Consider the following 115,343-nt stretch of genomic DNA (forward strand, 5'->3'; position numbering starts at 1 on the left):
GAACAAACCGACGATACAGAGAAATCAGGGGAATAATTAAAATTTAAAATAGAGGGGGCCAGGTGTCTGAACACCTTAATTTGCCCCCTTTTTGCTATACGGAGAAATGAAATGTCAATTAGTGCAAGTTTAGTCATGCAGTTACGTGAGCGTACCGGAGCTGGCATGATGGAATGTAAAAAGTTTCTAATAGCAACCAATGGTGATATAGAGGCTGCAATCATTGAAATGCGTAAAGCAGGTCAAGCAAAAGCAGATAAGAAAGCAGATCGTGTTGCTGCTGAGGGCGTAATCGTCATTGCACGTTCTATCGATGGGCGTAGTGCAGTGATGCTTGAAATTAACAGTGAAACAGATTTTGTTGCTCGTGATGAGAACTTTACTAACTTTGCTAATAAAGTTGCAGAAACCGCACTAAACAGTTCGGCTACTACAATTGAAGCGTTGTCTGCCACTACTCTTTCTTCTGGAAGTACTGTAGAACAAGCACGTCAAGAATTAGTAGCGAAAATTGGTGAAAACATTAAACTAAGACGTTTAGAGCGCATGCATTGTGATACTGGAGTAATTGGTTGTTACTTACATGGTTCACGAATTGGCGTTATGGTTGCCCTTAAAACGGGTGACGAAGAGCTTGCTAAAGACATCGCAATGCATATTGCAGCAAGTAAACCAATTGTAGTAAGCAAAGATCAAGTATCTGCAGAAGCAATTGAAAATGAGCGTGAAATTTTTACTGCTCAGGCAAAAGAAAGTGGCAAGCCGCAAGAAATTATCGATAAAATGATTGAGGGTCGGATCAATAAATTTATTGATGAAGTGAGCTTGTTGGGTCAGCCATTTGTCAAAAACCCAGATGTCAAAGTAGGGCAGCTTTTAAAAGAAAAGAATACTGAAGTTCTGTCTTTTATTCGTTATGAAGTTGGTGAAGGAATAGAGAAAAAAGAAGATAACTTTGTTGAAGAAGTGATGGCTCAGGTTCGTACATGATGAATGAAAGTCACCCATTAAAATATAAACGTATTTTATTAAAATATAGTGGCGAAGCCCTTATGGGCAAGTCGCAATTTGGCATTGATCCTTCGGTTTTAGATACATTAGCCAAGGATATAGCCGAATTAATCAAGATGGGCGTTGAGGTTGGGCTCGTTTTAGGTGGTGGTAATTTATTTCGTGGTAAGGCACTGTCTCAAGCAGGAGTAGGTCGTGTAACTGGTGACCATATGGGTATGCTGGCTACAGTAATGAATGCTTTGGCGGTACGAGATGCTTTGGAACGTATTGATATGCCTGCACGTATTATGTCAGCCATTCCTATGCTTGGCGTAGTTGATCCTTATCATCGACGTAAAGCAATCACACATTTGCGAACTGGGCAGGTTGTAATTTTTGCAGCAGGAACGGGAAATCCGTTTTTTACTACCGATACGGCCGCTTGTTTAAGAGCCATTGAAATAGGAGCTGATGTAGTTTTAAAAGCAACTAAAGTAGATGGTGTTTACTCGGAAGATCCCTTTAAAAATCCTAATGCCAAGCGTTATGATTATTTGACCTATATTGAAGTATTAACTCAAGGCTTGGAAGTGATGGACTCAACTGCAATATGTCTTTGTCAAGATCAGGGTATGCCTTTGCAGGTTTTTGATATGACAGCACCTAATGCATTGAGGAGAATTGTATCTGGAGAACGCGTAGGAACTATAGTCGGAGCTAGTCATGATTAATGAGATTAAGCAAGATTCAGAAAAGCGAATGAAAAAAACCATTGAAGCATTACAGACAGATCTAACAAAAATTCGCACCGGAAGAGCGAATGTTGGTTTACTGGATCATGTGCAAGTGGATTATTATGGAACTATGACTCCATTAAATCAAGTTGCTAATGTTTCTGCCAGTGATTCACGAACAATCCTAGTGACTCCTTGGGAGAAATCTCTAGTATCCGCTATAGAGAAGGCGATTTTGAATTCTGATTTGGGTTTAAATCCTGCTACAGCAGGCACTGCTATTCGTGTTCCAATGCCTCCATTAACTGAGGAACGGAGAAAAGAGTTAATCAAAGTCGTTCGAAATGAGGGTGAGCAGGGAAAAGTTTCCGTTCGTAATATCAGAAGGGATGCAAATAATCAATTAAAAGATCTGGTTAAAGATAAAGCTATTTCTGAAGATGATGAGCGTAGAGCAACGGAAGTCATTCAAAAATTGACTGATAAATACATCCTAGAAATAGATGCATTATTAGCCGAAAAAGAAAAAGATTTAATGGAAATTTAAGTCAAATTAATGCCTGAGGTACGTAGCTTCAGGCAACACTCACCTTTTTTGTATTTTTTTATCCTTCAAAGTAATAAATAGTTCATTGAGTTTTTCAGCTTATTTATAAAGCTAAATAGGGAGAATTTGTTGAAGATTCTCATCGGATTTAAGCGCCCCACACATAATTTTGAGGTTTCCCATGCAATACAAGGTTGTTTTATTTGGCAAACATAGAAGTGGTAAAACTCAGCTTAATTATCGAATTGCTCTAAAAGCGAGTTTTAAGTTTAAAGAAAATTCACGTTCCACTATAGGTGCTGATTTTTTAACTCGAGAAATTGATTCCGACAATACTGCAGTCTTATGGGATACAGCAGGGGCTTTACGATACCAAGCGTTGAATCAAGTATTTTATAAAGGAGCTGCGGTAGGTGTATTCTGTATTGATCTGACTGAAGAAATTAATGAGCAAGAAATTATTAAAAATATTCAAGAGTTTCGTCTGCATGCCCCAAATGCTCCTATTATTTGCGTTGGAACAAAATCAGATTTGCCTAATGCAGACGCATGTAAACTGAATATACTTAAATCAAAAGAATTATTTGTTCACTTCATTACTACTTCAGCAAAAGAAGGAGATAATGTCGATGAACTTTTTTTAATAATTACTAAACTGTGCAAAGACCAACAAAATTCTCTTTGGAGTGAAGCGAAAGCTAAGCTCATTGAGAGCTTAAGAGAACTACCAAAAGGAAAAAAGCAATTAATTGAGCAGGAGTTGACTAAGCTATCAGATGTCTTATTGGCGAAAGCTGTTGATCCCAGCGTTACTCCACTGTACAAAGCTAAGGCAATTGAGAACTTTACAGCTAATTGTAAAGTTATTTTAGATGAGCAACATCCTAATGTTCTTAATGGCGTCCTTTCGGTTGCCGCAGCAGCGATTGTACTCATTGTAACAGCCTTAATAGGTTTTACAATTGGAGTTGCATGCAGTTGGTGGACAGGTCCAGGTGCTTTTTTTGCCGGACTTCTGAGTGCTCATACTGCTGCAGTTGCTGTTGCTTCATCAAGCACAGTATTAGGTGCTGTGGCAGGTAGTCTCACAGCGTATAGCTTGTTTAAACCTTCCAAAGAAATCAATGCGCTTAATGAGTTTGCTGCAGACGTATCGTCTTTGAATCCAGGAATTATTTTGTAGTCTAAAAATTACAATTCATTGTGTTCTCCCATAGGCATATTTATGGGAGACGGATATTTTTCTTAAAATAAGTGACCAACTTCTGCCAAATGGTTTGTTTGTAATCCCCTACATATCCCCAGGAATCAACCCAAATAAGTCGCTTAAATACTCCTGTTTCATTTATTTTATCCATAAAAAGTTCTTTATTTTTGCTTTTCGATGCAATAATAACCATGTTCGCGCTGTTTCTTATTGGAATAACCAAGGTATGGTTAAATTGATTTTTTACTAATTGAAAAATTGGATATTGTTCTTTTATATTGGCTAAATTGATAGCCAAAAATCCATCTTCAGTTATTATCCTATTGCATAGGACAAAAAACTGAGCATTTGCACATTCTGGTGGAAAATGATTCGCGTTATAGAGATCAACAATTAGATGAGTGAAATTTGTCTCACATTTTTGTACATAATCCATCGCGTTTTCATGGATAATGGTTAAATTTTTTAAGCGGTCTATTATAAAAAAACGCTTGGCTATTTCAATAACCTCTTCACTATTGTCTACAGCAACTAAAGGTGAGTCATTTAGCATTAATGCAATTCCTGCACCACCTAATCCTAACATACAGATAGTTCCCGGATATTTACGGGCCATTAATGTGAGTGCAGGAAGATAGTACAAAACAGGTTTATGAGGATTATGACGGTTAATGACTGTCTGTAGTGGCTTGCTACCCAAAGTTAACCAGCGATAACATACATTTTGATATACTTTGTAACCAGAAGGAGAAGTATAGATGCATGTTCCTAATTTTGTTTTCCACATTTTAGTGTGTCATCTCTAATTGGAAGGGATAAATTGATCCAAGTTTTAAAATTTGAGTTAACTCATCCAAAGCAGAAAGACTTTCTTCAATCAACTGGGGATCGGCCAAGTCTGTTGCAACTAACTCCGTACGATAGTGCTTTAATACCCACTTTTCTAATGTGCTTAATAGGGCATCATCTATTAATACGCCTTGATGCATCGCTCGTAGTTCTTCGTCGTTTAAGGGAACACGCAATCTCAGGCAAGCAGGACCACCACCATTGCGCATGCTTTGTTTCAGATCAAGAAAGTAGACTGAGTTAATTGGATTGGATTCATCAGAAATTATTCGTTCAATACACATATGAACACGGGGGTTATTTTGACACTCAAAAGGAGCAATGAGGATCATAGAGTTTTGATTGGTTAAACTGATAATTTGTGAATTAAAAAGATAAGTTTCAACTGCATCGACTATACTAAGTTCTTTTTGTGAAATCTGAATAATATTTAAAGGAAAGGGAGCTTTTTCGCTTAACTCGTTAAGCACCGAGCTTTGTTGATAAAAGGCTTGCTCGTGAACTAAAAAAACTGATTCATTGGCCACAGATATAACATCATTATGGAAAACTCCCTGATCAATAGCGAGAGGATTTTGGCAAGCAAATACAACTTGATTTTCCGATAGTTGATGTTGACGAGCAATTGCTTCAGATGCTTCGCGAGTCTGTCGTGCCGGATATTTAGTTGGTCCAATCTGAGTTTGACTTTTCCTTAAGGCATTTTTTCCATAGACAAAAAGATGGATTCCAGATTGACTGTGTTTTTGACAAAGACGACTGTGATTTGCAGCACCTTCATCCCCTGTAATAATTGATCGAGGCAAAATAGGATGATGATGAAAATAAGTTGGATTAGCGAATATAAATTCCAGTATTTTTTTGGAAAAATCAGCTTCCTGGTGTCGGTGCAAATTACTTACAAGATTTGCGGCGGTAAAGTGAACTTTATGATCTAGGGTATCAATGCTTGGGGAAACAGTAGCGGCATTGGCTGACCACATACTGGCTGCTGAATAACAAGCAGCAAGAAGCTCTGGGGCTGTTTTAAACGCTTTATTAATTTGCTCTTTAGGTGTGCCACAAAAACCGAGTTGATGAAGTAATTTAAGATTAGGACGTTGATGAGGTGGAAGCAAACCCTGCTTTAGCCCCATTTTATGAAGCAAGTGCATTTTTTCTAATCCTTGCAGGGCAGCAGCTTGGGGATTGGAAATTGCTAATGCATTATAAGAAGATGCAATATTACCAGGCGCAAGCCCTGCATAATTATGAGTAGGGCCAACTAGGCCATCCATGTTTAATTCATAAACGTTCATTTTAAACTTCCGTCTTATACATTTTACCCTAACACGTGTGATCTTTATTAGTCACATCCAGGGCGACCTCTTTTTTATTCAGTCATAATCCCAATAGTTACTTCAATACAATACCTGGCAATATTTGTTCAGGCATCGTTAAAGAAGGCTGCTCCATACTGGCTACTGGATAAGCGCAATAATCCGCAGCAAAATAAGCACTTGGTCTATGATTTCCACTTAATCCGACTCCCCCAAAAGGAAGACTGCCGGCTGCACCTGTCGTGGGCCTATTCCAGTTAATTAAGCCTGCACGAACCCGTTGATAAAATTGGTGATAATGCTGCTCATTATTACTTAATAAGCCTGCAACCAAGCCATAACGGGTTTGGTTGGCCAGATTAATTGCTTGTTCAAAGTGAGTGTAACGATGTACTTGTATTAAGGGTGCAAAAATTTCCTCATCTGGAGGGTTTTCAACGTGTGTCATATCAATAATGCCTGGTGAGAGCAGGCCTGTACGATCAGCAAGTAAATTCATGGTTAATAAGGAAACGCCACCCAACGCAACAAGCTTTTTTTGACTATGAATATGTTTAAGAGCTTGTTCATGACTAATAACTGGTCCTATGAATGGTTCCGGCTTGTGATCAAAAGGAGCGATCTTGATTGATGAGCATGTTTGGATGAAACGATTTAAGAATTCATCACCTTGCTGTGAGTCGGGAATAATGATACGTCGTGCGCACGTACAGCGTTGACCCGCAGTAATCAAAGTAGAAAGTAAGGTATTATAAACCGCCGCGTTAAGATCAGTAACTTCATCAATGACTAAAGGATTATTTCCTCCCATTTCAAGAGCTAAAATTACCTCTGGTTTACTACTAAAATGTTGGTGAATGCGCAAACCAGTCGCATAGCTTCCTGTGAAATATACACCTTGAATGTCTTGTGTGAGTAGGGCTGTTCCGCATGTGGCATCGCCTTGCAAACAATTAATTACTCCAGAAGGTATGTTAGTCTCATGCCAGCACTGCATGATCAGTTCTGCTACGGCAGGTGCGTACTCACTGGGTTTATAAAGAACTGTGTTTCCTGCCAGCAGGGCGGGGACTATATGTCCATTGCTTAAATGAGCCGGAAAATTAAATGCACCAAGAACAACTACAACTCCTTGAGGTTTAAAGCGAAGGCAGGTATGTGCTTCAGTCGTTTGGGTTGTTTTTGTCCAAGTTCTTTCATGATAGGCTTGAATTGATAAATTAATTTTCCCTATAACTGACTTTACTTCCGTATGTGCTTCCCATAAGGGTTTTCCTGTTTCTAAAGCAATTAAGTACGCCAGTTGGTCACGATTCGTCTCAATTTGCTGAGCAAATCTTTGAGTATAATTTGCACGTTGCTCGAAATCAAGAGAAGACCACGAGAAAAGTGCTTGTCGTGCTGCGTGGCATGCAGCAGAAATTTCCTGTTCTGTAGCATTCGTGCCTCGCCAAAGTAACGTACCATACCCCGGATTTATGGATTCTAGAGTAGCCCCATTTCCTTTTGTCCATTGGCCATTAATATATTGTCCTTTACCATCAATTACAGGCATTTTAGTCATTCAACTCTTCCTCATCCCGTTGTAAAGGAGCAACACGCAGTCGATCTCCGCATGTGACTTGCAAAAGATTGGCTGTATTTTTACTGATGATACAGGTATTTTTTTCTTTATTAACTAAAGCGCTATTAATAGTAGCTCGGAAATCCAATTGAGTATTTGCCAATAAGTAATTTGTACTGCTTACTTCATCGCTAATATTTTTAATTGTTACAACGTGACTTAGTTCTATGGTTTTGATTTTTACTCGGGGTACTTCAAGTGTAGGGCCAGCATCAAAAATATCAATATACTTATTATAACGAAATCCTTCTTTTAATAAAATGTTCATGGCTGTTTGCGTGGACGGATGAGGTTGACCAATTACTGCTTGGGCTTGGAGGGACAGCAATTTAATATAAATAGGGTTACGAGGCATTAAGTCAGCTATAAACTGTTTGTCAGTTGTCAGGGTCAGTCGATCTGCTTCTGCAAAAGACATATGAAAAAAATGATTTCCTACATTTTCCCAAAAAGGTGACAGACCATTTTCATCTGAGACCCCGCGCATTTCAGCAATTATTGTTGAAGTAAAGCGCATAGGGTGCTGGGCGATGAAGAGGAAACGGGCTTTAGAAAGTAATAAACCATTTTTGTGTTTTCTATACTTAGGATCTAAAAAAAGAGTACAGATTTCACTTCGCCCCTGATTATCATTTACAAGACTTAAAACCTCATAATCACTACGGATGTTTAATGAACGACAAATTCGGGTACGTTTGGAGATTTTGTAAGAATAAAAAGGGGCCTCGTGTCCGGTACATGATTCAATTCCTGAAACACCGATTATTTTTTTATTCTTGGGATCTTCTAAGACAAATAAATAATATTCATCATTGGCTTTTTCCACATTTTTATGAAATGACTCAGTGGACCAATGAAGTCGTTTTGCCAATATTTTTTTATCTTTAGAAAGCGTTGTTAGTCCTACGCCACTTTCTTCAGCCAAATGATGAATAGCATCTAAATCTGTATTGAGAGCACTACGAAATAACATCATTTTTTAGATCCTCTAGGCCACCTTGAGCTAGGTCAAGCAAAAGTAGGGTACTGAGTGATGCACGTTCAGGCAAACTATCAAGCAATATATATTCCTCTGTACTATGAATATTACCGCCCCTGACCCCAAGTGTATCTATAACGGGTAAACCGTGCTGGGCCAAATTATTTCCATCGCAACAGCCACCACTATCTTTCCAATCTATGGATAAACCAAGCTCCAGTCCCAAATGTTGAATACGATGAAATAGGCGTTCTGTGCCCAAGCATACACGCTTTACCGGCCTGCCAAAAACACCATGGACATTCAAAGAATAACCCTGACGTTTTAATTGGCTAATGATTTTATCCAGTTCCGTTCGCACCCAAAACTCATCTTCAGGTAAACTAATTCGGATATCAAGCTGTGCTACCGCTCTGTCTGGAACCACATTGAGCGCCTCACCACCTGCAATTTTTCCTACATTAATTGTAACTCCATCACGTTTCCCATTAAGGGCATGTACAGCACATACAGCCTCTGCTAAGTAGGAAATTGCATTTCGTCCTTCTGAAAAATCCCGTCCCGCATGGGCTGCTTTTCCTGTTGCAATAAGCGTCAACTTGCCACTGCCTTTGCGGTTTTTAGCCAAAGTGCCACTTGGTGTCATAGCTGGCTCATAAACCAAAGCTGCTTGATAATTAGCTGCCAATTCATCGAAAAGTATGCTGGATGCAGGTGAGCCAATTTCTTCATCGGGATTGATTAAAACATCCCAGCCCAGTTCCGCTGCAAATTCACTTTCCTCAAAAACGGATAAGGCGTGTAACATCACAATAAGCCCGCCTTTCATATCAGTAACGCCAGGTCCATTAATACAATTATCATTAACGTACTTTAATTTTTGAAATGGACTATTTTCAGCATAAACAGTATCCATATGCCCGCAAAGTAAAACTCGTCGTTTCAAGTGGGGTCGTTTTCTAATGAATAGAGCATCGCCACAGTGTTGCACTATTGTATTACCAGACATATCAATAACAGATAAAGGATTTAGCTTTTTTCTCTGTATTGTGTCAGCTATAGGCTTATAAACGGTCTGCAATAGATTAGTAATTTGCGCTAAACCCGCCAAATTGTTTGTGCCAGAATTAATCTCACACAACTGGTGAAGTTGCATCATCATTGTTGCCTGATTTTTTTTTATTATATTTATCAGTTTATTGTATGGTTTAATCACGGCTGACATATGAGCTTATAACTAAAAATACAGAATAGCTGAAATTAAGGTACTTCACAATGTATGATCCAAGTTGTACTAAGATGATTACTCTCAGAGTGAATTTTTCCTCCGGCTTTTTAAACTCGGAGGAAAATGAAATTCAAAATTTATTATTTAAGGTTTTGAGGTTGGTGGCGCACTTTGTTTGGGTGTGGAGTTATTTATTGGCCATATTTGCGGGATGGCCATGATACCGAACTTACTAAGTAATCCCTCGTGTTTTACCGGATCTTCGCTTTTAGGTTGTGATTCTGGATGGGCACTGAGCTCAACACGTCGATCAAGGCCTTGTAACCGTTGAATTAGTTTTTCCTGAAGTTCTAAGAGCTTATTAAATCGTTCTGTACTGGCCTTTAATTCATTTTTAACCTCCGAAAGCTCGGTCTCTGTTTTACTCATACGTTCTGCTACTTGGTCAAAACTAGTTGTTTTATCCATTAAAAAAGCATCCAATTTTTCATGGAACGTTTGTCGTTGACTGGAGTCGCTTATCGCTGTGCTGGTGAGAATTTTTACAGTACTTTCCAGCGTGCTGGCAATACTTTTTGCTTTCTCCACTTCAACGCCCATGGATTTTCTAACTTCGCCTAACTCAGCGGTTTTTTGGGATAATAGCAATAAGCTTCTTGAATGCAATTCTCTAACTTTTTCAAGCTCTTTTTGATTGGCGTCAAATTGTACGCTTTGTTTTTCCAGATCGAGCTTAAGCGATGAAGCAATTTTTTCAAGATCGTCCTTATTCTTTCGAAGTAATTTTTCAGTTTCAATATAAACTTCTACCTGAGCACTTAACGTTTCAACTTCCTCATTAAGTCGTGTTATATTTTTGGCGAGCTTTTCATTTTCCTCTTTAAACTTATCTATTTCAGCGGCTAATTTTTTACGAATTGAATCTAATGCGCCAATAGTCAACTCAAGGATTTCTGCAACGCCAAAAATTCCTTCTTTTAATTTTTGAGCAATGTTTTTGGTATGGTAATGATGGTCGTCAAGAACAATACCACTTGTAGTGTATGCTAAAACGCTTACGCCACTAATTGTTACTAGAAACCCAATATGAGCTGCAGCACCTATAATTAGAGTCGGTCCTGATATGGCAACACCACCTACGATTCTTTGCCAAAGAGGCAATTCACCCCAAAACGCGGCAGCACGCGAAATGAGACTGGGATTCTCTTGTAAACTATCAACTATGGCACCTAAACTTTTTTTGACTTGTGATAAATGCTCTTGAGTTAAAGCAATGCTTTGCAAACTATCAAGATCGGTTTCAGATGAATTTGGATTTAATAATAATTCTTTTGCTGCCTCGGAAAAATTCATCTGTGATAATGCTTTTTCCACAATCACTCTATTTGTAGTAGGAGGATTTTTTTCCTTAATAATTACATCAAGTTCTTGTTCAGTAGTAGACATGACACCGCTCCCTGTGTTTAAGAATCTCCCTGTAAATTCTATTTTTAACCACAAAACCATCAATAAGCAAGTAAAAAATTTGTTCCAATGGAGTTATTTAAAACAATTTGTTGTATATAGCTTATCTACTCTGGTTTGCAAGTATTAGGTCATAAAAAGTACTTTATTTGACTTCAAGGGGGGATGAAACTGAAGCAAAATGAAGCATTTCAATATTTAGTTTTGTTCTATCATCAGAAAAGAAGCCTGTCTTGGTTGTGGCAGTTCCATGTTCAATTAGTTTTTCTGAGTATCCCAAAGAGGGAAGATAAAGTATAAGGCCTAATAGCACTTCCATGATGCCGCCAATTACATATAATGAAGGATGATTGACTTTTAATTCATTGGCCAGCCTATTATATTTTTCAATCGACTCTTCGGAGGAAGTATGTAGGAGTTCGGATGTTCGTGAAACAACTTCCAATAGAAGTCTTTTACCGCCTACCTTTTGAGCATGAAGCCCTTTGACTGTATCGAACAAGAGCAGTCCTGTTGTTTTGATATCGTTTTTATCTTTGGGTAATGCGTGAAGTTGTTGTATGGTTTGTTTGATCCTGATTTTAAGAAGCTCTTCTGTACGTATTTGAGGACAATTCATATCGCGCCAATAAATTAACCATGATTTTTTCTCATGAGTAATTAATTGAGAATAATTTGCGTTGACATAAATGTTTAATGCATTCCAAATGATTTTTCGATGAAAATTCATACCCCTCCCTTTGACATTGGCAGCAGGTGCATCAAGAGAGCGTTCAAATTCTTCTTTTGTTATCGGGTGTTCCAGGTTAAAGGACCGTATCAAGTTATAATAAGTAGAAGAGAGCGCGCCGCGATCTATTGCATCTTTGCATGAAAAATTAAAACTTTTTGGTTTTATTGTTTTAAGGATATAATCGGTCAATTCATATTTTATGAAATGCACCCAAACCGCTTGTTTTTCTGCAGAAGAAATAAAGCGCTTGTGAGCAAGTCCTTGTGCATGAAAACTATTTCCAAGTAATTTCTTTAAGACTTCCTCTTCATTTTCAGAGTTTCCAAATAATAATTTTCTTGCTTTGGGGCTAATTCTGAAATCAGAAATGATTTCTTTACCCGATTTCTCTCTTGCTATATCAAGAAATTCATTAAATACAGACCGAGATGATAGCCGATTATGTGTTATTTCATAATCAGATGATTCCATTAATCCTTCATTAGCGGGAAGAGTAATAACAAGTGTTTTAAGACTCGGATCGTCTTCAAGTTTATGAAGTTCTAGAGTTAAATCTCTTTCTTTGGAGCCTACAAAATCGTAATCACCTCGATCTAATGCTAGATTATTAAAATAAATATGACATATGGGTTGATTCGGATCGGATTGTTCAGCATTTATTTGTAACCAACGTCTGAATAGGGGACTTACACGAATTTTTCCATTATGGCGTTGAGCTTGTGTGCTAAAACGATACTCTGATGGATCTGAACTTTTTTTATAAGAAAAATTTTTTACTGTGGGTAGATTCGTTTCATATTGAGGTTTAAAGTTATTTGTAAATAAAGAATAAAGGCGACGGTAAATTCCTCCTGAATCATGTGGGGAATATCGATTAACATTCTTTTTTGTATCTTTTATTTTATTTTGAATTTTTTTTGTGGTATTTGATTGTCGAGGACGTATTTCTGAGTCAATACCATTTATCCATGCTGAAGACTCTTCCAGAATCTTGTTGTCATTGTGGTAAATAGCCAGGACTAAATCATCTAAAACCTTAATTCTTTCTGTTGAATTCTTATCAATAAACTCTTCCAAAGCAGCGATACACGATGAATATAAATTCCCATAAGGGTAATTTTCATCATATTCTTGTTCTATTACAGTGTGTAATTTGGCAAATTCCGGCAGGAGCTTAGTAAGAAATTGGCTTTGAGTATGAATTACAGGTTTTAATTGAAGAAAATAAGCATAGCAGTTACGATTATGTAGTTCATCACTGGTCATGTTATCTTTATTATTTACATTAGTGCTCATCAATTTCCATGTAATTTGTGCAAATTAAGTGCATTATAAGAAAAAAGGGGACGAAGTGGAAGTGTCATTAGAATTTTCTTTACCGAGCATAAAAATGGAGCATCATTCCTTTCTAAATAATTGTCATTCTGATTGGAAAGAAATTCTAATCAAAGCACTAAAAGTTATGGATCAAGACTATTTACATCAGTTAATGAATGATAGATATTGGTTGCCAGGAGAGGAGCGGTTATTTGCAGCGTTTAGTTTACCGTTATCAAAAACCCAATATATTCTATTAGGTGAATCACCTTATCCGCGTAAGGACTCAGCAAATGGATATGCTTTTTGGGATAACTCGGTGGGTAATTTATGGAGTTCAAATGGATTAAGCAAGGAAGTTAATAGAGCGACTTCCTTACGTAATTGGATTAAAATGTTACTCGTTGCACGCGGTGATTTGGGCTCCGATACGTCACAAGCCAATATTGCGTTATTAAATAAAAGCACTTTAGTACAAACAGCACGACAATTATTTGAAGGGATGATGAATAAAGGTATTTTGCTGCTCAATGCATCGTTGGTTTATAGTGAGGGTAAAGTTCCTTATCATGCACGTCAATGGAAACCTTTTATGCAAAGCCTTTTGGAGCAATTGACTGTAATAAAACCTACTATTCAGCTCATTTTATTAGGTAAAATTGCAGAAACTGTTGCACAAGATAAATTACCTATAGGGCTTATTGCGGAACATCCTTATAATATAAGCTTTATAACCAATCAATCCGTAATCGATTTTTTTAACCCTTTGGATTTATTACACGATGAGTAATATTGAATCAACTGTTAATCCTCAAGAAATTAATAAATTTGCGCAGCATGCTAACTTATGGTGGGACACTGAAGGGCCTCTGAAAACGCTTCATGATATTAATAAAACACGATTTGATTTTATTAAGCAGCATGTTGAGTTAGCTGATCTAAATGTTTTAGATGTCGGCTGTGGTGGCGGAATTCTTTGTGAATCTATGGCAAGGTCAGGGGCAAAAGTTACCGGAATAGATGCAGAATCTGAGGCAATTTCTGTAGCTCAGGAACATGCAAATAGTAATCATCTGAAGATTAACTATTTATGTACTTCGATTGAAGCATATAAAGATAAACGTTTTGATGTAATTACCTGTATGGAAATGTTAGAGCATGTAGAAAATCCTGAGTTGGTTTTTGAGCATTGCAGACGGTTACTCAAACCACAAGGCTTTTTATTTGTATCAACAATCAGTCGTACGATTAAAGCATATGCCACTGCGATTATTGCTGCAGAATATGTATTGAATTTATTACCGAGACAAACACATGATTATAAAAAGTTTATTAAGCCCAGTGAGCTGCTTGCCATGGCTCGTCCCTGGGATTTCAACTTAATTGATTTGAAAGGAATGGATTATAATCCTTTTTTGAGGAGCGCTTCGTTAGGATCTGACGTTAGAGTGAATTATTTAATGGCTTTGCAATAGGAGCATATAATTAAACCAATACTATGAGTTATGATTGGGTGCAACGTCGCAAGGAACTGGGTTTCCTTCGCTACGCATCACCCAGGGCTGCCATTCTTCTTTTCCGAACTTTTCTTATTATAACGCTCTAAGTAACGTTGATGCGCATATTTAGCTTGTTCTTGAGTTACCGTATCCACTTCATTACCGTAGATATCGATTCGTGCTGCATTTTCTTTTTGACAATTTAGATACGCAGGTGATGCGCTATAATAGCTTAATGCTTCTCGCAGCGATTTTTTGCTGAAAGGAGGAGAGTCCAGTCGTTCGTAAAAATCGATAATATCATCAAATATTCCAATTTTTAGGGGCTTAATCTGATTTCCTTTTTTAAAAAAAGCATTGGGGAAATGTTCAATAAGCCAATCTATAACATGTAGCCTATCTTTTTTTACTGCAGTTAACGGTTGTTTGTCCATCATATTGCTCTAAAGCGTGATCTAGATGCTGAATAAACTATCATATATTGAGACATAATCAAGCACTTGTATGCAAGCATATGATTATTTCGAGTAATTTTGCTGGAAAACAGTATTCCTAACGGATATACAATAAGTTTTTTTGCTCGATTTCACGTAAGATATTTCTCAATTCAGTTAAAGACAATAGCTGTTTTTTTGATGTCAAATTTCATCAACTTAAATTAACCCATTGTTTTATATATATTTTTTATAAGGTGATTTTTGGTTTATCCGAAGTAAGTTAAGGTAAGAGCCCTGAAATATCCTTGCGCTTCTTATTTTCTGTTGCTACATTTTAGTCATGACTTGTATGGATATAAGTCACACAAACGGAATTGTAATCATACGGATATGATTTGTCATGGATGATCATAAGAACTGGAAGTTCTTATACGGATGACTGCGAAGCCAGGGTTTAAGCCCTGGCTTTTTTTATGCCACTAAGTAATTTGATTTAGATAGAAATTTTCTATCTGGAAAATAGGCAAAAATAACTGATCCATTTTTAATTGTATTAATTACAGGTTTTGCCAAAGTTTGAGCAATAGCTGGACAACCCCAGGACAGACCGGCACGACCGGCTTGTTTGATAAAATTAGGCTCTACATACCATGCACCATGTATTACAACGCGTCGACTTAATGCATTGTCATTAAACCCTTTATCTAAGCCCTGCAAGTTAAGTGAATATCCTTTATGCCCTATATAAGTATCTTTTGTAATGTACGTACCCAAACTTGATTGTTTACTCGAAGGAACGTTAGAAAAATGACTTGCTCTATTCACACCAGAGTTTTTACCATGTGCAACATAAGTGTTATATAAGAGGCGCTCTCTACGAAGGTCAAATACCCACATACGCTGTTTGTTTGAAGGTAAAGAATAATCAATTACTGTAAGAACAGGTTTTTTCACAGCCCCTTTTTTGCTCGCATTGTTGTATGCAGTTAAAGCGAGTCTTAAAACATTTTTATTTAATTGTGGCGCCTTATTACTTAGATGCTGCAATTTAGTACTGACATCTGCCTCGGCTCTTGCTGCAAAAGAAGGTGCACTGGAGGTGATATTACTGGTTAAAATTACGGTTGAGAGTAGAGTTAATAAAGTATTCATACTTCTCCTTTCTTCGTGTAAATCGTCGTTACAGTTTCATTAAAAAAATGGTGATTATATTAACAATTCATGTAATTGTAAAATTAGAAGGTTCTAATTTGGCCAACAGGGGGAAATATTATTCAATTCAGAGGCTTGACTGAATATTAGAAAAAATGTAGTTAAATCATCAACCTGATTGTCTATATTTAGATCTATTTTGTGCATCAATAATTAACCAACTGGATTTAAAAATATTTAAATAATTTAAATTAAAACCAGAAAAATTACTTGAAATTGGGTATAATCACTACAATTATAGCTGATTAATGGCATGTTCTATAGCAAAATAATGGATGGCGCATTCCATTTTAGATGGCTCTAAATTATACTTGGCTGTTAGTTTTTAAACTCTTTTAAACCCAGCATTGACTTGTACTCCTTCGTGTTTCAAGAGAAAAGGGGGAAAAAGAATATTATAGATTTGATTTCGGAGAATGCTATGCTGGAAAAGCAGATCATACAATTACCTGAAGGCATACGAGCTGCTATTAATCAAGCTTATCGTGTTGATGAGTTATCGTTAATTACAGAACTTTGTGAAAAAGCGGCATTAGGGCAACAGCAATTAATAGATATAAAGAATAGTGCGACAAAATTAGTTGAATCCGTGCGAGCTGAACGAAAAAAAAGCACGGGTATCGATTCATTTTTGACTGAATACGCATTATCCAGTGATGAAGGAATTGCGCTCATGTGTTTAGCTGAAGCCTTATTGCGTGTTCCTGATAGCGCAACAATAGATAATTTAATCAAAGATAAATTATCTGGTGGTGATTGGAAATCTCATAGAGGTCAAAGCGATTCATTTTTTGTAAATGCAACAACTTGGGCATTGATGCTTACAGGTAAAATACTGACTCCGGAAAAAGCTCAAACAACATTAACTAAATCACTAATGAAACTCGTTAATCGCAGCAGTGAAGCTGTAGTTAGAACAGCAGTTGACAAAGCGATGCGAATTATGAGCAAGCAATTTGTCAAAGGAAGAACTATAGAGGAAGCGTTAAACCGAGCTAAAAAGAAAGAAGCTCAAGGATATCGCTTTTCATATGACATGCTGGGCGAAGCTGCGTTAACCTCTGTCGATGCATCACGTTATTTTGAAGCATATAAAGAAGCAATCGAAGCGATAGGCAAACAGTCTGATAAAAATTCTGATGTATATAAGCGCCCAGGTATCTCTATAAAACTTTCTGCCTTGCATCCACGTTATAATGAAAGCCAGCATGAGCGAGTTATGGAGGAATTACCGCCAAAGCTACTTGCTCTTGCACGTTTAGCAAAAAATTATGGAATTGCCTTAACTGTTGATGCTGAGGAATCCGAACGCTTAGAGTTATCACTTGATGTGATGGAGAAAGTTTTTAATGATGCAAGTTTGGATGGATGGAACGGTTTTGGCTTAGCAGTTCAGTCTTATCAAAAAAGAGCGTTCTATGTATTGGATTGGGTTGCTGATCTGGCAAGAAAAAAACAACGTCGAATCATGGTGCGCTTGATAAAAGGCGCCTATTGGGATAGTGAAATTAAAAAATCACAAATGCAGGGCTTTAAAGAATATCCTGTATTTACCCGAAAAGTTTTTACAGATGTTTCTTTTCAGGCTTGCGCGAAAAAAATATTAACCATGACTGATGCAATTTATCCTCAATTTGCCACTCATAATGCCTATTCTGTAGCAATGATTTTAAATATTACCGGCGATTATCGCGATTTTGAGTTCCAGTGCTTGCATGGAATGGGTAATGAGCTGTATCAACAGATAGTACCTGCTGCACGCCATGGGATCCCTTGCCGTATCTATGCTCCAGTGGGGAGTCATGAAGATTTACTTCCTTATTTAGTACGTCGTTTGCTGGAAAATGGAGCAAATTCTTCATTTGTAAACCGTATCGTTGATGATAATGCACCAATTAGTACATTAGTTGAAGACCCAGTGGAAAAAGCTCAATCTTTATTACATAAGATGAATCAAAATATTCCATTACCTGAAGATATCTTTCAACCCAATAGAAAAAACGCTAAGGGATTTGATTTTACTGATCGTACTGAGTGTGCTCTTTTACAAGAAAAAATGGGGCAAATCAAATTGCGACAGTGGACTTCAGGACCAATGATCGCAGGGAATCCAATACTTAAAGGTGAAAAACAACAAGTTAGTTCGCCCCAACAAACTGACAATATAGTGGGATTAGTCCAAAATGCATCACTGGATGATGTAGAGCATGCATTGGTGCAAGCGGAGCAAACGTTCCCAATATGGTCAGGAATGTCCGTTAGTGAAAGAGCAGCATGTCTTAATCGCTTTGCTGACTCGTTGCAGGAAAATCAAGCAGAACTCATGACTATGGCTTGTCTTGAAGCAGGTAAAACCATGAATGACTGCATTGCAGAAGTGCGTGAAGCAATTGATTTTTGCCGTTATTATGCCGTGCAAGCACAACAAATTTTAGCTGCTCCACTACGGTTAACGGGTTATACAGGAGAGTTAAATGAGCTGAGCTTGCATCCACGAGGCACCGTACTTTGCATAAGTCCCTGGAATTTTCCCTTGGCAATTTTTACAGGCCAAGTCGCTGCCGCGTTGGTAACTGGTAACTGTGTTATTGCAAAACCTGCAGAACAAACCCCACTCATTGCTGCTTATACTGTTAAATTAATGCACCAGGCAGGAATCCCTGTAGGGGCCATACAATTGCTGCCTGGCCCAGGTGAAACAATCGGAGCTGCATTAGTTGCTGACAAAAGAATCAAAGCAGTTTTATTTACAGGTTCGACCGATACGGCGAATCTTATTAATCGGACCTTAGCAACACGCGGTGGAGAAATTATTCCCTTGATTGCTGAAACGGGTGGTCAAAATGCGATGCTCGTTGACTCCTCCGCTTTATTGGAGCAGGTTGTAGTAGATGCAGTGAACTCAGCCTTCGGGAGTGCTGGTCAAAGATGCTCTGCTTTGCGTGTATTATTTGTCCAAGAAGAAGTTTATCCAAGAACCGTTGCGCTCTTAAAAGGGGCTATGGCTGAACTGGTTGTAGGTGATCCGCGCTGGCTTGTGACTGATGTAGGGCCTGTAATTGACAAGGTGGCTTTATCCACATTAAAAAATCATGTGGAGAATATGAAAAAGCGTTTTGAGATTATTTACCAATGCCCATTAGATGAATCATTGGAATCTGGATATTTTATGCCTCCAACTGCGATTGCCATTAATCATATTAGTGCACTAGAGAAAGAGGTTTTTGGCCCAGTACTGCATGTAATTCAATTTAAACGAAAAGATCTGAATCAAGTTATTGAACAAATTAACACGACAGGTTATGGCTTAACTCTAGGTATTCATAGTCGTATTAATGAAACAGTGGAATACATCAGAAAAAATATTCATGCAGGCAACTGTTATGTAAACAGAAATATGATAGGCGCTGTTGTTGGTTTACAACCTTTTGGTGGAGAAGGATTATCAGGTACAGGCCCTAAAGCGGGTGGTCCTAACTATCTTGTTCGACTTTGCCACGAGCGAACTTATACTGTGGATACTACTGCCGCAGGGGGTAATGCAAGTTTAATGTCTTTGCCTGATTAATTAAGTAAAAACTCAGTTTAGGCGTAACGTCAATCAGTAAACTTGATTTCTGTTACGCCTATATTTCTAGCGTAACATGAGGTTGCACTTCTCATTTAATGGAGTAATTAATGAATAAAGTATTTTCTTTCATTTACGTTTTAATCGCTATTTTATATTGTTTTTTTAGTCATACTGCGCTGGCATCCACTATAGCAATTCCTCATACGAAGCAATTTATTTCTTATAATGACCTAGGTGAAGGCAAGCCTCTTGTATTAATTCATGCATTCCCAACTGATCAACGATTATGGCAGCCTCAACAAGAGGAACTTAAAGAACATTTTCGTGTGATTACTCTGGACTTATGGGGATTTGGTGAATCATCCAGTGTGGATGGAAAAGCAATTCCCATGAGCGAATATGCTGATGAAGTAAAGCAGTTATTAGATTATTTAAAAATTGATAAGGCGATCATTGGTGGTGAATCAATGGGAGGATACATTGCTCTTGCTTTTTTAGACAAATATCCAAATCAAACACTTGGATTAGTACTTTCAAATACCCAAGCTGTGGCAGATAGTCCGGAAACAAAAGCTACTCGTGAAAAAACGGCACTTGATGTGCTTGAAAATGGGCCAGAGAATCTAATAAGTGGGTTTATAGCTAAGGCACTTTCATCTACTGCATCACAACAAACTAAAGATTATCTCCGTCATATTTTATCGTTACAAAAATCAACGGCGATTGCATCTGCTTTACGTGGAATGGCACTTCGTAATTCGACTTCAGCTGTGTTAGCAACAACAAAATTACCTATTCTGATTATTACAGGCGAATTAGATAATGTAATTCCCCCCCAACAAAGCATTGATATGCATTCACTCTCAAAAAATAGTCAACTCATTATTTTACCTAATGCAGGGCACTTATCTAATTTGGAACAACCCAAACAGTGGAACCAAGCGATTATTGAGATGTTTGCGTAAATCAATTTGTAGCCTGGGTGAAGCACAGCGGAACCCAGGTTAAGGGAGTAATGCAGATCATCCAATCCCGGGTTCCGCTGCGCTTCACCCAGTCTACAAATTACCCTTAATGTTTTTTAGCAAGGAACCAGGGAATTAATACAAATAAAATTAATCCGCCAATTAAAAATGATTCAAAAATAAATACATTCCCAATGGGTATTTGTGTTGGCGGTACAAAACCAATAATAATTGCGGTAAGACAACAAAGAATGCCAATGACACAGAGTAACCACATAACTGCATTTCCGCCTGGGACTGTGTAACCTCGCGGTTGATCCGGTTTGCTATATCTTAATTTAATAGCCGCTGCGAACATAAAAACATAAACTAACAGGGCCATTTGAGCGCACAAATCACTAAGCATCCAATAAGCTGCATTAATGGAATCCAACAAAATAAAAGCGGAACTTAATACAGTAAAAATAAGGGCTTGGGAAAAAAGAATGGTTGTTGGGGCACCAAATTTATTCGTATGTGCAAATTTTTCAGGCAAAGAGCCGTCTCGAGCTGAGACCATCAATCCTTTTGTTGGGCCGATAATCCATGCGGAAACGCCACTTAAGCCGCCTAAAATAATTAGAATCGCGATGATTGAAGTCATCCAGGACATATTATACGATTTAAAAAAAGCAGCATAGGCATCAATAAGTCCAGAGACAACACTTAAACTTTCATTAGGTACTACAACCACAATAGCTAATGAGCCTAAAGAGAGTGTAGACATAACTAAAATAGTTGAATAAAACAGAGCCTTGGGATAATCCCGTTTGGGGTTTTTGACCTCTTCGGCATGAACTGCAGACATCTCCATACCAAGTAGACCAAATAATACCACTGCAAAAAGCGATAAATTACCTAAAGAACTGAAGTCAGGCAACCACGTAGAGGGATAACCAACCATCATAGGCTTCCCCTGAATAATCCAAAGTGCGGCTAAGACAATAATGAAAAGCATGGGAAATATGGTACCTATTGTTGCGCCAATAGTACTGACTATGCTTGATATTTTCATTCCAAAACAATTAAGTAGTGTAAACACCCAAAATAGAACGAGCACAGTGCCTAATAAATAATATTTATTATTTCCTAATTCTGGAGAGATTAAATACGATAGGGTGGCTGCGATAAAAGCGAGTATTGTTGGATACCAAACGACATTATATATCCACTGAAGCCAAATAGTGATAAAAGCGGCGCGTTTGCCGAATGCTTCACGAACCCATACATAAATTCCCCCTGTTTCGGGATAAGCTGTTGCTAATTCAGCTGCTACTAAAGATACAGGGATAAAAAAAGCAAATGCTGCTACAACATAATAAGAGATTAATGTAAGACCAAGTTTGGCGCTAATAGGAAGGGTACGTAAGCTATCTACAGCAATGACATTAATCATTACTAAAGAAAATACACTTAGAACCTTTTTGGGTTGATTCATGATTAATCCTTAACAAATGCGGTATAAGCCGCCAATAACTTTGGATGCGCAGTACTATTATTATTTATGTAATTTAAATAAAAAGCGGGTTGGGCTTTTGGCCCAAACAAACGATGATGATCAAAGGGATGATCTAATTGGGTGACACTGCGGTTGGACCAAGGGTCCAACCGAGAGCATATCATTACCATATCAAGCACACAGATTTCTGAGAACGTATTGTAGAATACCACCATTTTTATAATATTCTAATTCGTCAGCAGTATCGATACGGCATAATGCTTTAATCTTTTCTACTTGACCATCAGCACGCTCAATAGTTACCGGAACCATTGAACCGGGTTTTAAAGAATCAGATATGTCAATGCTGACACGCTCATCTCCCTTCAGATTTAAGGTCTTACGGGTCATACCATCACAGAATTGTAAAGGTAAAACACCCATACCGATTAAATTAGAGCGGTGAATGCGTTCAAAACTTTCTGTAAGTACTGCTTTGACGCCAAGTAAATTTGTTCCCTTTGCCGCCCAATCTCTTGAAGAGCCTGTGCCATATTCTTTACCTGCAATCACCACGAGCTCATGATGATTTTTCTGATAAAGCATTGCTGCATCATAAATAGGCATTACTTCCCCTGAAGGGATGTAACGTGTGATGCCGCCTTCTTGACCAGGAGTCATTTCATTGCGAATACGAATATTAGCAAAGGTTCCTCGCATCATCACTTCATGGTTACCGCGACGAGAACCATAAGAGTTAAATTCTTTTTCATCAACCCCTTTGGATTTTAAATACAAACCTGCAGGAGAGTTAGCTTTGATTGAGCCCGCTGGAGAAATATGATCTGTGGTAATTGAGTCACCAAATAAAGCCAAAATATAAGCGTTTTTGATCGGTTTAATTGAATCAGGCTTTGCTTTTAAATTATCAAAAAATGGTGGGTGTTGAATGTATGTTGAATGTGCATCCCATTCATAGGTTTTCCCACTGCTTGTTTTAATTGCTTGCCAATGCTCATCACCAAGAAAAACCTCAGAATACTCTTTACGGAACATTCCTCCAGTCACTTTAGATACTTCAGCAGCAATTTCAGCATTAGAAGGCCAAATGTCTTTCAGATATACATCATTACCTCTATTGTCCGTTCCTAGAGGATCCTTGCTTAAATCAACGGTAGTCGTTCCACATAAAGCATAAGCAACAACTAAAGGAGGAGAAGCCAGCCAGTTTGCTCTGACTTGTGGATGTACACGACCTTCAAAATTACGATTTCCTGATAAAACCGCTGAAACAACAAGATCATTATCACTGACACAATGAGAAATTGCATCAGGCAACGGACCCGAGTTACCAATACAGGTAGTACATCCATAGCCAACTAAATTAAAACCTAATTGATCCAAATAAGACTGTAATCCAGCTTGTTTGAGATAATCCGTTACTACCTTGGAGCCAGGAGCTAAAGAAGATTTAACCCAAGGCTTACGTTGTAATCCTTTTTCAATTGCTTTTTTAGCCACCAAACCTGCTGCCATGAGTACACTTGGATTTGATGTATTAGTACAACTGGTAATGGCCGCAATAACTACATGGCCGTGTTTCATTTGGAAATCATGATTTTTAACCGGAAAAGAAGTATTTTTTTCCTGTTCTTTTCCTGCTTCTTTAAGGAACGAATCAAATTCTACGGGTAACGTGTTTAACGTTACTTTATCTTGAGGTCTTTTAGGTCCTGCTAATGAGGGGACAATAGTACTCAAATCCAGTTCCAGAGTATCAGTAAATACTGGATCTTCGCTGTCTTTATCATACCACATGCCTTGCGCTTTAGCGTAGGCTTCAACCAACGCAATAGTATGTTTGTCACGTCCAGTCAACTCCAGATAGCGGATAGTTTCTTTGTCTACTGGGAAAAAGCCACATGTAGCACCATACTCTGGGGCCATATTAGAAATTGTGGCACGATCAGCAAGAGGTAAGTCACTTAATCCTGGTCCATAAAACTCAACAAACTTGCCAACTACGCCTTTCTTTCTGAGCATCTGGGTTACAGTAAGTACCAGGTCAGTTGCAGTAATACCTTCCTTCATTTTTCCATGCAATTTGAATCCAATAACCTCTGGAATCAACATCGATACAGGTTGTCCGAGCATCGCTGCTTCTGCTTCGATACCACCAACTCCCCATCCTAGTACCCCTAAACCATTAATCATGGTTGTATGAGAGTCTGTACCTACTAAAGTATCGGGATATGCATATAAATTTCCATCATCAGTACTGCTCCATACTGTTTTTCCTAGGTATTCAAGATTTACTTGATGGCAAATACCTGTTCCTGGTGGAACAACCTGGAAATTATCAAATGCTTTTTGTCCCCAGCGTAAAAACTCATAGCGCTCATTGTTTCGCTTCATTTCAATTTCGGTATTTACAGCCAAAGCATCCTTACTGCCAAATTTATCAACCATAACTGAATGATCAATGACCAGATCAACGGGTGACAATGGTGAAATTTTATCAGGATTACCGCCCATCTTAACAATCGCAGCACGCATTGCTGCTAAATCAACTACAGCGGGAACCCCCGTGAAGTCCTGCATCAGTACACGTGCAGGTCTGAATGCAATTTCATGTTGTGATGTTTTATTATGCAACCAGTCTGCAATCGCTTTAATGTCTTTCGTGGTGACCGTATTGTCATCTTCGAAACGTAGTAGATTTTCAAGAAGAACTTTAAGCGAGTAAGGAAGACGACTGATTCCTTTAAAATTTTTTTGTTCTGCTTCTTTAAGACTGAAATAATGATAAGTTTTCCCATCTACCTGTAATTGAGATTTTGTTGATAGGCTGTCACGACCCGCTTTCATAAGTAGCTCCTGGAAATCAAAAACTGAATGATAGCTCAATTTTAAGAAAATTCCATGCGTTCTTATGAAATTTAGGTCATAACTTTTTAGGTTAGGTTCGCTTGAAGCCGTCCTTCATACTCTTGTGGTTCATCAAAAGATAAAGAAGGATCAATTAACTTGGCGCCAGCTTGAAAAAGCATTTTCTCTTCAAGCTTTTTGGGGGCTGTGTTAAACGGATCTGGAGTTAATAAAGAAGCCACAGCAGGGGCTAATAACGAAATGCCAATTGGAAGCAAAATAGCACTGATTAAGGGATTAAACGGAAACGCAATAAGAGACGTCAAAATGAGTGCTGCTCCTAGAATAGTGGCAGCAAGTGATATCTTATGCCGAACAGGTTCCTCGATTACCTCACTAATTCCTACTGGATAATATTTTTGATTATGATAACTGCTTATATAAAATCCTGTAAGCTTGGGATGAGATAAACACAAATGTACTGTTTTGGCAAATTGATTATATTGTTCTAATATGCTCTGTGTTTCGCTGGAATCTACATCTCCCTTAAGTGCTAATTCAAACTCATCGATGCGAAGCTGCAGCATTTCGAAAAACGCAAATTTCTTTTCTTGCTCTATGTGAGCCAACAAATTTTTAGCTTCTTTGATTTTATCTAAGGCTGATTTGTGCGTATATTTTTTAGAAAAAAAAGGCATGGAAATTGCTCTTAAAATTTACGTGAAGGCAGGTTAGCATCATTCATAAAAGTGGAGAATAGACCTCTTACCTAGCTTTACACTCAAGTAAAGTTTATTAACAAAAACTTAATTGTTTTAGCATAAACTTATCAATTGGTACGGATATTGCTTTTAATTAAGTAAAATTAAGGAGAATTGGAATGACCGACTTGAGTAAAGCAATATCAAATCCATCAGGAGTTCTTGACCTTTTCTCTAATCCACAAGACGGCGAAATTTTGACAAATTCAGTAGAAAAATCACAAGATGAGATACAAAATGTTTTACCATCTATTGAACCCAAAGACCCAAAGGCTTTTATTTCTTTATTAACTGATGTCGTGACCAAGAAGGCTAATTCTCAAAAAACAGAACAGAATTCAATTCAAATCATGGATGAAAATCAACAAGTTAGCGAAGATTCATTGAGTCCAACAATTGATTTGGAACCTGAAACCTTAGAAGAAAAGAGTGAAGAGCAATCAACAAGCGAGATGGAAAACAATGTAGCAGTCTCTTGGATTAATTCTCAATATTATCAGCACGAAATGAAAATGAATCAGATAAATACTGAGCAGGAATCCAATTCGATAGATGTGGTCAATAGAAATGTAACTGTGGAACAAAATGAAGAAAAAACTGAATTTAAGATGGAGCAACTCAAAGAAATCCAGGTACAACCTAATGAAGAACAACGTGTTCTAGAAGGTATTTTGACTCAAGATCAACAACAGCCTGAGGCTGTAATCAAAGATAAAAATAATTTGCTGCATGACGCAGCATCGATTCATAATCCTGACTCGCAACACATTATAGAAAATACATCATTAAATCTTCTAGAAACTGCTAAAAATAATAAAAAATATCCGAACAGTCCTGCATCTCCCGCAAAGAGTATAGAGTCAAAAGAATTATTTGTACCTCAACTCAGCTCTTCAGAAAATAAAGGAAGAGAAAAAGAGACAAGCCCGACTCGTTTATTTCAACCACTACTTATTGAAATAGAGAATCAAAAAGAAAATGCCACAACTTTTCCTCTGCCTACTGTCATCAGTGAAAATACCGATGGAGTAAAATCACTGCCAATGGATAATCCATTGGACAATATATTGACTCATGAGACGCACATGAGTGCACCCATGGAAAATCATATACCTAATTTAGGCACAGCACCTAAAGCGCTGACTATACCAATAGAAATAAATAAACCTGAATGGGCAAAACAATTTTCAGATCATATTATCTGGCTTGGTCAGCACGAAGTTAAAAGTGCACTAATTAAGATAAATCCTGAAGACTTAGGACCATTAGAAATCAGTATTAAGGTAATAAATGATTCGGCTTCCATAAATATAACAACTCACTCGCATCAAATACGGGCTATCATTGATCAATCGCTGCCGAAATTACAGGCAATGATGGCCGAACAAGGTTTAAATTTATCTGAAGTGCACATTGACTCTGATGACAGTACGCGCCAAAGTTCCCAACAAAATAGTAGCTCTCAGGAAGAAGCAACTCTTGCGGTAGAAGACGAAAAGGGAATAACACCCTTAAAAAATAAGAAAGCACCTAAAGGTTTGGTTGATTATTTTGCGTGAGTTCTGCACCAAGAGAGCTCCATTGTATCCTCTATAGATATCAAACTTCCTGAGAGATCCTCACAAAATTTAACCAGGAAAGCTATTCTATAGTTACGGTGATGTTTAAAAGGCTGTCATCCCTGCGTAGGCAGGGATGACGGGCAGCAAATGACATTCTTCCTGGTTAAATTTTGTGAGGAACTCTCAGGCATGAAGCGCGGTATGTGGATATGTTTATAAAATTTATTATTTAGCGACAAATTCTTTTACACTTAATTGCGCGGCCACTCCAACGATCAATGAGACAACTGCTGCTGCAGCCATATCCTATATACCTCCAACCTGACCAATAAGTCTTTTTATAGTGGCGATGGTAGTAGTAGGGAGGTGCCCCATAATAGTAGCCTGAATGATATCCAATAAAATAGGCAAGCTGCTTACCTGGAGGTTGTGATGATTCTGCATTGGCTTTAGCGAGACTACTGTATAAAAAACCTATAAGTAGTACAGAAGATAGGATAATAATTGGGAGCGTTTTATCCCTTCGAATGCTAATTTTTTCCATGATGCAACCCCATATTATGTTGTTACATTAAGAATTATAGATTATAAATAATTTTTCTGAGCAATTTGGATAGGATTTATGAAGGATAAAATTATTTTAATTACTGGATGCTCCAGTGGAATTGGCTTCGATGCTGTTTTTTCTTTGAGGGAAAGAGGACATAGAGTTATTGGATCATGTAGAAAAATAGAGGACGTCCAAAAACTATTAGATAAGGGAATAGAAGCCGTTCAACTGGATGTTTCTGATTCATCTTCCATTCAAAGCGCGTTTACCGAAGTATTGGCTAAAACAGAAGGGCGGTTAGATGTTTTAATTAATAACGCAGGATATGGTCAAGCGGGGGCTTTGGAAGATATCTCTCGGGATGTATTGCGTGCTCAATTTGAAACGAATGTTTTTGGGTTGGTTGAGCTCACTAATCTGGCTATTCCAGTCATGCGTAAGCAAGGATATGGCCGTATTATCAATCTAAGCTCTATTTTAGGTGTTATCAGTATGCCTTTTCGGGGTGCCTATAATGCATCAAAGTATGCAGTAGAAGGTGTAAGTGATACGCTAAGACTTGAATTGAAATCATCCGGTATTGATGTCATCACTATAGAACCTGGCCCTATAGAAAGTCGTTTTCGAGATAATTGTGTAGATAATTCTTTAAATAACATCGACATGCAAAATAGCTACTTCAGTACGCAGTATGAACGGATGCTAAAAACGTTTAAGCAGAAAAAAACGGACTCTGTTTTTACTCGAAAAGCAGACGCAGTAACTCATAAATTAATCCATGCAATCGAATCTCAAAGGCCTAAAGCCAAGTATCCTATAACGTTTCCAGCTCATTTCATGCTCTTTTTAAAATGGATTTTAAGCACTAAAATGCTGGATAAGTTTTTTTTAATGATTTCAAAAAAGGAGTTGTCATAATCCTCCTGCATTCAGGGTTGTTGATGTTGTTTTCCCTGTTAACAGTGCATGAAAAACTAAATTTTTTTTTTAAAAAAAGAAGAAAAACCCAAATTTCTTTGCTAATATCTAAATGGGTTAAAAAATCATTAACTATCAAGGAAGTAAAATTATGAAAAAATCAACAATAGCTGTAGCTGCTCTATTAACTGTATTAGCAGCTCCTGTAGCATCTGTTGCTTATGCAGATGATGCATCTACTACTACATCAAGTTCTTGCAATGGTTGCAAAGGATGTAAAGGGTGCAAAGGCTGTTCTGGATGCAAAGGTTGCAAAGGCTGTAGCGGTTGCGCTGGCAACTAATCTGTAGTTTTGATTCTAGAAAGAGGTAGTTTTTACTACCTCTTCTTTTTTGCTTTTCTTTATGAAGTAAAAGACATGATGACGCATTCAGAATTTACATTACCTCAGTTGAGCAACTGGCATAAAAAGATTTATTTGAATTATGCCAAGCAAGTTTTAGAATCACAGCAATTAATGATGACCAATAAGGGTAAAAGCATCCTTCATTACACCTTAAAAAAGAAACGACGTTTTGAACGGATGAGCCATTATCCTCACGGGGATCGCATTGATCATAAAACCGGTGCTCAATATTTTTATCATTGCCATCGCGAAAATTATGAAAGTACGGAGCATGGTCATTTCCATTGTTTTTTACGCTATAAACACATACCTAAATACATTAAACCAGCGCCTTTAGCAGATTGGGATAAATATATTGATAATCCTATGACTCATTTAATCGCTATCGGAATGAATCAGCTAGGACAGCCCATACGCTTGTTCACTGTTAATCGCTGGGTAACTTCTGAGATTTGGTATCAAGCAGAACATAACTTCCGCTTACTTAAACGTTATAAAATGACTTTGAATGACGATCCTTATTGGCAAGTGCTTGACCGATGGGTCGAAGGGATTATTCATTTATTTAAGCCACAGATTTTATGGTTGCACCAAGAACGCGATAAAAGGATCATTCAGCATCAAACAGATAATAATGGAATTGATAATCCCTATATGGATTATGATCTTGAAGAATTGTCAGAAATTTCAATCGATTTGAAACAGCAAATTGAATGGATTATTAGTTAGTGATAACACGTTCTTGCCATTTTGAAGATTGGTTATTTTTAAATCAACTCTTTATATATAATGACTTAGCGAAGCCTCGCTGCTTATAGCACAAAATTGTTCAATTTTCAAGTAGATTGATTAAATAATAATCAATTATGTGATATGATTTATATTATGAACATATAAAATATTATTTTGATCAGTTAACGACCATTTAATGCTTATACGATAACATTTGTATTATATAAATACAAAACCCATGGAGGGAATTATCATGTTTTCAAAGCTATTAAATGCTCCTATTATTCCTGAATTCTCGATGAAGGAAATAGAACTACTTACTAATGCAATGCTTGCTATTTTTCCAGAGGATAATAGCAATGTTTCATATGATGATTTTGTAAATTCTATTAATACGATTTTTCAAAGTGAAATTGCGAAGCATGCTCCAACTACTGACCCTTTTTTTGGGAGGGTTGTTTATGATCCTCCAGAAAGAGAAGCGAAACGCAAGATTTTACAAGGATGGCAAGATGTAATTCTTGCAAGCGTTGAAGGAAAGAAGAATAGTACTATTTCATTAAATGATGTAAATGGCACTTTTTATGATGCGTTAAAAAGTCTGTTTTTGGGAGTTAATCCAGAAGCTTATCGATACCTTTGTCTTTCCACCATCCGAGAAGGTTTAAATAATAAGGAATGGATGCAGATCATAGATCTTCATACAAGTGATCCTAAACATCTACCAGTTACGGTTGCCTCTGATGTGGAGCGTTCTTCATTTGTAATAGGACAAGTTGCCAGAGCTAAAACTGATGAAGAGCTGGAGCAACAATTAGAAAAAGGTTCATTGTCTTTTTGGATTAGATATGGACGAAGTAAAAAGTTCATTGAAGATAATACATTTATGAATCAAAATCTGCGTCCTTTAGAAAAGCTTGCATTTGAGAGTATTTTTAGGTTTGGTGAACTAAAAGTACGCAATGAACTAGAAGAGCGATTTAAAACGAAAATGGGTGCTTGGACGGATATATCAGAAAAGATGATGACGGCGCTCAATTATACGAAGCTTCAATCCCAAACTTTTATACAAATTTACTCTGAGCTTTTTTCTGGATCGGAAGACCTCAATGAAATAGCTGATATTGCTGCAGAGAAGATTAAAGACTTAACCAAAGAAACCCAATTGCCCGAAGTAGATACTGGCTTGGAAGGTTTTTTCGAGAGTGTTGCAGCACAAATGAGAGAGGTGACAGTTGAAGCTGTGACTCAAAAGATAGACGAGACAATTGAGACCGTTTCTAAAACGATGGATGAGACATTTGATACCGTAACTAAAGCTATGGATGAAGCAAATGAAGCAATAAACGAAGGAATTGACACGGTAATTGAAGTTATAGCTGAGGCCCCAACTCAAATTGGGAAAAAAGTGGAAGAGGTAAGGAACGAAGTAGTAGAAACTATTAACAAACCTGAACCTCCCTACGAACCATTTTTTACACAGGATCCAAAATACGTCTGGAACTACCGGGTAGATGTTATTGATCAAGAGCAAACATTCCTGTTGGCATCGGATCAAACCGAGAGAATAGCTAACTTGAAAGCTTATTTTGAGGATAGAATTGAGGAAATTTCCAAGCTGGAAGACGATAGTTACACGGCATTTATAGCGAAATTCGCCGAGGAGTTACGTGGTCTTTCTATTAGTGAAACCATTAAAGCGGGCTTATCTGAAGAATCAGTAGATTTTGAGAATTTAAACCTCCATTTAAGGTTCGCTCTTCCTTTTAATCTGTTAAAAGAGTCATTAAGTGAAGGCCTTGATGCAGAGGGACAGCGTAGGGTTAATGAGCTTTCTTCCCTGATTATGGAATCAACTGCCAATGCCTTCAATAAATGGGCTTCAGGTGAAGAAGAGCTTGTTAGTAAACAGCCCAGTTTGAGTCAAATTGACTATGTATTGGCGCAAATGCAAAAAGCCAGTGCTTACTTATCAACAGCGTTTCAGGATAAATTAGATCATACTATTGAAACGTTAAATGCTCGTCAATTGTACTTTGATCAAACAGAAGAAGAGTTAAATGACCTTGAAGAAGATCTAAATAATCACGAAAATTATCTTGCTCAGATGGAAGAAGAATTGGAAGCAGAACTGGATAACACTGATGAAGCAAATAATAAGAGAGAGCAAATTGATACTGATAGAGAAGCGATTGCTACTACAAGAGAGACGCTTCCTATTGCGAGAAAACAACTTGAGGATGAGAGAAAGCAATTTAACGCTGAGAGAGCGCAGATGTTGACTGAAATTGAAGATTATCCCAGCACAGTAGAATATGGAGCCGGATGGGAGTTTACTGCATCTCTACTGCATACAGATTCTGGTAGCTTACAAATGAGTTATAGCGAACAAACTCAAGACAAAGCAGAAGAAGAACAAAGAAAGTTAGTAGAAGAACAAAGAAAGTTAGCAGAAGAGCAGTTAGCAGAAGAGCAGTTAGCAGAAGAACAAGAAAAACAGAGAAAACAAGAAGCCCGACAACAAGAACTTGCAGCTTGGCAGCCAAAAAAGAATGCATGTCTTAGGCTGATTGACAAAGAAATAAAAAGGCTCGATGAGTTTAGCTTGTTTGCTAATGATGAGATTACTCAGGAAAGAATAATTGCATTTAACACCTTGAGAAAAAAAGTAGAGTTAACTAAAAATATTGGTCAGTTATGCCTTGAATTGAAAAATTTTGAAAACTCAACAATACCATTTATCAGGGAAAATGAAACAGAACCTCGTAATCGAGCTATCTCCGATATATTAAAATCCAACAGATTTAGCTCTAAAGCTGAAATATCTGAAGATACTAAAAGCAATAAGTTTTTCCAATCATTGAAGAAGAGGGCAATGACGGACTACGTAGCTCAACTGGGTAAAAAATTAAGCGAAGAACAGGAGCCACGTGCACGCAAGACCTTGCTTGATAAGATTCAAGAACTGCTGCGCGAAATTGCACAAATAGGCAAGAAAAAAGTGCCTCAATTGGAAGTGGTAGAAGAGGTTGAAAATCCAATACAGCCACAAATAGTTGCAGAGGTTGAAAATCCAGTGCAATCGCAAGTAGTAGAGGTGCCTCAAAAGAAAAAAGGACCTAATCCTAAAGATGAAAAAGCAGTGGCTTCGTATCTTACCCAAGAGCTGAGAGCCTTTAGTGCTGAGAACCCAGAGTGGTTTAATACGAACCGTCAGATTATTCCTAAGAAGACTGTGGGTATTCTTTCAGCGGCGAAGGATTTCATTGGTGTTGATTCAGATGAACTTCGGATTATAAAAACAAACCAACTTTTAGGTGAATGTACTGAGCGAAAAATAAATGCTATTGCAAAAATAGTAAAAGAGATTCAGAAACTTAAGGAAGACAAGGGGGTATTTTCGACTCATACACCCCATCAGAGAGAAGCAAAAATCGCATTACTTGAAAGATTTATGAATAATTTGGGGTGGAATCCTAAGCAAAAGCCTGAATTTTTGCCTGCGCTCATTGATGATAATGTGACTGTAACTGGAGTTAGGAACAAGATATTCGGTGACCCCACCAATAAAAAAGAATCCATGATGCCAGCATTTACCACTCTTGGTTTCCAAAAAAGATCTACATTTTTTGGCGAGTCAGCGCTTCAAACTTTTGTTAAGAAGTTACCTGGGGAAGTAAAAGATCCTAAGCCAACAGAACCAAAAGAGACAATGGATTTGAAAATATGACAAGGAAATAAACTACCCCATCCATTTCGAATTGAGCAATTTTGAAACGGATGGGGTTTTTATTAGAATACACTGCTTAGATCCTATATATACACGAAATAAAACCAATTTAAAGATCTATTTGATATAGGTACTGATGAGTGCACAGTATAAAAATCAAAATAATTAATCTGTACTATAATTTACATGCAAAATAAATAATTCTTGGAGTATTTGCATGCCTTCCCATACTAAAAATAGGACTCAAGAAGATATTGATTCCATACATCAATATTACATGGAAATTATCAATTCAATGCCCAATATTGTTTATTGGGTGGATGCTGAATGTAATCTAAAGGGATGTAATAACAATTTCATCAAATTATTAGGGGTAAATACACTCAACGATTTAAAAGGCACTCCTTATCAGCAAATGGAACATTTTGTTCATTGGAATAAGGAACGAATCGAAGAGTTGAAATTAGATGATATGAAAGTAATTTTTTCGGGCGTTCCTCAACATAATGTAACAGAAAAACCAATCGAGGACAGCTCTGGTAAGACCTCATACTTCCTCTCATCGCGCATACCTATGCATAATCGAAACAATGAAATAATTGGTTTGATCGTTATTTTAAATGATATCACTTTAAATAAGGAACTTGAGTTCCATGCTGAAGTTTTAGAAGAAAACAATCAAAAAATTGAGAATTCATTAAAAAAAGAGGGTTATTTACCTACAGTGCTCATGGTAGAGGACAACATTATTGCACAAAATGTTGAGAAAGCGCTATTGACTGCATTACATTGCCAAGTCGATATAGCAGATACCGCTGATAGTGCACTAAAATTATTTCATCCAGGAAAATATGATTTGGTATTGATGGATATTGGATTGGAAGACTCTTCAGGTTATGTCGTTGCAAAGCAGTTGCGTCAAAAAGAAAAAAATACGCAACACCATGTTCCGATTATTGCCTTAACTGGTTTTGAGGCGGATGTTGTAAAATACGATTGTCAACATTACTTTATGGAAGGAGCAATCAGTAAACCATTAACCTGTGAGCAAGCAGAACAAATCATCAAACACTATGTGTATCATATGGATGTTCCAGTGCGTGGTTTGAAGACGACTTAGTATCCTGATATGATCTTCGTTTTTTAAAGAAGATTCTATGAGCAGTAATTCAGCTGAAACCCGCCGTATATTATCTTTAGATGTTTTTCGTGGATTGACCATGGCATTAATGGTTTTGGTCAATAGTCTTGGGACTCGAACTTCCTACCCTATATTGACGCATGCTGAATGGAATGGTTGTACTTTGGCTGATTTAGTGTTCCCGTCATTTTTATTCATAGTAGGAATCACGACAGTCATTAGCTTGAAAAGGCATGTAAACGAAGAGAGTAAGGCCTTATTATATCGAAGTATTTTTAGGCGTACTTTTCTTTTACTTTTCTTTGGAATGTTTCTCAATATGTTCCCAACTCATTTTGATTTATCAACTGTACGGATTTATGGCATTCTACAACGTATTGCTGTGTGTTATTTCGTTTGTGCTTTGCTTTATCTTCATACCTCAGTTAAAACACAAATTTTAATTTTTTTGGGTATACTTATAGGCTATTGGTATTTTCTGACCCAGATTCCAATCCCTGCCCCTGGCGTTGATCAATTAAGCATGATAAGAAATTGGCCTGGTTATGTGGATCAGATGCTGCTTACTCCTACACATTTATTATCGAAAACATTTGATCCTGAAGGTCTGTTAAGTACTATCCCTGCGATTGCCACCACTCTATTTGGACTTTTAATCGGACATTTTTTGCTGACATCAATCAATAAACAAAAGAAAAGCATCATTATGATTTCAATAGGGATATTATCTCTCTTATTTGCATGGATATGGAGTTATAGTTTTCCGATTAATAAAAATTTATGGACAAGCACCTTTGTCTTATGGAGTGGTGGTTTTTCACTTATTGTTTTTGGCTTGTGTTTTTTTGTTATTGACGTATTAGGTTATACAAAATGGTCATTACCCTTTAAGATTTTTGGCATGAATGCATTATTTATTTTTATTTTTCATGTTATTTTGCTGAAAATTCAATCCCTGTTTGTTGTTCCCTTGCCTAATGGGTCACAAGATGTCTTGCGTGTTGCAATTGCAGAATATTTATTTGGAGGTTTTAGTCCACAAAACACAGGACTATTCTATTCATTACTTTTCCTTTTCTTAAATTTTTTAGTGGCTGCATTTTTATACCGACGAAAGATATTTATAAAAATTTAGCCTAATTTTCATAATAGGTCACGGGGAATTTGGATGCATTGTAGCCTGGGTGCAGCGCAGCGAAGTCCGGGTTCCGCTGCGCTGCACCCAGGCTACATTATACGGAGCAAGTGACTTTATGAAAATTAGTTCATTTTGACCAAGACAGTAGAAATGTAAACAGATCTTAATAAGCTGTTCTCAGAAGTCTTGTCTAGGCACGCGTATTGTTCATTTTTCCTGAGTTAGCTATAATAACAGGTTAGATTAAACCATCTGAAGTTAATGGAGTCGTTTTCGATGCCAATTTATGAATACCAATGTACAAGTTGCAATCATCATTTTGATTTAATGCAAAAAATCAGTGATGAGCCTGTAAAGCAGTGTCCAGTATGTTATCAAAATACTGTGGTTAAGCTTATTTCTGCGGCTGGTTTTCAACTTAAAGGCAGCGGTTGGTATGCTACTGATTTTAAAAATAAAAACGGTAAACCCCAGGAAGCAGCAAAAAATGACGACTCGGCTTCAACAGATAAAACAAAAGATACTTCTTCATCAAAAACTACTCAAGATGGTGATAAAAAGTGAAAACAATGTCGTTAAGAAGCTACTTACTCGCTGGATTGGTAGTATGGTTACCCATACTTATAACCATAGGCGTGCTACGCTTTATTATTGACTTACTCGACAATACCGTGGCTTTAATCCCCAAAGCGTATCAACCTGAACAACTCATTGGGCATTATATTCCAGGTATAGGAGTTATCTTATCACTCATCATTTTGCTCATTACCGGTGTAATTGCTACAAATTATTTGGGGCAACGCTTAGTAGGGTGGGGGGAATCTGTTCTTAGCAGAATTCCTCTGGTTCGCTCAATTTATAAAACAGTAAAGCAAGTCATTAATGCGGTATTATCTACAAACAGTGAGGCCTTTCGTAAGGTGGTTTTAATCGAATATCCTCGTAAAGGGTTATGGACTATCGCTTTTCAAACAGGTACAACAAATACTGCAATAAATAATAAAACAAAAGAGGAAATGATATCGGTATTTATACCTACTACTCCTAACCCCACATCTGGTTTTCTTATGATGCTCCCCAGAAGTGATGTTATTGAGTTAGATATGAGTATTGATGAGGCACTAAAATTTATAATTTCTTTAGGAGTAATGCCGCCACCATCAGAGGCAGCATTAGCAAACAATCTGTAAAATTTAAATAGGCGGTTTTTATATGCGTACACACTACTGTTTGGGCGTAGACGAGTCAAGTTTAGGAAAAGAGGTTACTGTATGTGGGTGGGTACATCATCGTCGCGATCATGGTGGTGTAATATTTCTTGATATTCGTGATAGTTCTGGCCTATTACAAGTAGTATATGAACCTGAAAATAAAATATCTTTTTCAGATGCAGAAAAATTGCGTTCTGAGTTTGTGGTGCGAATTACTGGAGTTGTACGCAAAAGACCTGATGGAATGATTAATGAAGCCATGGCAACGGGTAAAGTTGAAGTGGTCGGTTCCAAATTGGAGATTCTTAATCAATCACCTACGCCCCCATTCTTGCCTGACGATTTCCAAGTCGTAAATGAAGACCTACGTTATAAGTATCGTTATATCGATTTACGGCGTCCTTCAATGAAACATAAATTAGTTGTACGGCATCAGTTGAATAGTTGTATTCGAAGTTATCTCAATCAGCATAACTTTCTTGATATTGAAACACCAATGCTTACAAAAGCAACCCCAGAGGGAGCTCGTGATTACTTAGTACCTTCTAGAGTTCATCCTGGAGCATTTTATGCTTTACCGCAATCGCCACAGCTATTTAAACAATTATTAATGATTTCGGGTTTTGACAAGTATTATCAGATTGTTCGGTGTTTTCGTGATGAAGATTTACGTGCTGATAGGCAGCCTGAATTTACGCAACTTGATATTGAAATGGCTTTTATTGATGAGGAAAACATTTTAAATCTTATTGAAGGCCTGTTAAAAATAGTCTTTAAGCAAATTCTTAATGTAGATTTACCTGAAAAGCTACATAGAATGCCTTATGCTGAAGCAATGCGACGATTTGGGAGTGATAAACCGGATTTACGTAATCCTTTAGAGCTGATTGATGTAGCAGATCTAGTCAAAGAATGTGATTTTAAAGTATTTTCTACTGCCGCCAATGATTCAGAATCCAGAGTAATCGCCTTGCGACTGCCTGGCGGATGTGATCTCAGCAGAAAAGATTTAGATGATTACGGCCGTTTTGTAGGTATTTATGGTGCTAAAGGACTTGCTTACATTAAAGTAAATAATCTTGATGAGGGGATAGAGGGTTTACAATCACCTATTTTGAAGTTTCTCTCTACAGAAGCAGTACAAGCAATTCTACAACGCACAAAGGCTCAAACAGGAGATGTGATTTTCTTTGGCTCCGATAAAAATCATATCGTTAACGAATCTATGGGCGCCTTAAGAATAAAGTTGGGACATGATAGAAAACTACTCAAAGAAGGCTGGGAATTATTATGGATTGTGGATTGGCCGATGTTTGAAAGAGATTATGAGAACAACAAATTAAATCCCATGCATCATCCATTTACTTCGCCCAAGGATCTATCACCAGAGAACTTACGTGCTAATCCAACACACACCTTAGCGAAAGCTTATGATATAGTAATTAATGGTTATGAAATTGGTGGAGGATCCATACGTATTCACCAATCTGATTTACAGAAAGCAGTTTTTGAGTTACTTGGAATCAATGAGCAAGAGGCTCAAGAAAAGTTTGGCTTTTTGTTGGATGCCTTACAATATGGAGCACCGCCACATGGTGGTATTGCCTTGGGTATTGATCGTTTAGCTATGCTACTTACGGATTCAACGTCAATTAGAGATGTGATTGCTTTTCCTAAAACTCAAACAGCATCGTGCCTTTTAACGAGTGCGCCATCGCCTACGGGCAACGCACAATTAACTGAATTGGGAATAAGACTTGCTCCAACTACTCAGACTAAATAGTATATTAAAACTTGGTGGAAATTTTGCTAGCCTAGTAAAAAAATCGATTACCCCTGCGAAGTCAGGGGGTTACTCTCCAGTTGGTACTAGAACCAATTCGGAAAAGGACCTCTGTATTCGCAGAAGTGGTGCCTTCTTAGAGAAAATATGCGTATTCGCTGTAAATCAAAAATATGGGGCACTTTTATTCTTTTTACTTTTTTCTTCCTTAGCTACAGCTGCTTCTGCTCCTCCACCTGTAAAAAAGCAGGCTAGCTTTACTGAATACTTAACTCAAGAAAAAGCACATTTAACGGCAGCCATTCAGGATGCAAACCAGCCAATACGGCTTAAAAGCGAGAAAGAGTTTAGTACCAAAATGAAGCAAGTATCAGCGATACGTTCAATGACGAGCGTCAAAATTGCAAGTTTGGAAAGCTTTCTCGATCATCAATATAAAGAGCAAAACAGTTTAAATCAACGTTTGAAGCTGCTTCAACAGATGCCTATCGTCAAGGAAAATACAACCATTCCTGAGCGAGTAGAAAAAGTGGAGAAATTGCTGATTATTAACAAACAAACGACTGAGCTCGTAGTTGAAAATCTAAAGCTTGCCAAGGAATTTCAAACCACTATCAACGATGAAATAAAGCATTTGGAGTTGTGGCATGCAAATTTTGTACTGGAACAAAAACTCATACAGATTAAATCATTAAAAGAGCAGCTCAATAAACGCTTAAATAGACTTTATGAAAGCAATAGTACAACACAACCGATTAAAAAGTCCAAACCATCAACACCGTTTACAGCAGCAGATTATGAAGCGATGCGGTTGATTAGTAATCAAAATATTGCGGCAATTCAAAATCATTTACATGCTTTAAATATACAAAAAACTGTGGTCAAAGCAGATATTATTTATCTTAAAAATCCAGATACAAAGAATTTACAGCTCATTACAGATATTTATAAAGATGCATTAAATCAATACGCCAAGGTTGAAAAAAACATCCGACAAATTGGAAATTTTTTAACCAATGAAACCAAACTTGTTGTAGCACCCAGTTTAAAGAGAGAAATAAGTTCTTTACAAAAAACATTGGCACAACAACTTAAAGAGGCGAGCATACAAAAACAGCTTCTAGCCAAAAGTCTTTCTGACTATCAAGCCCAGCTCAAAAAGTTGATGTCCTCTCGACAAACCCTTGCTGATTACAGTTTTAGTAGTTGGCCGATTATTCTGAAGAAAATAGCGGCCATTCCAGGTTTATTCTATAAATACATCAAGACATTAAGTTTAAAGGTTTATGACAGCTATTTATGGCTAAGTCCTTTATCCATGGTCATGTTATGGGGTGGTTTTGCTTTTATTGCGATTTTTTTCTTTATGATAGGTCGCATATTAAAGATACTGCGACGGGACAAAGAGCGATCGCGTTTAACAGGATACCTATATGATGGAGCGCTTGTTTTAATACAAAGAAACTTACCTTATTTTTGTATTGCGACGATGTTATGGGCACTGCTTTACATAACTCATATTTCTTTTTCCAATTATCAACTATTCTTTAAACTAATTGCAGTATGGTTTACTTTTAGAACGTTAATCTTAATCGCCCGTTTGGGTTTACTAGAACGTATCACTGATTCGTCAGGTAAAGATGTCAAACTTTATTACCGTTTAAAATGGCTATTACTATTTGGTGGCTGGACTACAGCTTTAATGACTATTGGTCATTTGCTGCCTTTATCGATGCTGCTTCAAGATATATTTAATCGCTTATTTATGCTCTTTATTTTAACCGTCTCTTTGGTGGCATGGAAAAGTAAAGATGTTATTCCTTATCTTCTGCGTCCCATGCTAAAGAGTCAAAAAGGATACGTCAAAAATGCTATTTATTTGTTGGTTATTTTAGTTCCTACAACATTGTTTACAACGGCGGTAATTGGATTATTAGGATTTATTAATCTAGCATGGAGTATGAGCCAATATCAGGCTTATGTACTGCTTGTACTTGTAGGATATATTTTTGCTCGAGGTTTACTGTTCGATGCCTTGGAATTATTTTCTGAGTTGATGATTTCCTCATTACGAAATGGATGGTTATGGATAGAAGTTTTTTTAAAGCCATTAGATAAGATATTAAGAATCCTGTTACTTCTGGCAAGCATTCATGTTCTTTTCCAATTGTTTGGTTGGTATTCCGATTCATTAGTGATGGTCAGCTTGGGTAAATTCGCGCAATATACTGTTGTAAATATCCCAGGGATCCATATTACTGTTACTAGCACTATCGAGTTTTTTATTCTGCTTGCAGTTTTTGTTTGGGCTTCCAAATGGACGCGTGAATTTTGTTATCGTTGGGTATTTAAAAATGCTAAAGATGTAGGGATTCGTAATAGTCTTTCAGTTTTTAGTCAATATTCGATTGTTCTTTTAGGTGGTTTTGTTTCTCTCCATGTTCTCGGATTTGATTTTAGCGGGATGTCAATGATTATTGGTGGACTTGCGGTCGGTATGGGATTTGGTTTGCGTGATTTTGCCAGCAATGTTGTCGGGGGGCTGATGTTGCTTGTTGAAAGACCCGTACGTGAAGGTGATTTAGTGACTATTGGTGAGCATGAAGGACGAGTCGCCCATATCGGCATTCGTTCTATGAGAGTTTCTTCCTGGGATAATATGGAGGTGTTGATTCCCAATGCGGAAACTTTTAATAAACCATTTACTAATTGGACACATCAAGACGGTATTGTTAGGACAGTTGTTCCTATAAAGGTTAGCCGCTCTGATGATGCAGTTATGGTCCAGCAACTCATACAGGATATCCTGGCTACTACCCCAGAAATCGTTGCCGATCCTCCCGCACAAGTTTTCCTTAAGAAGATTGATGAAGCGTTACTTGAGTTTGAGGCTCGATATTTCATTAACGTTCAAGTACATACTCGTTTTGAAGTACGGTCCAAGGTATTGTTTGCTATTATGGCTCAGTTTAAAGCAGCGAATATTAAACCTCCTATTGAGCCACTTGCAATTGAAATTAAAGAGGGACAAGGTGATTCCACTGTTAAAAAACAGACTTCCACCGAAAACTGAAGCTGAATTGCTCGAGCGCTGTACCCGTATTGCAGGCCTTAGTTTTGCACAATTAGGTTTGAGCCTAGGGTTGTTCATTCCGGTTCATCCTAACCAACGAAAAGGATGGGTTGGTCAAGCAATTGAATTAGCCTTGGGAACTGATGCCCAGAATAAGTCATTGCCTGATTTCCAGGATTTAGGTGTAGAGCTAAAAACACTTCCTCTAAATAAATTGGGTAAACCCGCCGAATCAACATTTATTACTTCTATTCCTTTGCTTACAATTCATCAGCAGCAATGGAAAACATCACAGTGTTATGCCAAGTTAAAACGTATTTTATGGATTCCCGTAGAAGGGGATACCGAAATCCCATATCCCCAAAGAAGGGTTGGAGAAGGCTTTTTATGGTCACCAGATGAAGTGCAAGGAGATATATTAGAAGAAGATTGGAATTATTTATCATTTCAAATCAGTAGTGGACACCTTGAAACACTTGATGCGCAATCAGGTGAGTATTTACAGGTGAGACCTAAGGCTGCGAATGGAAAATCATTATGTTATGGCTATGATATTCATGGCAATAAAATCAAAACATTACCTCGAGGATTTTATTTAAGAAGCAGTTTTACAGCAAAAATTTTATCGTGCTCTATATAGCAATTAATAAGGATTAAAATGAAATTACATGCAACACTTATCATAGCTATAGTTTGTTTATTGGTAGAACCAGTCATGGCCAGAGAATGTCATTTACCAAGAGAATGGCAAAAATTATGTCCAATTTTACAGTCCAGAGTTGAGCATACAGCTCGTAAAATGAAATTACAAGAAACAGCAGCACACTCTCTGGAAAATTATATACAAACCACGCAATTTAACTTTTTTTATTTGTCTCAATTACAATTTATTATGCCAAAAACTTCAACTGAATTATTAATGGCTACCTATAAGAGAGGATTAAATAAGAGCGAAGCGGAAAAAATGGCAAAATACTTGATCAAACTGGTTGATTTTTATAAATTTAAAAATCTTCCCGCTTTTGATAATAATACCTCACATCTCATAGGGCGTGAGTGGTATGAAATTGATTATTCTGGTGAGAATATGACGTGGAAAAAACAAAAGGAAAAATATGCTCCTTATGGCATATCAAATTTTAAATCCTTAGTGTGTCTGCAGAAATTTTTTCCTGTGGAATCCAAGCTTCCTTATTTCAATAAAGTGTATCAACCAATGAATAATTCTAGAGTATGATAACCCCTATATAGGTCATCAATCCAAATATTGGCAGATTTACAGTGAATGATAAGCATTGTAGCCTGGGTTCAGCGCAGCGAAACCCGGGTTCTGCTGCGCTGCACCCAGGCTACTATACTTAATAGCCGCTAAGCTAAGGAGAAAATAGAATAATTAGCAACTTACTCAGACTTGGAGTGACCTAAAGTGAGTACAGATGGCAACATCTCTCGTATTTGCTCTACGGGCTGCCTTACTTTTGCCATTAATAGCTCTCTGAAATGAACGTCCGTAGCAAAATAGCGGATTGCTCCTTCAACACCTTTATACACACCTACATCAAGCTCTCGTCGCTCCACACTTGCCTTTAAATCTTGAAGACGATTGAGATCAACATCTGATTTAGGAGATGAGAAGAGGGAGTAAGCATAGGAGAATCCACTCCAGATAGAGCTTTTAGTTTCCTCTCCTCCAGTTATTTTTTTCCATACTAACATAAATTCAGTCGGACATAAGGGAGCCATTAATTTAATCATACGTTGAATATTTGGATTGGAGAGTATTGTTGTATTATCCGTTGTTCCATCATATTCTGGCTGATTTTTTTTCAAGCTCCAGTTGTAAATAGCCTTCATTTCATCAAGCTGGTTATGGAAATCTGCAAGACTGAAATTTTGAAGAATATAGCCAGCAGCACCACAATAAAGAAACATACTTAGAAAGTAATTAGCAAATTCAGGAATTGGCAAAAGAAACCCTGCAAGCCAGGTGCCACCCCAAGCTGTTAAACCAGTACTCATGCCTTGGAAAAGATACATTAGATTGGCATTGTACTCAAAATCATTAATATATTTTTTAAGTGCAGCTTGCTGTTCCTCATCATTTAAATTAAATGCTTTGGAAGTTAATGCTTTTAAAGCATTAGCTCGGTCTTTTTTTGCTCTTTCAACTGCGGTCATTCCATCAACAGTAAGTTTGCCCACGATACTCTCCTTGAAAAAATTACACTAAAAATCCTATTCATCCTACCTGAAAAAACAGGATTTATGCTATTGCTTTTTATAAAAAATATATTTACCGCAAATAATCTATACGGTATTGTTTATGAATCATAGGCATCAATATATTATTGTTATGTGCCATAAGAAAATACACTAGGGATCATTTTTATTTGACAAATCAACTGATTATAACTAATCTTTGATTGTGCAATGCAACATAAGGAGATGCTAAATGAAAAACGAATTTTTTGAGCAAAAAATGTTTAACAGTTTTGAAGCTCCAATGCAAAAATTAATGGAACTCAATGCTAAAATGATGCAAAACTTATCCTTAATGAAACCAATGGATTTATTAAGCTTAAAGAAACCAGAAGATTTCTTTGAAAGAAATATGGAACTATTTATCCAAAATAGTAATATGACACTAAACTATATGAGAGAAACGTTCAGTATTCTTGAGCATCATTGGCTCAATGTTTCTCGAAATATGGAGCAACACACTAAAAAAGCAGTAAGTGAAGCTTCATCTGTTATGAAGAAAAGTATAAAAAAGACAACCGCTACAGCGAAGACCGCTGCAAAGAAAGCTACTTCCTCTGCAAAAAAAGCGTCTGTTACTCTTAAGAAAGCTGCATCTTCCGCTAAAAAAGCTTCTTCTACTCCTAAAAAAGCAGTGTCTTCTGCTAAAAAAGCTTCTTCTACTGCTAAAAAAGCCGTATCTTCTGTTAAAAAAGCTTCTTCTACTGCTAAAAAAGCCGTATCTTCTGTTAAAAAAGCTTCTTCTACTCCTAAAAAAGCCTCATCTCTTACGAAAAAGGCAAGCATCAAAAAAAGTACTAAAGTAGCCGCACCAAGTAAAACATCTACACCCTTAAAAAATGCTCCAGCAAAACCAACGATGATGCATACTAAAGCACCTACAAATCAGAATGCACCAAAACCCAGTGTGACTGCTGATAGTGGTATGCCTAAAGTAGGGGGGATGGCTGAAAAAAGTAGTAGTATTAAAGACCTTGGCATTCAAAATATAAGTAAAAATCCCATGCCAAGTGAATTCCGCAAATAACAATTAAACTTTTGAAAAGCCTCCATATCCGTGGAGGCTTTAAATTATCAAAAATGACTTCATGACGAGTCTCATAGGCCACAAGATCTTCTCTCATTATTTCTTCCAACATCATGCGGTAGAGTATCATAAAACTCTATAGTGGTATTTCGATTTTTGCATGGCTGACTCATTATTTTATGGTAAGCTGCTTGGATTAAAATTAGGTAACATAGATTGCAGTTCTTTTGCTAGGGAGTATAACAGTAAGTCATTTCCTTGAGCAGCCCCCAATTGTATTGATACTGGCAGTTGATTATGCATCATAACAGGGAGAGTCATTGCTGGTAGACCCGCTTGATTAAATATTGAAGTAAATGGAGAAAACTCTACATTTTTCTGCAAATAGCTCTCGAATTCATCATCAGTTCTTAATTCATTTATAAATAAAGGAAGTTGAGCTAAAGCAGGGGTTAATATTACATCATTTTGATTGAGCAAATGATGTAATGGTTGAGTAAGTTGGTATAAACTGTTTTTTGCAATGAGATATTCATAAGAAGTAAGGGCTTGCCCACGTTGATAAAATTCCCAGGTAACTGGTTCGAGTTCTTCACGTGTTGCTTTTCTTCCTAATTGAGTTTCTTGAAGCTTAATCACCACATAGGTATTTGCTGCAATAAGAGTAATCACACAATCACCAATTGCATTAAGATCCAGCGCTAAATATTTCTTCTGAATTGTATGGCCTGTTTTTTTTAATAGTTCTTCAACTTTGCTTACTGCCTCAAGGCAGGGTATTGCAACAGGAACTGATGCAAAAATCCCCTCTAAACAAAGAATATTTAATGACTTTTTATCAACTGGAAGAGGACGCACACGGAATTGATCTGCTAATTGATTGAATAATGCTTCTGAATCTCTAAGAGAGCGTGTTAAGACAAAATTTACTGCTAAACCAGACCATAATTCATTAGTCAAAGGGCCTGTTGGTGTTAGACCCACGGTCGGTTTAAATCCCAATAAACCGCAACATGCAGCAGGAATTCTAATAGAACCACCTCCATCGCTTGCTGTGGCAACAGGGGTAATACCCACTGCAACCGCGGCTGCTGAACCACCTGAAGAGCCACCAGATGTTCTATTGGGATCATAAGGATTACGGCAGGGACCCAATAAAACAGATTCAGTAACATACGAAAGACCCAGTTCAGGAGTATTTGTTTTCGCAATAGGTATAAAACCTAATGCAAGCATTTTACTCACAAAATCGCTGGTAAATGGAGCAACATTCGTAGCAAAAAAGCGTGATCCTTCCGTACTGCGAATTCCTGTAATGGAGTGTCCTAAATCCTTAATTAATAATGGAACACCATAATAGGGCTCTTTACCGCTAAGTTTTGCGAGACATTTTTTTGCGAAATCAGAGCAATCAGTAACAATTGCATTGAGGGCAGGGTTGACTTCTTGTATTCGTGAAAGAGCACAATTCATGGCATCATCAGGGCTTATTTCACCTTTTTTGATTCTTTTTGCCAGTTCAATCGCGTCACACTGAAGATATTCTTTTAATAACATTAAGTACCTACTTGTATTAAAAATCCAGGAACAACGAACCGTGTTCCTGGATTAAAATCATACAAAAACAACCTATTCGTCATGACACTTTTTAAATTTTTCTGCCATTTTTTCTTGCATTTTTTTCATTTTATTTTGTAGTTCTGTTTTTTGTTCTGGCTTAAGGACTGCATATATTTGATTTTTTGCGGTTATCTTCGCTTTAATCATATCACCAATCAGTTTTGTTTTTTGATCAACTAAACCATCAACTGTTGCTTGATCCATAGATGCGGACTCAGCTTGTTGATTGATTTGTTTACTTAAATCTTTCATTTGCTCTGCACTATTTTTCATTGTTGTTTTAAGTTGTTCTAAGATGGGCTCTATTTTAGATTTTTGGCTTTCATCAAGTTTGAGCGACTCGACCATGCTTTTCAGGCCTTCTCTACATTCACCGGAATGAGCTAAAACTACTGGACTGAGTGCTAAAGTAATTGCAAATGCAGCAGTCTGTACCATTTTTTTATACATGATATTTCCCTTCCATAGTTAGTGGTAAATCATAATTTAGTATAGATGCTCTAAATGGTTTTTGTGAAAGAATATTTTTAAAACAAATGAGATAATTCCTAAAGGAAAGTATCTTAATATTCCCATAATAAAAGAATGTTATATTTAAAATGTATCATTTTAATTGAGAAAATATATGACTAAAGTGAACCTTAAATACGCTACGAATGGGCTGGGTTTCTTTAATCAAATTAGCCAAGTAAACGCGATCATTAGCCAATCTAAGAAAAAGAATTCACTTTCTCAATTTACTGCTGCTGATGATGTAGAGATTTGCCGAGGTATGAGTTATGCCGCATTTCCTGAGTTAGTAGAATTAGTAAATGAAGGTGGTCAAATAACTGTAGATGGTTTTCGTAGTTGTTTAAAGAATAGGGGCATAGATGATTTAGCATTTCAAAATAAAATCTTAAATATGACACTACAAACTAGAGAGGGTGTTCAATATGCCGCGGGCAGGATAATTGACACTCTATTATTGGATAATCAGTGTTATATGTGGATGCTCCGAGATTTCCCTTATTTTAAAATAGAATTAGAAGTTGATGATAATAATAGTATTAATCTTATATTTAATGGTACATGGGAAGCGTTTGTTACAGAGGATCCAACAGGACCTAGAGAGAATGCCGTTAAAGCCTGTGTTAAAATAAATATATCTCGGGAGATGGTGGCAATCACCTCTTTTGAGCTGACACAATTATCAGATAATCCTTCTGCAACTAGAGCTTTTGAGCTTCTTGAGGCCAACCAACAAAATATTCTTATGAAGCTTATTACGTTCATACAACATGCATTCGGATATAATTGCGAGTTTAGATTAGAAGAGCAGCAAGAGGATGATCAAAGTTGGCCCCCTACTTAATTCTAATGACATTAAATGGGGGTCTACATCCTGTAGAACGCTTTAAAAGAAGTATTGTTCATTGTTGCAGACGAATCAAAAATATCGTTCACTTTATCAAGCACTTAATAAGTGAACGATGCTCATTATTTCAATAAATTATAAGTCTCTACGCCTATACAACGTCTAAACTCGCATTATCTACAGAATATGAATGAGCCCCCGTTCCAGCAAACCTGCCCTTATCAACGATAAGATAAACATCACGAATAGGGCGTCCTTCTAACCAACATTCCAAAATTTCACGCGTCCCTGCAGCATAACGCGCTTGTGCTGATAAAGAACTTCCAGAAACATGTGGCGTCATGCCATGGTGAGGCATTGTTCGCCACGGATGGTCTTTAGGTGCGGGCTGTGGAAACCATACATCACCTGCATAGCCAGCAAGTTGACCATTTTCACATGCTTTCACCACTGCTTCGCGATCACATATTTTCCCTCGAGCAGTGTTGATTAAATAAGATCCGCGCTTCATTTTATTAATCAAGTGTTCGTCAAATAAATTTTCAGTTTCTGGTGTTAAAGGACAATTAATGGTTACTACATCGCATGCTTGCACCAACGATTCAACATGATTATGAAAAACAAGACCTAATTCTTTTTCGGTTTTTTCTGGTAATCGATGACGATCGGTATAATGCAACTTCACATCAAAAGGTTTTAAACGTTTCATGACTGCCAAGCCAATTCGTCCGCACGCAATAGAACCTACTGTCATTCCCTCAAGATCGTAGGAGCGTACAACGCAGTCAGCAATATTCCATCCTTTTTGAATAACCCATTGATTAGAGGGCAGATAATTACGAACCAAAGAGAGGATCATCATGACCACATGCTCGGCGACGCTGATACTGTTTGAATAGGTTACTTCAGCTACTGTAATGTTATTTTGTTTTGCTGCTTGCAAGTCCACATGATCAGAACCAATACCTGCGGTAATGACCAATTTCAATTTTTTTGCTTTAGCAATTCGTTCAGAGTTTAAATATGCCGGCCAAAAAGGTTGAGAGATAACAACATCAGCATCCGGTAATTCCTTTTCAAAAACTGAATTTGGACCTTCCTTATCTGAAGTCACCACAAATTGATGTCCCTGTGCCTCAAGAAACTGGCGTAAACCCAACTCACCAGATACTGATCCAAGTAAAGTACCTGGCTTAAAATCAAGATGTCTCGGTGTCGGTGCATTTTGCCCATCAGGGTAGTGTTCTATTTTGGGAAGCGTATCTCGTGCATAATACTTTGGATACCCATTAATTGGATCAGCATAGAGAACACAAAGAATTTTAGCCATATATTTTTCCTTAAATAAAATGGTTAAATTGAGTTTCAACGTCCGTCTCTAGCACATGTAAGCGACACGAATGATAGAAACACTTAATTTAGCACTGTAGATCCTAATCCATACTAAAATTATCGACTTAATATAATGAATTTATTCTGTGTACTTGTAAACTATTATCACTAAATAAATTTTTTGACTCATACTCGTTGGATACAACATGGTGTTTCTAAGCAAAGACACAACAAATATCCAGATAGTTGAGATTATGATCAATAGAGTTTTTATTATTTAACTCACCAGGAAAGACAGAACCAGAAACAATGAAATCATTCTGATTTAATTTCTATTGATTAGATGGGTTGCAAGCACCCAGGCTTGCTTTAATAGACTCCTTAGGGGGAAGCCTAGCCTTCGGAAAAAATTTTCCGGACGCCTCTTAGGTATAAAGCATTTGATCATGAGCGGTATTATCTAACTTATAACTCTTTATTTGATCCCTTAATTTGATTCGATCATTTGTATCTCTAAGATTAAAATCATCACCAAAATGAAGCAAGGTCTTCTGTTCCAAGATACCTTCCAGTAAATAGGTATCTAACGAGTGATTGTGGAGTGTGGAATAATTATCAAAATGTTCTTTAAGGTGTACAATTAATACTTCCGGTGTTTTTCCTTCGATTAATTTTTTTCTTAATTGTTCTGCCCGATTTTGGCCAAATGCAGAATAGTGACGTACCTTGCTAAAAAAACCTAACTCATAACCGCGACCATCATCAAGATCTTTATTTGTGCGCCATGTTAAATAATTGTCTACTTTCTCAATTAAAGTAGTGCGTAAGGTTTCGAGATCATTAGTCTGGCGATCTACTTCAAGAACATGTTTATCAAAAGTTTTTGGCTTAACTCCAGCCTGTACCTCTAGTATTTTTGCGGTAAGCCGCTGATGAAATTGAGCAGGATTTATTTGGTCGTGCAGTACAAGACATTCTCTAGAGACAACCAATGCCTTTTTATTATTACCTTGCTGACTTTGTTTAACAACACACTGAAATTTCCCTTTACCTAAAAGTTCCTCCATGAGCTTTTTACATTTATTATTCATTGGCCTCACCTGGCCTGATGAAAAATTATAGGATTCAATACTTGGTTTTAAAATAATTTTACCCAAACTCTGAGGTTTTTTGGAAATATGGACAAGGACATTATCAATTCCCAGTTCATTAAGTGATTTTTGTAGTTCTCTTTGATAATGACGAAGGTATAAATCAACACTTGTCCGATCAAACTTAGTTTTGTCCTTTATATATGAGGCGCGGAATTCACTAAAATTATAATATTTGATGCTTTGATCTTGAAATTCTTTATAATCAATATGCGAATCTGCTATTAATGCAGTACCTCCTGGCTGTACTAAAAAGATATTTTTCTTTTTATTGGGCAATGTAGAACCAATCGGTATTAATGGTGCGTCGATCTTAATGGAGTGACCGAATTCTTCCGCCCCTTCTTCTCGAGCAGCTCGAGAGGGATTATAAGGATAGGTAGAGTTTCCTCCTGCAGTGGCAAATCCTGAAAACCCTTTCTTTACCGGATCAAGCTTCCCAGCTAAAATTTTTCCTTGTTGATCTTCTGAAACTACCGCAGTTTTTCTTACTCCTGTATTCTTCATTAAATAGCTTGCTAATTGACTCAGTGATATTCCCTTTATAAGTAAAACACTCTCTTCAATTTCCATGTTGGAAGGAGCAATCTTAAACTGCTCGCAAAGGTGTTGAATTATATGTTGTGGATCTGCTTCTGGTGGAAGTGCTATTGCAGTTGTTGTATCGTTTCGTACGTTTACTCTGGGTCTGAAGCCATCAAATCCATCTCCCTTATATGCATAACGATGAAACTCATCTTTTACCGATGACAAATAGCCAAATGAGGAGAAAAATATTTGTAATGAGTTCTCAATGACATCTATTTGCAGTGCCGCAACGAATTCATCAATAGGCATAGTAATCTTAACATTCGGTGTATTGTCTATAGCATTTTCTCCAGCAAGTCGCTGAAGGATAGGGAATATTCGGGGGTAGGGCTGTTTGTCTACTTGAATTATAATTGTTCCATCAAGATTTATTTTGACATTTGGTTTTAAGGCATTCGTGTATTGAGATGTAAAACTTACAATGGCATCAGAACCACCGCCTTTTTTTTCATATTTATTGAAAATCCCGTATTTATGAAAAATTCGTTGTAAATTAAGGGCAATTTGTTCTTCTTGTAGCGCATTTTTTCCATATTTATTTTGCACGTATTCCAAAATTTTTACCTTTCGTGCTTTTAAAACATTTATTCGTATATTCTTATCTTCTGCTGTATGGCCCGTACTATTGACTAAGTCCTCTATGTCTTGATCACCGAATTGCGCAATCATTAACGCACCTTGTAAAAGATATTTACGTTCACTTTGTTCAGATTGAAAGAGTTCAGAAAAGAAATGTTTCACACTTTTTATATTTAGAGCTGGTGTATCAGAACCACCTCTAGTTTTAAATATTCCAAATCTTTTATTTGTTGAGTGTAACAAGAATGGCGCAATACTGTTTTCATTAAAATTTACATCATCCTGACCTTGAACCACACTTCGGAATCCTGAAAATAAAGCTGCACCTAGATCAACATTAAATATTCGATTATCAGTGTCTACTACAAAATTTTCTCCGGTGTTATTAACAAGATCTCTGTTACCAAGCCAGCAATGCATAAGATGACTTGCAAGAACCAAGTCCCTGCTTGCTTGTGGTAGCGTTTGAAATGTATCTTTTAGGCAATTTTTAACACCAGGAAGCTTAGATGACGCAACATAGATTAATCCTTGTTCATCTTCTACAGCAAACATATTGGGTACTAAGACACCTGCAGCTTTTAGAAATCGGGCAGCTAAAATTTCATCCCATGAACGCCAATTCATAGCTTTCTTTTGGGGAAGCTCCCAGCCAGGACAAGAAATTCGCTTTACCAGGTAATCTTTTCCAGTGCTTTTATCCCTAAAAACTCCTCCTTCACCTTTGCCGCCAAATTTAGTTTTCTCACTTTTTTTAAGATAAAACCCCTGGAGTTTCTTTGTTTTTATTTCTTTTTTTACAAACATACTTGACCAAAACACCTAACGAATGTATTAATATTATACAGTGCAATAAAATAAAAGTGAATCGAAAATTGCCTCCAAAGAAGTCAAATTGAACGAGTATAGGTCTTTTGGCTCCGCACACCAACATAAAGAAGCTCATAACGGTATGAGCGCTATGAACCTCATGACAATCGCCTACTAGGATAATAGTCAAGTAAAGCAGGGTGAGATACAATAATTTTATTGATTTGAATCAAGATCTAAGAGTGAATATAAAAATATGGTTTATGTTAATAATCTAAGAAAAAGACGTCCAGGTCTTTGCTCATGAGTAACATCGACGCTAATACCAAGATCGAATTTACAAACACTTTACGAGGTCTTGCAGCATTATTTGTTGTACTCTCTCATTATTTAAGTACTTTTTGGTATAAGAGGGACTCTGTAGCGCATCTGATTCATGCACCACTCCTATCTCCAGAAACACATGCAACACCGTTTTATGTAGTATGGCTTAACCTTTTTCCACTATTTGATTGGGGAGCTTATGGAGTAGGTTTATTTTTTATTATCAGTGGTTTTGTTATTCCTTTTTCACTCCTAAGAACAACTAGCGTAGGTTTTTGTGTCAATCGTCTTTTTCGTATTATTCCGACCTATGTAATAGGTTTTAGTATTACTTTATTCGCTCTTTTTTTATGCGGAAAATATTTTTTATCCGTTTGGGCTTATTCCTTTCAGGAAGTATTCATTCACTATATCCCAGGAGTTCGAGATATTCTTGAGTCAAGAAACATAGACGTAATTATATGGACTCTTGAAGTAGAAATGAAATTTTATCTTATTGTCGCTTTATCAATTGCTTGGTTTCGCAATAACTCACTCAAGGTTTTTTTAATTCCTGCAGTTTTATTTCTTGCTACCTGTTATATGTCGCACATGATTCCCGTGTGGGCGATAAAAAATTTATCAGCCTTTATCAGAGCAGAAATTTATATGATGTCATCGCCATATATTATTTTTATGTTTATTGGCGTAGTGTTCCACTATTTATACTGTCATAAAATCGCATCCGACACAGGATATTTTTTAATCGGTATTTTATTTGTCATGTTTTGCATTGCATGGTGGACGGGACCTTATTCAGAGAACTTAATATTGGCTTGGAGTTATGCTTTTGCTTTACTAACTTTTATGTTTGCCTACACATTTCCTCATTTTTTTAAAGCAAATCCCCTAGTTAATTTTTTAGCTGATATTAGTTATCCTTTGTATATCGTGCATAGTATCGCAGGATATGTTGTTCTTCGGGTCATGCTCGATATGAATTTTAAAATTTGGACTGCACTCGCCTTAGTTTTTATTGGCTCCCTATTGTTGTCTTGGCTGCTGCATGTATTTATTGAGCGGCCAACACAGAGGTTGGGAAAAAAATATGCAGCAAAACGAAACACGAACTCTTTAAAGAAGCCAGCTTTGCTAGAAACAGTAATAAAGTTATTGCGAATAAAACAATCACGAGAATTAACCTAGGAGTTTTATGCCAGCTTATGAAACCATTTTAAGCAAACAAGAGAAAAAATGGCTTTTAGACCGACGTGTCACAAGACTCTCTGACAACAAAGAGGTTCAAATATACCCCATGGGAGCTGAGCGTTATTTAGCATCCGCTTTGGCTGAGCACCAAAAAAATCGATATGATATTCGAGCTGATTTTCAAGGAAAAGATGTCCTGATTATTCCTGGATATGGAAACAGTAGTTTTTTATTTGCGTTAGCAGGTGCAAAATCAATTACTGCTTATGATAAAGATCCCGTTACGATTGCCTGGATGAAAGCATTTAAAAAGTATTACCTTTATCGTGAATACGATGCTCAAGGAAATCCATTGCCATCAATTGGCGAATTATTTGCTGCACTTACATGCTGGTATCCACCGCTAGTGACTCTACCTAGCGGAAAGTTGGCTCATTTTTTATTCTGGATAATTCATCCTAATTCATTAAGACGTGCCTATATTCATTACATGGTGTCGCTGGTTCAACGTGCAATTCAATCCAAAACCCAAAGTAATTTTGAATTGGATAAAAACATCCAGTTTCATGTGGGTACAGTAGATAACATAATTATGAGTAATAAGAAGCAGACTTTTGACACTGCTTTTGTTCCTTATCTTTTAGGTGTTGAGAACGGGATAGAAAAAGAAAAAGATATAGTGCACTTTATGGAACAATTAATCAAAATTATTCCTGAGGGACATATACTGGTTACCCCTTCAAGAGATACTAAAGAGCATTACTTTATGGGAAAAAATTATTTTGTAACAACAGGTTACTCAGATATTCAAGCTATTCCCGAATTAAAAAAGTATGTTATTGGAGAGGATAAATACTGGTTTCGTACTCAAGGGTTGGCATTATTTGGAGCACATCACTGATGAATTTAAGTTACATATAGGCATATATTTTGATTGGAGGCAGCAACAATGGAATACAAAACTTTAGGTAATACAGGGCTACTTGTTTCTACTATTTGTTTAGGAACAATGACATTTGGTGGAAAAGGCATTTGGGAAGCAATCGGTGCGGTTGGCCAAGCAGGTGTTGATAGCCTCATCAAAGCCTCTATAGAAGCAGGAATTAATTTTTTTGATACTGCGGATGTTTATTCTGAAGGGGAAAGTGAATACATTCTGGGAAAAGCTTTAAAAAATCTCAATGTCGCACGAAAAGATGTAGTGATTGCTACTAAAGTGTATGGAAGAGTAGGGCCTGGTTATAATGATATAGGGGCTTCTCGGGGGCATATTATGGATGCTGTTAATGCAAGCCTTCGCCGTTTGGATACAGATTATATTGATTTGTATCAAATTCATGGAAATGATCCTATTACCCCAATTGAAGAAACACTAAGAGCACTTGATGCATTAGTACAACAGGGAAAAGTACGTTATATTGGATGCTCTAATTGGCAAGCGTGGAAAATTGCAAAAGCACTGGGAATTTCTCAATTCAAAAATCTGGCTCGATTTGATACCTTGCAAGCTTATTATTCATTGGCGGGACGGGATTTAGAGCGAGAAATTATACCGTTGCTGGAATCCGAAAAAACCGGTCTTCTTGTTTGGAGTCCGCTTGCAGGAGGATTACTTTCCGGTAAATTTAGTCGTGAGAATCAAAAACCCGAAAATTCACGTCGTTCTAATTTTGATTTCCCCATCGTCGATAAGGAGCGTGTTTGGAAAATCCTTGAGGTGCTCCGACCCATTGCGCAAAAACATAATAGCAGTGTTGCAGGGGTTTCATTAGCGTGGTTGCTTACAAGACCCGCTGTAACCTCTGTAATTATCGGTGCCAAGCGTATAGAGCAATTAGAAGATAATTTGGCAGCCGTGACATTAAAGTTATCTGCGGATGAAATAAAAGAGTTAGATGAGGTAAGTGCCCTACCTCCTGAATATCCTGGTTGGATGCTTCCTTTCCAAGCTTTAGACCGATTGGACCCATCAGTACACCGTTTTGACGAATTCAATAAAAAATAATTCCAGTGTTCAGAGCTCTACTATGTAGAACTCAAAAAATATATTCTAAATTAGCTCTCTTTTTAGAAGATTTGGCATGAGCAGAAACAATTGAGTAATCGCTAATAATCTTTAGACCATGCCAATTTTATTGGCATGTACCCTCAAGCTTGTCCCTCTTCCAGGCGTTTACCTACATTTATTTTTTCCCTAATTTTCCTTTTCCTAATTTTTATGCCATAAATTAAAACGAAGCGAGCGATTTAATCAAAACATGATCTCCTTACAGTTACGGTTTTATGAAGAATTAAATGATTTTATACCTCCAAAGAAGCGCAAAGTATGCTTTGCTCATAGCGTAGCTCAAAAAACTTCAATTAAAGACTTAATCGAATCACTTGGAGTTCCACATACCGAAATTGAAGTGATCTTGGTTAATGGAAAATCAGTTGACTTTAACTATCTGGTTCAAGATCAGGATTATATTTCTGTATATCCTGTTTTCGAAGCTTTTGATGTGAGTGAGTTGATCCGACTTCGCCCGCAACCTTTAAGAAGGCCTTGCTTTATTCTCGATGTTCATCTTGGAAAACTTGCTCGATATTTACGTTTACTTGGATTTGATGTGGTTTATGAAAACAATTTAACCGATGAAAACATAATCCAGCGTAGTAAAAAAGAACATCGAATTGTATTAACACGTGATGTCGGTATTTTGAAAAATAAAAGCATCACCCATGGTCATTGGATGCACAATACCAATCCAGAAAAACAAGTGGAAGAGGTTTTAATGCAATTCCAATTAACAAAACAGTGCAAACCATTTACTCGATGCCTCAATTGTAATGGGTTACTAAAAAAAGTAGATAAATCAAAAATTACTAAAGATATTCCTGAATTAGCAAAAAAATACTATCAAACCTTCATGCGGTGTCAATCCTGTAAAAAAATTTACTGGGAAGGTTCGCACTACATTAAATTAAAAAATTGGATTATAAAAATTTTGAACGTAGAGAAGAATTGAATCATTACATTGTAAAAAACTATATTTCCACCCAAAAAGTTATCATTTTAGTAATGAATAGGGGCTGTAAACAGCGCCTATTCATTGCTAAACTAAATAAATAACACAGTACTTAAACGAAAAGAGCATGATAAATCAACAAATTGAAACATTTTTCCAGTCAAAAGCCTTTGCTGTAATTGGCGCCTCATCGAATCGAGAAAAATATGGAAACAAGGTTTTACGATGTTATCTGGTGAATGGTAAAAAAGCTTATCCTGTAAATCCTAAAGAGGACTCAATTGAGGGAATACAGGTAATACATTCAGTAAGTGAATTGCCAAATGAGGTTGAAAGTATTTCTATTATAACCCCGCCTGCTATTACTGAAAAAATCGTTGAAGAAGCGATTAAAAAAGGAGTTAAAAACATTTGGATGCAACCCGGAGCAGAGAGCAATTCAGCCATTCAGAACTGCAAACAGCATAAAATCAATATCATCGCTGGAGGACCCTGTATTTTAGTCGTTTTAAATTATACAGACCACTAGAAAATTTATATTTAGAGAAATCTTTTGACCATATTATGGATAATCATTTAGAGGCTGTAGTTATGAGGGACAAATATGTACATGTGGCTTGAGCTCTTCGTTATGTTGGTGCTTATATTAATCTCAGCGCAATTATTTTCCAATGCCTTAGAGCATTTTGGTGAACGGTTGGATATTTCAGCCGGTGTCACGGGTTCAATATTCGCAGCTGTATCTACCGCACTTCCAGAAACTACCGTACCAATCTTGGCAATAATTTCAGGAACCGCTGATCGACAAGTTAATGAAGAAATTAGTGTAGGGGCAATTTTAGGGGCTCCATTAATGTTATCCACTTTATCAACCTTTATTATGGCTTCTTCAGTAATTAAAAAGCGGGGGATTAATGGAAGGATAACACCAGAAATTACTGGCTTTAAACGAGATATGAATTTTTTCTTAATGGCATTCACACTTGCTGCATTAGCAATGTTTCTTCCCTTAGAGCCAAATCACTCTATTCGTGTTTTATTTTGTATCATACTTATTTTTCTTTATTTTCTTTATTTAATGCTTACGTTCAGTGCGTCTAAAGCTTTGGTAGAAAACGGCCATGCAGTAATAACAAATGAACCTTTATTAATAACCAAGCTGGGTTTAAAAACCAATCTCAAAACAATTTTGGTCCAATTAATTTTGGGGCTAATCCTGTTGGTATTTAGTGCAAAGGGATTTATTCATGGAGTACAGGGAGCAGCAAACTCTATTGGTATACCTGTGTTGCTCTTATCATTACTGATCATCCCTATTGCAACAGAATTACCCGAAAAAGTGAATAGCGTGATATGGGTAAGAAAAGGTCAAGATACTCTTGGTTTTGGCAATATAACCGGAGCAATGGTCTTTCAGGGCACTTTACTTCCTGCATTAGGAATACTTTTGACACCTTGGGCACCATCTAGAATTGTACTTACAGGTATTCTAGTAACCTACATTGCTTCAGCGTGGCTGAGGTTCAATATTTCAGTGGACGGGATTAAGATTAACCTATTGTTTTTTAATGGAATTTTATACTTGACCTATCTCGGAATAGTGCTTTCATAAAAATGCATGCAAAAAACTGAAATGCGTCACTGCATCCCATTTATTATGGTTGTAAGCGTGTCTAATAAGCACAATAATAAACGCCTGATCCTAATTCTTTGTGTAAACGGAGTATATGCTTTATGAAATTTGATGCTGTTGTCCTTGGAGGCGGAATTATTGGAGTATCTGTTGCAATTCATTTGCAAAAGAGAGGGCGGTCAGTGGCATTAGTCGATGCGAAGCCCCCAGGAAGTGAGACCTCATATGGTAATGCGGGGTTAATTCAGCGTGAAGGGGTATATCCTTATGCATTTCCAAGAGATGTTTTCTCTTTAATTAAATATGCTTTAAACAGCTCTCCTGATGTCAGATATCACCCAAAAGCAATCCTGAAGCTTGCACCTTTTCTATGGAAATACTGGGTTAACTCTCATTCATTACGTCATGCAGAGATTGCTCGCTCCTATGCAAACTTGATTCAACACAGCATAACGGAACATCATTTTCTAGCCGAGGTTGCAGGAGTAAGACGCTTATTTCGTACAGGTGGATGGCTCAAAGTGTTCCGAACTGCAAAAAAGCAAGATACTGAAACACGATTTGCTGAAAAATGTAAAACGGAGTATGGCATTCAGTTTGAGGCTCTTGACCCGAATTCATTAAGTCAAATTGAGCCCGATCTGGATAAATCATTGCTGGGCGCTCTTCGATATTTAGACTCTGAAACTGTGAGCGATCCCGGAGCGCTGGTTGCAGCCTATGCCAATTATTTTGAGCATCTTGGTGGTCGCTTTTTCTTAGGTGACGCATTCACTTTATCCAATCAATGGACAGTCAAAACGGAACAGGGCCAGATCAAGGCAGATTCTGCAGTGATTGCATTAGGGCCATGGTCAGACATTTTATGCTCCCAACTAGGATATCACTTTCCGCTAGCTGTTAAACGTGGGTATCATATGCATTATGGTGTAAGACAAAACGCACAACTCAATCACCCAGTACTCGATATTGAGAATGGTTATCTGTTAGCACCAATGACTCGCGGAATTCGTCTTACTACCGGGGCGGAATTTGCACCACGTGACTCACAGAAAACTCCAGTACAACTTGATTTGGTAGAACCTATCGCACGCACGCTTTTTCCAATTACTACACGGCTTGATGAGTTTCCCTGGATGGGATGCAGACCGTGTACGCCTGATATGCTTCCAATTATCGGACAAGCGCCTCGGCATAAAGGACTATGGTTCGCATTCGGACATGCACATCACGGTTTGACGCTTGGGCCGGTTACGGGACGGTTGCTCGCGGAAATGATAACAGAAGGGGACTTAATCACCGATCCATTACCTTTTAGTGCGAGCCGATTTACTTCATAAGGAAGGATAGGGAGGTATTAGATTATTCTAATACCGATTAAAAGTGTTTTTAATTGCTGTAGTTCAATTCTTTTACCTCATTGCGGGGGAAACGCTGGGATCTGTTTTATCGACTTTTTCTACAAGAGGTTTAAACATACTATTTGTTCTTACGCTAACTTCAGCAGATTGACGGCACCCAGATATAGCGTGTAATCCATCTGATACTGGTTGTATCGGTACTGACGTCTCTTGAGTCGATTGTAATGAAGGGGGTTGCTTATGCATTATTCTTGCTCTATGTTTTTCCAACTCTTCTTTCATTGAGAGAAGCTGAGGATCCTTTGCATGCTCTCCTTCCAAAGCAGTAAAGTGTTTTAATGCGTGATCTAATTTAGACATGTCATTCTCTCTCTTACCCGAAACAATTTCCTGATAAGCCATTTGCGCAAGAAAATGCAAAGCATACTCCCGCACTTCTTTGGGTTCTTTTAATTGACTGCAAGCAGTTATCTGACGAATTTGCTCCATATCTGGACGATAACTACTTAGAACTATTTCTTGATAATTCTGGGGATTTTTCAGCTTTTCACGCTCTTGCAATAATATAAGCACGTCACACATCGCTCCCAAATCACCATCTCGAGCTGCCTCCATATAACATCTGAGAGAGACTTCTGGAGTGAGGCGTCTATAATGCATTGCCATCCTTTTAGTACATTCTATTTTGTGCGCCAAATTATTACCTGTTGATTTTTTACATTCGATATAGCTCGAAAAATCATCAAAAAGATCACCAATCAATGCCGCCTCAGTATTCATACCTATCACGTTCTGGTTTGAAAGTTTAAGCTCTGCACCATGTGCAAGCAGCAACAGTACTGCATTTAAGCTGGTAGGTTTCACGTAGACCCTATATTGCATGCCTTTATTGTCAGGCTTAGAGTAGGCTGCAACAAAATCTACTGGATAATATCCACTATTGTTCGATTGATTGATTTGATCCTTAAAACGTCCATGCTTATCTGATAATAACAATTGTAATGCGGATACCATACCTTCCTTTTTGCTACTGGCCAAGAAAACAGCTGTTTCACCAAAATTATTAGTTGCCTTGAGATAAGAGCTATCGTATTTCTTCTGAAGTTTCTCACTTGCTTTCAATAGAAAATCGGTGTTGACAAACAAATCGATAATTTCCAGGAACGATGTAGCTCTCATATTTTCCATGAGATCGTCCCTAAATACAAAATTACATTTATGAATAGCCCGTAAAAAAATATTAGCCCCATCAGGATCGCGAAAATTTAGATATGCTTCTAAGAGAGCAAGATCGTCTTCTGATTTGGATTGGAGCAACTGTTCAAGAACATCCCTAGAAATACCATCTATACCATATGTGTTTGTCTCACCGGCTATCCTTCTTCCTAATTTTTTTTGCGCTTTTTCAAAACTTTCGAATTTGTATCTACTCACTTTCATTTCCTCGTTTTCAAAACTAAATCATAAATTAGCGCGCTATTGTACAATAATTAGTCTTTTAATTGTACAATTATTATTCTTAAACTCACCTTAAAGTGCAGTCAACTGTTTGAGGAGAGCTATGGGATAATTTAAAAACATTAGACCCAGATTTAGGAATTTAGGTATTATGAACCCTGGAACCAGGGAGTGGGGTAGATAATGAGTAATGCAGTAAACATCGTTACTGATTTTAAAGAAAATGAGGTTATTTCTAAAATCATTTATGGAAATTTAAAAAAATTTAATGAGTCAATCATTGGGAGTTATGAAACAAAACCTTTTATTATCTATGCAAAAAACGATACCTCTGAAATTCTTGGCGGTATTAAAGGCGATATATTTGGAACATTATGCAGAGTCTTTACCGTTTGGATCCACGAAAAACAGCGTCGTAAAGGACTGGGTCGAGAACTCTTTGTGAAACTCGATGCTTTTGCAAAAGAAAACAATTGCAAAATGATCCAACTTGATACTGCGGAATTCCAAGCAAAAGGATTTTATGAGAAACTGGGTTATCAAGTTATAGCCACACTGCCAGATAATTTTATGGGTTATACCAGCTACATTTTGAGAAAATATTTGATTTAAATCAGGCGAACACATGCTTAGAGATTATATTTTTAATAAAAATTTAAACTTAGATAGCCTGGGTTTGGAGTATTTTCCTAATGGCTTAGCTAGCTTAGATTTTTTGGAAAGCATCAGTTTCTATAACAATCGACTGAAAGAACTGCCCGACGAGCTCTGGTCAATAAAATCATTGCGGCATTTAAATGCCTCAGCAAATGAGCTCACCTTCATACCCCAAGAAATTGAATGTCTGGAAAATTTACAGATTTTGGATATGAATGGGAATAAATTATCTACTTTACCTGAAAGCCTACAGCAAATTCCATTATCCAAGTACTTATATATGGCAGATAATAGATTTTCAGCAATTCCTGAAGTGGTTACCAAGTTAAATCAATTAAACTATTTAAATTTTTCAGGTAATAAAATAAAACAATTACCCGAAAATATTGGCTGCATGGAACATCTCATTGAGTTTCGAGTTTATGATAATCTAATTAGGGAGATACCTTATTCGATAGGGCAGTGCAATCAACTTCGAGAACTTCACTGTATGAAAAACCGGATTAGAAACCTTCCTTATGAAATGGGCAATTTAACAGAGTTAAGAATTCTTGATTGTTCTGATAATCAGATTGAATTAGTACCTAAAAGTGTAGGTTCTTTGACATCACTAAAGATTTTAAACTTCCGCAATAATCATTTATATTCACTTGCGGATGAGATTGGCAGCTTGTCCGAACTCCTTTATTTAGACTTAAGGAATAATAATTTAAAAGAACTTCCTATGAGTTTACTTAAGCTAAAGAAATTAGAAAAATTAGATTTAAGGTGTAACAAATATTTGCACTATCCAAGCTGGTTGTTTGAATTGGAAAAAAAGGGTTGTGTCATATTGCATTAGTGACAAACCACGGCTTACTTATTAATACAAATTGTCTTTAGAAGAAACTGAACATATTCATTAAAAACATGAGTAATTTGTTTTGGATTTTCAATCCAGGGAAAATGCCCAGCATCTTTAATTATATGAAAAATAATATTTTTTCGGATAAATTTTTTTGAGTTCATAAAAAATTTCAAGGGAATAATTAGGTCGTACTCACCTTTTTGTAAATGAATAAGGAGCTGCTGCAATTGTTACTTCCTTTAAAAGGGCATTGCTGGGTTTTTTAGCATATTGTTCTTGTAATTCTTGAGCCTTGCTTATTGGTTGTGTTTGAACATATTCCATAAATTCCTTCTGCCACAATGCATCAGGAGCAGAGTCCATTAAAACCAACCCAACAATCTTTTTTTCAAGCTTTGGTGTTGCTAGTACATACATTCCGCCGGTTGAGTGTGCTACTAAAATGACATTATCTAATACACTAACCGCTTCACACAGCGCATCAGACCAATGCGAAAAATACTCCTCATCATTCGATGTTTTATTCGCTCCATCTCCTGGAAGATCTAGATGCCAAAGTGTTCCAGGTAATTTCAGAATCTTGGTTAGCGTGTCAAGTGATTCTGAACCTAAACCCGGTCCACCCGGAAGAAATAACCAATTAAAATGTGCACCTTCTGTTGACTTAATTAATTGCAGACGTGCTTTTAAACTGGTCCAAAGAAATGGTTTTATTTTGTGTCTCATTCCCAAATAAACTTTTTCAAAAAATAAGAAATATAATATAAGTTCTTCACACAGTGAAGGCACGTTCCAAAAATAGTAGAGCCTTCCAGTTGTTGAACCCTTCCTTATGAAATTGGTCATTCAACGAAGTTAAGATAATCTGCTTGAAGTAGTTTCCTGAATCCTTCGAGGATTGCAATGAATATAACTTATGATAAATTTGAAACAACCTAGGTGAAAAAAATAGTGCTGGCTTACTTCTCGATTTTTATTTTTTGGTTTCTATAATAAAAATGGAGCTATTTGTTTGACTACTGTTGCTCCCAAAGCGCGCCCTGATAGAAAAAGATTCATTAAATGAGTAAAAAATGAAAATTGTCATTAAAGTCGGAACTCAAAGCATTTTATCAAGTGATGGAACACCATTTGAGCCTATTATGCTCCATTTAGTTGAACAAATTGTTACGCTACAAAAAGCTGGTCATTATGTTGTATTAGTAAGCTCAGGTGCGGTTGCTTCAGGTCGAAAAGTTGCAAGCCAATTTCTTGGCCGTCAATATGGAAGTTCAATAGGAGAAAAACAAGTTTTAGCTTCATTGGGCCAATATGAGCTGATGCATGTTTACGCTTCGATGTTAAAAGAGCATAACATGCTTGCATCTCAACTGTTGCTTACGAAACAAGATTTTCAAACAAGGCAGCACTATTTGAATATTTCAAGATTGCTTCATGAAATTCTAGGCAATAAGAAGATTGTCCCTATTATCAATGAGAATGATAGCGTTGCTATTGAAGAACTCATGTTTACTGATAACGATGAATTATCAGGTCTCATAGCAGCAATGATAAACGCTGACAAACTCATTATTTTGAGTAATGTTGAAGGTGTTTACACAAAGCATCCTAATGAAATTGGCTCTGAATTAATTTCAATTATTGATCCGAAAAATACTTGGCCTGAAGTTTCTTCTGTAAAAAGTCTTCATGGCAGAGGAGGTATGATTAGCAAGCTTGGAACAGCTCGAAAAATGTCGAATCTTGGCGTAACAACTCATATAGCCAGTATCAATCATTCTTCGGTAATTATGCGCATTCTCAATGGTGAAGCTTTGGGAACAACCATTCTTCCCACTAAGAAAAGATCAAATATAAAAAGATGGATTGCTTATAGTGAAAAAAAGACAGGATCAATTACTATAAATTCCTGTTTAGTAAAAATTATAAAAGAAAATAAGCGAATTATAAGTATCTTACCCGTCGGGATAGAAAAATTTACTGGCGAGTTTAAGCGAGGCGATCTTATAGAAATACTGACCCCAAATAATGAAAAAATAGGGATTGGCCTTGCTAAGTATGATGCGATTAAATTAAATGAATATTTAGGTCAATCATCAAAACCGGAGTTTATTCATTATGATCATTTACATATTTTTTAAGGTATTTTCATGATTGAAGAAATCACTAACCAGCTTAAGGCAACTAAAAAAGCCAGTTATAGTTTAAGATTTATTGATGAAGAAAAACAGAACAAAATATTATTAGAGCTTGCTCATCGATTACGAAATTCTGTCAATAAAATAATTGATGAAAATAAGAAAGACTTAGAATTGATTCGTGAAGAAGATCCTAAGTACGATCGCTTACTCTTATCTAAAGAACGAATTGAGTCAATGGCAACTGACATTGCAACAGTAGCTTCCTTACCCCATTCAATGACAACGATTTTAGATCAAAAAACACTTCCTAATGGCTTAGTTATTCAGAAAGTTTCTGTTCCATTAGGAGTTGTTGCTATTATTTATGAATCACGACCCAATGTGACCATCGATGCTTTTGCTTTATGCTTTAAAACAGGTAATGCATGTGTTTTGAAAGGGGGAAAAGAAGCCCAACATACTAATCTTTTTTTAGTTTCATTGATACACCAAGTTCTACATGATCATGGCCTCAATGAAGCGCTTGTTTATTTATTACCATTAGAGCGAGAAGCAACTCATATTCTTTTGAAAGCCAACGACTTCGTGGATGTTTGTATTCCCAGGGGAAGCCAGTCATTAATAAATTTTGTACGTGAACATGCAAGAATACCTTTTATTGAAACAGGTGCTGGTATTGTTCATATTTATTTCGATCAGAGTGGCGATATAGAGAAAGGGCGCTTAATTATTGAGAATGCTAAAACAAGAAGAGTTAGTGTTTGCAATGCACTCGATATATTGGTTATTCATAAAGATCGATTAATTGATTTACCATTAATAGTAAAATCACTTATCAACAAACAGGTTGAAATTTTTGCAGATAAGCTGAGTTATCAGGCAATTAAATCTTTTTATCCTGAAAAATTACTCCACAAAGCGACACCTGATGATTTTGGGCAGGAATTTTTATCTTATAAAATGGCAATAAAAACAGTTGGTTCAGTAGAAGAAGCAGTGAATCATATAATGGATTATAGTTCGGGTCATAGCGAAGCGATTATTGCTGAAGATAAAGCCACTATTAGTTATTTTCTAGATCATATTGATGTTGCAGCTGTTTATGTCAATGCTTCGACAGCATTTACCGATGGTGGACAATTTGGAATGGGTGCTGAAATAGGAATAAGTACGCAAAAATTACACGCTCGCGGACCTATGTCTTTAGACGCTTTAACAAGTTATAAATGGGTTGTCTTGGGTGAGGGTCATATTAGACCTTAATTTATTGAAGTTTGAATCAATAATGCGTTTTAGTTTCTGCTCATTTTTTTTCGATTGGGCTTAGATCATCTTAGATGATTTGCTAACCAATTCTAAAATTAACATTAAATTGTTTTCAAGGCTCTTAAATTGGATTTTGTTTAACTCAAAAGAGACTGTCTTCTAAAAAATTGTCCGGCACAAAGAAACTTATTGTTTATTTGCTTTGTTTAATGCTCACTTAATAATCAATCGCTACAATGTTTTCTCATCAGGAATTATTTCCAGGAGGTTTTCTTATAAAGAGTAAATAATTATGTATAGCAAAATGTCTAAAAGTCCTTTCGTAGGCCAAAAGCAAGCAGATGTTGCAATGTTTGGTAATGCTGGAAAAAGAACCTTCTTTAGTGCATCATTTTCGATTTTTAGTAGTAAATCTGAAAAAAAACCAAATAATCGATATTTTCATCAAGAATATGAGACATATGATCTATTGAATGAGCGTGATGTGCCTGTAGAAGTAGTATTTCATCGAATTCATGGTGGCTCGCCTAAAGAAGTTGCTCAAAATGGCTTTAGCGGCAGAAAAGATTTACCTAAAACAAGCTTAAAAGCTTACGTAGCATTAAATATGCCTTATCCTGGATTTGGTGGAACATCTCAAACTGAGCATGCATTAGATTTTGCTAAAAATGGGGCGAATAATAAAAAAAATTATCTCTATTCCTCACTTAATCCAAACAAAAAAATCAGCATCCTTAACATGCTTCATTTAGAAGTTGATGACGTAAACGAATCAAATATTAAGCAAAAAATGTCAGAAATGGAAGTTATGGCTCTAGGAGACATAGGGTCGGAATTCATTTTATATGCTACCGATGATTTTGAAAATTTTTCTAAGGGATTGCCAGTAAAGAATTTATTGAGTGATTATAATCCAGATGTGCCTAAAACATACACGAAAAATGATGTGGTCTCACCAGCATCTATTTTACTACACTTAGCAAAAACGGGTAACACTAGCATTATAGCAAAAGGCATTGAAGCTAAAATCTTTACTCAAAAAGATTTAGTTGAGCTCTCAAAAAGATCTAATTGCACAGAATTAGCCGACTATTTACAAGCGTCATGTGAAGAAAATCAAATGTTCGCCCATGCATAGAGCATGTTTTAACCTGTCCTAACAACATAAATACTATAACCCCACTAGGTCTGATTATCAAAATAATCAGACCTAGTGGGGTTGGATTAAGTCACCTACTTGCGTATGATTAGTTCGCAAATGTTAAGCTGATATCGTTACTGTTTTGAATTTGAAAAAAATCCCATATAGCATAAATAGAAGCTTATAACTGCCATTAATGGAGCAAGCAACATAAATTCCACTTTTGGAGAATGTGGGTTGGTTTGATATTTCTTGAACAATTCCTGGAAACATTAAATAAAGAATTCCTTTTATAAGAATAAGCCAAGATAAAATGGTAATAACAACAACCCATGATCGCGTCCATACATTATGACTCACTACAAGTAAAGTACCTATGGTCACAAGCATCATCCCTACAATAAATTCCAAGGCTCTATTCTGTAATAATGCAGTCAATGTAGGTACGAGATCGTTTACATTAATTAATAACGACAGGCTAAGTATTAATAAACTTAAACCCATTACTCTTGCTAGAAATATTGAATGATTCATCTTTTTCTCCCGCGGTCTTAGGGCACATCCTTGTTATAATGGCATTTCTTTAACTTCTTTCGCAATCAGTAACTTAAGATGTGGAATGAATACTAGGTGAACATGGGGCAAAATACCTAGTTAACAAAATTTAATATTTAGCAAAACACTGTCCTCTTGAAGAATGATCAGTGCACTTCCCTATCACACAATTTTTTACTCATAAATCCAGCCAGTAGCGCTGGGGTTTTGCCCATTTCTTCTTTGAAACCTATAACCAATATTAATTTGACAGTATTTTCACATTGTTAAAAGGAATATCAAATTAATATTCCATTAATAATTGCTCAGTAGAATTTGAAGCGATTTAAATAACCTAGGAAAAAATAATGATATCCCAAGCACAGGCAATTGATTTACTTAATAAGTATGAAAAATATTTAATTGAACTGCAAAATGCTATTACCAAAAATCCTCAGCATCTTTTACGTTGTGATATGCAGGTCGTAGATAATACCTTAGCTGCTTTAAAAGCTATCGCAAACCAATCTCAATTTGTACCCGATGTAGTTGATTCAGGCATGAGTAGCATAAAAGGATTAAGTTCTAATCCACAAGAAGCCATTCAAGCTTTATTAGTCAATGGGACGTTTAAAGATCACTTCCAAAAAATGTGTACTCATTATGCAAAGAATAATCCTGAATTATTGAAAAACTTGCAAAATTTTCATGCAAATATATGTCAAGAAAAAATTATTGTATATAAAGCAAAAAATGGTGAGCTTGCATTAAAATTTCCTACCCAAGAATGGAGAGATAATTTTATTAAGCAGATGGGTGGAGTGTCTTATTTTGCATCTACAGATAAACACAATGCAAATAAAGCATGTCCAAAAACTTATCCTGCAAACCCCTCTACTTTGTTCATTAGTGCATACACAGCGAGAAATGGGGAATTAGCAGTAGTATTTCCTAATCAGGAAGTGCGTCAAAACTTTCTAACTTTACTTAAACATGCGTCTTCAACAACATGCTCGATTTATGAAGGACAAGATGCAATATATTTTAATGATCAAAAATTGCATACTGCGGGTTATAATTTTGGTATTCATGCACCTGCATGTATTTCGCAATCACTCAATGCTGCACATGCAGATGTCCGCTTTGCTGCAAGAATTTTAGGGCAAGCCCTTAGAAATCCAAACAATAATTGTTTCTTCAATACTCTTCCAAGCGAATTAAATGCTAAAATTATAAGCTTAAGCACAGACAATGGGGTGCTTTCGGAAGAAGATGCATTAACCTCAGTTGTAGACAATTTAGGTAAGCCCCGGTGAACATAAAAGAGATGTACTGTTCAGCAAAAGTAACCTGTTTGAAGCAATAATTTAGTCTTTTAGTTTTAAAAGCTAAAGGGCTAACTAAACCGCTGGTAGCTCTCCATACTCTCAGTGAATTTCTCTATCGCTCACTTCATGATTCATAAATCCGGTGACGAGTGTTTTTACTGCAGTTTCACCCATTTCTTCTTTTGGACAAAAGTCCATAGCCACAGCAAAGCCTATTTCTCGCATTGAATCGTTCCACAGAGGCTCTTTATTTAAAATGGGTTTTATCTTTCCAATGAGAGAGTCCAAAAACGCATCATCTACAGAAAGCAATTGCTGCTTTTGAGGACTTTTGATCAGCGTTTCTTTTATAGTTACATATAATGCGTAGTTCAATATGTATAGTGCGAACTCCTGTGACTCGTTTTCTTCATCCAGACAGATCTTCTGTTCTTGATTGTAAAAATGAGTGAAACGATAATTATCAGGACAAAATTCATTTTCAATAAAGTCTATTTGTCGCGAATTACTTACTTCACTGCGAAAAAGAAAGTATTGTTCTCGCTGAGAATGAAGAGCAGAAATTTTAAAACAACCTTGAAAAATACAAGGCTGCTGCTCCCAAATAGTAACCAAGATTAATGTTTCAATATTTATATCGATACGACTCATTCTGATATTTAATTCCAAATCTAAAATTAAAAAATAGTGCGTGCCCCATTTTAGTTTTCATTCGTTGGCACGACGTGCTGTATTTTACCACTGAACCGTGCGCCCCAGGTTAAAATATCAGGAAATTGTTTGATTACGGGTAACAATAAAAGTCGAGTCCAAGGTTTCATCATGGCAAATTGTGCAAAAAATGAAGCAACATGGATGCGGCGACTAAAATGTTTACGCCATTGCTTCGTATAGTATGCACCAGCATCATCAAACTGATTCATCTCCTTGCGGGTGTTCAGTTTAAACTGAATGAAACAGTGCGCTAGTAACCATGCAGATTGCATGGCCATACTAATTCCTTCAGCTACAACAGGATGTGCTTCACCGGCACTATTACCAACGAAAAAAACACCATCCTGATAACAGTTGCGAATACCGGGTTTAATTGGCCCTGCTGCCAGCCAGCTTCCCTCGCGCTCGGCACAACGAAGCACCTCCCTAACCCCGCGACATTGGTCTAATAGGTATTCATAAACTGTTTCCCCAGCTTGTATGCCTGGATTTTTCAAGCGTAAATCATGCAAAACATCACGACGAATACAGCACGAAAGCGTGACTTTTTGCTCAGTACTATGAACCATTCCGCCATAGCCGCCATGGAAAGCCAGCAAGGGCATCAGATTAATAGGTAACGTGGAATTTTTAAAATGTGCTTTAAATGCCAATAGATCGGAGGAATGATGTATTTTATCTTCAGATTGGCCAATTCGCTTTTCCCATGATCCGTTAGCAACAACAACTAGAGAAGCCATTATCTCAATCGTTTTATTATTATTTTCTTTTACGGAACAGATAAATGATCCTTCTTTAGAACGATGTAATGACAGTGTTTCACAAGGTTGCCAAACATGTACTCCTTTTAATTTGGCTTTATTCATAAGCTCTGTATCAAGATATTCTCTGGCGAGCGCCCTTCCCCATAAATTTTTTGATGTTTTAGAGGGTGGCATATTCGCAGTTAATATAACATCTGCAGCATATAAGCCGACTTTTTGTATCTCGGGACCACCATGTATCAAATAGAACTCTTCCATTCCAAGTTTTTGCAGTAGAGATAAACTTGTAACGGATATAAATTCACCACAGACCTTTCTACGAGGAAACTCTTTCTTTTCGACCAGCCCTACTGACCAACCTGCTTCAGCAAGTAATAATGCAGTAGTTACGCCGGAAGGCCCTCCTCCAATGATAAGCACATCCAGAGTCATAGGTTTTAATCCATACTATTTTAAAATAAGAATACTCCACCAAAATGGAAAGCGCCATTTGATTTGATAATTTTTAATACATGCTTGTTGCAATAAAAACTCTAATTCAATTCTGGTAAAACTCTTTTGAATCGAAAGCAAGCCATCATGAGTGATAAGTCGGTTACGAAATAAAGGGCTAATCATTTTATAAAGCCAATAAGCAATAAAATTGCGATGCAGATCATTGATTATTACAGCCTTATGTGTTGTCTCATGGGCTTTAATTAAGAGCGTGAGTAGTTCCTCATCATCCAAATGGTGGCATACCAAATTGAACAAAATGATATCTATATTTTCTTTGACTTCGAGTTCTGGCTGCAGCTGCAAATGAAACTCGACCAAGGTACTTCCATTCTTTAGCTGCCATTCCTGTGCTTCTTTTTCTGCAAGTTTAATCGCTTCTGTAGAAATATCTAACCCCAACATACGCATGTTGGGGTAATATTTACTAAGATTGAGTAAGAATAAGCCGCCACCACATCCAACATCCGCCAATACTGAGTTAGAGGGAAATTGTTGAAGCAAATTGACGGTACTTTTAAAAATACCCATCAACTTATTAATTTTAAATAATTTTTTTAAAGATTGGGTGTATTCTTGTGGTGTATAAAAATCCTGACCTAGATCAATGATTTCCTTTTCCTTTGATCGTATTTTAAATTGGGTCATTTCATTTTTAATCAATGAGAAATTTTTATTTTGCATTGTATCCTTAAATATTGCAATAAATGCATTTCATACGCTAAATAAATTCGTAAGTGATAACAAATTTTTTTATATTGAAGGAGATATCTTTTTAAAAGGGAAGAAATGCAATCAAAAATTAGTGCAATTGGAATAGCAACCCCTCCGTTTATGCGAACACAAGATGAGATCGCAGATCTTATTTCTATAGGATTTCATCTTGATGCACTACAAAAAAAAGTGTTGAAAAGAATTTATAAGTCCTCGGGCATTGAAACCCGATATAGTGTATTAACAGACTACTGTAAACAACCCGGTGAATTTGAATTTTTTCCAAATACTCCAAAAGAAAATTTTCCATCCACCTCACAACGAATGAATTTATACAAGGATAATGCCCTTAATTTAGCCATAACTTCCATCGAAAATTGCTTAAATAGCATTGAATTTGACAGAAGAAATATTACTCATTTAATTACAGTCAGTTGTACCGGCATGTATGCTCCTGGAATTGATATTGAAATTGTACAAAAACTTAATTTGTCTCCATCTGTAAAGCGCACTGCAATTAATTTTATGGGGTGCTATGGAGCATTTAATGGCTTAAAAGTAGCCGATGCATTTTGCCAAGCAGAGCCAAATTCCAACGTACTTTTAGTGTGTGTTGAGCTTTGTACAATACATTTTCAAGATACCTTTAATATAGAAAATATCATTTCGAACGCTATTTTTGCTGATGGAGCCGCAGCGGCCTTGATTCAGGGGCAAACCAATTTACCCAAATGTTTTAATATAGAGTCCTTTTATTGTGATTTAGTTCCACAAACCAACCAGGAAATGGCATGGACCATTACAGATTATGGATTTGACATCATACTCAGCTCATACGTACCTGAAGCAATTGAGTCTGGCATTTTGATGTTTACAGAAAAACTGTTAAAACAATCTAATTATTCTTTTAATGATATCGATTATTACGCAATTCACCCTGGGGGTATTAAGATTCTGCAAGCCTGTGAAAAAGCCTTAAAGATTACTGCTCAAGACAATCAACATTCTTACGATGTATTAAGAAATTATGGGAATATGTCCTCAGCAACAGTATTATTTGTTTTAAAAAATATTTGGGATAAGTTAAATAGTCAGGATAAGGCGAAACATATTTTTAGTTGTGCTTTTGGACCGGGCTTAACCTTAGAATCCATGATGCTCAAAATACAGTATAATTAGCTTTTATTCAAAAATATCTTCATCTAAATAGTCTAGAAAAGATAAGAGAGAGCAATGACAGCCCAAAAGCTATGGAGTTTATTTGTTTCTATATGTTTTTTCATCTATAGCTACTTAGGTTATGCCAAGTCAAATAGCATTCAATTTTTCTACTCAAATAACAACCAAATTCTTGATATTGAAAAAGCTTATCAACGCTTAACCGGTAAAGAGCAACATGAACTCAAAAAAAATGCTATTCGCATATTACAACAGCAACATATGGAATTAGGCCAATTTAAAAATGCACTTGGAACATATATCATGCAAGAGACGCATCAGTTTACGGCGGAAAATGCCGAAGTTTTTTTTGTTTCTCCATTACAGAAGTTATCTTTCCCAAAAACCGTTTTTATCGCTTCAATTTTAGCAAAGCAACTTGATCAGGAAAGTGTCGCTGTTTTTATTCCAACCAATACAAACACTATTGCTCATATAAAGCTCATTTTTAATGGCAATAACCCACCCATTACTGAGGTAATTCAATTAGTTCATAAGCTCCCTGCTTCATTTACAAAGGCATTTACCCTGAACTTAAAGAATATACATTCTGCTTTTGATTCAGCTGAAGTTCACTCAATCGAATGGCTTGGTAGTAATCTAAATAGTTCCGTTATTAAAAATACTTTTCCGTTCGACAAAGTACTATCAGATAATGGTGAAGCATACCTGGTTTTTAATACTGGGAAATATCAGAAATTGTAATGGTGACTGTTTTCAAAAAATATATCGAAAAAATTCAAATAGATAATTACTCAAACACCTATTCAAGCCTTCATATGTTATTTTTTTTGACTATTCCTATGTAATAGCCCTTAAACTATCATTACTTAGCTTTGCTATGTCGTGATGTTATATGTGTTTGTTGCAAATAATTTTTTATTTTTTAAGGAGAAAATCATGAAAAAAATAGGATCAATTTTATTATTAACGGCAGCTTTTTCTTCAGCTCATGCTTTAAGCACTATAAGCACTATAAGCACTATTGTTGGCTCATCCTCAGGCGACGGCACAGGAACAAGTACTAGTGACACAGGAACGAATACCAGCACCAACAATAACATGAATACCAATAGCAGCACGAGTACTGATATGAATAATGGCACTAGCACTGATGATAGTGGCACGAATACTAATAGTGGTACCGATAATACCAGCACGACCTATTAAGCTGTTGCTAAGGAAAATATTGTAACTCGGGGAAAAATTGCAACAATCCTCGAGTTACAAGACCCTCTATTTCGATGTATGTAAGAAGACGTTCGTCTGATAGGCTTTTATAAATTAACCTTATGGTTTTTCCTCGATGCTTCTAGTTTCATGGTATTGTAAAGCACAATCAGGGCGGCAATGTTCCTTATATTTTTGATAAATAGTAGAAAAGATCTCATTTTCCATATTATTCTTAAAATATTCAATTGCATCCTCATCACCATAATGTACCGCAAGATCGAGCCAGTCAAAACCTGCCATCCAATCACGCTCTAATGATTTAGGGAAATCTACTTCAATATCATCATCCATTTCTTGTTGTAACGCTTTAAGATCCGCGAAGCAAATAAGCGCCAGTTCAAATTGAGCACTCGTGTAACGTTGTTTGCCTGGAGAAATCTCAATAATTCGCTTTGCTGTTATCAAGGTATTTTGTATATACTCATCAAATGAAATACGCTGCTTAGCCGGTTTAAAAAATCGTTTCATTTTGGATTTGAAAAAAAGAATTAATTATGTGCAAAACATTTTCAATTGTAAACACTTTTTGTCCAAATTTACTATAAAGGAAACTGTCGAACATTTTTAGGGAGATAACCGTGACAAGAAAAGTATGTGTTATTGTCGGAGTTGGACCAGGAAACGGCGCTGCTTTCGCGTCTCGTTTTTCCAAAGAAGGCTACCATTTGGCGTTATTAGCACGAACAAAAACCTTTACTAATGAGCTCGCAGATAAACTGGGAAATGCGTACGCTTACGAATGTGATGTGGGGAATAATGATTCCGTAGAAAAAGCTTTTGCGCAAATTAAACAGGATTTAGGAACAATCGATGTCATCGTGTACAACGCAGGATCAGGTTTATGGGGCAATATAGAAGAAATTAAACCCAAAGATTTTGAAGCAAGTTGGCGTGTTAATGCATTAGGATTACTGCTTGTGAGTCAATGTATCATCCCAAGCATGAAGCAAAAAGGCCGCGGCAAACTGATTATCATTGGTGCAACTGCGTCAAAACGTGGAGCTATTAAAACTGCAGCATTTGCACCAGCTAAAGCAGCACAACGAAGTCTTGCCGAATCAATGGCTAAATATTTAGGTCCCATGGGAATTCATGTTGCCCTGGTTATTATTGACGGTATTGTTGACCTGCCTAAGGCCAGAGAATATATGCCAAATAAACCGGATGGTTTTTTTGTTAAATCAGACGATGTTGCAGATACGGTATTTTGGTTAACACAACAAGCGCCCTCTACCTGGTCATTTGAAGTAGAAATTCGTCCTTTTGGTGAAGCTTGGTAGTGTACCTATAACTTGGTAGTGTACCTATAAAAGGTTAGTCTTATCCTTTACAGGCTAACCCATTCCATTTAATCATTTATCCGCATGCTTTGCATAATAAAAAGCTTTCGCTACAGCCAATAAGGATTTGGATGGGACGCAGCTATAGTTCAAACAATCGCCACCCATTTTATCCGATTCAAGTAATGCAACCTTAAGGCCCAGTTGAGCACAACCCGACGCAAGGCTCAAGCCAGATGCCCCACCACTAATAATGGTCAAATCATAGTTAGGGAAAGAGCAGCTAGTACCAATAAACAGACCCTAATCAACTATCCAGTTGAACATTTATATCCCGTGCATCGGATTGTCCATGATCATCTACGATTCTAACAACAAACTTTCCAGGCTTGGCTTTCCATAAATAAGATTCTCCGGCATTAGTTTTTGCTATAAATGTTTCATTGATAAACCAGTATACATGAGCAACACCGGCGTCAGTTACTGCGGTAAGAGGAATGGTATTATTTTGTTGCGAATCAACACGAACAATATAGCTGATACCATTTTGTGGTGAAGTAATATGCGGGCTAATACCAGGATTGCCAGATAAGGTACAATCAGGCTCATAAAATGGTGGAATATGTCTTTGGATGCCAGCCTTCTTAAAAATGTTCAATAAATCAGAGGGCCAAAACTCGAAAATTTCAAAACGTGTATTTTCATCAATATGACACGTTCGTAACCCTGTTTTACTATTAATAGCAACTTCTCGATAAATTGTATCGGTAGTTATTGGGGATTTTCCAGGAATAAACCAACTCCACTCAGTATCCTTGCAATAACGCGTAGGCAACATTCCGGAAGCTTTACATACTTCTACTTTTTTCAAATTCATTTGCTCAGGGTGTTTTTCCAAAGCATGTATTGGTCCTCGCTCATGTTTTAATGCATCAACCAATTCAAAGAATAAGGGGGCAGCAATGTCTTTGCCAATAAATGCAGGATTAGCCTTATTATCAAAATTTCCTATCCATACTGATAAAACGTAAGGACCAAATACCCCTACAGTCCATGCATCACGATAACCAGATGACGTTCCAGTTTTCCAGGACACTGGTAAACGAGGCCATGCTCTGGAAACATCATCCAGGCGAGGAGTGTTTTTTAGCATATCTAATACAAGATAGCTTGCCTCTGGACTAAGCAAACGTATACCTTTTGGTTTTATTTCATTTTTAAGTGTTCGAATTGGATACCAAATTCCATCATTAGCTAACATGGCGTATAGACCAACAAGCTCCTTCATTGTTAATTCCACACCGCCTAAACTCAATGATAATCCATAATACGACTCTGATCGTAATTGACTGATTTGAGCCTTTTCCAATAATTGATGTAATGTTGGATTAGTTAATTGGCTGGCAAGATAAATTGCGGGAATATTCCGGCTCAAGACTAGAGCATCCCTGGCTTTAATGGGCCCCATAAACTCATAATCAAAATTTTCCGGGTTATAACCATTAAAACTATGAGGAACATCTTTTAAAACAGTATCCGGGTGAATTAACCCTTGATCCAATGCCAATCCATAGATAAATGGTTTCAACGTAGAGCCAGGAGAGCGTTTCGTTTCTGCACCATTAATTTGTCCGCTAATATTTTGATTGAAAAAATCGGCTGACCCTAACATTCCTTTAATGCCCATATCTCGAGTATCTATGAGTAAAACAGCTGCATTATTTACTCCTATGCCTTTTTTTCTGGCGAGATAATGATGCGTAATTCGCTCGATAATCATTTGAATACGATAATCCAGGGTCGTATCAATGCTTTGCTGTTTCGTTTTTGAATCATACAGGATTTCGTTTGTAAAATGTGGTGCATCAAAAGGAAGCATATGCGTGTTTTGCATCACCAAAGGTAAAGCAAACATGCCTTTTTTATTAAGGTCTTCGGGATGTTTATTTAACCACCTTCCTAATAAGTGCTCCCTAATTTTTTTTAATTCCTGATTATTAGGTGTTCTTTTACCTGGATTTTGTGGAATGATGCTTAACGTTAAAGATTGTGGCAGAGTAACTCTATTTACAGAGGTGCCAAAATAAACCAAACTTGCAGCCCCTACTCCTTCAACATTGCCGCCATAAGGTGCCAAATTTAAATAGGCTTCCAGGATTTCCTTTTTGCTGTAGTGCATTTCAATTTGTATGGCACGAATAATTTGTAATAGCTTTCCTGATATTTTTTTTGAATTCATACCATAGCGCATACGAGCAACTTGCATGGTAATTGTTGAAGCACCTATTCTACGTGACTGTGCACCATAAGTTTGCCATATTGCTTTTACTGTAGCCCAAGGATTAATACCATAATGCCAATAAAAGTATTGATCTTCTTGTAATAAAGTTGCTTCAATAAGCTGCGGAGATATCTGCGATAGAGGAGTAAATAGTCGATATTTCTCGTCCCGACTTAATGTCAGCCTTAATAGTTTATGATGCTCATCGTAAACTGCTTTAGAAAAGCTTGTCCCTTCCAATAATATAGGTTTGGGTAAAAAGAATAATATCAAATAGCCGCTGACAAGCAGCGTAATAAGGATTATGCTTAGTTTTTTAAATAGTTTATTCATAGTCGCTATTATGCACTAATTAGAGTAAAATATATGCAAAAATTTTTCAGTTCAATTCACTCCTGGAATAAATGATGACTAAAAATCCGCTGTCTCTATTACTAAATGCATTTTCATCTGTATTTGGCAAATTAAATTGGCGCAGCCCCCCATGGATGAATTACTTATGTCATAAATCAAAATCATCTCCAAAAATGTTTTGGGGAATCAGTATCTTAATACTTCTCGTTCTAATTACAGCAGGCTATTCCATATGTTGGTATAAAAATTTACCAAAACCGATATATACTACAGCACAAATTACAGTTCCAGATATAACACCGAATACTGAAGAACAATTAGTACCTAACAACTTAATTATTGATTTTGGGATAAAAAATCACGGCTTTATCAATCAATCAGTTGCACCCCTGAGTCAAGTTGGGCAAACTGTAACTGAAGGCATAGAAATGACACCTGAAATGCCTGGAACATGGACATGGAATTCCGACAGTCAATTGGTCTTTACCCCGTCAGAAGATTGGCCTGCGGGACAAAAATTTACTATCCATTTTGCTCCTGATTTCTTTGCCCCCAATGCAAATATGGAAAGCAATGTATATTCTTTTTCTACTCATCCCTTCATTGGCAAAATCACTGAATTTAAACTTTATCAAGATCCCGTCCATGCTGAAATAAGAAACGCCGTAGCCACAATAGAGTTTAATTATCCAGTTAATCCTAAAAGCTTGGAAAAAAACACATCGTTAGTATATCAGACAAAGTCAGGTTCTGCGGGTGAAAAACTTCCCATTACTTTTACTTATGATAAAAATAAGCGCGTGGCTTACCTGCATTCTGAAACGATAAAAATAAACGATGTAGCCCGTTATCTACGTTTAACCTTAGACAAAAATGTTACTTCATCTACTGATTCGAACCATTTACAACATGGATTATCACAAAATCTATTGATCCCTAGTGCACAGGATTTTCTTAAAGTGATTTCTGCTTCGGCCTCCATTATTCGCAATGATAAAGACAGACCTGAGCAAGTCCTTACGGTCGAAACCTCCCTGGGAATAAATGAGAATGAATTTAACAAGTCAGTACATGTTTTTTTACTGCCGAAAGATCGCCCAGCAACTGTAGCTGAAGCTGCCAAAGAAAATTATCAATGGCAAAATCCAGGAGAAGTGACTCAAGCAGTTCTTTCTCTAGCCTCACCCTTGACAAAAGAAGCCATTCCCACAGAGCAAAATTATTCCACGCTGCACAGCTTTAAATTCAAAGCAGATACTCCTCGATATATATACATTAAAATTGATAAAGGAATGCAAGGCTTCGGCGATTTTACTTTAGGGACTGAGTATGCAGCAGTTATTCCTGTTCCTGTGATACCTAGAGAGATCGGTTTTTTACATAAAGGTTCGCTGCTTGCTTTAAGCGGGGAGAAAAAACTTTCTGTACTGGTTCGAGGCGTCCCAGCAGTGAAGTTCGATTTCGCGCGTGTGTTACCTGAAAACATCAACCAATTAATAACTCAAACCCAAGGCGATTTTAATAATCCCTATTTTATTAATCCTACATTTAATCAACAAAATATCAGCCAAATATCATCAGAGATTCAAGAGTTTGATAGTTCTGATTTAGCAAAGCAACAATATACTGCACTTGATTTCAGCAAGTATCTGACAATGAATACGAATACTCTAGGCCCACAAGGGTTATTTTTATTACAGGCTACTGGCTGGGATGTTACGAACAAAACGGCGTTGGATGTAAAAGGAAGCCGAATGATATTGATTACTGATCTGGCTTTGTTAGTAAAAGATAATCAAGATGGTAGCCATGATGTATTTGTAAATTCCATAACCCAAGGAACTCCAGTTGCCAATGCAACAGTAACCGTTTTAGGTAAAAATGGGTTGCCCATTTTATCACGTACAAGTGATGTTCAAGGGCGAGTTAGTTTCCCGCCTTTAAAAGACTTTGTTGACGATAGAGAGCCTACTGTGTATTTGGCCCAATTGAATAATGACGTCTCATTTATTCCATTCAACAATGCCAATCGACAGTTAAATTTTTCTAAATTTGACATTGGTGGACTTTATACCACCAATCAAGAATTACATAGTTTAAGCGCATATCTTTTCTCTGATAGAGGAATTTACAGACCAGGAGATACCGTTCATGTCGGTATGATAGTTAAGCAAGCTTATGCCCAACCGCAACCAGGGGGATTACCGCTGCAGGTAACTGTAATCGATTCAAGAGGGACAACAATCAAAGACGAAAAAATTACCCTCAGTGATCTAGGCTACATGGACCTTGATTTCTCCACGAGCGCCACATCTCCTACCGGCCAGTACATGATCAATTTGTATTTGGTAAAAGATGGATACCCTCAAAACCTTCTGGGTTCCACTACGGTTCGTGTTTCTGAGTTTTTACCAGATAGGATGCGAATCACGAGCAGTCTGTCTCCAAAACCATCTGCTGGCTGGAGTTCACCGACTGGATTAAAAGGTGAAGTAAATCTCTGGAATTTATATGGGGCTCCTGCTGCTGATCGAAAAGTCAGTGCCAAGATCCTGTTAGTACCACAAAAAGTTGAATTTGATAAATATCCTGACTATGTCTTTGCTGATCCTTTGTTGGACCCCAAAAAACCGCCTAAAGTGTTCACTGAAACACTAAATGATGCTAAAACAGATGATAAAGGTGAAGCAGAGTTTGATTTAAATCTTGATCGTTTTGAAAAGGCAACTTATCAGCTAACATTTTTTGCTGAAGGCTTCGAGTCTGAAAGCGGTCGTAGTGTAACAACTCAAACAAAAACCTTGATCAGTCCTCTACCCTATTTTGTAGGATACAAACCTGATGGTGACTTATCCTTTATTAAGCAAAACAGTGCCAGAAGTGTTAATTATATTGCTATTAATCCTGAATTGAATAAAGAAAAAATAAATGACTTAAAGATTCAACTGATTTCATTACATCCAGTCACAACTTTAGTTAAAAAAGCGGATGGTACCTATCAATATCAATCAGTTATTCAATCTACAATAGTAAACACCACTCCATTGAGTATTTCGGAGCAGGGAACCGATTACACGTTACCTACTGACCAAATTGGTGATTTTTCATTAAGCATACTTGGGAAAGATAATACAGTCCTGAATCAGTTAAAATTCAGTGTTGTAGGTGCAAGCCAACAACCTTTAGCTAAGAACGCTGAATTATCGATTAAACTCAATAAAACTGAATACCAAGCTAATGAGGATATCGAAATACAAATTACTGCACCGTACACAGGCTCAGGTTTAATTACAATAGAACGTGATAAGGTTTATGCGGCACAATGGTTTAAAACAGATACAACTAATTCGGTACAAACCATTCATATACCTGCTGATTTTCAAGGGGATGGATACATCAATGTCGCCTTTATACGGGATTGGAACTCTCCTGAAATCTTCATAAGTCCACTCAGTTATAGTGTTGCCCCATTTACCGTCAACCATGAAAGCCATAACATAAAAATTGATCTGCAAACCGCAGCTGTTTCACGTCCTGGCGAACCGTTCACTATAGATTATCATACGGATAAGCCAGGTAAAATTATTGTCTTTGCAGTGGATGAAGGTATTCTACAAGTTGCGCGCTATGAGACACCAGATCCTTTATCTTTCTTTTTCCAAAAGCATGCTCTTGAAGTTTTGACCCAACAAACTGTAGATCAAATCATGCCGAAATTTATTCAAGACAGGGAGCTTTCTGCGATTGGAGGAGATGACGGTGAAGAAGGCATGGCAAGTCGTCTTAATCCTTTTAAACGAAAAACTGAATTACCTGTGGCGTATTGGTCCGGGATTATTGATACTGATTCAAACAATCGTCAATTAGTATATCAAGTTCCTGATTACTTTAATGGAACATTACGCGTCATGGCAGTAGCAGTATCATCCGATTCAGTAGGTTCGCGTGAAACATCTGCTGAAATTCGCGGTGATTTCATTATTAATCCCAATGTTCCAACATTTGTTGCGCCAGGAGATGAATTCCAAATCTCTGCATCTGTTGCAAATAACATTAAAGGCTCTGGGGCGAATGCACTGATTAATGTACATTTAACAGCTTCTCCTGAAATCGAAATTATCGGCTCACCAACCCAAACTCTGGAAATTGCTGAAGGCCACGAACAAACAGTTCATTTTAAACTAAAGGCCAAATCACTTTTAGGAGCAGCCAAGTTAAACTTTAAAGCCAGTTTAGGTGATAAAGCCAGTGCAATGAGTGCAACACTCAGTGTCAGGCCCGCTACACCTCTAAGCACCTATATCAATAGTGGCAAATCAGCAGAGGCTCAAAAAACTTTAGATATTATGCAAACATTTTATCCAGAATATCGTAAAGTAACAGCAACTCTTTCTACTAGTCCGATGATTCTAGTATTTGGCTTACAGCGTTATCTTGATAATTATCCTTATGGATGCACTGAACAATTAACAAGTAAAGCCCTCCCCTTATTGGCAATGAACAATCAAACTGGTTTTGGTGAAGAAACGAAACAAGTTAATGAAAAAGTAAATGCTGCAATTCAAATGCTAAGTCAGCGGCAAATGTCAAATGGCGGATTTAGTTATTGGCCGGGGCTAAGTGATAATCAGGGTAATGATTTTGCATCGGTTTATGCAATGCATTTCCTGACCGAAGCGAAAAACCAAGGATTTAATGTTCCTAGTGATCTGTTCTTTAATGGCATCAACTATCTTAAAACCTTAGCAGGTCAAAATGTAGCAGATATGGATGCAGCAAGAGTTCAAGCTTATGCCATTTATATTTTAACCCGCAATGAAGTAGTAACAACCAATTATCTGGCTAACCTGCAATTGTATCTGGAAAAAGATAAAACAAAAGCATGGCAAACAGACATTACCACAGCGTATATTGCTGCTTCCTATCAGTTACTGCAAAGTCATGATGAAGCAAATCAATTAATTGGTTTGTACAAGCCACAGAATAATCAGGCTTATGTTACTGATTTTTATAGTAGTGCGATTGCTGATGCGCAGTACTTATATCTTGTCGCAAAACATTTCCCTAACTTATTACCCCAAGTAGGTGATGAGTTGCTCAAGCGCTTAATTCAGGCAATCAATGATAATGAAATCAATACCGTGTTATCTGGGTTTACAAGCTTGGCTTTAGGAGCATATCATCCGAATCTGCCAAATGAGCCAACTTCGGCTTTGTCAATGACAAAAATCATGGCCAATAATAAGGAAGTTGATGTCCCTTCCACTAATCCAAACTACCAAAAAACGGATATTGATCCTGATGTCCAAAAAATACGTTTTAACAACCCTGATAAAAAGACGTTTTTCTATCAACTCATGCAATCAGGTTTTAATCAAACTAGTGCAAAAGCTCCTTTAAAACAAGGCTTAGAAATCTTCCGAGAATATAAAGATGCGAAAGGAAATGTGATTCACTCAACACCCTTAGGCAGTGAAATTCAAGTGCATATTCAAATTCGTGCATTAGGAAGTGATTATTTATCCAATATTGCTATTGAAGATCTTTTGCCTGGTGGTTTTGAAGTGGTAAACGACTCTGTAAAAAACAATACAATGGATTTTGTTGATGTTCGCGAAGATAGAGTCAATTTCTTCGGTGGAGTTGAGTCTGCTGCCAAAGAAATAGTTTATAAAATCAAAGCAGTAAATGTAGGAAAATACATTGTTCCACCCGCTTATGCTGAAGCCATGTACAATCCGAATACGAAGGCACAAGGTGTTTCCTCAGAAATTACAGTTACTGAAACGCCATAATACTTTCGGTATCAGTTCAGCAAGTGTACGCGAGTTGCTTGCCACTGAATCTTCTACATATTGCTGAAAAACCTGGCCAGCTCTGCTCCGACGTCCCGCGGCTTTGTCCCTGAGAGTTCCTCACAAAATTTAACCAGGTGGAATGTCATTTGTTGCCCGTCATCCCTGCCTACGCAGGGATGACAGCCTTACAACATCCAGGTTACTGCAATAACTCCGCTTTCTCTCAAGGATATGCACTATTTTTATAAAATACTGAAATCAAAGTGCCTAAAAATTATAAAAAATAATAAAAAATACAGCGGATTTAATTGCATTTATAAATCGATCTGTTTTAGATTTAGCACACTATTAGATAACTCGACACACAAATCATTTGATGTGGTCGGATAAAAAATTGTTACTATTTAAATGGTGTATTCATGAATAATTTAAAAAAAGGCATTAGCAGGTTAATTTTTATGGGTAGATGGCTACAGCTTCCTCTCTATTTTGGCCTAATTTTAATACTGGCTGTTTATGTTTATCGCTTTATTCATGAACTGTACGATTTAGTAATTCATCTCAACAAAATTAATGATACACTCATCATGTTAGGCGTGCTCGATCTGATTGATGTGGTTATGATTGCGAATCTTCTGATTATGGTCGTTATGGGAGGATATGAAACCTTTATTTCTCCGCTTGCTCTTGACTCGCATCCAGATCAACCTGAATGGCTTGATCATCTTGACGCTGGCGCTATGAAAGTAAAGCTTGCTCTTTCATTAATTGGAATATCCTCAATTCACTTATTAAGAACATTTATTGATCCAAATAAACTCAGTAACTTTTCCGTAATGTGGCAAGTAATAATTCATTTGACCTTGCTCATTTCAGCTTTGGCAATTGCATTTACAAATAAAATGCTTGTACAGAGTAAAACACATTAAAGGTTGAAGCAGCATGGATGCAAAAACAAATCTTAATTCACGTGGTGCGCATCAATTCCTTATAGATTGAAAGTGCGTTATAGATAAATGATTTTTCCATTTCTAAATCATATTCATTTGCCAAAAGTGGCTCTGAAAAAATATGTTGAAAATATTTTTCTGCTGCGTTTCTTGGAACATAAACCGAACTCACTTTACCGGTTTCCTCTTCATTAAAAAATGAAATGAGCGGATCATTATGTGCAGCGGGATTGTAGTTTAATTTGGCTCCCTCAATAATCGTTATGGGAAATTTTATTTTTTGTAAATTTCTCGCGATGCGCTCTTTTATGCCACCAACTACTAAATCGAACCCATATTGTTTTGTAAATTGAACTACATAATAAAACATCAATAACAATGTAAAATGTTGAGGCACACGATGTGTTACTACTTGGGGTGTTGAAATAATCCGCCCTACTTCAAATATTTTTTCCCTTGACGTATGCGCAATAATTGAAGGGCATGATTAAATGTCAAAATAATAATCGAGCATCGGGATAACTTTCCCATAAATAACCCTTAATGTGCCTATGATATGATCATCAAACGTCGTAATCACATAGTGGCAAACGGATTGTTAATCATACTCATCAACATCAAGTTCATTTGCATTGGATTGAATTAGTCCATTTTTTCTATAGACCAAATAACGGTAGTGGTACATCATTTGCTTTTCCTGCTCGTTGTCAGGATGTCCTACTTTTAGAGAGTGATTACCATCAACATCATTTATTACTAATTGAATACCAACATGCATCTTACACCTCTTTACCACCAACCCCCTCTATTTATTTTTTGTTTATTCAATCAGTATAGTAAATGTAATTGTAAATGCTCTGTTTATACCCATAAAAAATGCATAGTATGGGTCTTAAACTTTATTAAAGGCCCTTTCAATTATTCGACTTTAATCGTGCCACATCATAAATAGTAATAGGTAACTGAACTCCTTTAACCTTTACCCGAAGATGTCCATTAATTTCAATATCTTTTGCAACTTCCTGGTAAGTGGCTTCAGAAATCAGTATCTGTCCACCAAGACTTAGATCTTGAATTCGCGATGATAAATTCACTGAGGATCCTATAGCACTGTACTGCATTCGCTTCTTAGAACCAATATTTCCAACTACAGCAGAGCCTGTATTAATCCCCACGCCCATCTCGATATGCGGTAAATGTATCTTGCTATTGGTTTGATTCAGTTTTTTTAACACCCGTTGCATTTCTATAGCACAAGCCACAGCACTCAGTGAGTCATTTCCAGAGGAATATGGCGCACCAAAAATAGCCATAATCGCATCGCCAATATATGCATCAACAACGCCTTGATGCTTTTCGATTACAGGAACCATTTTACTAAAATAAGCGTTTAGAAGCGAAACAAGAGTTTCACCAGGAATTGATTCAGATAAAGGGGTAAAATTTCTTAAATCACTAAACAGAATTGTGATTTTATTTTCATGTCCGCCCAATTTTTGGCGATGAGGCGATTCAAGAATTGTATTGATTACTTCATCAGACATATAAAAACTAAATATCTTATGAATTAGCTTATTACGTGTTTCAAGTTGTTTTTTTACTTTTTGTAATAAAAGATTGGTCTTACGTAGGGTTAATTCATCTTTGACTATATTAGCCAAACTTAACAGAAGTTCCAATTGCCTTGAATCAAGCTCTTTTGGAGAGGTATCAGCCAGGCAAAAGGTACCTACATTATAGCCTTGGGGATCAGTCAAAGGAACGCCTGCATAAAAGCGAAGATAAGGATCTTGTTGTACGAAAGGACTGTTGACAAATCGTTTATCATGAAGTAAGTCGTTAATAATTAAGGGATCATTCTTTTTTATTGTCTCATTACAAAATGAAATACGTCGTGGTATTTGCTTTAAATTTAATCCATGCAGCGCTTTAAACCATTGCCTTTCTTCGTTAAGAAAAGAAATAAAACAAATTGGGATATTAAATAAATCAATCGCAAGACGTACCAATCGTTCGTAGCTTTCTTCGGGATCTGTATCCATAATGTTCAATGATTGAAGTGCATCGAGCCTTTGCATTTCTAAATCATGGGGAGTTTCTGTTTTTTTCGCCTTCATAATAGCTCGCTTATCCTGGCATTCCTAAATTAGCAAACCAATAGCCAAGTTATCCTTCACATACTGTCATTATAGATTAAATAATGTCACTTCTTTTGCATCACGATTAACTCATGGTATTCTCTGTTTAATTTCTGTTCTTGACCTATAAAAATGTTTACATTAAAAAACGAAAATGTGCACTCTAGGCAATTAAGCAAAGTTAATGAACGTGGTGAATACGCCTCATTTCCAGGAGTTACGGTAGTATCAGCCTGCTATCCTAAGCAAAAGGACTTTTGTGAAACGATTCATATGTGCTTAGTGAGTAACCCACTGATCATGCATCATTTTTTACCACTTCCCGCCCAAAGTTATCATATGACGACAATGAGCCTGGAAACAGAACAACAAATAGGAAGTTCATGGAATGAATTTATTACTCATAATTTGCCTCACTATCAAAAGATCAAGCAAACACTACAAAAAAACCCTCTTCATCCTTCAATTGAAGAAGTGGAAATCAGCATTGGTAGAACCCTTTCTCTCTTTGTATCTTTACCCAAAGAACAAGAAGCACAAATTAAGAAAATGGCCGCATCTTTAAATATCGAAGAAACAATACCTAAAGTTCTCCATATTACATTGGCATATTCACGCTTCAATAAAGAAATTTCCGAACAACTGTACGCAAAAATTATCAAAGAACTCAATAAAGCCATTGAAAAAATTAAATTTCCACTGGAAATTGCAGAATACACGCTTTGTTATTTTAATGACATGACGGCTTTCCCCTCTTGGGATGCAGAAAATAATCCATTTGTTCCATCTAAATCACCGCATCACGATCTAAGCTTCATGCAAGACAATAAAAAAGATACCGATGAATCCCAAGAGGCGCATGATCACGAAACGATGCTTACCATTTAGGTCATTATTTCAGTTGAAATAAACATTTTGATCTTATATTGTTGCTTCTTAATCATGCATGAATTAGGGAGTTTTCATGAAAAACCATTCAGGGATATTCAGGTTAAGTGATTATAAGATTCTTGATTATCTGATAAAGCATATTGATTTGGAAATAGATCTTTCTAAAAATCCTGTTCAATCAAAAGCTTTATTGACTATTGAGCCCAATCCAAAATCCAAATCTTATTCTACTGATTTGGAATTGGATGGTGAAAATATGCTCTTAGAGTTCGTTTCACTCGATGGCAAAAAGCTATCTCAAGAAGAATATGAACTAACAAAAGATTCTTTAATTATCAAAAATGTTCCTCAGGATCGGGTGTTTACACTCGAAACAACAACTCGTTTGGGCGAAAACACCGATTTATTTGGTTTATATGAAACAGAAGGAACCATTCTGGTGAAAGCTGAAACTGAAGGACTTCGCCGCGTTCTCTACTGTCATGACCGTCCTGATAATTTAGCTACCTACAAAACAACAGTTATTGCTAAAAAAGAAGACTACCCTGTCTTACTTTCCAATGGTTCACTTATTGAGCAAACCGATCGTGAGGCAGGACTTCATTCAGTAACCTGGGTAGATAAAGTTCCTAAGCCCAGTTATCTGTTTGCATTAGTTGCTGGAAAACTGCAAAAATCAGTAACTTATTTCAAAACACGTTCAGAGCGTGAGTTGCCAATTGAATTTTATGTTCCTCCTGCAGCGACAGCAAAATGTGATTTCGCTAAAGAAGTGTTAAAAGCGGCGATGCGCTGGGAAGAGGAAACTTTTGACTTAGAATGTGAGCTACCTCAGCATATGGTAGCCGGCGTGGATAAGTATGCCTCAGGCGCTTCTGAGCCGACAGGTTTAAATTTATTCAATACAGCAAACTTATTTGCTACCCCTGAAACCCGGACTGATGTGGATTTTTTACGCGTTTTAGAAGTTGTTGCCCATGAATACTTTCATTATTGGTCGGGTGATCGCGTCACTATTCGTGAGTGGTTTAACTTGCCCTTTAAAGAAGGATTAACCACATTTCGAGCTGCAATGTTTCGTGAGCGTTTATTTGGCACTGATTTAATTCGGATGCTCGATGGTAAAAACCTTGATGAACGTGCTCCACGACAAGATACCTATACCAATGTCAGAAGTCTTTACACACCTGCAGCTTATGAAAAAAGTGCCGATATTTTTCGAATGATGATGCTTTTCCTTGGCGAAGAAACGTTCTATAGGGGAATGAACCAATTTCTAAAAGAAAATGATGGCAGCGCGGTAACCATAGAAGATGTATTGGCGTCATTAAGTAAATCAACAAAAAAAGATATGAGTTCCTTTTTATATTGGTTTACTGAACCAGGTATTCCACAAATAACAGTTACTGATGAATATGATGCAGAAACAAAACGCTACACTTTAAAATTTAAAACTAAAGACGGAAAAGGAAGACCAATACCCATTGTTGTTGGATTACTGAATAATAAAGGTAAGGAAATTCAAGGTGATACCATGATCATGGTTGATAAATCAAATATGGAGTTTCATTTTAATCATGTTGATTCACGTCCTACCCCTTCTTTATTACGTAGTTTTTCTGCTCCGGTAACTCTTGATTTTGTATACAGTGCAGAGCAATTGCTGCTCCTAATGCAGCATGATAGTAATATCTATAATCGTTGCGAAGCAGCAAATAAACTAATCACCCAAATGGTCGAAGATTATTGTTCTGGTAAGACTATTACATGTACCCCTGAGTTTTTTAACGCATACCGAAGTATACTCAATGAAAAAAATACCTCTTTAAACTATTGGTTACTTGCCGAACTCATAGCCATACCCTCAGAAGAAGTCTTATTTTCCAGTATGCAAAATCAGGATTTTGAAAAAATAGCAGAGGCACGTCAATTGATTCAAAAGCAGCTAGCAAAAGAATTAAAAGAAGATATAGTACGTATGCAAAAAAATCTGGATACACTACCTGTCTCTAAGAGTTCGCCTTTTAAGTCGTTTGATATCTTATCAGCGGGAGCTCGACGTTTAAGACACGTTTGTCACGCTTATTTGGGTTCAATACAGTCTGAAAAAACAGAGCAACAGCTAATTGAGCAATTCGAGAACTCATTAGGTAAAAATATGACTGACTGTATCTCTGCACTCAACCTACTGTTAAGCAATAACTGCAGCCAATCAGGTAAACTATTGGCATCCTTTTATGACCTTTGGCAAAACGATCCAAGCGCTGTGAATTATTGGTTTAATGTTCAGGCAGCAGCCCATTCAGAACATGTAGTGAACTTGGTAAAGCAATTAATGCTGCATCCTGCCTTTGATTTGTCTAATCCAAATAAGGTGAATGCTTTATTAGGAACATTCATTAAAAACCCTTACGGATTCCATTCTATATCAGGAAAAGGCTATCAATTAATCGTCGATGCAATTCTGAAATTAGAAAAAATTAATCCAACGGTGGCTGCTAATTTAACAGAAAAATTCAATGGTTGGGATAAATATGATGAGAAAAGACAAAAGCTGATGTTAAGTCAATTGGAATTTATGAGTACAAATGCCGCAACTGCTGATGTGAGAAACATGGCAAAAAAGGGGTTAGAGAAGAGGAAGCTTGAGCTACCTCTTCTCATGCAACAAATGTTCTTTGGAACTCTTTCCCTAGCGGATTCAGAAACTCCGGATAAGAAAGACGAAAAAACTTATTCTTTCTGTTGATAAGGTGCTTTTAATTCGACTGACTTAAAGGGCCGTGAGCACCCTGTTTAACGGTACGCTTGCTCTGAACGAGCAATGCGTATGCGTTCACCAATGACTTAACGGCCTGCATTAAGATTCACTCTCCACCCTTCAGCTGCCTACCCTTTCCTGTGCGCCTCGCTTCGGGTTTCAGCACGCATTGATGGGCAGAAGATTGTTCTAAGTTGCTATCAACCGTGACGATTTTTATAATTTTAAAAGAATCTCGGAGCAACACTCTGAAGCAGTCTTCTTACTCAAACCCAGTTCCTCTTTACTCCGTGCCTCCTGCCGTTTATCGGTAAAAAAAGCCACCATACTGCGTGAAAAATACTTTTCTGGGAGATAAGCTTTCCCAAAATGAGTGTAAGCAGGTTTGCCTTCCAATACGCCTTGATTTAATAAAGCACCAGGGACAGCCTGTGCGACACGATCAGCAGCCTCTGCGGCCTCATTACCACTAACATTGACGCGTATAAATACATGTTCAAACTCAGGATTAGTGATGGTTAATTCTGGTTTTTTAAGTTTTGCAAATAAACTATCAGTTAAAATAATTTTAAATTGATTCTTGCATTCATTATGATGTTTTTTATAAACCGCCAGTAGTTCAGTTAAATAGACATCAAGATTTTCAATACCGGGATGAAGACCAAGACGAACATTCATATTGGGGTGCTTGGGGAGTTCATCGAGTACACAATTTAAAAAAGTACCATCAACAGCAACAGGCTGGGTAGTACTGCTTACAAAAGCAAAAGATTTCCCTCCAGCTATTTGCAAGCTTTTCCTTGTTTTATCTGACCTATCTTGTTCTGCTTTTAAGACTTTTGCCAATTCTTCATCACTTGCAGCTGCTTGAGGCTTGGCTGCAAAAGCATTATCAATGCTCAGATGCCCAATAATGTGCAATTTACTTTTGTCCACAACTCCAAAATCAATCGCTGCTTGGCTTAATGGCAATGCCCAGCGTATGTTAGATCTGTTTTTTAAGGTAGATAAATGATCCCATAACTTATGAGTATCAGGCTTGAACATAAATTCGTAAGCCATGAGTACTGGAATATCTTCTAGTGCTGCCGCGATTTGAAATGGAATGTCACTACTTATCGAGGGGATAACGCAATAGACTTGATCAACCCCCTCCTTTTGTAGGTATTTCATTAACTTATCGAGTTGTTCTTTGCTACAAAAACCATCCGGAAAAGATTTATTTTCATCGGCAAGTAACTCTGGCAATGTTATCTTAGTAGTCTTTAATGTCGAATTAAAACTCGCTATACGATCTTGGGCTGTTTTAGTTAATGGAATAAGAAGGATCTCATGTTTGCCATGAGCCGCTATTGCTTTAATCGAGCTTAATGCTAAATCCGTATCCCCAGTGCTACTAATAAAAAAAGCTAACTTCACGAAACACATCCAAAATTAAGTTATTAAGTAGACAATAATATCAAAAATAAAACTAAAAGTCCGTCAGTTTTCTCGGCAAGGTGAGTCGCTACACGAAATATTGGAAATAAGCGTCTTCCTATATATACCTGTTTGGCAAACTTGAAGAAAACTAGGAAGCAGATAAAGTGCTAATTAGATCTGCTTCCTAATTTTTAGTTGATTGAGAAACCATATTCTTCTGTTGTATCATCAGCATATTCACGTACTACTACTTCTTCTTTTTTCTTCTTAGATTCATTTCTATTCTGCACATCAAAGTATGCCGGATTAGTGTTGTTCGCACTTTCAGGCAGGAGTTCTGCTAGGCTATGAATAATCCGTTCCGGTTCATTAGAAACTAGTAGACCGTTCATTACTTCATATCCATTATTGATTTGTTCTTCGATGGAAATATCATTCGAAGAATCACTATCATTTATTTTTCTTTCCTCAGCGTTTGAAGGCACTGCATCATATCGATAATAATCTGAAAGCTCAGCATAATCTACAGATCGTACATTCATTTTTCCTGGGGTATGTTGGTCTACTTGTATCCTAAATGGCAACATAAAAAGTTGTTTTTTTCCATCCACTTCAAAAACCATCAAACTTTGATTTTCAGCAAAATTTAATGCATCTTTTTTTCGATGCTGGTTTGCATAATTTGGAAAAAATTTCGTTAAAGTATCTCGTATTGAATTACCATGCCCAACGACTATCACATCACCTGGATTATTGTTGGAGTCTTTTATTGAGTCTATTATTTCATTTGCTAATCCATATTCTCTTTCACAGTCTTTTGTTTTATTTACCTCAGAAGAATGATTATGGCCTGGGGAAGAATCTGACTCAAAAATCGTGGTATTATCTTCAATGATTTTCACTGAGGCTGCCTTTGACGCCTTATTCTTTTTTATCGCTTTTCCTGTAAGACCAAAACCAACAAATGAAGCAGCAAGCATCAATCGATGCTGAAGCTTGACACCAGAGAATGGATTAAGCAATTCAACATAGTCTGATTTTTTTTCAATGCCAACTCCTGAAGGTCCTTCGGCAATTTCTGTTATTTTACGTGAGGATTTAGCAAATACTTGAATACCCTTCTGGCTTAAATTCTCAACAAAGTGTGCTGCCGTCACAGTTGCTCGTGTCATGGTAGAAAATAATACCTTAACAGCGTTTGTGGTTGGATTTGTATTATGGACCAGCGATGAATAATCGAAATGGTTCATATTTTCATTAGCAGCTGAATTAATATTTGCATTAGGCTTGAATCCAAGTCCTTTATCCACTTCAGTACATTCTCCATGGCGAAATAATTGGATGAGTTTGAAATTTTCAGCCCCATATTCTTCACGAAGATAATTTTCAGTGGACTCATATAGTGATTTGGTTAAATTCTTTACTTCTTTTTGATATTGAGCATACCAATCAGGCGTTAAAATATTGCCATACCGTTCAAATACTGGTTCAAATATTGAGTTAAATTCATTAACTAACCTTTGTATCTCATCTTGATATTGTTCAAATTTAGATAATGCCATTTTTTATACCTATTATGATAATTACTATGCATATTATAAAATCTTTATCTTATTTGATTATTAGCAAAGCAATAAAATAATTTATATGTTGATAAGGTTAAGCTGTCTACTTTATTCAAAGAATTATTGTGATTAGGTGCCGTAGAGCAATTTGCTTTCGGCAATGAGCGAATAGCTTTCATTGTCGTCGATGAAAGCAATGGCAATACTTATGGAAGAGTAGGAAATAGAGCGTAACAAAAATGTTTAAGAAACCTTGGCGGTATCCATAGGAGAAAGACATTAAGAACCAAAACATAACATGTTTTAGGATGAAGATTAGATAAAATCAGATATACAAGTTTTCCTACTTTTTTGCTGGTAAAGCATACGAGGATTAAACTTCCTATTATTATCAAATAAATATCTTTATGGTGTAAGTCTATTTTATTCATCAAACCCGATTCCATTTATCGATGCAACAAGAAAGAGAAACTCAGGCTTAACTTTATGGATCATCAATCTTAAACATAAAGCGGACCTTTCCATTCCTGCTAAGGCAGGAATCGATCCAGGATGGAGCACTTTGTCAATATAAAAATGGCTCCCCGCTTGCGCAGGGATGACAGATTGACTTGCGAATTCAGTAAAATAAAGCACTAAAATACACTTAGTTTGACGGCCATTGGCTTAGTTCAACTAATAGTGATTTTTTTACGATCAATTATGATTGAAGTTCTACTAAACTATTCATGCTCAGGGTGCACCACAAAAATTCCCGGGGCATTTCTTAGATATTCGTTGTAATCCATTCCATAACCAAATATATAATGATCTTCTACTTGTAAACCTACAAAATCAGCTTTTTTCAATCCGTTAGGAACACGTTTTCGATATTTATCAACTAAAACAGCACTGTATACCTTTTCTGCTCCTAAAGTTTTCATATCATCGATAATTGCTGCTAATGTAACACCACCATCCAAAATATCATCGACAACGAGAACCGTTCTTCCTTTCAAATTAGCTGACGGTTTCACCTTCCAAACAATATCCCCACCTGTTATATGGCCTCGATAACGAGTTGCGTGGACATAGTCTACTTCTAATGGAAAGTCCAAACGCGGTAGTAAATTACCTAGAAGAACCAGGCCCCCTACCATAACACACACAAGTACTGGATTTTGATCTTGCAATTCCTTGTGTATATTAATCGCCATTCGATCAAGAGCGGCTTCAACTTCATTAGTAGTAAACAAGCACGTTGATTTTTCGTAAACTTCTTTGATTTTATCTGGAATAGTCATTATGAATCCTAGGGACAAAGGAATGGGTTATAGGGAATTATTCATTTTTATCTTTTATTTTTCCTGTTCCAGGAAAAGGACTAACTTTGCCTCCATAGCCCGGATTATCCTTTACTTTAGCTGTTCCTTGTTTTGTCACTTCATCAATACGATAAATTGAATGCATGGGAATAAATGTCCGCTTTACTCCATTAAACTCAATCTTTAATCGCTCTTCAGAGGGATCGACAACCAATGTAGTTTGCTCACCAAACACCAGTTCTTCAACTTCGAGAAATCCAAATATATCACTTTCTTTGACAGAATGTGCATAAACCTCATAAATTGCTTCTTGATTGGCAAAAGTGATTCTGAATATCGTTTTTTTAGTCATAAAATTAACCTGTTCTTGTGGCAAAGCAAAGTATACAAAAACAAAGGGCATCTATTCAAATTAAAAATGGTGTGAATTGCTTTGCAACTCGCATTTCATGCAATAAATGCTAATCTTTAAACTATTAAGGTTTGTTTATATTCATATTTAGTTACTGAGGAAATCTATCATGTCACAAAACAAACAGGAACAAGCCCCTATTCAATTAGGAAAAATGATTTTTTTCCAAAATCTGGTTCCCGGTCTGCAAGAGTCTCCATTAATTAATCATTTTAGGTCGGAGTGCCTTGATAAAGAAAATGATGAATCGCTTAAAAAGCAACGCGAAGCCCTGCTGATGGAATTTCCTCCTATTCTTTCTTTTGTGAGTAAAAAACAAAAAGATAAATTTTATGAACAGGAAACAACGATCTGTAATCAATTTTGTTGCGCCGGAATGACACCTATTAGCGCTTCATTTGTAAATGACATTGCTTTTACACCTAAAGACGAGTATGTATTTTCTCCAGGCAATGGTCAACTTTATGAAGGAAGTCAAAAATCGATAGATAACACAATAAAAGAAGATATGAGTCAAGAACAATTCGGCAGCTCAAACCAAAAGGCATTGATGGATGGCTTAGCAACATTTGATAAAACAGTTACTGAACGAACACAATCATCAGCAACTGTTGAACTAGAATCCCCCACATTAACAGAAATTAAAAGCCCTAATCCATTTGATATGAAATTCAAACCCAGCGAAAAATGACTTTGCTATCGCTCTGAGAACTATTTAAATAAAACACAAGAAAAATCTCCTAAAGGCGATGTCCTTTTACGCTTTGATTGCTGGTAATGAAGAGAATAGCCCTATGAATCTTAAAAAAAGAACATTATTTTATAATATTGACCCATTTCGAAAAAATATTATCGAGCAAAAACTTAATGAAGAGCTTGAAAAAAGACTGAGTCTTGAAACCTTCCTAGAGCCTTTTCGCAAAAATCAACAAAGAAAAGGATTGGCCGGATTAATGATGCTTCATCGCGATGAGTTTGTAACTCCTATCCCCGTAAGTGCAACACAAAACCAGCAACGATTCTTTGCTATGACGAGACAACTACCTCAAGAGTTATATGGTTTAGTGACCAAAGCAGCTGTTGATTCCAAAAAAGAAATCCTTACAGATAAAGAGATTATTGATGGTGCAGAAAAAATGCTATTACAATTTTAATAGCATTTTAATAGTGCAATATACATTGCCAGGCAATAGTTTATTAAACTCTAATAATTATGATTTTTTATTTTATCGGATGAATAAGGCTCATGGCTTTGAGAAGAAAAAATAACCGGCTGCAATGGCGCCTCATAATCTTTTATTGACTCATCGGGGTTAATTTGCAGGTTGGGCTTTATAACTTGATACTTTTGGGCAATGTAACAGTAAAATCCGGAAGGAAAAGGCCAAAGCATCTTACCTATTTCATCCAGAAAAGTAAATTTTTTAATTAATGATGAATTATTTACGGGAGGTATATAGCAAAAATTACTTAGAGAATGCTGTCTATAACCTCGTTGCAAAAGGATTCGATTCAAATTGAATGGAGTACGCATTTTAACCTTTTGATCGCTATAACAGTGTAACAGTCCAATTTTCATTGCCCCTCCCCAAAGGCTCCAGGGATTAATGCTTAAAAAAATAACATAACCCATGGGGGTAAGAACGCGGTCGATCTCGTCAATCAAACTAAAACTGTTAGCAAAAGGCTCCAGTGTGAGGGGGGCTATAATACAGTCTACACTGTTGCGGTCCAGCGGAAGTTGGTTTAAAGCACATTTAATATGAATTTTATTGGCTAAAGAAAAGGGAGATGCAATCCATTTATGAATATAATTAAACTTTTTTAACCAGATATTATCGCCACAATTACCTAATTGCAGTAATGTCTGGCCATGCAGGTATTTGCTTTCAAGTTCAAGATTCACTACAAATTCATGCGCAGCAAAAAGCCCAAGGGGCGATTGAAACCATTTATTCAGGGCGCGATATTGTTTTAATTGCCGTTCAATCAACAAAATAATACCTTTTAAATAGTTAATCCTGAATTGAACTACAATACAACGAGTTTCACATACATACAATCCATTTGAGTTTAAATAGCTTGGAATTTCTAAATAAATGAATATGAGATCAATGTATTACATAAAACGCCCTATATAAAATGACACGATAGAAACACTGAAGTGTATAAAACACGTGATTTTATGCAATAGATTAACTATAGTTACTATTATGCTCAAAGCAGATTGGAACTTATGTTAGGAAGCAATGAATTTAAATTACATGGAATGGGACAATTGTTTGTTCTTGAGAAGCTTTTGGATAAAACACAAGCGGTTGAATTCTGCAAAAATGCTTCCGCGGAAAAAATGTCCTTAGTTCAATACCTTGTAAAAAACAACATTTTATCGGCGACACAAATTGCACTAACAGCAGCACATAATTTCGGCGCTCCGATGCTTGATTTGGACAGTATTGATATTGATGCCATTCCTGTGAGTTTGGTCAATGAAAAGCTGATTCGCCGCCACTCAATGGTTCCTTTATTTTATCGTGGAAATAATTTATACCTTGCAACAGAAGACCCAAGCAAACAAGTTTCATTAAAAGAAATCCAATTCCATACGGGACTCAATACCCATGCAATTATAGTTGAGGCAGATAAACTTAGCACATTAATTGATCATTTGCTTACAGTACAAGAAACTCAGGGTTTGTCTGAATTTGTTGGCGATGCTACTGAATTTGATGGAATTATTATTAACGAGGAAGAAGAGCATGAAACAAGTATTGTTACCTCCATAACAGAGGATGCGCCTATTGTTAAATTCGTTAATAAAATACTTCTGGATGCGATTAAACAAGGTGCTTCAGACATCCATTTTGAACCCTATGAAAAAGAATATCGTATACGCTATCGACAAGATGGTATTTTACATGAAATCGCAACGCCACCTGGAAGCTTATCTACGCGCATTACCGCACGAATAAAAATCATGTCCAATTTGGATATTTCAGAGAGACGAATTCCACAAGATGGTGGTTTTAAGATGAAAATATCCAAAACCAGATCCATTGATTTTCGTGTAAGTACCTGCCCTACTACTTCAGGTGAGAAAGTTGTGATGCGGATATTAGATCCAGGTTCAGCAAAATTGGGTATTGAAGCTTTAGGTTTCAGTCCAATACAAAAGGAAAATTTTGTACATTCAATCGAACGCCCTCAAGGAATGATCCTGGTCACTGGACCAACAGGAAGTGGTAAAACCGTAACATTGTACACTGCATTGAATATCCTCAATACTAAAGAAGTGAATATTTCCACTGCTGAAGACCCTGTTGAAATTAAAGTGCCCGGAATCAATCAGGTTAATATCAATCCTAAAGCAGGACTCACATTTTCTAATGCCTTACGCGCATTTTTACGGCAAGATCCTGACATCATAATGGTTGGGGAAATACGTGATTTGGAAACAGCTGAAATAGCGGTTAAAGCAGCACAAACAGGGCATTTGGTACTCTCAACGTTACATACGAATAGCTCTGCTGAAACATTAAACCGTTTGGTCAATATGGGAATCGCAACATTTAATGTAGCAAGCTCAGTAACACTTATTATTGCACAACGCTTAGCCCGAAAATTATGTGAACATTGTAAAGTATTAAGAGATGATTTCAACAAACCGGGCTTGTTGGAATTGGGCTTTTCAGAAACTGATTTAGAGGGAATTAAATTATATAAAGCTGGAGGATGCGCCAAGTGCACTAATGGATACCGTGGGAGAATAGGACTGTTTGAAGTATTACCTATGACTAAAAAACTTGGTCAAATCATCATGTCGGGAGGAAATTCTTTAGATATATTAAGAATCGCCCAGGAAGAAGGCATGATTACTATTTATCAATCGGGACTTGAGAAAGTAAAACAAGGCATTACCACTATAGAGGAAGTCAATCGGGTAACCGTTGATTAAACCGCGAAAAAATGAAAAAAAATGCCAATACCACCTTAACCTTTCATTACACAGGCGTTAATAAAGCAGCCCAAAAAATAAATGGAGATATTGAGGCCAGAAGTCTTGCTTTAGCTAAAGTAGAGTTGCGCAGACAAGGAATTATCGTTAATAAAATTGCTAAAAAACGTGCACCTGTTTTCAGTTTAAAAAATAAAAAAGTAAAGTCTGGAGATATTACGGTATTTAGTCGTCAATTAGCGACAATGATTGAATCAGGGATACCTTTAGTGCAATCCTTTGATATCGTTGCAAAAGGACAATCCAATAAACGGCTTAAAGAATTAATTGAAAATATTAAAAATGATGTTGAAACAGGATTAACGCTTTCTGAGGCGCTGAAGAAACATCCTGCCCATTTTAACGAGTTATTCTGCAATTTAGTGGATGCTGGCGAAAAATCCGGCTCTCTTGATATCATGTTGGATAAAATCGCTACTTATAAAGAAAAAATAGAAACGATAAAAAAGAAAATTAAAAAAGCGTTAACCTATCCAATGGCTGTATTGGTTGTTGCTTTTATTGTTACGACTGGCTTGCTTATGTTCGTTGTCCCTCAATTCGAGGCTTTATTTAAGGGTTTTGGCGCAGAATTGCCTGCTATGACCCAAGCAGTTGTGAGTATGTCTAAATTCTTCCAATCCTATTGGTATTTAATTTTTGGAGTTTTGATTGGTGGTATATATGCATTTATTTATGCACTAAAACACTCACCTCAATTTGCGCAAACTGTAGATAGAACATTGTTAAAACTCCCTGTAATAGGTCCTATTATTGAGAAGGCTGCAATCGCTCGCTTTGCAAGGACGCTATCGATTACTTTTGCTGCTGGCTTGCCTCTCGTTGAAGCACTTAAATCTGTAGCAGGTGCTACAGGAAACATTATTTTCGCTCAATCCACTGACACAATTAGGGAAGAGGTATCTACAGGCCAACAAATGAATAAGGCGATGGAGAATACCCAATTATTTCCAAATATGGTGATCCAGATGGTCGCTATTGGTGAGGAATCAGGTGCATTAGAGAAAATGTTAAGTAAGGTTGCTGATTTTTATGAAGAAGATGTTGATAATGCAGTTGACTCACTCAGCAGCTTATTAGAACCTATTATTATGAGTATTTTAGGTATCTTGGTAGGCGGTCTGGTGGTTGCAATGTATTTGCCTATCTTTAAACTGGGAACTGCAATATAAATGCTTACATTGTTCAGCAGGATCATTCAATGATATACGACCTCATTACGAATCATATTTGGTTTATGTATACTTCAATCGCCCTATTCTCGCTTGCAGTGGGCAGTTTGCTTAACGTAGTTATTTACCGTCTACCTATTATGTTGGAAAGAGAATGGAAGCAGCAATACAATGATTTGACTGGAATCAGAGAAGACTATCAACAACCAATTAATTTATTTTTTCCAAGATCATTTTGTCCATCGTGTAACGCAACAGTTAAGGCCTGGCAAAATATTCCAATTTTAAGTTATTTATTTTTACATGGACGCTGCTACCAATGCAAAGCTCCTATTTCTATTCGCTATCCTTTAATTGAATTAATCACGATGCTCTTCTCATTATATGCGAGTTGGCATTTCGGTTTCACAGTACAATTGATTTTTGCATTGATTGCGATTTGGATTTTAATTTGCTTAATTTTCATTGACTTAGATCATCAAATTTTACCTGACTGTCTCACTTTAAGTTTATTATGGATAGGACTTATTGCAAATACTGAAAATCTGTTTACTCCTTTGCCTCAAGCGGTATTAAGTGCTGCAGGAGCTTATATGGGATTATGGATGTTTATTAAGATATTTTATTTATTCACGGGTAAAATTGGTATGGGCAATGGCGATTTTAAATTGTTCGCTGCATTTGGAGCTTGGTTTGGTTGGATATTTTTACCATTGATTCTACTTCTTTCCTCAATTAGTGGTACAATTATTGGCCTATTGTATTTACGTTTACACGATAAATCTAAGGATACCACGATTCCTTTCGGCCCTTTTTTATGCATAAGCGGACTCATTTCTTTATTTTGGGGCCATCATATAGTGAGTTGGTACTTACATTTTTGGATGTAAAATGAATAACAGGATTCATGAATGCCCTATCAAGTTATTTTATTTGATCTCGATGATACGCTAATCGATTTTACTTATTCCCAACAAATGGGTTTAAAAAATGTTTATAAAAAATTTTATTCCACAATTGAATACGCTGTTTTTGAGCAGGTTTATAAGGAAATTAACACTCATCTATGGAGTCAAGTTGGATCTAAAGAAAACACACTCACGCCAAGTGACGTGAGATTGCTACGATTTGTGCAATTAAATCAACAACTTTCTTGCACTGCATCCGTGGAAGAGGTAGCAAATGAGTACGATAGCAATCTTTGCATCCATGCTCATTGGATATCTAATGTGAAAACTGCCATTGAGTTTTTACATCAAAAAGGACATATATTAGGTATTATTACTAATGGCCTTGTCGAAGTTCAGGGAAAAAAACAGCATCGACTGCAATTAAATGATTGGTTTGATTGCTATATTGTTTCTGATGATGTCGGTGTAGCAAAACCCAATATAGAAATTTTTAATATTGCTATGCAGGAAATTTCGAACAAGCGCAAACAATCTATTGAGAAACATTCGATGTTAATGGTCGGTGACTCCATTATTAATGACGGTTATGGCGCAAGAGATTTTGGCATTGATTACTGCTTTGTTAACACCCATGCATTAAGTAATATATCCTCAGAAACTCCTATTAAATACACCATTAGCTCTGTTGCCCATTTACCTGCTTGCATAGGCTATGAAACTGAATACATCAATTTTTTAAAATCACATCAACGTGAAGAAGCGACTTAATCACAAAGTAGCAAGGAGTGAGTTAAAAAATGGACCAATTGAACATAGAGCAAATAAGAAATGAAACTCCTGGATGCAAGTATGTTTTGCATTTTAATAATGCAGGAGCCGCATTACCTCCCCAACCTGTCCTCCAGGCAATTAAAGATCATCTTGATTTAGAAGCCACAATTGGTGGGTATGAGGCAGCACAATGCGCTCTAGATAAAATACAAAAATTTTATGAGACTGCCGCACACTTAATTCATTGCCAACCAGAAGAAATCGCTTTTCTTGAAAATGCAACTCGGGCATGGGATATGGCTTTTTACAGTTTTAAATTTAATCCAGGAGATAAAATACTTACGTGTGCTTCTGAATATGCAAGTAATTACCTAGCCTTTTTACATCGTGCAAAGCATGTGGGGGTTAGCATTGAAATAATTCAAAATGACTCGTCTGGCCAACTGGATCTAGACGCTCTCAAAAGAAAAATAGATCGTCGAGTCAAATTAATTGCAATAACCCACATACCAACGCAAGGAGGTTTAATCAATCCTGCAGCGGAAGTAGGTAAAATAGCCAATGCCCACCATATTCCTTATCTCCTTGATACGACCCAATCTATAGGACAACTACCGATTGATGTACAAGAAATTGGCTGTGATTTTCTATGTGCAACCGGTCGAAAATTTTTGCGTGGTCCTCGAGGAACTGGCTTTTTATATGCAAAAAAAGAAATTATAGAGCACTGCGATCCTCCCTTTATTGATTTACACTCCGCGCGTTGGGTAGCGGATAATGACTACTTAATAAGTCCTGATGCATTACGATTTGAAACATGGGAACAAAATATTGCAGCAAAAATTGGACTGGGAATAGCTATTGAATATGCTTTAGAACTCGGCTTACCTTTAATTTGGCAACGTATCAACCATTTGGCAACTCAACTGCGCCAAAACTTGTGTACCATTAATTCAATAAAATTACATGACCTGGGTACACATCAATGCGGTATTGTCACGTTTACCTCTTTGGCAAAAAAACCACATGAAATTCAACAATACCTAGCCAGCAAACACATTAATGTTTCAATATCGTTGCAAGAATATGCCCGACTTGATCTGGCGAAAAGAAATTTACCTGCTTTGGTGCGTGCGTCAGTACACTACTACAATACTGAAACTGAAATTGATATTTTTTGCTCAGAGCTTCGCAAGTTCTTAAGTTCATAGCATAAATACTTTAAGCTCACGTGTAATGCTTTAAAAAAATGGTAAATATTAATTTCAGCATTTACAATCTAAATATAATTGAAAGAAAATAAAAAATATTTTAATTGAGCCACATTAAGCTAAAGGATTGATATGGATATTAGTTTAATCGTATTTGCTGCGCCTATATTTTTGATTTTAATAGGTATTGAATGGACCATTGCCTATTATAAAAAATCAAATGTATATCAATTCAATGATTCTATAAATAATTTCACTACCGGTATATTTGAGGAAATTGCCGCTCTGCCGGTAAGAGGGCTAATAATATTCGGTTATTATTATTTATACGAACACTTCGCTTTTTTTTCTATTGACCCCCATTCGATTGGTTCCTGGCTTATGCTATGGCTTGGTGCTGATTTTTGTTATTACTGGTATCACCGGGCAAGCCACCGGTGTACTTTTTTTTGGATAGGACATTCTGTTCACCACCAAAGTGAATGTTTTAATCTATCGGTTGCATTAAGACAGGGGTATTGGCAAACGCTAACGTCATGGATTTTTTATCTTCCCCTGGCCTTAATTGGTTTTCCGACTTGGATGTTTGTCATCGTTTCCTCATTAAATACTATTTATCAATTTTGGATCCACACCGAATCGATTAACCGTATGGGATGGTTTGAAAAAATATTTAACACGCCTTCTCATCACAGAGTGCATCATGGGAAAAACCCTCAATATATAGATAAAAACTACGCAGGAAGTTTAATTATTTGGGATAAACTTTTTGGTACCTTCGAACCAGAACATGCTCTTGTAGAATACGGAGTAACCGAGCCCTTAGACTCATGGAATCCCTTTTATGCCAATATTAAAGTGATTAAAGACGTATTGTATTACGGGAAAAACCTAAAAAAACTGGATGTAATTAAAGCTTTTTTTATGCCTCCAGAATGGATAATTCATCATTTGCAAAGCCGGAATCAAAAAATCTCAAAAAGAATTGTTATTTCTAAAAATCGCACATCTCCTAAACTATATATGCTACTAAACATCGCGCTTGCTATCGGTTTATATGCTTATCTTTCGTTTACATTCACATCAAGCACTTTAGGCTCTTGGTTTATTGGAGTATTTATTCTATTTACCCTTTATATACTTGGCTCAATCGCCAATGGCAAACAGAAAATCTTAATTCCTGAATTGATACGCTCCATTTTAGCCTTTTCTATCCTTATTCTATTAGGAAGTAATGTGTTTTTTTCTTTGGGTTTGACGCTATTATTTTTACTGGTTAATCTTTATTTGTTTCATTATAAACTTCTCAAGAATCAACCGCATATATCCTCTATATCGGCATAAATAAAGACTAATTCGCTTGAACCAACCCGGGTTCGGGTTTTATATACTATACTAAAAACAGATAATAAATTATTTAACTTTTCGTTTTCCCTGCGGTCAATTCGTAGTTCGACGTAGTGAATATGAAGTACTTTTCTGTTGAGTAACGTACTTTGTTTACGAAGCAAAACTAATACAACTATTATTTTGGGAGACCTTTATGAGAGTTGGCGAATACTGTAACCGGAATGTAGTTGTTATCAACAGCAATGAATCAGTAAAAAATGCTGCAGAACTCATGCGCTCCTATCATGTTGGTGATCTGATTTTACTTGAAGAACAAGAGAACAAAAAGGTGCCTATAGGCATTGTTACCGATCGCGATTTGGTAATTGAAGTCATGGCAGCAGGAGTTAAGCCTGACTCATTGTTAGTCCGAGATATTCTCACAGAACCTTTTACCTATGTCTTTGAAAATGACAGCCTTTTTGATGCACTTGAAATGATGCATTCAAAAAAAATCCGTCGATTGCCCGTTGTTGATAATGACAACGCCTTAATAGGCATAATTACTCTAGATGATTTTATTGAAATTCTGGCTGAAACAATGGTCAACGTAGTTGATGTAGTTAAGCTTCAACAAAAAAAAGAAGCAAAACAAAGAACATAGCTTTAAAAACGATATTGATGTATACGATATAAGGAGCAAACAATGAAAAATTCAGCACATTTTCCTATACAAATAGTATTTAATAATCTAAGGCACTCTCAAGCTATTGAGGATAATGCACGTAAACATGCTGAAAAATTAGGGAAGTATTTTGACGGAATTATAAATTGTAATGTAAGCATTGAAACGCATCGGCATCATAATAAAGGGAGGATTTTTCATGTACGTATTGATCTTATGGTTCCCAATGCAGAGTTGGTAGTAAATCGAGATCTTTCAGAAAATCATGCTCATGAAGACGTCTATGTTGCAATAAGAGATAAGTTTCTTGCTATGACACGACAACTTAAAAAATACGTTCATAAACAACGGGGTGAAGTTAAACATCACGAATTCCCTCCTGAGGGACTTATTCGCGAAATCGCGCCTATTGCTGATTATGGTTTTATTGAAACAATTGATGGTAGAAGGCTTCGGTTTACCAGTAAAAGTGTAATCGATTATGATTTTAATAAGTTAGAGGTTGGAAAAAGAGTTTCTTTTGTTGAAGCAAAAAGCAATGATGGTCCAGCCGCTAGTACTGTGTATGTAAAATAAATAACAACTGATGAAAAAGACACAATGTCTTTTTCATCAGCATCATGTTTTATAGTTAATCCCATCTAAATTTTAAATAACATTTTAAATTTTAAGTTCTCCCCTATAAGGATATACTTTCCACACCGGATAAGTAATAAGGTGAAATTAATATGTCATTCATCCAATTATCAAGCCACGGAGTAACTCCTTTTGAACGTCTTTTGGGGCACGCTCCTGAAATACTGAATCAATGGGGGAAGTTGGAAGCCGCTTTTTTCCAAAGTAAAACATTCGATGCTGATTTTTTAGAGCAAGTGAGACGTGCTCTAGCCTTTAATAATCAATGTCATTATTGTATGGCAAAGGCGGGGCCGCCTGATCAAGATCCACAAAGCGAACGCCTCATTGAAGCATTAAGGTTTGCTAATCTCTTTGCAATAACGCATGAGTCTGTCGATAAAAACGAGATAACACGATTAAAAGACTTTTTTTCTGAAGCAGAAATTGCAGAATTAATCGCTTTTTGCAGCTTTATTTCTGCTGCACAGAAATTTGGCGCGGCTTTAGGCCTTGAAGCCATGACCAATTATGACTTAAATTACAGAAACAGGACAAATGCGAACTAGAACCTCATTTCTGCAACATGAATATGGTTAATAGAAAATTTATCGCATAAGGATTATTATGCGATAAATTATCTTGTAAATGGATAAACTTCCGGAAATTTTTGAGGTTCTCGGCTAGAACCCCATATATTATTTTATGGCATGTATTATTGCAGAAAAGTAGTCTGGTTGTTCAGGTCTTGGATACCAAGCTAACGAAATAGGATTAAGGTAGGATTTATTCTCGTTAATAACGAGTAATTCCCCTGACTTAATATAGGGAGCAGCAAACTCTTTGGAAAGAACGCCATAACCCAATTCATTAATAAATAATTGCGCAATACTTTCTGTATTATTGACAAAATGCCTCTCTGTTTGAATGTATTTTAATAAATCATATTTTTTCAAATAAGAAAAAGTCATTTGGTCGTCTTGTCCAAAATCAATTATTTTTTCATTTGAGATTATATCAATTAGCTTACGATGCGCCCATTGCACCGAACAGACCAATAAATACTGTTCTGGTTCTAACGGTTTGCTTACCATTTCATGTGTCACATGTTCTGGGGATAAAATCACTAAATCAAAGGCTCCAGACTTGAGCTGATGACTTATATCAATATGGTCATCAATTAAAAATGACATATGTAACTTAGGAAATTCTTTCATTATTTCCTTACATTGAGGAATAATGCGAGAACGCATTACACTTGTTGGACCAGCAATTTTGACCCGCAAATTCGATAAAGTTCCGGCTCCCTGAATACGTGTTAATACAGCACTGCTCATCTCGGTTACACGTTGACAGTAACGATGTAGCTGCTCTCCTTCAGCAGTTAATAGCATGCCTCGACGACTGCGAATAAATAATGTGGCCTTGAGTTTTTGCTCTAATTGACGTAACCGCTGTGTGACTGCTGTTTGCGTTAAAAAAAGAGATTCTGCAGCACCATGGACTGTGCCTTCCCGAACAATTGCTTCAAAAGCAACTAATTGAGCGTCAAGTAATATCAAAATTATTTATCAATTTATAAAAATAATGAATTATACATATCAAAAATCGCAAATTACAATAACTCGTAAACTAAAGAATGGAGATTTAAAATGCCCCGATTGAACTATGCTACTTGTTGTGATTATGAAAGGTCCGAAGTTGTGATTTTTGGCGTCAATACCCAAAGCGCTGGAACAGCGCCCACCTTTTCCTCTACATCAATTCAAGACGAATTTTCAGCGGATTTTATTCGTAGAGTGGATAATCGATTGTATTCCTTTCCAGAAAATTTCAAATCAGGAGATGGGCTGTGGGATGCAGGAAATCTGGAAATAGCAGACCATACCTCAGCCAATGAAATACAAATTGTTTCAACCCATTTTTATGAATTAATAAAAAAGAACAAAAAACCCATTTGCCTGGGCGGCGATCATGTCATTAAATATGCCGCACTCAAAGCCTTAGATCGAGCAATACCTGGCGAGTATGGGGTAATCTATCTTGATGCGCACCCTGATTGTGAAGCGCAAGATATACTCTCATACAGCTCCATATTACATCATGGGTTTTTATTACCTTCATTAACTCCTCGTCAAATTATGTTAATGGGTATCCGGCAGTTTACTGAAAGTGAGGTATCTGCACTATCCTGCTATCAACCCGACATAGGTATTATCATGGGGCGCGAATTTTGCAATAACACTTTGGAAATAATGGCACAGAAAATTATCACTCAATTTTATGGATTAAAACACCTCTATTTTTCTATTGATCTCGATGGGCTAAACCCTTCATGTGCACCCGCAGTAGAAAGTCCTTATCCTGGAGGTCCTGATGTTAACCAGATCATTTGCTTACTGCATATCCTACAACACCATTTTACTTTTATTGGAATGGATATAAGTGAAATGATACCGTCTCTGGATCATACTCATAGCACTGCATTATCAGCGGCACGAATTTTAAAGGAATTTTATAGTGTTATTTGAAAGTTAGAACATGCCACCATCGATTCCAAGCACTTTTCCTGTAATGTAAGATGCCTTATCTGAAGCCAAAAAGACAATAGTTTGAGCCACCTCTTCAGGACGGCCTGCCCGTTTTAAAGGCACCATTTCGAGAAAAGCCGCTTTATTTTCTTCAGTGCCGGTAAAACGCTCGAACATATCCGTACTAATTGGACCTGGGGCAACTGCGTTGACTCGCACATTGGCTGCAGCTGCTTCAACCGCAGCAACTTTTGTAAACCCTTCAACTGCGTGTTTCGATGCACAATAAATTGATGCCCCCGGAAGCCCTTTTTGGCCGGCGATTGATGAAAGATTAATGATACATCCAGAACCTTGTGACATCATTGCTTTGAGCTCATATTTAATGCATAAAAAAACGCCAAAAACATTTGTATCAAAAATGGAATGATAATTTTCGATGGTCTGCTCTATAAACGGCCCAGGTATTCCTTCTGTACCTGCATTATTAACAGCTACATCCAAATGACCAAAACGTTTTACTGCGTCGTCTATAAGTGCTTTTACTTCATCATCGTACCGTACATCAGTTCGGATAAACACTACGTCTACGCCAAGAGTGCGAAGTTCTTTTGCTAAAGACTCCCCAACTTCTTGTTTACGTCCAGAAATTACGATATTTGCACCTTCACGGGCAAAAGCAAAAGCAACTGCTTTACCAATTCCAGTAAGAGCACCTGTAATAAGAACCGTCTTTTTTTCCATTTTAATTCCCTTTAATGGTCCACATCATTAATTTTATTCAGTATAGTACAAACTCTATTTACTATACTATGATTTTTAACTACGTAGGGCTCGTTTCCCATAAGCCCATAATGGTAAGATTGCCTTTTTTAACCAAATTTTAGGCATTCGACTTATGGAAAAAAAAATTGCTGCTGTTTATGTGTCCAAACCCGAATTTATTTCTCTTCTTTCGGAAGAATTGGACGATGTTTCATATAAAACAGAAGATTTAATTTTTTCATCTCATAAAAGACTGGATGCATGCTTTGCACAAGATATCTGGTTGGAACCACAAGAAGTAACTTTCCAATCCATTTCAGAAGCGGTACGAATTTTGCGCCAAGCAGGGAAATTCTGGTACTTACATCCCATTTCTCATATAAGACGCTCACGATTAATCGAAGAACAATTGCGTAAGCTTCCTACACTCGAACGTCATTTTCCTCTTGATTCTGAAATTCCATCAATAGGTGCCTTTAGTCTGTTAGATAATAATACATTGATTTATAGCACAAAACGCCAGAAAAAATGGCCTCAAGGAAAATGCTATTTTGTTGAAGATAAAATAAACCCTCCCAATCGAGCCTACTTAAAGCTTTGGGAGGCACTCACGCTCTTAGGAACATATCCAAAACCAGGTGATCAAGCCCTGGATTTAGGCGCTTCACCAGGGGGATGGACTTATGTCATGCACTCATTGGGCGCATCAGTAACTGCTGTTGATAAAGCGTTACTGGATCCTAAAATTGAACAATTACCCCGAGTTACTTCCCTACAACAAAGTGCTTTTGCTCTCGATCCAACGCAATTGGAACAAAACTATGATTGGGTTTTATCTGATGTAGCTTGCTATCCCGATCGTGCTTACGCACTCATTATGAAATGGATAGAGTCTGGGAAGGCAAAGCAAATGATTTTCACTATAAAATTACAAGGTAAAATTGAGTTGTCTACACTAAAGCAATTTCAAAAAATACCCAACTCTTTTCTCACCAACATGTTTTATAACAAACATGAGGCAACCTTTTTTTATCCTTTCGTGCAGGCTCATGAAGAGGCATATACGGTCATGAAGTGAAACTGGAGCAGGGAACTGGCTGTTTTCCCTGCTCAAGAATAATGTGTTATTTATACACCATAAACAACCGCTTTTTTTGATTCTTGCAAACTCTCAACCGTCTCGGCAACTTTTTCCAGATCTTTACCTGGATCAACATAGCTGAAATTGAGATGGTCATATGCCTTGATTGTATTTAAAAAGGAAATAACATGATCGTCTTTATCTATTTTAAGTTTTTTCAATGCATACTTGAGTGTATCAGGATGATCAGTACATTTTGAGGACATTGATGGAGCAAACAAAATGTTTTCACTCTCAGACCACTTATCATCACTAATAACTGCAGTTTCTGGAATTAACTTTGGAAGTTGCGACAAAATATAATATAAATGAGAATAATTGGTGTGTGACACGAGAACGAATTTAACGCCATCGTGTGCATCTAAAAATCCTTTAAACTTTTCTACCCGCTCCAATGATGCTTTATCCAGATTGCACATGGAATTAAAAATCTTACTGAATTCACTAAATGTTATATTTACTTTAAAATGTTCATTAAATTTGTCACAAAATTGCTTGAGGGTTATTTCTCCTATTCTTAAAGGCGCCAAATTATCAGCCATCCATTTCCAAACCATCTCACCGGTAACATCTTCTTTCTTCTGGGTTTTAAACCATTCCTGAAATCCTGACTTTAATACATCCAGTTTTGAAGAAATAAATTGCCCTAAAGAAAATACTGCAACAATCATATGTACTCCGCCTATTTTTAAGACATGAAATGATTTATCACAATTGAGTCGTGAGCGCCATAAACTTTACTTTTATGACACATTGACATCAGTAGATGACGCGATCCTGAAGCTTTAGTTTTTTTGCTTACAGATAAAAAATATAAGCTTGATGTATTGCTGCCTGGTTCCCGTCGGAGTATGACTTAAGTTATGTATCAAGAATGGATGCTTTAGCCAACTAATAAAAACTAAGACATTTTTTCGCCAATGTACTGCGCTTTAGCGCGGTATGTTGCTGTTTAACAAGATATTACTTTTAAAAATCTGTGGCTATCGCTAGAGACAACCCTGTGAACACGTTGCAAGAGCAAACCCAAACTTGCTGAGTTATGATCTGCTGATATCCTCAATGAGTTTTAATGAAGCCGAAGAAAGTTCAAATGAGTCCAAATCCAAATCTTCTTTCATATGTTGCTGACTGCTTGTACCCGTCAAAGGCACTATCCCGATTTGTAATGCAAATCGAAAAACAATTTGTGGTATAGATTTCTTATAGTGTTTAGCAAGCTCATACATCGTATTAGTGAGTAAATAAGATTGATTTGCGGTTAATAAGGAAAATCCCTGATAGAGTATGCCGTGCTTTTTACAAAATAATCGGATTGAGGAGTCCCAGTGACTGCTTGCAAAACATCGATTTTGCACCAGTGAAGGCTTGATAACCGCTGCATTATAAAGAGCCTCCAGTTGTTCCAGATCCACATTGGAGATACCAAGCAACCTGACTTTTCCTTCATCATACAAATCTTCCATAGCTTTCCAAATATCTAAATCATCTCGTACAAGTCCAGAATAATAAGTGGGTCCATGCAGAATATAAGAATCAATATAATCTGTTTGTAAGTGATCTAAGGAACTTAAAAAAGATTGCCTTACCTGATTTTTATAAGAATCTGTTTCATCGTAAGGTTTGTTATGATCTTGACTATGGGCTGGAGTAAATTTTGTTTGCAAAAATAAATCACTACGGCTTTTCCCTGTATTTTTTAAGAATTGCTGGATCCCAAGTCCAACGCCCTCTTCAAAATAATGTTTCAGTTGATTTGCTGTATCAATTCCAATAAATCCATTTTCCAATGCCTGAAGAGTTAACATTTGGGTTTTCTCTTTTTTCCAGGCAGTACCATATAGAAAAGGTGGAACGCTAACATGGTTCAGGTTATTTTTAAATGCTTCAAGCATGATATTTGCCACTAAATGTATGATTATAAGAATAGTTTTATAGTATTCTTTAAGAAATAAATCAATTACTAGGAGTAATTATGAAGATTACGTTGATAGGTCTAGGCAAAATGGGTTCAGTTTTAGCTCAACGATTGTTAGCCGCCGGTTTTAATTTAACTGTGTTTAATCGTACAGCCGAAAAAATGATACCCTTGGTTAAAGCGGGTGCTAAAGGAGCAGACACTATTGAAGAGGCTGTAAAAGATGCAAAAATTATTATTACTTGCCTTCTTGATGATCATGCAGTTCTAGAAGCGGCTAAAAGCTTTATTCCTAAGTTGCATCCTGAGGCTATTCATGTAGGTACATCAACTATATTGCCCGAAACATCAAAAAAATTAAGTGAGTTGCATAAAAAACAAGGCAGTATCTACCTTGCTGCAAATGTTTTAGGTGTCCCCAAAGTGGCTGCACGAGGCGAGCTCACGACGCTTGTTGCAGGTCAGAAAGAAATAATTGAGCAATGTAAACCCGTATTTGCCGCATACTCCCTCAAAGTAATTTCTGTAGGTTCACAACCTTTTCAAGCAAATGTAATTAAAATATGCATGAATTATTTTCTTGTAACCGCAATAGAAGCTATGGGAGAGCTCTATGCATTTGCTGAAAAAAGCGAAGTTGATACATCTATTCTTAATACATTGTTTCATTCTGTATTTGCTCACCCCGCATTTCAACTTTATGTCGATAAAATCAAAGAACGTGACTTTGATGATGTAAATTTTGATATGAAAGGAGGGTTGAAAGACTTAAATTTATTTCAACAAGCTTTCACTCAGGTAGGAGTTGTTCCTGATATAGCCAACATTATCAAAGATAAATTTATTATCGCCTTAGCTCATCATATGGAAAACAAAGATTGGAGCGGAATCACTGAAATAACACGTTTGCAATCGAATATTTAATACCAACCTTATGGCTCCTCCAATGAAAATATATAATGTAGCCTGGGTACAGCGCAGCGGAACCCGGGATCTTGGCTTGATTACTTCTCGATCCCGGGTTCCGCTGCGCTGCAATAAACGTCCATTTAATGAGGCTTGTTTATAGTCAGTGCCTTCCATTTTTTTAAAAGGGTTTGGCGACGTTCAGGATAATTCGTTTCTGTGAGATTTAATTCAATAATGCGATCTGTTCGAAAATGTCGAAAATCCTGCCTTAGCTCGCACCATGTAATAAGAATACGGACCTGATCAAAAAATCCCAGAGCCAATGGCCAAATCATTCGTTGTGACGCGTTTTCATTGACATCCTGGTAGGTCAATTGAAGTTTCTTCTCCAATCGTATTGCTTTTCGAATCAAAATTAAATCAGAATCCTTGCTTTCAGCGATGTGTCCCGGAGCAATAAGGAGTCCAGAGATTTCTAACTGTTCACGCAATTCATTTGGAAGCACCGCTGCGATTTTAGCCAGGGCATTTTGTGCTGCAGATTTAAGTTGGGTGTCTGTCCTATCCGCAACCCAACGTGAGCCAAGGACTATAGCTTCGATTTCATCCGCAGTAAACATAAGCGGAGGGAGGGTAAATCCTGAACGTAGCACATACCCCATACCCGCCTCTCCTTCAATTGGAGCGCCCTGTCCTTTCAGCGTTGAAATATCTCGATACAAAGTACGAAGACTAATCCCTAACTCTTGCGCAAGTGATACTCCGCTTACTGGAAAACGATGACGTCTTAATAGCTGAATTAAGTCTAATAATCGTTCAGTTCGTGACATTGATAAAAACCACTCCCAGCTGTTTCAAAATTTCATGATCGAAACGTTAAAACAATCCTTGTCTGTAAAAAGGAAAATACCAACCCAAAATGTTCAATTAATAATCTCTTAATATTTCGATGATACAATAATCGCCCATTATGCTCAATTTAAAATCGACTCACTGAGGTAAGTAATGGGTAAAACAACCATTCCCCGAGATATACGTCAATATGAACTAAATTACATTTGTACTGTATTAAATCATCAATTAATTCACACAACTCATGACCTAACAGTTAATCTTGACAAGATTATTGAACAAATCCATAAAAATCCCCAAATATTTAAAGAACATTATACTCCTAAAGAATGTTTTGAAATACTCAAAAAAGCAATTGCAACCTACAATAATGTGTATGCTTATAAGATCAATTTAAAAGAAGAACATGAAGTTGCTCTAACCGCTGCACTAAAGAAAAATGAGAGCGTTGAATCAACCACTCTTCCCGAAGATGATTTGTCAAAATTGACAAAGGGTTATGATCGACTTGAAATAGCTTTAGAGAATGAAAAGCGAATCAATAAAGATATTTTGCATGTGTTGAAGGATAAAGACTTTGCTGTGGT

The 115,343-nt window shown here is 36.7% G+C and carries 100 protein-coding genes (2 of these 100 running past the window's edge); 60 read left to right on the plus strand and 40 right to left on the minus strand.

Annotated features, from left to right (window positions below; genetic code table 11):
* The 5 genes from rpsB to Lani_RS07845 form a co-directional block, all read left to right on the plus strand.
* On the plus strand, positions 1 to 36 hold the 3' end of the coding sequence (rpsB, locus tag Lani_RS07825; protein WP_040521909.1) for a 30S ribosomal protein S2. The gene continues 729 nt to the left of window position 1, outside the view; 36 of the gene's 765 nt are visible here — the last part of the coding sequence; its start codon lies beyond the left edge, outside the window; it ends in the stop codon at positions 34 to 36.
* Positions 37 to 111: 75 nt separating this feature from the next.
* Positions 112 to 990, plus strand: coding sequence for a translation elongation factor Ts (tsf, locus tag Lani_RS07830; RefSeq protein ID WP_019232256.1), 879 nt, complete (start codon positions 112 to 114; stop codon positions 988 to 990).
* Positions 987 to 1,724, plus strand: coding sequence for a UMP kinase (gene pyrH, locus Lani_RS07835; protein ID WP_019232257.1), 738 nt, complete (start codon positions 987 to 989; stop codon positions 1,722 to 1,724). Before tsf ends, pyrH begins: the two co-directional genes overlap by 4 nt.
* The gene (frr, locus tag Lani_RS07840; RefSeq protein WP_019232258.1) at positions 1,717 to 2,274 is read left to right on the plus strand and encodes a ribosome recycling factor; all 558 of its coding nucleotides are present in this window, start codon (positions 1,717 to 1,719) and stop codon (positions 2,272 to 2,274) included. Before pyrH ends, frr begins: the two co-directional genes overlap by 8 nt.
* A gap of 181 nt (positions 2,275 to 2,455) precedes the next feature.
* The gene (locus tag Lani_RS07845) at positions 2,456 to 3,457 is read left to right on the plus strand and encodes a Rab family GTPase (RefSeq protein WP_019232259.1); all 1,002 of its coding nucleotides are present in this window, start codon (positions 2,456 to 2,458) and stop codon (positions 3,455 to 3,457) included.
* A 40-nt stretch (positions 3,458 to 3,497) separates the two neighbouring features.
* Here Lani_RS07845 and Lani_RS07850 read toward each other — a convergent pair whose 3' ends face one another.
* The 7 genes from Lani_RS07850 to Lani_RS07880 all read right to left on the minus strand — a co-directional run bounded on the left by Lani_RS07850 (position 3,498) and on the right by Lani_RS07880 (position 12,973).
* Positions 3,498 to 4,268, minus strand: coding sequence for a spermidine synthase (locus tag Lani_RS07850; RefSeq protein WP_019232260.1), 771 nt, complete (start codon positions 4,266 to 4,268; stop codon positions 3,498 to 3,500).
* A 1-nt stretch (position 4,269) separates the two neighbouring features.
* Positions 4,270 to 5,628 carry an N-succinylarginine dihydrolase gene (gene astB, locus Lani_RS07855; RefSeq protein WP_019232261.1) on the minus strand — a complete coding sequence of 453 codons (1,359 nt, stop codon included), beginning with the start codon at positions 5,626 to 5,628 and terminating at the stop codon, positions 4,270 to 4,272.
* A gap of 97 nt (positions 5,629 to 5,725) precedes the next feature.
* The gene (gene astD, locus Lani_RS07860; protein ID WP_019232262.1) at positions 5,726 to 7,213 is read right to left on the minus strand and encodes a succinylglutamate-semialdehyde dehydrogenase; all 1,488 of its coding nucleotides are present in this window, start codon (positions 7,211 to 7,213) and stop codon (positions 5,726 to 5,728) included.
* Positions 7,206 to 8,249 (minus strand): arginine N-succinyltransferase, encoded by a 1,044-nt coding sequence (locus tag Lani_RS07865; protein ID WP_019232263.1) that lies wholly within the window; start codon positions 8,247 to 8,249, stop codon positions 7,206 to 7,208. Before Lani_RS07865 ends, astD begins: the two co-directional genes overlap by 8 nt.
* Positions 8,233 to 9,477, minus strand: coding sequence for a hydrolase (locus Lani_RS07870; protein ID WP_081595139.1), 1,245 nt, complete (start codon positions 9,475 to 9,477; stop codon positions 8,233 to 8,235). The genes Lani_RS07865 and Lani_RS07870 overlap by 17 nt, the downstream gene beginning before the upstream one ends.
* A 147-nt stretch (positions 9,478 to 9,624) precedes the next feature.
* Entirely contained in the window at positions 9,625 to 10,926 is a 1,302-nt protein-coding gene (locus Lani_RS07875) for a LegC2/C7 family Dot/Icm T4SS effector (protein WP_019232265.1), read from the minus strand.
* A 163-nt stretch (positions 10,927 to 11,089) separates the two neighbouring features.
* Complete coding sequence (locus Lani_RS07880) at positions 11,090 to 12,973, minus strand: hypothetical protein (RefSeq protein ID WP_019232266.1); 1,884 nt, start codon at positions 12,971 to 12,973, stop codon at positions 11,090 to 11,092.
* Between the two features lie 94 nt (positions 12,974 to 13,067).
* Between Lani_RS07880 and Lani_RS07885 the strand changes: the two genes are divergently transcribed.
* Both Lani_RS07885 and ubiG read left to right on the plus strand, forming a co-directional pair.
* The gene (locus tag Lani_RS07885; protein WP_192814477.1) at positions 13,068 to 13,784 is read left to right on the plus strand and encodes a uracil-DNA glycosylase family protein; all 717 of its coding nucleotides are present in this window, start codon (positions 13,068 to 13,070) and stop codon (positions 13,782 to 13,784) included.
* A complete protein-coding gene (gene ubiG / locus Lani_RS07890) occupies positions 13,777 to 14,469 on the plus strand; it encodes a bifunctional 2-polyprenyl-6-hydroxyphenol methylase/3-demethylubiquinol 3-O-methyltransferase UbiG (protein WP_019232268.1) in 693 nt (230 codons plus the stop codon). The genes Lani_RS07885 and ubiG overlap by 8 nt, the downstream gene beginning before the upstream one ends.
* A 77-nt stretch (positions 14,470 to 14,546) precedes the next feature.
* Here ubiG and Lani_RS07895 read toward each other — a convergent pair whose 3' ends face one another.
* Complete coding sequence (locus Lani_RS07895; RefSeq protein ID WP_019232269.1) at positions 14,547 to 14,927, minus strand: ProQ/FINO family protein; 381 nt, start codon at positions 14,925 to 14,927, stop codon at positions 14,547 to 14,549.
* A gap of 474 nt (positions 14,928 to 15,401) precedes the next feature.
* Positions 15,402 to 16,082, minus strand: a complete 681-nt coding sequence (locus Lani_RS07900; RefSeq protein WP_019232270.1) for a murein L,D-transpeptidase catalytic domain family protein — start codon at positions 16,080 to 16,082, stop codon at positions 15,402 to 15,404.
* Positions 16,083 to 16,563: 481 nt separating this feature from the next.
* Between Lani_RS07900 and putA the strand changes: the two genes are divergently transcribed.
* Together putA and Lani_RS07910 are read left to right on the plus strand one after the other, a co-directional pair.
* Positions 16,564 to 19,710 (plus strand): bifunctional proline dehydrogenase/L-glutamate gamma-semialdehyde dehydrogenase PutA, encoded by a 3,147-nt coding sequence (gene putA / locus Lani_RS07905; protein WP_019232271.1) that lies wholly within the window; start codon positions 16,564 to 16,566, stop codon positions 19,708 to 19,710.
* A 110-nt stretch (positions 19,711 to 19,820) separates the two neighbouring features.
* Positions 19,821 to 20,678 carry an alpha/beta fold hydrolase gene (locus tag Lani_RS07910; protein WP_019232272.1) on the plus strand — a complete coding sequence of 286 codons (858 nt, stop codon included), beginning with the start codon at positions 19,821 to 19,823 and terminating at the stop codon, positions 20,676 to 20,678.
* A 106-nt stretch (positions 20,679 to 20,784) separates the two neighbouring features.
* Here the strand turns inward: Lani_RS07910 and Lani_RS07915 are convergent, their stop codons facing one another.
* The 3 genes from Lani_RS07915 to Lani_RS07930 all read right to left on the minus strand — a co-directional run bounded on the left by Lani_RS07915 (position 20,785) and on the right by Lani_RS07930 (position 25,721).
* Positions 20,785 to 22,155: an APC family permease gene (locus tag Lani_RS07915; protein WP_019232273.1), complete on the minus strand. Its 1,371-nt coding sequence runs from the start codon at positions 22,153 to 22,155 to the stop codon at positions 20,785 to 20,787.
* A 192-nt stretch (positions 22,156 to 22,347) separates the two neighbouring features.
* Complete coding sequence (gene acnA / locus Lani_RS07925) at positions 22,348 to 25,023, minus strand: aconitate hydratase AcnA (RefSeq protein WP_019232275.1); 2,676 nt, start codon at positions 25,021 to 25,023, stop codon at positions 22,348 to 22,350.
* Between the two features lie 86 nt (positions 25,024 to 25,109).
* Positions 25,110 to 25,721: a lpg1689 family Dot/Icm T4SS effector gene (locus tag Lani_RS07930; protein ID WP_019232276.1), complete on the minus strand. Its 612-nt coding sequence runs from the start codon at positions 25,719 to 25,721 to the stop codon at positions 25,110 to 25,112.
* A gap of 182 nt (positions 25,722 to 25,903) precedes the next feature.
* On the opposite strand from Lani_RS07930, the gene Lani_RS07935 reads away from it, so the two are divergent.
* Positions 25,904 to 27,343 carry a flagellar hook-length control protein FliK gene (locus tag Lani_RS07935; RefSeq protein ID WP_019232277.1) on the plus strand — a complete coding sequence of 480 codons (1,440 nt, stop codon included), beginning with the start codon at positions 25,904 to 25,906 and terminating at the stop codon, positions 27,341 to 27,343.
* A 232-nt stretch (positions 27,344 to 27,575) separates the two neighbouring features.
* On the opposite strand, the gene Lani_RS07940 is transcribed toward Lani_RS07935, so the two are convergent.
* The gene (locus tag Lani_RS07940; RefSeq protein ID WP_019232278.1) at positions 27,576 to 27,890 is read right to left on the minus strand and encodes a hypothetical protein; all 315 of its coding nucleotides are present in this window, start codon (positions 27,888 to 27,890) and stop codon (positions 27,576 to 27,578) included.
* A 78-nt stretch (positions 27,891 to 27,968) separates the two neighbouring features.
* On the opposite strand from Lani_RS07940, the gene Lani_RS07945 reads away from it, so the two are divergent.
* The 12 genes from Lani_RS07945 to Lani_RS08000 all read left to right on the plus strand — a co-directional run bounded on the left by Lani_RS07945 (position 27,969) and on the right by Lani_RS08000 (position 43,265).
* Complete coding sequence (locus tag Lani_RS07945; protein ID WP_019232279.1) at positions 27,969 to 28,814, plus strand: SDR family NAD(P)-dependent oxidoreductase; 846 nt, start codon at positions 27,969 to 27,971, stop codon at positions 28,812 to 28,814.
* Between the two features lie 151 nt (positions 28,815 to 28,965).
* A complete protein-coding gene (locus Lani_RS07950; RefSeq protein ID WP_019232281.1) occupies positions 28,966 to 29,157 on the plus strand; it encodes a hypothetical protein in 192 nt (63 codons plus the stop codon).
* A 75-nt stretch (positions 29,158 to 29,232) separates the two neighbouring features.
* A complete protein-coding gene (locus tag Lani_RS07955) occupies positions 29,233 to 29,949 on the plus strand; it encodes a DUF6969 family protein (protein WP_019232282.1) in 717 nt (238 codons plus the stop codon).
* A 256-nt stretch (positions 29,950 to 30,205) separates the two neighbouring features.
* Positions 30,206 to 33,682 carry a phage tail tape measure protein gene (locus Lani_RS07960; protein ID WP_019232283.1) on the plus strand — a complete coding sequence of 1,159 codons (3,477 nt, stop codon included), beginning with the start codon at positions 30,206 to 30,208 and terminating at the stop codon, positions 33,680 to 33,682.
* Positions 33,683 to 33,899: 217 nt separating this feature from the next.
* Complete coding sequence (locus Lani_RS07965; RefSeq protein WP_019232284.1) at positions 33,900 to 34,802, plus strand: response regulator; 903 nt, start codon at positions 33,900 to 33,902, stop codon at positions 34,800 to 34,802.
* 37 nt (positions 34,803 to 34,839) lie between these two features.
* Positions 34,840 to 35,958 (plus strand): acyltransferase family protein, encoded by a 1,119-nt coding sequence (locus Lani_RS07970; RefSeq protein ID WP_019232285.1) that lies wholly within the window; start codon positions 34,840 to 34,842, stop codon positions 35,956 to 35,958.
* Positions 35,959 to 36,237: 279 nt separating this feature from the next.
* Positions 36,238 to 36,525 (plus strand): FmdB family zinc ribbon protein, encoded by a 288-nt coding sequence (locus Lani_RS07975; protein ID WP_019232286.1) that lies wholly within the window; start codon positions 36,238 to 36,240, stop codon positions 36,523 to 36,525.
* Positions 36,522 to 37,151 carry a DUF502 domain-containing protein gene (locus Lani_RS07980; protein WP_019232287.1) on the plus strand — a complete coding sequence of 210 codons (630 nt, stop codon included), beginning with the start codon at positions 36,522 to 36,524 and terminating at the stop codon, positions 37,149 to 37,151. The genes Lani_RS07975 and Lani_RS07980 overlap by 4 nt, the downstream gene beginning before the upstream one ends.
* Before the next feature lie 22 nt (positions 37,152 to 37,173).
* On the plus strand, positions 37,174 to 38,955 hold the full coding sequence (gene aspS / locus Lani_RS07985; protein WP_019232288.1) for an aspartate--tRNA ligase: 1,782 nt from the start codon (positions 37,174 to 37,176) through the stop codon (positions 38,953 to 38,955).
* The gene (locus Lani_RS07990; RefSeq protein ID WP_019232289.1) at positions 38,930 to 42,028 is read left to right on the plus strand and encodes a mechanosensitive ion channel domain-containing protein; all 3,099 of its coding nucleotides are present in this window, start codon (positions 38,930 to 38,932) and stop codon (positions 42,026 to 42,028) included. The genes aspS and Lani_RS07990 overlap by 26 nt, the downstream gene beginning before the upstream one ends.
* Positions 41,988 to 42,668 carry a DNA mismatch repair endonuclease MutH gene (mutH, locus tag Lani_RS07995; RefSeq protein WP_019232290.1) on the plus strand — a complete coding sequence of 227 codons (681 nt, stop codon included), beginning with the start codon at positions 41,988 to 41,990 and terminating at the stop codon, positions 42,666 to 42,668. Before Lani_RS07990 ends, mutH begins: the two co-directional genes overlap by 41 nt.
* 18 nt (positions 42,669 to 42,686) lie before the next feature.
* Complete coding sequence (locus Lani_RS08000) at positions 42,687 to 43,265, plus strand: hypothetical protein (RefSeq protein ID WP_058388497.1); 579 nt, start codon at positions 42,687 to 42,689, stop codon at positions 43,263 to 43,265.
* 164 nt (positions 43,266 to 43,429) lie between these two features.
* Here Lani_RS08000 and Lani_RS08005 read toward each other — a convergent pair whose 3' ends face one another.
* Entirely contained in the window at positions 43,430 to 44,230 is an 801-nt protein-coding gene (locus Lani_RS08005) for a hypothetical protein (protein ID WP_019232293.1), read from the minus strand.
* A gap of 250 nt (positions 44,231 to 44,480) precedes the next feature.
* Here Lani_RS08005 and Lani_RS08010 point away from each other — a divergent pair, with 250 nt between their 5' ends.
* Complete coding sequence (locus tag Lani_RS08010) at positions 44,481 to 45,314, plus strand: hypothetical protein (protein WP_019232294.1); 834 nt, start codon at positions 44,481 to 44,483, stop codon at positions 45,312 to 45,314.
* 177 nt (positions 45,315 to 45,491) lie between these two features.
* Here Lani_RS08010 and Lani_RS08015 read toward each other — a convergent pair whose 3' ends face one another.
* Both Lani_RS08015 and Lani_RS08020 read right to left on the minus strand, forming a co-directional pair.
* Positions 45,492 to 46,871, minus strand: a complete 1,380-nt coding sequence (locus Lani_RS08015; protein WP_019232295.1) for an amidase — start codon at positions 46,869 to 46,871, stop codon at positions 45,492 to 45,494.
* Positions 46,872 to 46,943: 72 nt separating this feature from the next.
* A complete protein-coding gene (locus Lani_RS08020) occupies positions 46,944 to 47,384 on the minus strand; it encodes a Spy/CpxP family protein refolding chaperone (protein ID WP_019232296.1) in 441 nt (146 codons plus the stop codon).
* Positions 47,385 to 47,559: 175 nt separating this feature from the next.
* Here Lani_RS08020 and Lani_RS08025 point away from each other — a divergent pair, with 175 nt between their 5' ends.
* On the plus strand, positions 47,560 to 48,288 hold the full coding sequence (locus tag Lani_RS08025; RefSeq protein WP_019232297.1) for a hypothetical protein: 729 nt from the start codon (positions 47,560 to 47,562) through the stop codon (positions 48,286 to 48,288).
* Between the two features lie 154 nt (positions 48,289 to 48,442).
* On the opposite strand, the gene Lani_RS08030 is transcribed toward Lani_RS08025, so the two are convergent.
* Together Lani_RS08030 and Lani_RS08035 are read right to left on the minus strand one after the other, a co-directional pair.
* On the minus strand, positions 48,443 to 49,621 hold the full coding sequence (locus tag Lani_RS08030) for an NAD-dependent formate dehydrogenase (protein WP_019232298.1): 1,179 nt from the start codon (positions 49,619 to 49,621) through the stop codon (positions 48,443 to 48,445).
* 427 nt (positions 49,622 to 50,048) lie between these two features.
* A complete protein-coding gene (locus Lani_RS08035) occupies positions 50,049 to 52,748 on the minus strand; it encodes a hypothetical protein (protein ID WP_058388498.1) in 2,700 nt (899 codons plus the stop codon).
* A 306-nt stretch (positions 52,749 to 53,054) separates the two neighbouring features.
* Between Lani_RS08035 and Lani_RS08040 the strand changes: the two genes are divergently transcribed.
* The 7 genes from Lani_RS08040 to Lani_RS08070 all read left to right on the plus strand — a co-directional run bounded on the left by Lani_RS08040 (position 53,055) and on the right by Lani_RS08070 (position 60,244).
* Complete coding sequence (locus Lani_RS08040) at positions 53,055 to 54,260, plus strand: acyltransferase family protein (RefSeq protein WP_019232301.1); 1,206 nt, start codon at positions 53,055 to 53,057, stop codon at positions 54,258 to 54,260.
* Between the two features lie 7 nt (positions 54,261 to 54,267).
* Positions 54,268 to 55,164 carry a hypothetical protein gene (locus Lani_RS08045; RefSeq protein ID WP_019232302.1) on the plus strand — a complete coding sequence of 299 codons (897 nt, stop codon included), beginning with the start codon at positions 54,268 to 54,270 and terminating at the stop codon, positions 55,162 to 55,164.
* 48 nt (positions 55,165 to 55,212) lie between these two features.
* On the plus strand, positions 55,213 to 56,268 hold the full coding sequence (locus tag Lani_RS08050) for an aldo/keto reductase (protein WP_019232303.1): 1,056 nt from the start codon (positions 55,213 to 55,215) through the stop codon (positions 56,266 to 56,268).
* Between the two features lie 253 nt (positions 56,269 to 56,521).
* Positions 56,522 to 57,271, plus strand: a complete 750-nt coding sequence (locus Lani_RS08055) for a Mut7-C RNAse domain-containing protein (protein ID WP_019232304.1) — start codon at positions 56,522 to 56,524, stop codon at positions 57,269 to 57,271.
* A gap of 127 nt (positions 57,272 to 57,398) precedes the next feature.
* The gene (locus tag Lani_RS08060; protein ID WP_019232305.1) at positions 57,399 to 57,800 is read left to right on the plus strand and encodes a CoA-binding protein; all 402 of its coding nucleotides are present in this window, start codon (positions 57,399 to 57,401) and stop codon (positions 57,798 to 57,800) included.
* A 75-nt stretch (positions 57,801 to 57,875) separates the two neighbouring features.
* Positions 57,876 to 58,883: a sodium:calcium antiporter gene (locus tag Lani_RS08065; protein WP_019232306.1), complete on the plus strand. Its 1,008-nt coding sequence runs from the start codon at positions 57,876 to 57,878 to the stop codon at positions 58,881 to 58,883.
* Positions 58,884 to 59,005: 122 nt separating this feature from the next.
* On the plus strand, positions 59,006 to 60,244 hold the full coding sequence (locus tag Lani_RS08070) for an NAD(P)/FAD-dependent oxidoreductase (protein ID WP_019232307.1): 1,239 nt from the start codon (positions 59,006 to 59,008) through the stop codon (positions 60,242 to 60,244).
* Positions 60,245 to 60,316: 72 nt separating this feature from the next.
* Here the strand turns inward: Lani_RS08070 and Lani_RS08075 are convergent, their stop codons facing one another.
* Positions 60,317 to 61,699 carry a hypothetical protein gene (locus tag Lani_RS08075; protein ID WP_058388499.1) on the minus strand — a complete coding sequence of 461 codons (1,383 nt, stop codon included), beginning with the start codon at positions 61,697 to 61,699 and terminating at the stop codon, positions 60,317 to 60,319.
* A 207-nt stretch (positions 61,700 to 61,906) separates the two neighbouring features.
* On the opposite strand from Lani_RS08075, the gene Lani_RS08080 reads away from it, so the two are divergent.
* Both Lani_RS08080 and Lani_RS08085 read left to right on the plus strand, forming a co-directional pair.
* Entirely contained in the window at positions 61,907 to 62,335 is a 429-nt protein-coding gene (locus Lani_RS08080) for a GNAT family N-acetyltransferase (protein WP_058388500.1), read from the plus strand.
* Between the two features lie 13 nt (positions 62,336 to 62,348).
* Positions 62,349 to 63,221 (plus strand): leucine-rich repeat domain-containing protein, encoded by an 873-nt coding sequence (locus tag Lani_RS08085; RefSeq protein ID WP_019232311.1) that lies wholly within the window; start codon positions 62,349 to 62,351, stop codon positions 63,219 to 63,221.
* 198 nt (positions 63,222 to 63,419) lie between these two features.
* On the opposite strand, the gene Lani_RS08095 is transcribed toward Lani_RS08085, so the two are convergent.
* Positions 63,420 to 63,953: an alpha/beta fold hydrolase gene (locus tag Lani_RS08095; protein ID WP_103030592.1), complete on the minus strand. Its 534-nt coding sequence runs from the start codon at positions 63,951 to 63,953 to the stop codon at positions 63,420 to 63,422.
* A gap of 347 nt (positions 63,954 to 64,300) precedes the next feature.
* Here Lani_RS08095 and proB point away from each other — a divergent pair, with 347 nt between their 5' ends.
* The 3 genes from proB to Lani_RS08110 all read left to right on the plus strand — a co-directional run bounded on the left by proB (position 64,301) and on the right by Lani_RS08110 (position 67,772).
* Positions 64,301 to 65,368, plus strand: a complete 1,068-nt coding sequence (proB, locus tag Lani_RS08100) for a glutamate 5-kinase (RefSeq protein ID WP_019232314.1) — start codon at positions 64,301 to 64,303, stop codon at positions 65,366 to 65,368.
* Positions 65,369 to 65,377: 9 nt separating this feature from the next.
* Positions 65,378 to 66,631, plus strand: a complete 1,254-nt coding sequence (locus Lani_RS08105) for a glutamate-5-semialdehyde dehydrogenase (RefSeq protein WP_019232315.1) — start codon at positions 65,378 to 65,380, stop codon at positions 66,629 to 66,631.
* Positions 66,632 to 66,926: 295 nt separating this feature from the next.
* Positions 66,927 to 67,772 carry a hypothetical protein gene (locus Lani_RS08110; RefSeq protein WP_019232316.1) on the plus strand — a complete coding sequence of 282 codons (846 nt, stop codon included), beginning with the start codon at positions 66,927 to 66,929 and terminating at the stop codon, positions 67,770 to 67,772.
* A gap of 123 nt (positions 67,773 to 67,895) precedes the next feature.
* Here the strand turns inward: Lani_RS08110 and Lani_RS08115 are convergent, their stop codons facing one another.
* The gene (locus Lani_RS08115; RefSeq protein WP_019232317.1) at positions 67,896 to 68,309 is read right to left on the minus strand and encodes a hypothetical protein; all 414 of its coding nucleotides are present in this window, start codon (positions 68,307 to 68,309) and stop codon (positions 67,896 to 67,898) included.
* Between the two features lie 368 nt (positions 68,310 to 68,677).
* Between Lani_RS08115 and Lani_RS08120 the strand changes: the two genes are divergently transcribed.
* Positions 68,678 to 69,625, plus strand: coding sequence for a hypothetical protein (locus tag Lani_RS08120; protein ID WP_019232318.1), 948 nt, complete (start codon positions 68,678 to 68,680; stop codon positions 69,623 to 69,625).
* Positions 69,626 to 69,736: 111 nt separating this feature from the next.
* On the opposite strand, the gene Lani_RS08125 is transcribed toward Lani_RS08120, so the two are convergent.
* The 3 genes from Lani_RS08125 to Lani_RS08135 are packed head-to-tail and all read right to left on the minus strand — an operon-like array spanning position 69,737 to position 72,294.
* Positions 69,737 to 70,288 (minus strand): hypothetical protein, encoded by a 552-nt coding sequence (locus Lani_RS08125; RefSeq protein ID WP_019232319.1) that lies wholly within the window; start codon positions 70,286 to 70,288, stop codon positions 69,737 to 69,739.
* A gap of 50 nt (positions 70,289 to 70,338) precedes the next feature.
* Positions 70,339 to 71,547: an NAD(P)/FAD-dependent oxidoreductase gene (locus Lani_RS08130; protein ID WP_019232320.1), complete on the minus strand. Its 1,209-nt coding sequence runs from the start codon at positions 71,545 to 71,547 to the stop codon at positions 70,339 to 70,341.
* A 15-nt stretch (positions 71,548 to 71,562) separates the two neighbouring features.
* The gene (locus Lani_RS08135; RefSeq protein ID WP_019232321.1) at positions 71,563 to 72,294 is read right to left on the minus strand and encodes a methyltransferase domain-containing protein; all 732 of its coding nucleotides are present in this window, start codon (positions 72,292 to 72,294) and stop codon (positions 71,563 to 71,565) included.
* A gap of 105 nt (positions 72,295 to 72,399) precedes the next feature.
* Here Lani_RS08135 and Lani_RS08140 point away from each other — a divergent pair, with 105 nt between their 5' ends.
* From Lani_RS08140 to Lani_RS08150, 3 genes are all read left to right on the plus strand, one after another.
* A complete protein-coding gene (locus tag Lani_RS08140) occupies positions 72,400 to 73,503 on the plus strand; it encodes a type III polyketide synthase (protein WP_019232322.1) in 1,104 nt (367 codons plus the stop codon).
* A gap of 54 nt (positions 73,504 to 73,557) precedes the next feature.
* Positions 73,558 to 74,247: a hypothetical protein gene (locus tag Lani_RS08145; RefSeq protein WP_019232323.1), complete on the plus strand. Its 690-nt coding sequence runs from the start codon at positions 73,558 to 73,560 to the stop codon at positions 74,245 to 74,247.
* A gap of 195 nt (positions 74,248 to 74,442) precedes the next feature.
* On the plus strand, positions 74,443 to 74,712 hold the full coding sequence (locus tag Lani_RS08150; protein WP_019232324.1) for a hypothetical protein: 270 nt from the start codon (positions 74,443 to 74,445) through the stop codon (positions 74,710 to 74,712).
* Between the two features lie 120 nt (positions 74,713 to 74,832).
* Here the strand turns inward: Lani_RS08150 and Lani_RS08155 are convergent, their stop codons facing one another.
* The gene (locus Lani_RS08155) at positions 74,833 to 75,243 is read right to left on the minus strand and encodes a hypothetical protein (protein ID WP_019232325.1); all 411 of its coding nucleotides are present in this window, start codon (positions 75,241 to 75,243) and stop codon (positions 74,833 to 74,835) included.
* Positions 75,244 to 75,353: 110 nt separating this feature from the next.
* Here Lani_RS08155 and Lani_RS08160 point away from each other — a divergent pair, with 110 nt between their 5' ends.
* Entirely contained in the window at positions 75,354 to 76,055 is a 702-nt protein-coding gene (locus tag Lani_RS08160) for an SDR family NAD(P)-dependent oxidoreductase (protein ID WP_019232326.1), read from the plus strand.
* 72 nt (positions 76,056 to 76,127) lie between these two features.
* On the opposite strand, the gene Lani_RS08165 is transcribed toward Lani_RS08160, so the two are convergent.
* Positions 76,128 to 76,316, minus strand: a complete 189-nt coding sequence (locus Lani_RS08165) for an FAD-dependent oxidoreductase (RefSeq protein WP_019232327.1) — start codon at positions 76,314 to 76,316, stop codon at positions 76,128 to 76,130.
* 46 nt (positions 76,317 to 76,362) lie between these two features.
* Positions 76,363 to 78,669, minus strand: coding sequence for a penicillin-binding protein 1C (gene pbpC, locus Lani_RS08170; RefSeq protein ID WP_019232328.1), 2,307 nt, complete (start codon positions 78,667 to 78,669; stop codon positions 76,363 to 76,365).
* 74 nt (positions 78,670 to 78,743) lie between these two features.
* Here pbpC and Lani_RS08175 point away from each other — a divergent pair, with 74 nt between their 5' ends.
* Together Lani_RS08175 and Lani_RS08180 are read left to right on the plus strand one after the other, a co-directional pair.
* Entirely contained in the window at positions 78,744 to 84,485 is a 5,742-nt protein-coding gene (locus Lani_RS08175) for an alpha-2-macroglobulin (RefSeq protein WP_019232329.1), read from the plus strand.
* A 422-nt stretch (positions 84,486 to 84,907) separates the two neighbouring features.
* Complete coding sequence (locus Lani_RS08180) at positions 84,908 to 85,417, plus strand: TIGR00645 family protein (RefSeq protein ID WP_019232330.1); 510 nt, start codon at positions 84,908 to 84,910, stop codon at positions 85,415 to 85,417.
* A 37-nt stretch (positions 85,418 to 85,454) separates the two neighbouring features.
* Here the strand turns inward: Lani_RS08180 and Lani_RS08185 are convergent, their stop codons facing one another.
* The 3 genes from Lani_RS08185 to Lani_RS08195 form a co-directional block, all read right to left on the minus strand.
* The gene (locus tag Lani_RS08185; protein WP_019232331.1) at positions 85,455 to 85,835 is read right to left on the minus strand and encodes a hypothetical protein; all 381 of its coding nucleotides are present in this window, start codon (positions 85,833 to 85,835) and stop codon (positions 85,455 to 85,457) included.
* 201 nt (positions 85,836 to 86,036) lie between these two features.
* Positions 86,037 to 86,216 carry a hypothetical protein gene (locus Lani_RS08190; protein ID WP_019232332.1) on the minus strand — a complete coding sequence of 60 codons (180 nt, stop codon included), beginning with the start codon at positions 86,214 to 86,216 and terminating at the stop codon, positions 86,037 to 86,039.
* Between the two features lie 136 nt (positions 86,217 to 86,352).
* Positions 86,353 to 87,555, minus strand: a complete 1,203-nt coding sequence (locus tag Lani_RS08195; RefSeq protein WP_019232333.1) for an adenylate/guanylate cyclase domain-containing protein — start codon at positions 87,553 to 87,555, stop codon at positions 86,353 to 86,355.
* A gap of 153 nt (positions 87,556 to 87,708) precedes the next feature.
* Between Lani_RS08195 and Lani_RS08200 the strand changes: the two genes are divergently transcribed.
* Complete coding sequence (locus tag Lani_RS08200) at positions 87,709 to 88,464, plus strand: DUF1868 domain-containing protein (protein WP_019232334.1); 756 nt, start codon at positions 87,709 to 87,711, stop codon at positions 88,462 to 88,464.
* Positions 88,465 to 88,540: 76 nt separating this feature from the next.
* Positions 88,541 to 91,216 carry an aminopeptidase N gene (gene pepN / locus Lani_RS08205; protein ID WP_019232335.1) on the plus strand — a complete coding sequence of 892 codons (2,676 nt, stop codon included), beginning with the start codon at positions 88,541 to 88,543 and terminating at the stop codon, positions 91,214 to 91,216.
* 228 nt (positions 91,217 to 91,444) lie between these two features.
* Here pepN and Lani_RS08210 read toward each other — a convergent pair whose 3' ends face one another.
* The 4 genes from Lani_RS08210 to Lani_RS08235 form a co-directional block, all read right to left on the minus strand.
* A complete protein-coding gene (locus tag Lani_RS08210) occupies positions 91,445 to 92,647 on the minus strand; it encodes a hypothetical protein (RefSeq protein WP_019232336.1) in 1,203 nt (400 codons plus the stop codon).
* Positions 92,648 to 92,841: 194 nt separating this feature from the next.
* A complete protein-coding gene (locus Lani_RS08215; protein ID WP_019232337.1) occupies positions 92,842 to 94,212 on the minus strand; it encodes a hypothetical protein in 1,371 nt (456 codons plus the stop codon).
* 725 nt (positions 94,213 to 94,937) lie between these two features.
* The gene (locus Lani_RS08230) at positions 94,938 to 95,498 is read right to left on the minus strand and encodes a hypoxanthine-guanine phosphoribosyltransferase (protein WP_019232340.1); all 561 of its coding nucleotides are present in this window, start codon (positions 95,496 to 95,498) and stop codon (positions 94,938 to 94,940) included.
* A gap of 37 nt (positions 95,499 to 95,535) precedes the next feature.
* Positions 95,536 to 95,871, minus strand: coding sequence for a DUF1820 family protein (locus Lani_RS08235; protein ID WP_040522024.1), 336 nt, complete (start codon positions 95,869 to 95,871; stop codon positions 95,536 to 95,538).
* Positions 95,872 to 96,040: 169 nt separating this feature from the next.
* Between Lani_RS08235 and Lani_RS08240 the strand changes: the two genes are divergently transcribed.
* Complete coding sequence (locus Lani_RS08240; protein ID WP_019232342.1) at positions 96,041 to 96,622, plus strand: hypothetical protein; 582 nt, start codon at positions 96,041 to 96,043, stop codon at positions 96,620 to 96,622.
* Positions 96,623 to 96,725: 103 nt separating this feature from the next.
* Positions 96,726 to 97,085 carry a hypothetical protein gene (locus tag Lani_RS08245; RefSeq protein WP_136344279.1) on the plus strand — a complete coding sequence of 120 codons (360 nt, stop codon included), beginning with the start codon at positions 96,726 to 96,728 and terminating at the stop codon, positions 97,083 to 97,085.
* Between the two features lie 50 nt (positions 97,086 to 97,135).
* Here the strand turns inward: Lani_RS08245 and Lani_RS08250 are convergent, their stop codons facing one another.
* The gene (locus Lani_RS08250; RefSeq protein WP_019232344.1) at positions 97,136 to 97,927 is read right to left on the minus strand and encodes a methyltransferase domain-containing protein; all 792 of its coding nucleotides are present in this window, start codon (positions 97,925 to 97,927) and stop codon (positions 97,136 to 97,138) included.
* A 240-nt stretch (positions 97,928 to 98,167) separates the two neighbouring features.
* On the opposite strand from Lani_RS08250, the gene pilB reads away from it, so the two are divergent.
* The 9 genes from pilB (at position 98,168) to Lani_RS08295 (ending at position 107,209) form a co-directional block, all read left to right on the plus strand.
* Positions 98,168 to 99,886: a type IV-A pilus assembly ATPase PilB gene (gene pilB / locus Lani_RS08255; protein ID WP_019232345.1), complete on the plus strand. Its 1,719-nt coding sequence runs from the start codon at positions 98,168 to 98,170 to the stop codon at positions 99,884 to 99,886.
* Between the two features lie 11 nt (positions 99,887 to 99,897).
* The gene (locus tag Lani_RS08260) at positions 99,898 to 101,118 is read left to right on the plus strand and encodes a type II secretion system F family protein (protein WP_019232346.1); all 1,221 of its coding nucleotides are present in this window, start codon (positions 99,898 to 99,900) and stop codon (positions 101,116 to 101,118) included.
* Between the two features lie 29 nt (positions 101,119 to 101,147).
* Positions 101,148 to 102,008, plus strand: a complete 861-nt coding sequence (locus Lani_RS08265) for a prepilin peptidase (RefSeq protein ID WP_019232347.1) — start codon at positions 101,148 to 101,150, stop codon at positions 102,006 to 102,008.
* A gap of 21 nt (positions 102,009 to 102,029) precedes the next feature.
* Positions 102,030 to 102,797, plus strand: coding sequence for an HAD family hydrolase (locus Lani_RS08270; RefSeq protein WP_019232348.1), 768 nt, complete (start codon positions 102,030 to 102,032; stop codon positions 102,795 to 102,797).
* Positions 102,798 to 102,826: 29 nt separating this feature from the next.
* Entirely contained in the window at positions 102,827 to 104,011 is a 1,185-nt protein-coding gene (locus Lani_RS08275) for an aminotransferase class V-fold PLP-dependent enzyme (RefSeq protein ID WP_019232349.1), read from the plus strand.
* A gap of 132 nt (positions 104,012 to 104,143) precedes the next feature.
* Entirely contained in the window at positions 104,144 to 105,355 is a 1,212-nt protein-coding gene (locus tag Lani_RS08280) for a sterol desaturase family protein (RefSeq protein ID WP_019232350.1), read from the plus strand.
* A gap of 199 nt (positions 105,356 to 105,554) precedes the next feature.
* A complete protein-coding gene (locus Lani_RS08285) occupies positions 105,555 to 106,004 on the plus strand; it encodes a CBS domain-containing protein (protein WP_019232351.1) in 450 nt (149 codons plus the stop codon).
* Positions 106,005 to 106,046: 42 nt separating this feature from the next.
* Positions 106,047 to 106,601, plus strand: coding sequence for an HPF/RaiA family ribosome-associated protein (locus Lani_RS08290; RefSeq protein ID WP_019232352.1), 555 nt, complete (start codon positions 106,047 to 106,049; stop codon positions 106,599 to 106,601).
* A gap of 152 nt (positions 106,602 to 106,753) precedes the next feature.
* On the plus strand, positions 106,754 to 107,209 hold the full coding sequence (locus tag Lani_RS08295) for a carboxymuconolactone decarboxylase family protein (RefSeq protein WP_058388501.1): 456 nt from the start codon (positions 106,754 to 106,756) through the stop codon (positions 107,207 to 107,209).
* Between the two features lie 129 nt (positions 107,210 to 107,338).
* On the opposite strand, the gene Lani_RS08300 is transcribed toward Lani_RS08295, so the two are convergent.
* The gene (locus tag Lani_RS08300; protein WP_019232355.1) at positions 107,339 to 108,202 is read right to left on the minus strand and encodes a LysR family transcriptional regulator; all 864 of its coding nucleotides are present in this window, start codon (positions 108,200 to 108,202) and stop codon (positions 107,339 to 107,341) included.
* 90 nt (positions 108,203 to 108,292) lie between these two features.
* Here Lani_RS08300 and Lani_RS08305 point away from each other — a divergent pair, with 90 nt between their 5' ends.
* The gene (locus Lani_RS08305; protein ID WP_019232356.1) at positions 108,293 to 109,171 is read left to right on the plus strand and encodes an arginase family protein; all 879 of its coding nucleotides are present in this window, start codon (positions 108,293 to 108,295) and stop codon (positions 109,169 to 109,171) included.
* A 3-nt stretch (positions 109,172 to 109,174) separates the two neighbouring features.
* Here Lani_RS08305 and Lani_RS08310 read toward each other — a convergent pair whose 3' ends face one another.
* Positions 109,175 to 109,915 (minus strand): SDR family NAD(P)-dependent oxidoreductase, encoded by a 741-nt coding sequence (locus Lani_RS08310; RefSeq protein WP_019232357.1) that lies wholly within the window; start codon positions 109,913 to 109,915, stop codon positions 109,175 to 109,177.
* Positions 109,916 to 110,069: 154 nt separating this feature from the next.
* Between Lani_RS08310 and Lani_RS08315 the strand changes: the two genes are divergently transcribed.
* A complete protein-coding gene (locus Lani_RS08315; protein ID WP_019232358.1) occupies positions 110,070 to 111,014 on the plus strand; it encodes an SAM-dependent methyltransferase in 945 nt (314 codons plus the stop codon).
* Positions 111,015 to 111,064: 50 nt separating this feature from the next.
* Here Lani_RS08315 and Lani_RS08320 read toward each other — a convergent pair whose 3' ends face one another.
* The gene (locus Lani_RS08320; protein WP_019232359.1) at positions 111,065 to 111,748 is read right to left on the minus strand and encodes a hypothetical protein; all 684 of its coding nucleotides are present in this window, start codon (positions 111,746 to 111,748) and stop codon (positions 111,065 to 111,067) included.
* 369 nt (positions 111,749 to 112,117) lie between these two features.
* Complete coding sequence (locus tag Lani_RS08325) at positions 112,118 to 112,972, minus strand: aldo/keto reductase family protein (protein ID WP_019232360.1); 855 nt, start codon at positions 112,970 to 112,972, stop codon at positions 112,118 to 112,120.
* A gap of 80 nt (positions 112,973 to 113,052) precedes the next feature.
* On the opposite strand from Lani_RS08325, the gene Lani_RS08330 reads away from it, so the two are divergent.
* The gene (locus tag Lani_RS08330; protein ID WP_019232361.1) at positions 113,053 to 113,919 is read left to right on the plus strand and encodes an NAD(P)-dependent oxidoreductase; all 867 of its coding nucleotides are present in this window, start codon (positions 113,053 to 113,055) and stop codon (positions 113,917 to 113,919) included.
* A 125-nt stretch (positions 113,920 to 114,044) separates the two neighbouring features.
* Here Lani_RS08330 and Lani_RS08335 read toward each other — a convergent pair whose 3' ends face one another.
* A complete protein-coding gene (locus tag Lani_RS08335) occupies positions 114,045 to 114,734 on the minus strand; it encodes a helix-turn-helix transcriptional regulator (RefSeq protein WP_019232362.1) in 690 nt (229 codons plus the stop codon).
* A gap of 175 nt (positions 114,735 to 114,909) precedes the next feature.
* Here Lani_RS08335 and Lani_RS08340 point away from each other — a divergent pair, with 175 nt between their 5' ends.
* Positions 114,910 to 115,343 carry the 5' portion of a hypothetical protein gene (locus tag Lani_RS08340; protein WP_019232363.1) on the plus strand. It continues 1,651 nt past the right edge of the window, so the window shows 434 of its 2,085 coding nt (coding positions 1-434); it begins with the start codon at positions 114,910 to 114,912; its stop codon lies beyond the right edge, outside the window.

This window comes from Legionella anisa (assembly GCF_001467525.1).
Taxonomy (GTDB): Bacteria; Pseudomonadota; Gammaproteobacteria; order Legionellales; family Legionellaceae; genus Legionella; species Legionella anisa.

What these genes read in the sequence shown, in the direction of transcription:
- Lani_RS07970 (WP_019232285.1), top strand. Translation starts at nt 34,840, where the DNA reads ATGAGCAGTAATTCAGCTGAAACCCGCCGTATATTATCTTTAGATGTT.
- Lani_RS07950 (WP_019232281.1), top strand. Translation starts at nt 28,966, where the DNA reads ATGAAAAAATCAACAATAGCTGTAGCTGCTCTATTAACTGTATTAGCA.
- Lani_RS08000 (WP_058388497.1), top strand. Translation starts at nt 42,687, where the DNA reads ATGAAATTACATGCAACACTTATCATAGCTATAGTTTGTTTATTGGTA.
- Lani_RS07885 (WP_192814477.1), top strand. Translation starts at nt 13,068, where the DNA reads ATGGAGCATCATTCCTTTCTAAATAATTGTCATTCTGATTGGAAAGAA.
- Lani_RS08175 (WP_019232329.1), top strand. Translation starts at nt 78,744, where the DNA reads ATGACTAAAAATCCGCTGTCTCTATTACTAAATGCATTTTCATCTGTA.
- Lani_RS08035 (WP_058388498.1), bottom strand. Translation starts at nt 52,748, where the DNA reads ATGTTTGTAAAAAAAGAAATAAAAACAAAGAAACTCCAGGGGTTTTAT.
- Lani_RS07900 (WP_019232270.1), bottom strand. Translation starts at nt 16,082, where the DNA reads ATGAATACTTTATTAACTCTACTCTCAACCGTAATTTTAACCAGTAAT.
- Lani_RS08130 (WP_019232320.1), bottom strand. Translation starts at nt 71,547, where the DNA reads ATGACTCTGGATGTGCTTATCATTGGAGGAGGGCCTTCCGGCGTAACT.
- Lani_RS08070 (WP_019232307.1), top strand. Translation starts at nt 59,006, where the DNA reads ATGAAATTTGATGCTGTTGTCCTTGGAGGCGGAATTATTGGAGTATCT.
- aspS (WP_019232288.1), top strand. Translation starts at nt 37,174, where the DNA reads ATGCGTACACACTACTGTTTGGGCGTAGACGAGTCAAGTTTAGGAAAA.
- Lani_RS08275 (WP_019232349.1), top strand. Translation starts at nt 102,827, where the DNA reads ATGGACCAATTGAACATAGAGCAAATAAGAAATGAAACTCCTGGATGC.
- Lani_RS07870 (WP_081595139.1), bottom strand. Translation starts at nt 9,477, where the DNA reads ATGTCAGCCGTGATTAAACCATACAATAAACTGATAAATATAATAAAA.
- Lani_RS08030 (WP_019232298.1), bottom strand. Translation starts at nt 49,621, where the DNA reads ATGGCTAAAATTCTTTGTGTTCTCTATGCTGATCCAATTAATGGGTAT.
- Lani_RS08150 (WP_019232324.1), top strand. Translation starts at nt 74,443, where the DNA reads ATGAAAAAAATAGGATCAATTTTATTATTAACGGCAGCTTTTTCTTCA.
- Lani_RS08315 (WP_019232358.1), top strand. Translation starts at nt 110,070, where the DNA reads ATGGAAAAAAAAATTGCTGCTGTTTATGTGTCCAAACCCGAATTTATT.
- Lani_RS08145 (WP_019232323.1), top strand. Translation starts at nt 73,558, where the DNA reads ATGACAGCCCAAAAGCTATGGAGTTTATTTGTTTCTATATGTTTTTTC.
- Lani_RS08095 (WP_103030592.1), bottom strand. Translation starts at nt 63,953, where the DNA reads ATGAGACACAAAATAAAACCATTTCTTTGGACCAGTTTAAAAGCACGT.
- pbpC (WP_019232328.1), bottom strand. Translation starts at nt 78,669, where the DNA reads ATGAATAAACTATTTAAAAAACTAAGCATAATCCTTATTACGCTGCTT.
- Lani_RS08020 (WP_019232296.1), bottom strand. Translation starts at nt 47,384, where the DNA reads ATGTATAAAAAAATGGTACAGACTGCTGCATTTGCAATTACTTTAGCA.
- Lani_RS08025 (WP_019232297.1), top strand. Translation starts at nt 47,560, where the DNA reads ATGACTAAAGTGAACCTTAAATACGCTACGAATGGGCTGGGTTTCTTT.
- Lani_RS07880 (WP_019232266.1), bottom strand. Translation starts at nt 12,973, where the DNA reads ATGAGCACTAATGTAAATAATAAAGATAACATGACCAGTGATGAACTA.
- pepN (WP_019232335.1), top strand. Translation starts at nt 88,541, where the DNA reads ATGAAAAACCATTCAGGGATATTCAGGTTAAGTGATTATAAGATTCTT.
- Lani_RS08140 (WP_019232322.1), top strand. Translation starts at nt 72,400, where the DNA reads ATGCAATCAAAAATTAGTGCAATTGGAATAGCAACCCCTCCGTTTATG.
- Lani_RS08135 (WP_019232321.1), bottom strand. Translation starts at nt 72,294, where the DNA reads ATGCAAAATAAAAATTTCTCATTGATTAAAAATGAAATGACCCAATTT.
- pilB (WP_019232345.1), top strand. Translation starts at nt 98,168, where the DNA reads ATGTTAGGAAGCAATGAATTTAAATTACATGGAATGGGACAATTGTTT.
- Lani_RS08335 (WP_019232362.1), bottom strand. Translation starts at nt 114,734, where the DNA reads ATGTCACGAACTGAACGATTATTAGACTTAATTCAGCTATTAAGACGT.
- Lani_RS08285 (WP_019232351.1), top strand. Translation starts at nt 105,555, where the DNA reads ATGAGAGTTGGCGAATACTGTAACCGGAATGTAGTTGTTATCAACAGC.
- Lani_RS08195 (WP_019232333.1), bottom strand. Translation starts at nt 87,555, where the DNA reads ATGAAGGCGAAAAAAACAGAAACTCCCCATGATTTAGAAATGCAAAGG.
- acnA (WP_019232275.1), bottom strand. Translation starts at nt 25,023, where the DNA reads ATGAAAGCGGGTCGTGACAGCCTATCAACAAAATCTCAATTACAGGTA.
- Lani_RS08190 (WP_019232332.1), bottom strand. Translation starts at nt 86,216, where the DNA reads ATGCATGTTGGTATTCAATTAGTAATAAATGATGTTGATGGTAATCAC.
- Lani_RS08280 (WP_019232350.1), top strand. Translation starts at nt 104,144, where the DNA reads ATGGATATTAGTTTAATCGTATTTGCTGCGCCTATATTTTTGATTTTA.
- Lani_RS07960 (WP_019232283.1), top strand. Translation starts at nt 30,206, where the DNA reads ATGTTTTCAAAGCTATTAAATGCTCCTATTATTCCTGAATTCTCGATG.
- Lani_RS08105 (WP_019232315.1), top strand. Translation starts at nt 65,378, where the DNA reads ATGATTGAAGAAATCACTAACCAGCTTAAGGCAACTAAAAAAGCCAGT.
- Lani_RS07945 (WP_019232279.1), top strand. Translation starts at nt 27,969, where the DNA reads ATGAAGGATAAAATTATTTTAATTACTGGATGCTCCAGTGGAATTGGC.
- Lani_RS08200 (WP_019232334.1), top strand. Translation starts at nt 87,709, where the DNA reads ATGTTTACATTAAAAAACGAAAATGTGCACTCTAGGCAATTAAGCAAA.
- Lani_RS07955 (WP_019232282.1), top strand. Translation starts at nt 29,233, where the DNA reads ATGATGACGCATTCAGAATTTACATTACCTCAGTTGAGCAACTGGCAT.
- Lani_RS08265 (WP_019232347.1), top strand. Translation starts at nt 101,148, where the DNA reads ATGATATACGACCTCATTACGAATCATATTTGGTTTATGTATACTTCA.
- proB (WP_019232314.1), top strand. Translation starts at nt 64,301, where the DNA reads ATGAAAATTGTCATTAAAGTCGGAACTCAAAGCATTTTATCAAGTGAT.
- Lani_RS08245 (WP_136344279.1), top strand. Translation starts at nt 96,726, where the DNA reads ATGAATCTTAAAAAAAGAACATTATTTTATAATATTGACCCATTTCGA.
- astB (WP_019232261.1), bottom strand. Translation starts at nt 5,628, where the DNA reads ATGAACGTTTATGAATTAAACATGGATGGCCTAGTTGGCCCTACTCAT.
- Lani_RS08295 (WP_058388501.1), top strand. Translation starts at nt 106,754, where the DNA reads ATGTCATTCATCCAATTATCAAGCCACGGAGTAACTCCTTTTGAACGT.
- Lani_RS08290 (WP_019232352.1), top strand. Translation starts at nt 106,047, where the DNA reads ATGAAAAATTCAGCACATTTTCCTATACAAATAGTATTTAATAATCTA.
- Lani_RS07910 (WP_019232272.1), top strand. Translation starts at nt 19,821, where the DNA reads ATGAATAAAGTATTTTCTTTCATTTACGTTTTAATCGCTATTTTATAT.
- Lani_RS07845 (WP_019232259.1), top strand. Translation starts at nt 2,456, where the DNA reads ATGCAATACAAGGTTGTTTTATTTGGCAAACATAGAAGTGGTAAAACT.
- Lani_RS08325 (WP_019232360.1), bottom strand. Translation starts at nt 112,972, where the DNA reads ATGCTTGAAGCATTTAAAAATAACCTGAACCATGTTAGCGTTCCACCT.
- Lani_RS07850 (WP_019232260.1), bottom strand. Translation starts at nt 4,268, where the DNA reads ATGTGGAAAACAAAATTAGGAACATGCATCTATACTTCTCCTTCTGGT.
- Lani_RS08240 (WP_019232342.1), top strand. Translation starts at nt 96,041, where the DNA reads ATGTCACAAAACAAACAGGAACAAGCCCCTATTCAATTAGGAAAAATG.
- Lani_RS08015 (WP_019232295.1), bottom strand. Translation starts at nt 46,871, where the DNA reads ATGTTATTAAAAGAATATCTTCAGTGTGACGCGATTGAACTGGCAAAA.
- Lani_RS08080 (WP_058388500.1), top strand. Translation starts at nt 61,907, where the DNA reads ATGAGTAATGCAGTAAACATCGTTACTGATTTTAAAGAAAATGAGGTT.
- Lani_RS07930 (WP_019232276.1), bottom strand. Translation starts at nt 25,721, where the DNA reads ATGCCTTTTTTTTCTAAAAAATATACGCACAAATCAGCCTTAGATAAA.
- Lani_RS08115 (WP_019232317.1), bottom strand. Translation starts at nt 68,309, where the DNA reads ATGAATCATTCAATATTTCTAGCAAGAGTAATGGGTTTAAGTTTATTA.
- Lani_RS08060 (WP_019232305.1), top strand. Translation starts at nt 57,399, where the DNA reads ATGATAAATCAACAAATTGAAACATTTTTCCAGTCAAAAGCCTTTGCT.
- Lani_RS07915 (WP_019232273.1), bottom strand. Translation starts at nt 22,155, where the DNA reads ATGAATCAACCCAAAAAGGTTCTAAGTGTATTTTCTTTAGTAATGATT.
- Lani_RS08155 (WP_019232325.1), bottom strand. Translation starts at nt 75,243, where the DNA reads ATGAAACGATTTTTTAAACCGGCTAAGCAGCGTATTTCATTTGATGAG.
- Lani_RS08260 (WP_019232346.1), top strand. Translation starts at nt 99,898, where the DNA reads ATGAAAAAAAATGCCAATACCACCTTAACCTTTCATTACACAGGCGTT.
- ubiG (WP_019232268.1), top strand. Translation starts at nt 13,777, where the DNA reads ATGAGTAATATTGAATCAACTGTTAATCCTCAAGAAATTAATAAATTT.
- pyrH (WP_019232257.1), top strand. Translation starts at nt 987, where the DNA reads ATGATGAATGAAAGTCACCCATTAAAATATAAACGTATTTTATTAAAA.
- Lani_RS08305 (WP_019232356.1), top strand. Translation starts at nt 108,293, where the DNA reads ATGCCCCGATTGAACTATGCTACTTGTTGTGATTATGAAAGGTCCGAA.
- Lani_RS08270 (WP_019232348.1), top strand. Translation starts at nt 102,030, where the DNA reads ATGCCCTATCAAGTTATTTTATTTGATCTCGATGATACGCTAATCGAT.
- Lani_RS08110 (WP_019232316.1), top strand. Translation starts at nt 66,927, where the DNA reads ATGTATAGCAAAATGTCTAAAAGTCCTTTCGTAGGCCAAAAGCAAGCA.
- Lani_RS08120 (WP_019232318.1), top strand. Translation starts at nt 68,678, where the DNA reads ATGATATCCCAAGCACAGGCAATTGATTTACTTAATAAGTATGAAAAA.
- Lani_RS08320 (WP_019232359.1), bottom strand. Translation starts at nt 111,748, where the DNA reads ATGATTGTTGCAGTATTTTCTTTAGGGCAATTTATTTCTTCAAAACTG.
- frr (WP_019232258.1), top strand. Translation starts at nt 1,717, where the DNA reads ATGATTAATGAGATTAAGCAAGATTCAGAAAAGCGAATGAAAAAAACC.
- putA (WP_019232271.1), top strand. Translation starts at nt 16,564, where the DNA reads ATGCTGGAAAAGCAGATCATACAATTACCTGAAGGCATACGAGCTGCT.
- Lani_RS08125 (WP_019232319.1), bottom strand. Translation starts at nt 70,288, where the DNA reads ATGAGTCGTATCGATATAAATATTGAAACATTAATCTTGGTTACTATT.
- Lani_RS08180 (WP_019232330.1), top strand. Translation starts at nt 84,908, where the DNA reads ATGAATAATTTAAAAAAAGGCATTAGCAGGTTAATTTTTATGGGTAGA.
- Lani_RS07935 (WP_019232277.1), top strand. Translation starts at nt 25,904, where the DNA reads ATGACCGACTTGAGTAAAGCAATATCAAATCCATCAGGAGTTCTTGAC.
- Lani_RS07940 (WP_019232278.1), bottom strand. Translation starts at nt 27,890, where the DNA reads ATGGAAAAAATTAGCATTCGAAGGGATAAAACGCTCCCAATTATTATC.
- Lani_RS08310 (WP_019232357.1), bottom strand. Translation starts at nt 109,915, where the DNA reads ATGGAAAAAAAGACGGTTCTTATTACAGGTGCTCTTACTGGAATTGGT.
- astD (WP_019232262.1), bottom strand. Translation starts at nt 7,213, where the DNA reads ATGACTAAAATGCCTGTAATTGATGGTAAAGGACAATATATTAATGGC.
- Lani_RS08085 (WP_019232311.1), top strand. Translation starts at nt 62,349, where the DNA reads ATGCTTAGAGATTATATTTTTAATAAAAATTTAAACTTAGATAGCCTG.
- Lani_RS08235 (WP_040522024.1), bottom strand. Translation starts at nt 95,871, where the DNA reads ATGACTAAAAAAACGATATTCAGAATCACTTTTGCCAATCAAGAAGCA.
- Lani_RS07895 (WP_019232269.1), bottom strand. Translation starts at nt 14,927, where the DNA reads ATGGACAAACAACCGTTAACTGCAGTAAAAAAAGATAGGCTACATGTT.
- tsf (WP_019232256.1), top strand. Translation starts at nt 112, where the DNA reads ATGTCAATTAGTGCAAGTTTAGTCATGCAGTTACGTGAGCGTACCGGA.
- Lani_RS08230 (WP_019232340.1), bottom strand. Translation starts at nt 95,498, where the DNA reads ATGACTATTCCAGATAAAATCAAAGAAGTTTACGAAAAATCAACGTGC.
- Lani_RS08330 (WP_019232361.1), top strand. Translation starts at nt 113,053, where the DNA reads ATGAAGATTACGTTGATAGGTCTAGGCAAAATGGGTTCAGTTTTAGCT.
- Lani_RS07965 (WP_019232284.1), top strand. Translation starts at nt 33,900, where the DNA reads ATGCCTTCCCATACTAAAAATAGGACTCAAGAAGATATTGATTCCATA.
- Lani_RS08055 (WP_019232304.1), top strand. Translation starts at nt 56,522, where the DNA reads ATGATCTCCTTACAGTTACGGTTTTATGAAGAATTAAATGATTTTATA.
- Lani_RS08065 (WP_019232306.1), top strand. Translation starts at nt 57,876, where the DNA reads ATGTACATGTGGCTTGAGCTCTTCGTTATGTTGGTGCTTATATTAATC.
- Lani_RS08050 (WP_019232303.1), top strand. Translation starts at nt 55,213, where the DNA reads ATGGAATACAAAACTTTAGGTAATACAGGGCTACTTGTTTCTACTATT.
- Lani_RS07975 (WP_019232286.1), top strand. Translation starts at nt 36,238, where the DNA reads ATGCCAATTTATGAATACCAATGTACAAGTTGCAATCATCATTTTGAT.
- Lani_RS07875 (WP_019232265.1), bottom strand. Translation starts at nt 10,926, where the DNA reads ATGTCTACTACTGAACAAGAACTTGATGTAATTATTAAGGAAAAAAAT.
- Lani_RS07865 (WP_019232263.1), bottom strand. Translation starts at nt 8,249, where the DNA reads ATGATGTTATTTCGTAGTGCTCTCAATACAGATTTAGATGCTATTCAT.
- Lani_RS08045 (WP_019232302.1), top strand. Translation starts at nt 54,268, where the DNA reads ATGCCAGCTTATGAAACCATTTTAAGCAAACAAGAGAAAAAATGGCTT.
- Lani_RS08040 (WP_019232301.1), top strand. Translation starts at nt 53,055, where the DNA reads ATGAGTAACATCGACGCTAATACCAAGATCGAATTTACAAACACTTTA.
- Lani_RS08010 (WP_019232294.1), top strand. Translation starts at nt 44,481, where the DNA reads ATGAAAAACGAATTTTTTGAGCAAAAAATGTTTAACAGTTTTGAAGCT.
- Lani_RS08215 (WP_019232337.1), bottom strand. Translation starts at nt 94,212, where the DNA reads ATGGCATTATCTAAATTTGAACAATATCAAGATGAGATACAAAGGTTA.